87 protein-coding genes (1 of these 87 only partly in view) are annotated in these 93,181 nt (G+C 69.0%); 41 read left to right on the top strand and 46 right to left on the bottom strand.

What is annotated here, in order from left to right; all coding sequences use genetic code 11:
• A partial coding sequence (locus tag DL991_RS12085; RefSeq protein WP_148106362.1) for an HNH endonuclease signature motif containing protein occupies window positions 1-932 on the top strand: 932 nt, incomplete at its 5' end.
• A gap of 591 nt (window positions 933-1,523) precedes the next feature.
• The gene (locus DL991_RS12080; protein WP_125783992.1) at window positions 1,524-7,013 is read left to right on the top strand and encodes a carboxyl transferase domain-containing protein; all 5,490 of its coding nucleotides are present in this window, start codon (window positions 1,524-1,526) and stop codon (window positions 7,011-7,013) included.
• A gap of 67 nt (window positions 7,014-7,080) precedes the next feature.
• Here the strand turns inward: DL991_RS12080 and DL991_RS12075 are convergent, their stop codons facing one another.
• The 3 genes from DL991_RS12075 to DL991_RS12065 all read right to left on the bottom strand — a co-directional run bounded on the left by DL991_RS12075 (window position 7,081) and on the right by DL991_RS12065 (window position 10,463).
• A complete protein-coding gene (locus tag DL991_RS12075) occupies window positions 7,081-7,626 on the bottom strand; it encodes a bifunctional nuclease family protein (protein ID WP_125783990.1) in 546 nt (181 codons plus the stop codon).
• Between the two features lie 22 nt (window positions 7,627-7,648).
• Window positions 7,649-9,403, bottom strand: a complete 1,755-nt coding sequence (gene ctaD / locus DL991_RS12070) for a cytochrome c oxidase subunit I (RefSeq protein ID WP_370306121.1) — start codon at window positions 9,401-9,403, stop codon at window positions 7,649-7,651.
• A gap of 154 nt (window positions 9,404-9,557) precedes the next feature.
• The gene (locus tag DL991_RS12065) at window positions 9,558-10,463 is read right to left on the bottom strand and encodes a LysR family transcriptional regulator (RefSeq protein ID WP_125783986.1); all 906 of its coding nucleotides are present in this window, start codon (window positions 10,461-10,463) and stop codon (window positions 9,558-9,560) included.
• A 71-nt stretch (window positions 10,464-10,534) separates the two neighbouring features.
• On the opposite strand from DL991_RS12065, the gene DL991_RS12060 reads away from it, so the two are divergent.
• Complete coding sequence (locus tag DL991_RS12060; RefSeq protein ID WP_125783984.1) at window positions 10,535-11,524, top strand: YeiH family protein; 990 nt, start codon at window positions 10,535-10,537, stop codon at window positions 11,522-11,524.
• On the opposite strand, the gene DL991_RS12055 is transcribed toward DL991_RS12060, so the two are convergent.
• Both DL991_RS12055 and DL991_RS12050 read right to left on the bottom strand, forming a co-directional pair.
• On the bottom strand, window positions 11,502-12,677 hold the full coding sequence (locus DL991_RS12055; RefSeq protein WP_125783982.1) for an MFS transporter: 1,176 nt from the start codon (window positions 12,675-12,677) through the stop codon (window positions 11,502-11,504). The genes DL991_RS12060 and DL991_RS12055 overlap by 23 nt on opposite strands.
• A 56-nt stretch (window positions 12,678-12,733) precedes the next feature.
• Entirely contained in the window at window positions 12,734-13,630 is an 897-nt protein-coding gene (locus tag DL991_RS12050) for a DMT family transporter (protein WP_125783980.1), read from the bottom strand.
• Here DL991_RS12050 and DL991_RS12045 point away from each other — a divergent pair.
• Complete coding sequence (locus tag DL991_RS12045; RefSeq protein ID WP_125783978.1) at window positions 13,629-15,053, top strand: PLP-dependent aminotransferase family protein; 1,425 nt, start codon at window positions 13,629-13,631, stop codon at window positions 15,051-15,053. The two genes, DL991_RS12050 and DL991_RS12045, sit on opposite strands and share 2 nt — an antisense overlap.
• Window positions 15,054-15,103: 50 nt before the next feature.
• Complete coding sequence (locus tag DL991_RS12040) at window positions 15,104-15,802, top strand: Crp/Fnr family transcriptional regulator (RefSeq protein WP_125783976.1); 699 nt, start codon at window positions 15,104-15,106, stop codon at window positions 15,800-15,802.
• Here DL991_RS12040 and DL991_RS12035 read toward each other — a convergent pair.
• Both DL991_RS12035 and DL991_RS12030 read right to left on the bottom strand, forming a co-directional pair.
• Window positions 15,774-16,322, bottom strand: coding sequence for a hypothetical protein (locus DL991_RS12035; protein WP_125783974.1), 549 nt, complete (start codon window positions 16,320-16,322; stop codon window positions 15,774-15,776). The genes DL991_RS12040 and DL991_RS12035 overlap by 29 nt on opposite strands.
• Window positions 16,323-16,333: 11 nt before the next feature.
• The gene (locus DL991_RS12030; protein ID WP_125783972.1) at window positions 16,334-16,918 is read right to left on the bottom strand and encodes a hypothetical protein; all 585 of its coding nucleotides are present in this window, start codon (window positions 16,916-16,918) and stop codon (window positions 16,334-16,336) included.
• 189 nt (window positions 16,919-17,107) lie between these two features.
• Here DL991_RS12030 and DL991_RS12025 point away from each other — a divergent pair, with 189 nt between their 5' ends.
• Entirely contained in the window at window positions 17,108-18,628 is a 1,521-nt protein-coding gene (locus DL991_RS12025; RefSeq protein ID WP_125783970.1) for an exo-alpha-sialidase, read from the top strand.
• Between the two features lie 520 nt (window positions 18,629-19,148).
• Here the strand turns inward: DL991_RS12025 and DL991_RS12020 are convergent.
• From DL991_RS12020 to DL991_RS12005, 4 genes are all read right to left on the bottom strand, one after another.
• Entirely contained in the window at window positions 19,149-19,616 is a 468-nt protein-coding gene (locus tag DL991_RS12020) for a hypothetical protein (RefSeq protein ID WP_125783968.1), read from the bottom strand.
• Window positions 19,617-19,886, bottom strand: a complete 270-nt coding sequence (locus DL991_RS12015) for a DUF1905 domain-containing protein (RefSeq protein WP_125783966.1) — start codon at window positions 19,884-19,886, stop codon at window positions 19,617-19,619.
• A 39-nt stretch (window positions 19,887-19,925) separates the two neighbouring features.
• Window positions 19,926-20,432 (bottom strand): flavodoxin domain-containing protein, encoded by a 507-nt coding sequence (locus DL991_RS12010; protein WP_199746320.1) that lies wholly within the window; start codon window positions 20,430-20,432, stop codon window positions 19,926-19,928.
• A gap of 88 nt (window positions 20,433-20,520) precedes the next feature.
• Complete coding sequence (locus DL991_RS12005) at window positions 20,521-21,729, bottom strand: nitric oxide synthase oxygenase (RefSeq protein ID WP_199753928.1); 1,209 nt, start codon at window positions 21,727-21,729, stop codon at window positions 20,521-20,523.
• A 375-nt stretch (window positions 21,730-22,104) separates the two neighbouring features.
• On the opposite strand from DL991_RS12005, the gene DL991_RS12000 reads away from it, so the two are divergent.
• Both DL991_RS12000 and DL991_RS11995 read left to right on the top strand, forming a co-directional pair.
• Window positions 22,105-23,121, top strand: a complete 1,017-nt coding sequence (locus DL991_RS12000) for a GTP-binding protein (RefSeq protein ID WP_125783962.1) — start codon at window positions 22,105-22,107, stop codon at window positions 23,119-23,121.
• Between the two features lie 102 nt (window positions 23,122-23,223).
• Window positions 23,224-23,490: a hypothetical protein gene (locus DL991_RS11995; RefSeq protein ID WP_125783960.1), complete on the top strand. Its 267-nt coding sequence runs from the start codon at window positions 23,224-23,226 to the stop codon at window positions 23,488-23,490.
• Window positions 23,491-23,558: 68 nt separating this feature from the next.
• On the opposite strand, the gene ligD is transcribed toward DL991_RS11995, so the two are convergent.
• Genes ligD through DL991_RS11980 form a run of 3 tightly spaced genes read right to left on the bottom strand, consistent with a single transcriptional unit; the run spans window position 23,559 to window position 26,826 of the window.
• Complete coding sequence (gene ligD, locus DL991_RS11990; protein ID WP_125783958.1) at window positions 23,559-24,560, bottom strand: non-homologous end-joining DNA ligase; 1,002 nt, start codon at window positions 24,558-24,560, stop codon at window positions 23,559-23,561.
• Entirely contained in the window at window positions 24,557-25,636 is a 1,080-nt protein-coding gene (locus DL991_RS11985; RefSeq protein ID WP_199753927.1) for an ATP-dependent DNA ligase, read from the bottom strand. The genes ligD and DL991_RS11985 overlap by 4 nt, the downstream gene beginning before the upstream one ends.
• 38 nt (window positions 25,637-25,674) lie before the next feature.
• On the bottom strand, window positions 25,675-26,826 hold the full coding sequence (locus DL991_RS11980; protein ID WP_125783956.1) for a DUF1015 family protein: 1,152 nt from the start codon (window positions 26,824-26,826) through the stop codon (window positions 25,675-25,677).
• Between the two features lie 111 nt (window positions 26,827-26,937).
• Between DL991_RS11980 and DL991_RS11975 the strand changes: the two genes are divergently transcribed.
• The gene (locus DL991_RS11975) at window positions 26,938-28,458 is read left to right on the top strand and encodes an MDR family MFS transporter (RefSeq protein ID WP_125783954.1); all 1,521 of its coding nucleotides are present in this window, start codon (window positions 26,938-26,940) and stop codon (window positions 28,456-28,458) included.
• Window positions 28,459-28,546: 88 nt separating this feature from the next.
• On the opposite strand, the gene DL991_RS11970 is transcribed toward DL991_RS11975, so the two are convergent.
• Entirely contained in the window at window positions 28,547-29,437 is an 891-nt protein-coding gene (locus tag DL991_RS11970) for a TIGR03854 family LLM class F420-dependent oxidoreductase (protein ID WP_125783952.1), read from the bottom strand.
• A 208-nt stretch (window positions 29,438-29,645) separates the two neighbouring features.
• On the opposite strand from DL991_RS11970, the gene DL991_RS11965 reads away from it, so the two are divergent.
• Window positions 29,646-30,332: a thioesterase II family protein gene (locus DL991_RS11965; RefSeq protein ID WP_125783950.1), complete on the top strand. Its 687-nt coding sequence runs from the start codon at window positions 29,646-29,648 to the stop codon at window positions 30,330-30,332.
• Here DL991_RS11965 and DL991_RS11960 read toward each other — a convergent pair.
• Window positions 30,322-33,048: an AAA family ATPase gene (locus DL991_RS11960; RefSeq protein ID WP_125783948.1), complete on the bottom strand. Its 2,727-nt coding sequence runs from the start codon at window positions 33,046-33,048 to the stop codon at window positions 30,322-30,324. The two genes, DL991_RS11965 and DL991_RS11960, sit on opposite strands and share 11 nt — an antisense overlap.
• Before the next feature lie 111 nt (window positions 33,049-33,159).
• Here DL991_RS11960 and DL991_RS11955 point away from each other — a divergent pair, with 111 nt between their 5' ends.
• Window positions 33,160-33,756, top strand: coding sequence for a hypothetical protein (locus DL991_RS11955; protein WP_125783946.1), 597 nt, complete (start codon window positions 33,160-33,162; stop codon window positions 33,754-33,756).
• The gene (locus tag DL991_RS11950) at window positions 33,753-34,265 is read left to right on the top strand and encodes a YceI family protein (protein WP_125783944.1); all 513 of its coding nucleotides are present in this window, start codon (window positions 33,753-33,755) and stop codon (window positions 34,263-34,265) included. Before DL991_RS11955 ends, DL991_RS11950 begins: the two co-directional genes overlap by 4 nt.
• On the opposite strand, the gene DL991_RS11945 is transcribed toward DL991_RS11950, so the two are convergent.
• Window positions 34,266-34,697, bottom strand: coding sequence for a DUF6292 family protein (locus DL991_RS11945; RefSeq protein ID WP_125783942.1), 432 nt, complete (start codon window positions 34,695-34,697; stop codon window positions 34,266-34,268).
• 100 nt (window positions 34,698-34,797) lie between these two features.
• Window positions 34,798-35,241: a MarR family winged helix-turn-helix transcriptional regulator gene (locus DL991_RS11940; RefSeq protein WP_125784049.1), complete on the bottom strand. Its 444-nt coding sequence runs from the start codon at window positions 35,239-35,241 to the stop codon at window positions 34,798-34,800.
• A gap of 104 nt (window positions 35,242-35,345) precedes the next feature.
• Here DL991_RS11940 and DL991_RS11935 point away from each other — a divergent pair, with 104 nt between their 5' ends.
• Complete coding sequence (locus DL991_RS11935; RefSeq protein WP_125783940.1) at window positions 35,346-35,741, top strand: DUF5313 domain-containing protein; 396 nt, start codon at window positions 35,346-35,348, stop codon at window positions 35,739-35,741.
• Window positions 35,742-35,910: 169 nt separating this feature from the next.
• Here DL991_RS11935 and DL991_RS42925 read toward each other — a convergent pair whose 3' ends face one another.
• Window positions 35,911-37,017: a hypothetical protein gene (locus tag DL991_RS42925; RefSeq protein ID WP_370306105.1), complete on the bottom strand. Its 1,107-nt coding sequence runs from the start codon at window positions 37,015-37,017 to the stop codon at window positions 35,911-35,913.
• A gap of 30 nt (window positions 37,018-37,047) precedes the next feature.
• Between DL991_RS42925 and DL991_RS11925 the strand changes: the two genes are divergently transcribed.
• The gene (locus DL991_RS11925) at window positions 37,048-38,010 is read left to right on the top strand and encodes an RluA family pseudouridine synthase (RefSeq protein WP_125783938.1); all 963 of its coding nucleotides are present in this window, start codon (window positions 37,048-37,050) and stop codon (window positions 38,008-38,010) included.
• A gap of 42 nt (window positions 38,011-38,052) precedes the next feature.
• Here DL991_RS11925 and DL991_RS11920 read toward each other — a convergent pair whose 3' ends face one another.
• Window positions 38,053-38,658 carry a hypothetical protein gene (locus DL991_RS11920; protein ID WP_125783936.1) on the bottom strand — a complete coding sequence of 202 codons (606 nt, stop codon included), beginning with the start codon at window positions 38,656-38,658 and terminating at the stop codon, window positions 38,053-38,055.
• A 138-nt stretch (window positions 38,659-38,796) separates the two neighbouring features.
• Here DL991_RS11920 and DL991_RS11915 point away from each other — a divergent pair, with 138 nt between their 5' ends.
• Window positions 38,797-39,372 carry a hypothetical protein gene (locus DL991_RS11915; RefSeq protein WP_125783934.1) on the top strand — a complete coding sequence of 192 codons (576 nt, stop codon included), beginning with the start codon at window positions 38,797-38,799 and terminating at the stop codon, window positions 39,370-39,372.
• On the opposite strand, the gene DL991_RS11910 is transcribed toward DL991_RS11915, so the two are convergent.
• The gene (locus DL991_RS11910; RefSeq protein ID WP_125783932.1) at window positions 39,344-40,123 is read right to left on the bottom strand and encodes an alpha/beta fold hydrolase; all 780 of its coding nucleotides are present in this window, start codon (window positions 40,121-40,123) and stop codon (window positions 39,344-39,346) included. The two genes, DL991_RS11915 and DL991_RS11910, sit on opposite strands and share 29 nt — an antisense overlap.
• Before the next feature lie 98 nt (window positions 40,124-40,221).
• Here DL991_RS11910 and DL991_RS11905 point away from each other — a divergent pair, with 98 nt between their 5' ends.
• A complete protein-coding gene (locus DL991_RS11905) occupies window positions 40,222-40,848 on the top strand; it encodes an alpha-ketoglutarate-dependent dioxygenase AlkB (RefSeq protein ID WP_125783930.1) in 627 nt (208 codons plus the stop codon).
• A gap of 3 nt (window positions 40,849-40,851) precedes the next feature.
• On the opposite strand, the gene DL991_RS11900 is transcribed toward DL991_RS11905, so the two are convergent.
• Window positions 40,852-42,126 (bottom strand): cytochrome P450, encoded by a 1,275-nt coding sequence (locus DL991_RS11900; RefSeq protein WP_199746315.1) that lies wholly within the window; start codon window positions 42,124-42,126, stop codon window positions 40,852-40,854.
• A gap of 256 nt (window positions 42,127-42,382) precedes the next feature.
• Between DL991_RS11900 and DL991_RS11895 the strand changes: the two genes are divergently transcribed.
• Complete coding sequence (locus DL991_RS11895) at window positions 42,383-45,508, top strand: AAA family ATPase (RefSeq protein ID WP_125783928.1); 3,126 nt, start codon at window positions 42,383-42,385, stop codon at window positions 45,506-45,508.
• 149 nt (window positions 45,509-45,657) lie between these two features.
• Here DL991_RS11895 and DL991_RS11890 read toward each other — a convergent pair whose 3' ends face one another.
• From DL991_RS11890 to DL991_RS11870, 5 genes are all read right to left on the bottom strand, one after another.
• Window positions 45,658-46,509: an ABC transporter permease gene (locus tag DL991_RS11890; protein ID WP_125783926.1), complete on the bottom strand. Its 852-nt coding sequence runs from the start codon at window positions 46,507-46,509 to the stop codon at window positions 45,658-45,660.
• On the bottom strand, window positions 46,506-47,486 hold the full coding sequence (locus DL991_RS11885; RefSeq protein WP_125783924.1) for an ATP-binding cassette domain-containing protein: 981 nt from the start codon (window positions 47,484-47,486) through the stop codon (window positions 46,506-46,508). Before DL991_RS11885 ends, DL991_RS11890 begins: the two co-directional genes overlap by 4 nt.
• Before the next feature lie 23 nt (window positions 47,487-47,509).
• Entirely contained in the window at window positions 47,510-48,082 is a 573-nt protein-coding gene (locus DL991_RS11880) for an NADPH-dependent FMN reductase (RefSeq protein WP_125783922.1), read from the bottom strand.
• Between the two features lie 164 nt (window positions 48,083-48,246).
• Window positions 48,247-49,146: an ROK family protein gene (locus DL991_RS11875; RefSeq protein ID WP_125783920.1), complete on the bottom strand. Its 900-nt coding sequence runs from the start codon at window positions 49,144-49,146 to the stop codon at window positions 48,247-48,249.
• Window positions 49,143-50,555: an APC family permease gene (locus tag DL991_RS11870; protein ID WP_125783918.1), complete on the bottom strand. Its 1,413-nt coding sequence runs from the start codon at window positions 50,553-50,555 to the stop codon at window positions 49,143-49,145. The genes DL991_RS11875 and DL991_RS11870 overlap by 4 nt, the downstream gene beginning before the upstream one ends.
• A 215-nt stretch (window positions 50,556-50,770) precedes the next feature.
• Here DL991_RS11870 and DL991_RS11865 point away from each other — a divergent pair, with 215 nt between their 5' ends.
• Window positions 50,771-51,277, top strand: coding sequence for a hypothetical protein (locus DL991_RS11865; RefSeq protein WP_125783916.1), 507 nt, complete (start codon window positions 50,771-50,773; stop codon window positions 51,275-51,277).
• Window positions 51,274-52,197: a hypothetical protein gene (locus tag DL991_RS11860; protein ID WP_125783914.1), complete on the top strand. Its 924-nt coding sequence runs from the start codon at window positions 51,274-51,276 to the stop codon at window positions 52,195-52,197. Before DL991_RS11865 ends, DL991_RS11860 begins: the two co-directional genes overlap by 4 nt.
• Before the next feature lie 6 nt (window positions 52,198-52,203).
• On the opposite strand, the gene DL991_RS11855 is transcribed toward DL991_RS11860, so the two are convergent.
• The gene (locus DL991_RS11855) at window positions 52,204-53,112 is read right to left on the bottom strand and encodes a S9 family peptidase (protein WP_125783912.1); all 909 of its coding nucleotides are present in this window, start codon (window positions 53,110-53,112) and stop codon (window positions 52,204-52,206) included.
• A 109-nt stretch (window positions 53,113-53,221) separates the two neighbouring features.
• On the opposite strand from DL991_RS11855, the gene DL991_RS11850 reads away from it, so the two are divergent.
• Window positions 53,222-54,301 (top strand): DnaJ domain-containing protein, encoded by a 1,080-nt coding sequence (locus tag DL991_RS11850; protein WP_125783910.1) that lies wholly within the window; start codon window positions 53,222-53,224, stop codon window positions 54,299-54,301.
• A 73-nt stretch (window positions 54,302-54,374) separates the two neighbouring features.
• Here the strand turns inward: DL991_RS11850 and DL991_RS11845 are convergent, their stop codons facing one another.
• Entirely contained in the window at window positions 54,375-56,855 is a 2,481-nt protein-coding gene (locus DL991_RS11845) for a M14 family zinc carboxypeptidase (RefSeq protein ID WP_233598800.1), read from the bottom strand.
• A 214-nt stretch (window positions 56,856-57,069) separates the two neighbouring features.
• Here DL991_RS11845 and DL991_RS11840 point away from each other — a divergent pair, with 214 nt between their 5' ends.
• The 4 genes from DL991_RS11840 to DL991_RS11825 all read left to right on the top strand — a co-directional run bounded on the left by DL991_RS11840 (window position 57,070) and on the right by DL991_RS11825 (window position 60,245).
• Window positions 57,070-57,759, top strand: coding sequence for a DUF998 domain-containing protein (locus tag DL991_RS11840; RefSeq protein ID WP_125783908.1), 690 nt, complete (start codon window positions 57,070-57,072; stop codon window positions 57,757-57,759).
• A gap of 97 nt (window positions 57,760-57,856) precedes the next feature.
• Entirely contained in the window at window positions 57,857-58,195 is a 339-nt protein-coding gene (locus DL991_RS11835) for a YciI family protein (protein ID WP_125783906.1), read from the top strand.
• A 2-nt stretch (window positions 58,196-58,197) separates the two neighbouring features.
• A complete protein-coding gene (locus tag DL991_RS11830) occupies window positions 58,198-59,466 on the top strand; it encodes an RNA polymerase sigma factor (RefSeq protein ID WP_125783904.1) in 1,269 nt (422 codons plus the stop codon).
• A complete protein-coding gene (locus DL991_RS11825) occupies window positions 59,463-60,245 on the top strand; it encodes a trans-aconitate 2-methyltransferase (RefSeq protein WP_125783902.1) in 783 nt (260 codons plus the stop codon). Before DL991_RS11830 ends, DL991_RS11825 begins: the two co-directional genes overlap by 4 nt.
• Here DL991_RS11825 and DL991_RS11820 read toward each other — a convergent pair.
• Together DL991_RS11820 and DL991_RS11815 are read right to left on the bottom strand one after the other, a co-directional pair.
• Window positions 60,139-60,792, bottom strand: coding sequence for a hypothetical protein (locus DL991_RS11820; RefSeq protein WP_125783899.1), 654 nt, complete (start codon window positions 60,790-60,792; stop codon window positions 60,139-60,141). The two genes, DL991_RS11825 and DL991_RS11820, sit on opposite strands and share 107 nt — an antisense overlap.
• Window positions 60,789-61,121 carry a zinc finger-like domain-containing protein gene (locus tag DL991_RS11815; protein ID WP_125783897.1) on the bottom strand — a complete coding sequence of 111 codons (333 nt, stop codon included), beginning with the start codon at window positions 61,119-61,121 and terminating at the stop codon, window positions 60,789-60,791. Before DL991_RS11815 ends, DL991_RS11820 begins: the two co-directional genes overlap by 4 nt.
• Window positions 61,122-61,484: 363 nt before the next feature.
• Here DL991_RS11815 and DL991_RS11810 point away from each other — a divergent pair, with 363 nt between their 5' ends.
• The 11 genes from DL991_RS11810 (at window position 61,485) to DL991_RS11760 (ending at window position 71,850) form a co-directional block, all read left to right on the top strand.
• Entirely contained in the window at window positions 61,485-62,768 is a 1,284-nt protein-coding gene (locus DL991_RS11810) for a helix-turn-helix transcriptional regulator (protein ID WP_125783895.1), read from the top strand.
• Entirely contained in the window at window positions 62,765-63,514 is a 750-nt protein-coding gene (locus tag DL991_RS11805) for a hypothetical protein (protein ID WP_125783893.1), read from the top strand. Before DL991_RS11810 ends, DL991_RS11805 begins: the two co-directional genes overlap by 4 nt.
• A complete protein-coding gene (dcd, locus tag DL991_RS11800) occupies window positions 63,505-64,101 on the top strand; it encodes a dCTP deaminase (protein WP_125783891.1) in 597 nt (198 codons plus the stop codon). The genes DL991_RS11805 and dcd overlap by 10 nt, the downstream gene beginning before the upstream one ends.
• The gene (locus DL991_RS11795; RefSeq protein ID WP_125783889.1) at window positions 64,085-65,167 is read left to right on the top strand and encodes a thiamine-monophosphate kinase; all 1,083 of its coding nucleotides are present in this window, start codon (window positions 64,085-64,087) and stop codon (window positions 65,165-65,167) included. Before dcd ends, DL991_RS11795 begins: the two co-directional genes overlap by 17 nt.
• A gap of 355 nt (window positions 65,168-65,522) precedes the next feature.
• The gene (gene fabG / locus DL991_RS11790) at window positions 65,523-66,284 is read left to right on the top strand and encodes a 3-oxoacyl-ACP reductase FabG (RefSeq protein ID WP_020637045.1); all 762 of its coding nucleotides are present in this window, start codon (window positions 65,523-65,525) and stop codon (window positions 66,282-66,284) included.
• A 3-nt stretch (window positions 66,285-66,287) separates the two neighbouring features.
• Window positions 66,288-66,740 carry a MaoC family dehydratase gene (locus DL991_RS11785; RefSeq protein ID WP_125783888.1) on the top strand — a complete coding sequence of 151 codons (453 nt, stop codon included), beginning with the start codon at window positions 66,288-66,290 and terminating at the stop codon, window positions 66,738-66,740.
• A gap of 91 nt (window positions 66,741-66,831) precedes the next feature.
• On the top strand, window positions 66,832-67,857 hold the full coding sequence (locus DL991_RS11780) for a phosphotransferase family protein (RefSeq protein ID WP_125783886.1): 1,026 nt from the start codon (window positions 66,832-66,834) through the stop codon (window positions 67,855-67,857).
• 2 nt (window positions 67,858-67,859) lie between these two features.
• On the top strand, window positions 67,860-69,083 hold the full coding sequence (locus tag DL991_RS11775) for an acyl-CoA dehydrogenase family protein (protein ID WP_125783884.1): 1,224 nt from the start codon (window positions 67,860-67,862) through the stop codon (window positions 69,081-69,083).
• Window positions 69,080-70,261, top strand: coding sequence for an acyl-CoA dehydrogenase family protein (locus tag DL991_RS11770; RefSeq protein WP_125783882.1), 1,182 nt, complete (start codon window positions 69,080-69,082; stop codon window positions 70,259-70,261). The genes DL991_RS11775 and DL991_RS11770 overlap by 4 nt, the downstream gene beginning before the upstream one ends.
• The gene (locus DL991_RS11765) at window positions 70,258-71,373 is read left to right on the top strand and encodes an acyl-CoA dehydrogenase family protein (RefSeq protein ID WP_125783880.1); all 1,116 of its coding nucleotides are present in this window, start codon (window positions 70,258-70,260) and stop codon (window positions 71,371-71,373) included. The genes DL991_RS11770 and DL991_RS11765 overlap by 4 nt, the downstream gene beginning before the upstream one ends.
• Before the next feature lie 84 nt (window positions 71,374-71,457).
• Window positions 71,458-71,850 (top strand): hypothetical protein, encoded by a 393-nt coding sequence (locus tag DL991_RS11760; protein WP_125783878.1) that lies wholly within the window; start codon window positions 71,458-71,460, stop codon window positions 71,848-71,850.
• A 3-nt stretch (window positions 71,851-71,853) separates the two neighbouring features.
• Here DL991_RS11760 and DL991_RS11755 read toward each other — a convergent pair whose 3' ends face one another.
• From DL991_RS11755 to DL991_RS11745, 3 genes are all read right to left on the bottom strand, one after another.
• The gene (locus DL991_RS11755; RefSeq protein ID WP_125783876.1) at window positions 71,854-72,471 is read right to left on the bottom strand and encodes a TetR/AcrR family transcriptional regulator; all 618 of its coding nucleotides are present in this window, start codon (window positions 72,469-72,471) and stop codon (window positions 71,854-71,856) included.
• A 534-nt stretch (window positions 72,472-73,005) separates the two neighbouring features.
• Window positions 73,006-73,989, bottom strand: a complete 984-nt coding sequence (locus DL991_RS11750) for a phosphotriesterase (RefSeq protein WP_125783874.1) — start codon at window positions 73,987-73,989, stop codon at window positions 73,006-73,008.
• A 5-nt stretch (window positions 73,990-73,994) separates the two neighbouring features.
• On the bottom strand, window positions 73,995-75,650 hold the full coding sequence (locus tag DL991_RS11745) for an AMP-binding protein (protein WP_125783872.1): 1,656 nt from the start codon (window positions 75,648-75,650) through the stop codon (window positions 73,995-73,997).
• Between the two features lie 75 nt (window positions 75,651-75,725).
• Between DL991_RS11745 and DL991_RS11740 the strand changes: the two genes are divergently transcribed.
• Complete coding sequence (locus DL991_RS11740; RefSeq protein ID WP_233598799.1) at window positions 75,726-76,547, top strand: enoyl-CoA hydratase-related protein; 822 nt, start codon at window positions 75,726-75,728, stop codon at window positions 76,545-76,547.
• Between the two features lie 190 nt (window positions 76,548-76,737).
• Here the strand turns inward: DL991_RS11740 and DL991_RS11735 are convergent, their stop codons facing one another.
• The gene (locus DL991_RS11735) at window positions 76,738-77,871 is read right to left on the bottom strand and encodes an MFS transporter (protein ID WP_199753923.1); all 1,134 of its coding nucleotides are present in this window, start codon (window positions 77,869-77,871) and stop codon (window positions 76,738-76,740) included.
• 164 nt (window positions 77,872-78,035) lie between these two features.
• Here DL991_RS11735 and DL991_RS11730 point away from each other — a divergent pair, with 164 nt between their 5' ends.
• On the top strand, window positions 78,036-78,407 hold the full coding sequence (locus DL991_RS11730) for a MerR family transcriptional regulator (RefSeq protein ID WP_125783870.1): 372 nt from the start codon (window positions 78,036-78,038) through the stop codon (window positions 78,405-78,407).
• A gap of 288 nt (window positions 78,408-78,695) precedes the next feature.
• Here the strand turns inward: DL991_RS11730 and DL991_RS11725 are convergent, their stop codons facing one another.
• The 3 genes from DL991_RS11725 to DL991_RS11715 all read right to left on the bottom strand — a co-directional run bounded on the left by DL991_RS11725 (window position 78,696) and on the right by DL991_RS11715 (window position 80,721).
• A complete protein-coding gene (locus DL991_RS11725; RefSeq protein WP_125783868.1) occupies window positions 78,696-79,016 on the bottom strand; it encodes a hypothetical protein in 321 nt (106 codons plus the stop codon).
• Window positions 79,017-79,186: 170 nt separating this feature from the next.
• Window positions 79,187-79,972, bottom strand: a complete 786-nt coding sequence (locus tag DL991_RS11720; RefSeq protein ID WP_125783866.1) for an SDR family oxidoreductase — start codon at window positions 79,970-79,972, stop codon at window positions 79,187-79,189.
• The gene (locus DL991_RS11715; RefSeq protein ID WP_125783864.1) at window positions 79,969-80,721 is read right to left on the bottom strand and encodes an SDR family oxidoreductase; all 753 of its coding nucleotides are present in this window, start codon (window positions 80,719-80,721) and stop codon (window positions 79,969-79,971) included. The genes DL991_RS11720 and DL991_RS11715 overlap by 4 nt, the downstream gene beginning before the upstream one ends.
• 122 nt (window positions 80,722-80,843) lie before the next feature.
• On the opposite strand from DL991_RS11715, the gene DL991_RS11710 reads away from it, so the two are divergent.
• A complete protein-coding gene (locus DL991_RS11710; RefSeq protein WP_125783862.1) occupies window positions 80,844-81,458 on the top strand; it encodes a TetR/AcrR family transcriptional regulator in 615 nt (204 codons plus the stop codon).
• A 159-nt stretch (window positions 81,459-81,617) separates the two neighbouring features.
• Entirely contained in the window at window positions 81,618-83,003 is a 1,386-nt protein-coding gene (locus DL991_RS11705) for an MFS transporter (RefSeq protein WP_125783860.1), read from the top strand.
• Here the strand turns inward: DL991_RS11705 and DL991_RS11700 are convergent.
• Window positions 82,962-83,921 (bottom strand): YafY family protein, encoded by a 960-nt coding sequence (locus DL991_RS11700; protein ID WP_125783858.1) that lies wholly within the window; start codon window positions 83,919-83,921, stop codon window positions 82,962-82,964. The genes DL991_RS11705 and DL991_RS11700 overlap by 42 nt on opposite strands.
• A 116-nt stretch (window positions 83,922-84,037) precedes the next feature.
• On the opposite strand from DL991_RS11700, the gene DL991_RS11695 reads away from it, so the two are divergent.
• Window positions 84,038-84,502 carry a nucleoside deaminase gene (locus DL991_RS11695; protein ID WP_199746312.1) on the top strand — a complete coding sequence of 155 codons (465 nt, stop codon included), beginning with the start codon at window positions 84,038-84,040 and terminating at the stop codon, window positions 84,500-84,502.
• Here DL991_RS11695 and DL991_RS11690 read toward each other — a convergent pair.
• Window positions 84,499-85,758 (bottom strand): GGDEF domain-containing protein, encoded by a 1,260-nt coding sequence (locus DL991_RS11690; RefSeq protein WP_233598798.1) that lies wholly within the window; start codon window positions 85,756-85,758, stop codon window positions 84,499-84,501. The two genes, DL991_RS11695 and DL991_RS11690, sit on opposite strands and share 4 nt — an antisense overlap.
• A 230-nt stretch (window positions 85,759-85,988) precedes the next feature.
• Here DL991_RS11690 and DL991_RS11685 point away from each other — a divergent pair, with 230 nt between their 5' ends.
• Window positions 85,989-86,939 carry a chitinase gene (locus DL991_RS11685; protein ID WP_125783854.1) on the top strand — a complete coding sequence of 317 codons (951 nt, stop codon included), beginning with the start codon at window positions 85,989-85,991 and terminating at the stop codon, window positions 86,937-86,939.
• Window positions 86,940-87,024: 85 nt separating this feature from the next.
• Here the strand turns inward: DL991_RS11685 and DL991_RS11680 are convergent, their stop codons facing one another.
• The 6 genes from DL991_RS11680 to DL991_RS11655 all read right to left on the bottom strand — a co-directional run.
• Window positions 87,025-88,563 carry an ABC transporter substrate-binding protein gene (locus tag DL991_RS11680; RefSeq protein WP_125783852.1) on the bottom strand — a complete coding sequence of 513 codons (1,539 nt, stop codon included), beginning with the start codon at window positions 88,561-88,563 and terminating at the stop codon, window positions 87,025-87,027.
• 49 nt (window positions 88,564-88,612) lie between these two features.
• Window positions 88,613-90,616, bottom strand: a complete 2,004-nt coding sequence (locus DL991_RS11675) for a CobW-like GTP-binding protein (RefSeq protein WP_233598796.1) — start codon at window positions 90,614-90,616, stop codon at window positions 88,613-88,615.
• 203 nt (window positions 90,617-90,819) lie between these two features.
• The gene (locus DL991_RS11670; RefSeq protein WP_125783848.1) at window positions 90,820-91,287 is read right to left on the bottom strand and encodes a hypothetical protein; all 468 of its coding nucleotides are present in this window, start codon (window positions 91,285-91,287) and stop codon (window positions 90,820-90,822) included.
• Window positions 91,288-91,585: 298 nt separating this feature from the next.
• The gene (locus DL991_RS11665; protein ID WP_125783846.1) at window positions 91,586-91,855 is read right to left on the bottom strand and encodes a hypothetical protein; all 270 of its coding nucleotides are present in this window, start codon (window positions 91,853-91,855) and stop codon (window positions 91,586-91,588) included.
• Window positions 91,856-91,942: 87 nt separating this feature from the next.
• Complete coding sequence (locus tag DL991_RS11660; protein ID WP_125783844.1) at window positions 91,943-92,575, bottom strand: TetR/AcrR family transcriptional regulator; 633 nt, start codon at window positions 92,573-92,575, stop codon at window positions 91,943-91,945.
• Window positions 92,572-93,181, bottom strand: partial view of an NAD(P)-dependent oxidoreductase gene (locus DL991_RS11655; protein WP_125783842.1) — the 3' portion only. Its footprint extends 230 nt past the window's final position; the window shows 610 of its 840 coding nt (coding positions 231-840); its start codon lies off the right edge, out of view; it ends in the stop codon at window positions 92,572-92,574. The genes DL991_RS11660 and DL991_RS11655 overlap by 4 nt, the downstream gene beginning before the upstream one ends.

The raw sequence follows: 93,181 nt of genomic DNA, 5'->3' as shown, positions 1-93,181 counted from the left end.
GGTTGATGGACCGGGGTTTGGTGAATGGGTTCGGGGCGGCGAAGATCGCGGCGGCCACCTCATGGCTCTCCGACGAAGACGCCCGGGCCGCAGACGCTCTGTTGGAGGATCGCCTGGAGGGGAAGAACTCCGAGCAGATCCGCAAAGCGGCGAGTCATGCGGCGATGACGGTGGACCGGGAGGGTGCTTCTCGCCGGTCTGAGCATTCCCGTGCGGGCCGCCGCCTCACCCTGCGCCACGGTGAGGCAGGAGTGGCGTCGATCGAGGTCGAGGACGGCCCGGTGGAGAAAGTCGCCGCCGCCTACACCCGGATCGATCGGGAAGCACGCGCCCTCAAGACCGGCGGGGAGACTCGCACCCTGGACCAGCTCCGCGCCGACGTCGCCCTGGACCTCCTGCTCGGCGGCCAGGGCGGCAAGAGCGAGCGGGCGGAGGTATTCCTCTATATGGATCTGAACACTTACCTCGGCGTGAACGAGGATCCGGCGGAACTGGCCGGGCACGGACACATCCCGGCGTCGCTGGCGCGGGAGATCGCCAGTGGGCCGGACACGGTACTGCGGCGGATCATCACGGATCCGTTGTCGGGGCAGGTACTGGATTTGGGGCGGGATCGGTATCGGCCCACGGCGGGGGTGGGCGAGTTCGTGCGGGTACGGGATCGTGAGTGCCGAAGACCCGGCTGCCACCGTCCCGCCCAAGCCTGCGACCTCGACCATGTCGTGCCGTGGCAGTTCGGCGGCCACACCAACGCCGATGAGTTGATCGACCTGTGCCGCCGCGACCACCGACTCAAAGACGAACCCGGCTGGACCTACTCCCTCGCCCCAGACGGCACTCTCACCGTCACCACCCCAACTGGACAGCGTTACGACAGTTCGCCTCCACCACTGCACGAACCCCGCCCAGCCACCGAACCACCACCGTTCTGAACCATCGCCGGAAAACGGCAACGGCTGTCTTCCGCACCGTCGCTGCGCCCTCGACCCGAGGAACCACTGTCCCCTTGACTGGACGTGCCTCGCCCGAGTCCGACCACGATGGCCCGCAACCGCCTCCTCGACCCTCCCGATCCGGCCTACCTGGGCGTCGCCAGAGAAAACGACGACGCGACGCCCGGACAAACGTCGCCACCCGAAACCCACGCCGGAGATTCACCCCTGAGGCATCCCGAGCAGCCACTGCCCGACCCCGGAACCACCAGCCGAAAACCGGCCACTCATCCCTCACCGGCCAAACGACGGGAACCCCACCCGATGAAACCGGCGTGAACACCGGATGACACCTCGCGAACCCGGCTACCAAGCCGAACCCCCAGTTGTCCACTTCATGACGTCATCGGGCCCCTCGACGAGGTGTTCCAGGCCACTTTTTGGCGGGTTCCTACAAGACCCGGCCCTCGGCATGCGCCACCGACGACATTCTCGTACCGGCCGGTAAGAGGCAGGCTGTTAGACAGGTACAGAAGACTGCCCCGCGCGTGATCCGGTGGGACAGTGTCGCGCATTTGGGAGGCTCAGTCGGTGTTCAGTCGTGTCGCCATCGTCAACCGCGGAGAAGCCGCGATGCGGCTCATCCACGCCGTCCGCGAGCTCTCGGCGGAGACCGGACGGCGGATCGAGACCGTCGCGCTCTACACGGACGCGGACCGGTCGGCGACGTTCGTGCGGGAAGCCGACATCAGCCACAACCTGGGTCCGGCGTCGGCGCGTCCGTATCTGGACTTCGCCGTGCTGGAGCGGGCGTTGACCGAAACCGGGGCCGACGCGGCCTGGGTCGGCTGGGGGTTCGTGGCGGAGGATCCGGCCTTCGCCGAGTTGTGTGAGCGGCTGGGTGTCACCTTCATCGGGCCGAGTGCGGACGCGATGCGCAAGCTCGGCGACAAGATCGGCGCGAAGCTGATCGCCGAAGAGGTCGGTGTGCCGGTGGCGCCGTGGAGCCGCGGTGCCGTGGCGGATCTCGACGCCGCCATCAAGGCCGCCGACGAGATCGGCTACCCGCTGATGCTCAAGGCGACCGCGGGCGGTGGCGGCCGCGGTATCCGCGTGATCACCTCCGCGGACGAGCTCGAGGACGCCTACGAGCGCACCAGCCTGGAGGCCGAGCGCGCCTTCGGCAGCGGCGTCGTGTTCCTGGAGCGTCTGGTCACCGGCGCCCGGCACGTCGAGGTCCAGGTCATCGCCGACGGCCAGGGCACCGCGTGGGCGCTCGGCGTCCGCGACTGTTCGGTGCAGCGGCGCAACCAGAAGATCATCGAGGAGTCCGCCTCCCCCGTGCTCAGCCTCGAGCAGGCCGACGAGCTCAAGCGGTCCGCCGAGCGGCTCGCGCTCGCGGTCGGCTACAGCGGCGCCGGGACGGTGGAGTTCCTCTACCACCCCGGCGACAAGCTGTTCGCCTTCCTCGAGGTCAACACCCGCCTTCAGGTCGAGCACCCGATCACCGAGCTGACCACCGGCATGGACCTGGTCAAGGCCCAGCTGCACGTCGCCGCCGGCGGCAAGCTCGAAGGCCCCCAGCCCGCCGAATCCGGTCACGCCGTCGAGGCACGGCTCAACGCCGAGGACCCGGATCGCGACTTCGCGCCGTCGCCCGGCCGCATCGCGCGTCTGGACCTGCCCGCCGGCCCCGGTATCCGGGTCGACACCGGGGTCAGCGAAGGCGACACGATCCCGGCCGACTTCGACTCGATGATCGCGAAGATCATCGCCTACGGCCGCGACCGTGACGAGGCGCTCGGCCGTCTGCGCCGCGCGATGGCGCAGACCACGGTCATCATCGAGGGCGGCGCGACCAACAAGAGTTTCGTGCTCGACCTGCTCGACCAGCCCGAGGTGATCGACGGTTCCGCCGACACCGGCTGGATCGACCGGGTTCGCGGCGAAGGCAAGCTGGTCACGCATCGCCACTCGGCGATCGCGCTCGCGGCCGCCGCGATCGAGGCCTACGAAGACGAGGAAGCCGTTGAGCGCCAACGACTTCTCTCCACCGCACACGGTGGCCGCCCGCAGGTTCAGCACGAGAGCGGCCGTCCGCTCGACCTCAAGCTGCGCGGCGCCGCGTACCGCGTGAGTGTCGCCCGGATCGGCCACCGCCGGTTCCGCGTCGGTGTCTCGGCGGGCGGCGGCGACATCCACCCCGCCGACGTCGAGGTCGACCGGTTCGACGAGCACACCGGCCAGATCACCGTCAACGGCACCCGGTTCCGCCTCGTCACCGGCACGCACGGGCCGATCCACCTGATCGAAGTCGACGGCGTCACCCACCGTGTCAGCCGGGACGAGGGCGGCGTCGTCCGCTCCCCCGCGCCCGCGCTCGTCGTCGCGACGCCGCTGGAGGTCGGCGCGGAGGTCGAGGCAGGCGCGCCCGTACTGGTGCTGGAAAGCATGAAGATGGAGACGGTGCTCCGCGCGCCGTTCCGCGCGAAGCTGCGTGAGTGCGTCGTCTCGGTCGGCAGCCAGGTCGAGACCGGCGCTCCCCTGCTGCGGCTCGAGCCGCTGGCGGAGGAAGGCGCCGAGGTCGCCGAGGACAAGGGCAGTGTCGAGATCGAGCTGCCCGCCGAACCGGGCGGAACGTCGGCCGCGCAGCGGATCACGCGGGGACAGCAGGATCTGCGCAGCCTCCTGCTCGGCTTCGACGTCGACCCGCACGACGAACGCCGCACGCTCAGCGCGTACCTGGCCGCCCGTGCCGAACTGGAGGACAACGGCGACCGCCCGCTGGAGGGCGAGGTCGAACTGCTGACCGTCTTCGCCGACCTGTCCGAGCTGATGCGCAACAAGCCGGCACGCGAGGAGGTCAAGACGGACACCCGGGTGCACAGCTCCCGCGAGTTCTTCCACGCCTACCTGCAGAGCCTCGATGTCGAACGCGCCGGCCTGTCCGAGTCGTTCCAGAACAAGCTCAAGAAGGTGCTGGCGCACTACGGCATCGAGGATCTGGAGCGGACGCCGGAACTGGAGGAGGCGGTCTTCCGTATCTTCCTCGCCCAGCAGCGGACCTCGTCCGACGTCGCGATCGTCACCGCACTGCTGCGGCAGTGGCTCACCGAGCCGCAGCCTTTCGAGTCGATGCGCGAGCCGGCGGGTAAGGCGCTGGAGGCGCTCATCGCCGCCACCCAGCTCCGTTTCCCGGTGGTCGGCGACCTGGCGCGCAGCGTGGTGTTCCGCTGGTTCGCCCAGCCACTGCTCCGCCGCACCCGCGCCGAGGTGTACAGCGAGGTCCGCAAACACCTGAGCCACCTCGACCGGCATCCGGATTCTCCGGACCGCGCCGAGCGGATCGCGAGCATGCTGGCCAGCGCGCAACCGCTGGTGCGCCTGCTCGGGCAGCGGATCGGCCGCCCCGGCACCGATCACACCCCGCTGCTGGAGGTGCTGAGCCGCCGCTACTACGGCAACCGCGCGCTCACCGGTGTCCAGCAGGTCACCGTCGGCGGCTGCACCTTCGTCACCGGTGACTACACCGACGAGAACGAGCGGTTCCACATGGCGACCACCGCCGTCGACCGCGCCGGGCTGCCAGGGGCGATCGAGGCGGTCGCCGATCTCGCCGCGAAACTGCCCGCCGACACCGACGTCGAGGCGGACCTCTACCTGACGTGGGACGACGAGTCGGCCGACGACGACGCGATGGCGGCCGGGCTGCGCGAGGTCCTCGTGGCCGGGTCGCTGCCCAGCCGCGTCCGGCGGATCACCACCACGGTCGCCGGACACGGCGGCGCGGTGATGCACCACCACTTCACCTTCCGCCCGTCCTCGACCGGGTTCAGCGAAGAGCGGCTGATCCGCGGCCTGCACCCGCTGATCGCGCAGCGGATGCAGTTGCAGCGGCTGGCGAACTTCGACCTCACCCGGTTGCCGTCCGGCGACGAGGACGTCTACCTGTTCAAGTGCGTCTCGCCGATGAACCCGTCCGATCAGCGGCTGGTCGCGCTCGCCCAGGTCCGTGACCTGACCCCGTTGCGGGACAACGACGGCAAGCTGCTGGCCCTGCCCGCGGTCGAAGGCACGCTGGCGGGCTGCCTCGACGCGATCCGCGGGGTGCAGGCGAAGCTTCCGCCGAGGAAGCGTTTCGACACCAACCGGATCATGCTGTACGTGTGGCCGACCAGTGAGCTCACCGGCGAAGAGCTGGACACGGTCGCCCAGCGTGTGCAGCCGTCGACGGCGGGCGCGGGTCTCGAAGAGGTCCAGTTCCTCGGCAGGCAGCGTGACCGCGCGACCGGTGAGGTCAACGAGGTCGCCGTGCGGATCGGCTACGACGTCAGCGGTGGCGTGCAGATGTCGGTGTCCGAACCCGTCACCGAGCCGATCCTCCCGCTCGACGACTACCGCCAGAACGTCCTGCGCGCCCGCCGCCGCGACACGGTGTACCCGTACGAGCTGACCGAGATGCTCGGCTCGTTCACCGAGTACGACATGGACGACACCAATACGTTGGTTCCGGTCGACCGGAAGAAGGGGCGCAACAAGGCGGCGATCGTCGCCGGTGTGGTCACCACGCCGACCGAGCGTTACCCAGAGGGTGTCCAGCGCGTCGTGCTGCTGGGCGACCCGACGAAGGCGCTCGGCGCGCTGTCGGAGCCGGAGTGCTCGCGGGTGATCGCGGCGCTGGATCTCGCCGAGCGGCTGCGGGTCCCGCTGGAGTGGTACGCGCTCTCGGCGGGTGCCCGGATCTCGATGGAGTCCGGCACCGAGAACATGGACTGGGTCGCGGCCGCGCTCAAGCGGATCGTGCACTTCACCCAGAACGGCGGCGAGATCAACATCGTGGTCGCCGGGATCAACGTCGGCGCCCAGCCGTACTGGAACGCCGAAGCGACGATGCTCATGCACACCAAGGGAATCCTGGTGATGACGCCGGATTCCGCGATGGTGCTGACCGGCAAGCAGTCGCTCGACTTCTCCGGCGGTGTCTCGGCGGAGGACAACTTCGGCATCGGCGGTTACGACCGTGTCATGGGCCCGAACGGCCAGGCGCAGTACTGGGCGCCGAACCTCGCCGCGGCGCGGGACGTGCTGATGTCGCACTACGACCACACCTACGTGGCGCCGGGCGAATCCGGTCCCCGCAAGGCGGTCACGAACGACCCGATCGACCGGGACGTCTCGTCGTTCCCGCACGCGGCCGTCGACAGCGACTTCACCACGGTCGGCCAGATCTTCTCGCGGGAGGCCAACCCCGACCGCAAGAAGCCGTTCGACATCCGCACCGTGATGCGCGCGCTGTCGGATCAGGACCACCCGGTGCTGGAGCGCTGGCCGGGAATGGCGGACGCGGAGACCGCGGCCGTGCAGGACGTGCACCTCGGCGGGCGGCCGGTGTGCCTGCTCGGGATCGAGTCGCGTTCGGTGCCGCGCCGCGGCTTCCCGCCCACCGACGGACCGGACACCTACACCGCGGGCACCCTGTTCCCGCGGTCGTCGAAGAAGGCGGCGCGGGCGATCAACGCGGCCAGCGGCAACCGGCCGCTCGTGGTGCTGGCGAACCTGTCCGGTTTCGACGGTTCGCCGGAGTCGATGCGGAAGCTGCAACTGGAGTACGGCGCGGAGATCGGCCGGGCGATCGTCAACTTCGAAGGCCCGATCGTGTTCACCGTGATCTCGCGGTACCACGGTGGCGCGTTCGTAGTGTTCTCGAAGGCGCTGAACCCGAACATGACGGTGCTGGCGTTGGAAGGCTCGTTCGCCTCCGTGCTCGGTGGCGCGCCCGCCGCGGCGGTCGTGTTCGCCGGTGAGGTCAACGCGCGGACGGCGGCGGACCCGCGGGTGCGATCGCTCACCGAGAAGGTCGGCGGGGCGACCGGTGCCGAACGCGCCGCGCTGGCCGCGGAACTGGCGGAGCTCCAGTCGTCGGTGCGGTCCGAGAAGCTGGGCGCGGTCGCGGCCGAGTTCGACGGCGTGCACAGCATCGAGCGCGCGGTGAAGGTCGGCTCGGTGGACGCGATCATCAGCGCGGCCGAGATGCGGCCGCGCATCATCGAGGCGATCGAACAGGGCCTGGCGAAGAAGTAGTACTTAACCGCAATGAAGGGGCCTTTCATAGCAAAATTTGCTATGAAAGGCCCCTTCATTGCACGGGTCAGTGGCCAGGTCCAGGTTCGGGAGGCAGGTCCCCGAAGTCCTCGGGCACGATCTTGTCCAGCGCCGCCCTGAACTCCTCGACCTCCCGCTCCTGCGCGACCGGGTCCGGCGGCACCGACGGCAGTTCCGCGTCGGGTCCGGAGCCCATGATCTCGACCCGTACGGAAGCGACCTCGAGCACCGCGTCCGCCACCTCGATCCCGACTCCGGCCCGCAGGCCGATCGCGACCGCGTCACTCGGCCGGGCCGAGACGCGGATTCCGGAATCGAGCACCAGGTCGGCGAAGAAGATGCCGTCCCGCAGCGCGGTGACCTGGACACCGGTGACCCGGTGCCCGAACGATTCGACCACCTGGCCGATCAGTTCGATCGTGCCGGGCCGGGGCAGCCGGATCTTCTCCTGCGCGAGCGCCACCGCACTCGCCTCGGGGCCGCCGATCGTGATCGCCAGCCAGCGGCGTTCGCCCTCCCTCTCCCGCAGCAACATCACCGGCGCCGCTTCCGGAGCCAGGACTGCCATCCCTTCGACGTCCATGGGGATCATGCGCGGTACCTCATTCCCTCGGTCAGGCGGTGTCGTCCTTCAGCGCCTTGTCCGCCACCAGTTCCGACGGGGTGGGCTGATCGCGACGCTGGAACGGGGTGGTGTGCCCCTCGGCGCGCAGCCGGGGGATCATGTGGGGGTAGTGGAGTTCGAACGCGGGCCGTTCGGACCGGATCCTCGGCAGGTCGTGGAAGTTGTGCCGGGGCGGCGGACAGGTCGTCGCCCATTCCAGGGAGTTCCCGTGTCCCCACGGGTCGTCGACTTCGACGACCTCCCCGAACCGGTAGCTGCGCACGACGTTCCAGACGAACGGCAGCACCGACGCGCCGAGCAGGAACGCGCCGATCGTGGAAATGGTGTGCAGCAAGGTGAAACCGTCGCTGCTCAGGTAGTCGGCGTAGCGGCGCGGCATGCCTTGGTTGCCGAGCCAGTGCTGGACGAGGAACGTCGTGTGGAAGCCGATGAAGGTGGTCCAGAAATGGAGTTTCGCGAGCCGCTCGTCGAGCATCCGCCCGGTCATCTTGGGGAACCAGAAGTAGATGCCGGCGAAGGTGGCGAACACGATGGTGCCGAACAGGACGTAGTGGAAATGCGCCACCACGAAGTAGGTGTCGTGGATGTGGAAGTCCAGCGGTGGCGCGGCGAGGATGATCCCGGTCAGCCCGCCGAGCAGGAACGTCACCATGAAGCCGATCGACCACAGCATCGGTGATTCGAAGGTGAGCTGCCCCTTCCACATGGTGCCGATCCAGTTGAAGAACTTGATCCCGGTCGGTACCGCGATGAGGAAGGTCATGATGGAGAAGAACGGCAGCAGCACCGCACCGGTGGCGAACATGTGGTGCGCCCACACGGCGAAGGACAGGGCGGTGATCGCGATCGTCGCGAACACCATGAGTTTGTAGCCGAACAGCGGTTTCCGGCTGAACACCGGGACGATCTCGGTGATGATGCCGAAATACGGCAACGCGACGATGTACACCTCGGGATGCCCGAAGAACCAGAACAGGTGCTGGAACAGGATCGCCCCGCCGTTGGCCGGATCGAAGACGTGCGCGCCGAGCCTTCTGTCCGCCATCAGGCCGAACAGCGCCGCGGTGAGGATCGGGAAGACCGCCAGGATCAGGATCGTGGTGAACAGGATGTTCCAGGTGAACAGCGGCAACCGCCACATGGTCATTCCGGGTGCGCGCAGGCAGAGGATCGTGGTGACCATGTTGACCGCGCCGAGGATCGTCCCGAGTCCGGACACGATCAGGCCCATGATCACCAGATCGGCGCCAACGCCCGGGGTGTGCGCGGCGTTGGACAGCGGCGTGTACATCGTCCAGCCGAAGTCGGGCGCGCCACCCGGGGTGAGGAACGAGCTGAGCACCATCAGCCCGCCGAAGAGGTAGAGCCAGTAGGAGAACGCGTTCAGCCTCGGGAAAGCGACGTCCGGGGACCCGATCTGCAGCGGCAGGATGTAGTTGGCGAAGGCGAAGAGGTTCGGTGTCGCGTACAGCAGCAGCATGATGAGGCCGTGCATGGTGAACAGCTGGTTGTACTGCTCCTGCGACAGGAACTGCATCCCCGGCCTGCCCAGTTCACCGCGCATCAGCAGCGCCATGAAACCGCCGGCGACGAAGAACCCGAACGAGGTGGTGAGGTACAGCAGCCCGATCGTCTTGTGATCGGTGGTGCGGACGACGTTGAGGAACACGCTGCCCTTGGGCGCCCGGGTTCGCCCGCCGAAGCGGACGGCGTCTGGGCGGGGCGCTGCCTTCACCGCGGTCATGACGACTCCCAGCACGAGGACACACCTTCGAAAAGCTGGTACCCCTCCAGGAGAGTCCCTACACGCGGGCTTTTCAAGAGCTAGAGGAGTAAAGCCTCCGATACGCCATCCGGCCGGTTACCCGGAGTCCGGCACTCCGCTTTCATGAAAGGACTCAACGGGACTTCGCAGTGCGGACCGCGATGCTCAGCAGCGCCGCGGCCGGACCGGCGAGCCGTCGCCCGGCGGGCCACACCGCGCGCAGTTCCCGGCCGAAATCGACCCCGTCGACCGCGACCGGAACGAGCCTGCCTTCGGCGACATCCCGGACGATGGCGAGTTCGCTGATCACCGCCGGACCGGCGCCCGCGATCACCGCGTTGCCGACCGCGGAGGCGGAACCCAGTTCCAGCAACGGTTTCGCCGGACCGACACCGGCCTTGCGCAACGCGGCGTCCACGGTCTCCCTGGTCCCGGAACCCGGTTCGCGGACCACGAGCGGCGTGATCGCCAGTTCGGCCGCGGTCACCGGCCGGCGCTTGCGCGCCCACGGATGACTTCCGGGCACGACGAGGACCAGGTGATCGGTGGCGACCCGCCGGGACGACAGCCCTGGCAACGCGCCGGGCGACTCGACGAACCCGAGATCGACCTTGCCCTCCCGTGCCAGTTCGGCGGCCTGGTCGGAGTTGGTGACCTCCAGTCCGAGGTACAGCCCGGGGTCGAGGCGTTTGAGCTCGCCGATCCAGCCCGGCACCAGATACTCGGCCAGCGTCATGCTCGCGGCGACCCGCAGATGTGCCTCGTGCTGGGTGCGCAGCGCTTCGGCGCCGTCGAGCAGACCATCGAGTTCGGAGAGCACCCGATGCGCCCAGCCCGCGATGACCCGGCCGTCGGGAGTGAGCGCGGAACCGCGCCGCGTACGGTCGACCAGCACCAGTCCCAGCCGTCGCTCTACTGTGGACAGCCGTTTGCTCGCCGACGGCTGCGCGATCCCGAGGCTGGCCGCGGCCTGCCCGATACTGCCGAGCTCGTCCACGAGCACCAGCAGGCGCAGGGAGTCCAGGTCGGGTGTGGTCATAGCCCAAGTGTATGACCTACCCCTCGCATTCCCGGCTACCAAGGTCACCCCGTACGGACGACGCTCGAACCATGAGCACCACGCACGCGAGACCGACGAAGCCCTTCCTGACCGCGGTGGCCGTCACCGGCGCCGGGGTGGGCGCCGCGTATCTGGTCGGCACCGCGTTCCCGGTCGTCAGCGCGCTCACCATCGCTGTCGTGCTCGGCATCCTCACCGGCTCGTTGCCGTCGTTGTCGGACGAGACCCGGAAGGCGATCTCCGGAACCACCAAGAAGCTGCTTCGCGCCGGTGTCGTGCTCCTGGGCCTTCAGCTCTCGCTCCCCTCGGTCCTGGCGCTGGGCCCCGGGACGCTGCTCGCCGTGGTGCTCACGGTCGGCGTCACCTTCCTCGGCACGATCGGCCTCGGGAGGCTCCTCGGCGTGCCGCGTGGCCTGGCGATGCTGGTCGCGACCGGGTTCTCCATCTGCGGCGCGTCGGCCATCGCCGCGATGGAAGGCGTCGTCGAACGCGAAGACTCCGACGTCGCCACCGCCGTCGCCCTGGTCACCTTCTACGGCGGGCTCGCCATCGCGGCCGTCCCGCTGATCGGCGGCTGGCTGCGGCTCGACGCGGTCCGGATCGGCGAATGGGCCGGGCTCAGCGTGCACGAGGTCGCGCAGGTCGTCGCCGCGGCCACCCCCGCCGGCGGTGCCGCCATCGCGGTCGCCATCGTGATCAAGCTCAGCCGCGTGGTCCTGCTGGCCCCGATGGTCGCCGCGGTCGGGATGCACGAACGGCATCGCCCCGCCGACGGGAAGCGGCCGCCGCTGGTCCCGGTGTTCGTCCTCGGTTTCCTGGCGATGGCCGCCGTGCGCAGCACCGGCGTCGTGCCGGGTTTCGCGCTCGACGTCGCCAAGATCGCCTGCACACTGCTGCTGGCCGGGGCGCTGTTCGGCCTGGGTTGCGCGGTCCGGATCGGCAAGCTCGTCCGCACCGGTGGCCGCGCCCTGCTGCTCGGTCTGCTCTCCACCCTCCTGGTCGGGACCACCGCGCTGGTCACGCTGACCGTGCTCGGCTGAGGACGGCGGCCGCGAGCAGCGCGATCACCCCGCCGGTGACCATCACGGCCGGGACGGAGACCGCGTCGACGACCATCCCGCCGAGGAGCGCCCCCGCCGAGAGGGTCGCCTGGAACGACGACGTGAACAGCACCGACGCCGCTTCGGGCGCCTGCGGTGCCGCTCGCGCGAACCAGGTTCCCGAGCAGACCGGGACGGCTCCGTAGGCGAAACCCCAGACCACCAGCAGCGCGAGCGCGCCCGGCTTCGAATCACCGAGAAACGGCAACGCGAGTGCCGCGACGCCGATCGACCCCGCCGCCGCGAGGAAGGTCAGCCGGAGATCGCGGGCGATCGCGGCGCCCGCGACGAAGTTGCCGGCGATCCCGGCGGTGCCGTAGACGAGCAGGAAGACGGTGATCAGCTCCGGGCCCACCTGCGTCACCTGGCGCAGGAGCGGCGTGACGTAGGTGTAGGTCCCGAAATGGGCGAGCACGACCAGGACCGTGACGAGCAGGCCGAGCCTGGTCACCCGCCCCCGCGTCATCTCACGCAGGACGCCGAGCCGGGTGGCGCCCCGCGACGGCAGCGGGGGCAGCGAGAGGGCCAGCGCGGCGAGAACGCCGATCGTGAACACCGTCATCACCGCGAACGCCGCTCGCCAGCCGAGCAACTCGCCGGCGAACGTCCCCGCGGGCACGCCAAGTGCGGAACCGAGTGGCACGGCGGAGAAGATCACCGCGGTCGCCCTGCCCGCGTGCCGAGGGCCGACGAGCCGTTCGGCGAGCCCGGAGCCGATCGCCCAGAAGGCGCCGATCACCATCCCGACCAGGACTCGCGAGACGAGCATCGCCCAGTAGGCCTGCGCGGTCGCCGCGAGGACGTCGGCCAGCGCCAGCACCACCATCAGCGCGCACAGCAGGATCCGGCGGTCGAGCCGCCCGGCCGCGACGGTGACCGCGGGGGCGGCGAGCGCGGCGAGGAATCCGGGCAGGGTCATGGTCAGGCCCGCCGTCCCCGGCGTGATCCGGAAGTCGTCGCCGATCGGGGTCAGGAGGCCGATCGGCAGGATCTCCGTGGTGACGAGGGAGAAGATCCCCAATGTCACCGCGAGGACGGCGAGCCATCCCTTCAGCGGGGTCCGCGCGGAGGCGTCGAGGGTCGAAGCGGTCATGTGCTTCAGCCCATCACCGCGCGGGCACCGCGGTCTGGCGGATTCGCGACGTTGATCTAGCTGCGGGAGCGTTGAGTGACCACGATGCAGGCGACGACGATCAGCGCGGTCACCGGCGCGGCGGCCGGAAGGTGCTCGCCGAGCAACAGGACCGCCCAGACCAGCGTCAGCAGCGGCTGGGCGAGCTGCAACTGACTCGCCCGCGCGACGCCGATTTCGGCCATTCCCCGGTACCAGGCGAAGAACCCGCCGAACTGCGAAATGAGCGCGACGTACAGCAGGCCGGCGATCCCCTCGCCCGTGACGTGCAGCGGTTCGGTCGCGAGCCCGAAGACGGCGAACGCGCCGGTGACCGGCAGCGCGAGGACCAGCGCCCACGCGATCACGTGCCAGCCCGCCATTTCCCTGGCCAGCCTGCCACCCTCGGCGTACCCGAACGCGCAAAGCACGAGCGCGCCGAACAGGAACAGGTCCGCTGTGGACAGTCCGCCGCCGCTCTGCGCGACGGTGAACACCACGACCGCGCTCGCGCCCACCGCGGCGGCGAGCCAGAACCGGCGGGACGGCCGGTGCCCGGTCAGCCTCGACGAGATGACGGCGGTGGCCAGCGGCAGCAGCCCGATCACCACCGCGGAATGCGCCGTGGACGACGTCTTCAACGCGAGCGTGGTCAGGATCGGGAACGCGAGGACACAACCGAGTGCGACCACGGCGAGGCCACGCCACTGATCGCGTCTCGGCAGCGGGACCCGGAAGACGCGGAGACAGGTGCCGGCGACCAGCGCGGCCAGGACACTGCGCAGCCCGGTGGCGGTCCACGCGTCGAAGCCTTTGAGTGCCCACACGGTGGCGGGGAACGTGAACGAGAAGGCGAGGACCCCCAGCGCCGCCAGCGCGGTCCCGGAGCGGACCGCTACTGCTCGGTCAGCGATAGCGCTATCATCCAGTCTCATGTCCGATAGTAGCAGCGTCACGAGCCTGGCCACACAGCTGCGTTCTGAGCTGGAGCGCTATCCGATCGAAGGAAAGCTGCCCTCCAGTCGGGAGCTGGTCCGGCGGCTGAAAGTGAGCCCGGTGACGGTGTCACGCGCCATCGCCGCCCTGGCCGCCGAAGGCCTGGTGATCACCCGTCCCGGCGCCGGTGTCTTCCGTGCCCCGCCACCCCGCGAAGTGACGGTGACCGGCGACGTGTCGTGGCAGGAGGTGGCGCTGAGTTCCCAATCCGGCGCCCGCGCCATCGACGCGAGCGGCGTGCTCGCCGCGCTGAGCGACCCGCCATCGGGAGTCATCGACCTCAACGGCGGCTACACGCATCCGAGCCTCCAGCCGGAACGCGAACTCGCGGCGGCGTCGGCCCGCGCCGGACGCCGCCCAGGCGCGTGGACCCGGCCGCCGATCTGTGGCCTGCCCGAACTGCGGGCCTGGTTCGCCCGCGACATCGGCAGCCCGGTGAACGTCGAGAACGTGCTGATCACCTCGGGCGGGCAGAGCGCGCTGACCACGGCGTTGCGCGCGCTCGCCGCCCCCGGCGCGCCGGTGCTGGTGGAATCCCCGACGTATCCGGGGATGCTGGCCATCGCGCGGGCATCGGGACTGCGGCCGGTCCCGGTGCCGATCGACCGCGACGGCGTCCGGCCCGAACTGCTCGCCGACGCCTTCCGTGACACGGGCGCGCGGCTGTTCGTCTGCCAGCCCGCGTTCCAGAACCCGACCGGCGCGGTGCTGTCCGCCGAACGCCGTGCCGAGGTCCTGCGGATCGCCCGTGACGCCGGCGCTTTCATCATCGAGGACGACTTCGCCCGGCTGATGGCGCACCCCGGCAGCCCGGCTCCCCCGCCCCCGCTCGTGGCCGACGACCCCGACGGCGTCGTGGTGCACATCCGGTCGCTCACGAAACCGGCGTCACCGAGCCTGCGGATCAGCGCGCTCGCCGCCCGCGGCCCGGCACTGGAGCGGCTGCGCGGGCTCCACGCCGTCGAGAGCTTCTTCGTACCGCGGCCACTTCAGGAAACCGCGCTCGAACTGGTGAGCTCTCCCGCCTGGTCGCGCCATCTGCGGACCCTCGCCGCCGCGCTGCGGGAACGCCGCGACGTCGCCGTCTCGGCACTGCGGGAGTTCCTGCCGTCCTGGACCGCCGTCCCGGTCCCGACCGGGGGCTATCACCTGTGGCAGCCGCTCCCCGCTTTCGCCGACGAAGTGGCGCTGACCAGCGCCGCTTTCCGTGCCGGAGTAGCGGTCACCCCCGGCCGGATGTACTTCGCGGCCGAGGCGCCGGGGCCCTATCTGCGGCTGAGCTACGTCAGCGCCGCGACAGGCGCGCAACTGCGCGACGGCGTCCAGCGCCTTTCCCAGGCATACCAAGAGATCCCCGGTTAACGCCCGGCCGGGCCTGCTCGTACGATCGCGCACGGAGGCGACGAGAAGGCATGACACAGCCGGCGGCGGAGCCGCACGACCCACCCGGCAGGCTCTGGGAACTGCTCGACGACGGCCAGCGCAAGGCGCTGCGTGCCGAGGCCGAACTGCGCCGGTACCCGGCGGGAACGGTGATCATCCGGGAGGGTGACCGGTCGGATTGGGTGCTGATCCTGATGACCGGGCGGGTCAAGATCACATCGGTGTCCACCGGCGGCTACGACGCCGTACTGGCGGTCCGCGATCCGGGCGACATCATCGGCGAGATGGCGTCGATGGACGGCAGCCTGCGCTCGGCAACCGCGATCGCCGTCGAGCCGGTCACCGGACTGTGGCTGTCCTCGCGGGCGTTCAACTCCGTGCTCCGCGAGCAGCCGGGCATCTCCGTCGTCCTGCTCCGGATCATCACCTCCCGCCTGCGCTACGCCAACTCGCGCCGCACCGAATTCGGGGACAGCACCGCCGCCGAACGCATCGCCGCGATCCTGGTCGACCTCGCCGAGCGGTACGGCGTGCCCGTCCCCGAAGGCATCCTGATCGCCCTGCGGATCAGCCAGCGCGACCTGGCGGGACTCGCGTCCGCGTCGCGGGAAGCCGTCGCGCGAACCCTCCGGACCCTGCGCGCCGACGGACTCCTCAGCACCGGCCGCCAGCGGCTCGTCGTCCGGAGCCTGAACGACCTCAGGCAGCTGGCACCCGACGACCACTGAGCCGCCATGGCAGGCCGAAGTGCCGTTCCACGCGCGCTCCGAGTTTCCGTACGCGCGGCTCGTTCCCCGGATCGAAATCCGGCGTCGTTTCGATCAGCGTCACGAGTTCGCGGGTGAGCTCGGCCGCGGCCTTCCCCGGCACCAGCAGCACCCGCACCGGCGCGAGGCTGCGCGCGGAAGGCGGCGGCGCGACGAGGTCGATCCGGGCGCGAGCCAGACCGGTCAGCCTCGCCGACCAGAGGACCGTCCCCGTCACCGCCCAGGCCACCAGTTCCACCAGGATGACCGGCGACAGGATCAGCGCCAGCCCGGCAGCCTGCCCGACGGCGAACCCCAGCATCAGCCAGTCCTCGAAGCCAAGTCGCTCTTCCGCGCCGGACCGGCCGCGGAGCCGGGTGAACGACACCTCCCGGTAGCGCTCGCTTTCGGTGACGATGGCGAGCGGGCGGATGCGGCGCAGCCACGGCGCGAACCGGCGCACGATCAGCCACTCGCCGCCGTCGGTATCGGTCGCCCGCATCGCGTCTCCCCTCATCGGCGCACGGATCTCCGACGAAGCAAGGTCCGATGGCGTTCCACCCGCACGTCGAATCGGGTGAGCACCTCGTACACGGCCGGATCACCGGGATCGAACATGACGCGTCCGCGGAGCAGGCCGCTCAGCTCGGCCACCAGAGGGACCGCCAGATCGTCACGCACCTTGAGGATGGTCAGCGACGCGAGACTGCGATGTTCCTTGTGCCATCCGGCGACGTCGACCCGCGTCGGCGCCTTCCGGAACCACCGCACGATCCGCGCGAAGGAACCCGCGACGCCCTGGCACAGCAGTTCCAGCGCCAGGAACGGCAGCAGGAGGAGTCCCAGCAGCAAGTACAGCGGAACGTTCACGAGTATCTCCACGACGCCCAGCGTTCCCATCAGCCCGCGGGCCACCTTGTACACGAGTTCTCCCTCGGGCTCCTCCATGCTGTCGTCGTCAGGGAACTTCCAGTCCGCGGTGAGCTTGTGCTGCCGGTAACCGCCGGTGAGTCCCGCGATCGGCTGGACCCACCGGCGCCACGGCGCGAACCGGCGATCGATCGTCCACTCTCGCCCCTCGAGATCGAACACCTTCATCGGCCCCTCCCCCTCCCGATCTCGCGCCGTGTCCGACGGGAACGAGCTTGGCAGGGAAACCGCCGTCGTTCTGCGTCACCTGACACAGAAGGCGAAACCGGGTTGTACGCGCCTTGTACGACGGCTGTACGAGCCGGAAGGACCCTGATGTCCCGTCACCCGGAATCGAATCCAGGACGGAGCACTCCCGTGAAGATCTCCCGCGTCGCACAGGGCCTGTTCGCGGCCCTCGTCGCCACCGCGGCGGTCGGCGCATCCCCGGCCACCTCTCTCGCCACCACGGACACCGGCGACCGGATCTCGGCCGCTGCCGTCGGGAACACGTTGGTGTACAAAGAGAAAACAGAAGGTTACGACTGCTTCAGAATCCCCGCCATCGTCAAGGCGAACAACGGCGAACTGCTCGCGTTCGCCGAAGGCCGCAACGGCGGCGCCAGCTTCTGCAACGACAGCGGCGACATCGATCTCGTCGTGAAACGCTCGGCGGACAACGGCAGGACCTGGAGCGCACCGAAGATCGTCATCGAAGGTTTCGGTGACACCAAAGGAAACCCGACGCCGATCGTGATCCCGTCCACCGGGCGGATCGTGCTGCTCTCGGTGATGGAATGCGTCAAGAACCCCGACTGCAACCGGATTCCGCGCGTTTCGATCAGCGACGACCACGGCAAGACCTGGACCGCGCCCAAGGTGCTCACCACCCAGCTCGGGTTCGGCACCGCGCCGGGCTGGCTCGCGACCGGCCCGGCACACGGCATCGTGCTGACCCGCGGCGCGCACGCCGGCCGGATCGTCGCCGGGATGAGCTACACCATCGACGGCAAGAACAGCGGCGCGCTCGTCTACAGCGACGACCAAGGTGTCACGTGGAAGCGCGGCGCCACCGACACCCCGGCGTTGTCCGCCGCGCTGAACCCGCAGGAAATCAGCGTCACCGAACTGCTCGACGGCCGGGTCTACGCCGCGGCGCGGAACCAGGCCAACAACGGCGACAAATGCCTCAGCGGCGGCGCGAAGAACCGCGCCTACGCCATCAGCTCCGACGGTGGGGCGAGCTTCTCCACCAAGTTCACCTTCGAGGAGGATCTGATCACCCCGGTGGTGCAGGCTTCGACCGCGCGGATGACCGCGACCGACAAGGCGGGCAAGTACAACCGGATCCTGTTCGCCGCACCGTCGGTCTGCGACCGCCGCAAGGAACTCGTCGTCCGGTCTTCGTTCGACGAGGGCGCGAACTGGCAGGGCAACTCCGCCGGAACGCTGGTGTGGAGCGGCGACGCCGCGTACTCCGACATGGTCCAGCTGTCCTCGGGTTCGGTCGGCGTGCTGTACGAAGCGGGTCCGGCGGGCAACGCCAACGAGACCATCCGCTTCTCGACGGTCACCGAGACCACGCTCGGAGCCCCGGTGTGCGGCGGCGGATACAGCGTGATCGACTCGGAACCGCTCGGGACGGCGGGCACGGTTTACCTGTCCTACAACGCTTCCAACGGACAGAACTGTGTCAGCACGATGAAGAGCGCGGCCACCGGAACCGCGACCGCGACGTCGGCCTACCTCGAGGTGGCCGGGGCTTCCCGGATCACCGACTCCGGGTCGTTCTCGTGGTTCGCCGGCCCGGTGCGGGCGGCCGCCGCGGGCAAATGCGTGAAGTGGGGCGGTTCCGCGGGCGGGACGACGTACAACAGCCCGTCGGAACACTGCGGCTGAGCATCGGCCGTGAAGGCCTCCTTGCCTACCCTGAAGGTAGGGAAGGAGGCCCTCACGGACCTCTGTCTACGTCTGACCTGCGGGTTGGCGGGTGGGTCGTGAGGTGATGTCATCACCAGGCCGATGGGCGTCGCGCGTGATCGAAGGCGTAACTCGCGTGATTGAGCGCGTAACTCGCGTGATTGGAGGCCGATCTCGCCCGTGACCGGGTCCGCCGTGAGTTTCGCTTCCAATCACGTGAGTTTCGCTTCCAATCACGCGTGTTACGCCTAAGACCACACGACGACCAAGGGGATCTCAGAGCGCGAGCCCCCGAGTAGTGGGTAAGCAACTGTGGTGCCCCCAAGGAGGCCTTCACGGACCTCAGCACCGGACGCGGGCGCACTGTGCCGGCATCACGGTGGTCGCTGCGTCACCAGGGATCGCATCGGCGGGTAGTGAAGGCCTCCTTGAGGGACTCTGGGTCCCTCAAGGAGGCCTTCACGGACCGGCCATGCGGCTGCGGCCGCGCCGCAAGAAGTCACTTAGGCGGGCGTAGCCGCGGGGAAAGCTTGGTGAGCGCCAACGCTTCCAACCGTCTCGAAATCTCCGCGATCCCGGCGTCGAACCGGTCCAGATCGACACCCTTGTCGGCCAGGTCGTCGCGGACGTGCTTCTCCACCTTCGCCCAGTCGTTGCGGTACCGGGTGGCGAGTTCCTTCCACGGCACGCCTGCCAGCCCGGCGGTGAGGCCGCTGTCGTAGGCGAGCACGCCGCGTGCCATCAAGTACGCGATGCCCGGGTAGCCGAGATAGCCCTGCCAGTAGGACCCGTTGTCGTTGGCCGTGATCGACCCCGCGGCCGGATCGTGGCGGACGTCGTAGGTCTTGGCCCGGTCCGACGACGCGACGCGCGCCGAGTCACCGTCGATCTCGACCCTGCCGTCGGCCACCGCGCCGAGCGCCTCGTAGATCTTGATGACCGGGGACGGCTTCCACTCCGCGGCCACTCAGCCCTCGAGCCGCTCGAGCAGGACGACGTCCACCGTGTCACCTTCTTCTTTGCCGATCGCCTTGCGCACATCGGCCTTCACCGGGAGCTTGTGGGTGCCGTCGCCCAGCGCCATGAACGAACTCCGGAACGGATGTCCGTCGATGGTCCCGCGGACCTTCACCAGCCCCTTGGTGCCGAAGTACTCGGCGGAGCCGGGCATGACGACGTACGTCCAGCCGCCCTTCTCCGGGCTTTTGAGCAGCTTCGCAGTGAACCGTTTGTCCATGAAGGCATCGTACGACAGGCCACCGACGAAACCGGTACTTCAAAGGGTGACGCGGATGCGCACGCGGCGGCCGACGTCGCGGGCCCAGGCCCGGATCGACGGCCAGTCACGGAAGTCGCCCGCCCAGGGGCCCGCGGCCATGATCTTCCAGAACAGGCCGCTCGCGGTGGCCGGAGTGAGCCTGCCGCCGAAGGTGGCCGTGCGCTCGGCGTCGATCCTCGCGGCCAGCAAGGCGACCCCCGCGGGCAAGCTCACCCGTTTGCCGGCGGCCAGGGGCCCACAGGGCCCGCTGTGGAACAACCACACCGGACGGTTCCGGAGCGCCTCTTCGTGTTCGGTGAGCAGCCGCACCGCCTCGGGGCGCCAGCGCCGGCGGTGCAGCGCGCTCCCGACGATCACCGCGCCGTACGGTTCGACGTCCTCGACTTCGGCCGCGTCCTGCAGATCGGCCGTCAGCCCGGCCTCCCGCAGTTCGGCGGCGATCACCTCGGCGATCTCCCTTGTCCCACCGGATCTGCCGGCGTGGGCGACGAGCACTGCGGTCATGCCGCCATTCTCCGCGCGGCCGCGACCCGTGCCACCGCCCGGTCCATCGACACGCCGCATTCGGCTCACCTCTTCACCCGTCGGAGCGCTACCCGGGAGGCAGGAACGCCGGTCTCGCGGCCGGATCGGGTTGGTCGTAGTAGCGGTGGAACACGGCGGTCTGCCCGCCGGACAGCGGCGGGACGATCCAGCTCCAGTCCGCCTGACACCGACGGCCCGCACGCTCCTCCTTGGCGATATGCGTGAGGAACCGCCGCGATTCGGTGTGGTGGTCGGCGACGGTCACGCCCGCCGCGTCGAAGGAATGCTGGACGGCCAGCGTCAGTTCGACCAGCGCGCGGTCGCGCCACAGGGTGCGTTCCGACTTCGTCGACAGTCCCATCAGGTCCGCGATCACCGGCAACAGGTCGTAGCGGTCGGTGTCGGCCAGGTTGCGCGCGCCGATCTCGGTGGCGAGGTACCAGCCGTTGAACGGCGCCGCGGGGTAGGTGATCCCGCCGATGACCAGCCGCATGTTGCTGATCGCCGGCACCGCGTGCCAGCGCAGTCCGAGCCCGGCGAACCAGCGGTGGTCGGGATGCGACAACGGGACCTCCAGCACGGCGTCCGACGGCAGCCGGAACAGACTCCGCTCCCCCGGTTCGGACTCGATGAGCAGCGGGAGCACGTCGAAGGAGCCCTTGCGTTCGGGCGGGCGCCAGCCGTGCTCCTGGACGGTTTCGGTGAAGTCGGCATGGCGCGGATCGCCCAGCACCGAGCCGTCGCCGAGCCGATGGCCCGCGTAGCGGATCAGCTGGTCGTTGTGGATCTTCGGGCCGGGTCCCGCCGGACCGTCCGGCGCGAACACGGTGATGGTCGAGCGGATCCGGCCGCCTCGGGTCGCCTCCCTCAGATGGGCGACGCACTCCTCGGCGATGGCGGCGGCGCCGACGACGTCACGGCGGTCCCGCACCTTCAGCCCTTGCCAGTACAGCCTGCCGATGCACCGCGCGGAGTTCCGCCAGGCCACCCGGGCGCCGAACTCGACCTCGGCCGCGGTGTGCCGGTACGTCCCCGTCGCGTGGATCTCGGCGCGGACCCGGTCGAGCCGTTCGCCCAGTCCCGCGGTCCCGCCGTCCGTTTCGGTGTGGAAGAGCCGGAGGAAGTCCTCCGCCTCGGCCAGGTCCACGCTCCGTTCCCGCGACACCACCTCCGGAGGCAAGCGGGGGATATCCGTCACCCGCATGGAGGCCGTCGCCACCTCGGCCTCCCACTCTCCGAATTCGACACCGGCACCGGCGGCGGGAACGATCACCATTCCTCCTGCACTCGGAAATGCCCGGAGGATCATGCTCGCACGGCGAGCCGGCCGGGTCCGGACCAGACGAAAGACGATACCCCACCGAAAGAAGGCCACTATCCACCAAATGGCAGAAGCTTCGCCCTCACTGACATTTCAGCAGGCAGAAAGCTTGCCGACGACAATATTTGGAATTGCCTGCGACTTCGCGGAAGATTCACCGAATTGCGCCGCACGAAACGATCACGCTCACCCAAGATCGCTTTATGATCGTCATTAATCACTCTTTCGAGCGTATTCATCCGCAGGCCCTTCTGTTCTTTCCCCGGACCGGTGTATTGCCGCGCGTCCGCCGTCGCTAGAGTGCGGGAAGCTCCGACGGAAAGGAAAATCGTGGTCGACAGGCGGATTCCGGTCATCCTGGTCGCGGGCTTCCTCGGCTCCGGCAAGACCACCCTGCTCAACCACCTGCTGGCCAACCGGCAGGGCGCGCGGATCGGTGTCGTGGTCAACGACTTCGGCAGCATCGCGGTCGACGCGATGGCCGTCTCGGGCCAGGTCGACACCATGATGTCGTTCGGCAACGGCTGCCTGTGCTGCGCCGTCGACGCGAGCGGCCTCGACGCCATGCTCGCCAAGCTTTCCGAGGCCGAGGCAGGCATCGACGTCATCGTGATCGAAGCCAGCGGACTCGCCGAACCACGTGACCTCATCCGCTTGATGATCGCCAGCGAGAACCCCGCCATCGCCTACGGCGGGCTGGTCGAACTCGTCGACGCGGCCGAGTTCGAGACGACCAGGAAGCGGCATCCGGAACTGGACGAACACCTCGGGTTCGCCGACCTGGTCGTGCTCAACAAGACCGACCGGGCCGACGAGGACACCCTGGCCAAACTGCGCGGCACGATCGACGAGATCGCGCCCGGCACGCCGGTGATCGCGACCTCCCACGGCCGGATCGACCCCACCCTATTCTTCGACGCGCGGCCGCGCGAACGGGCCGGGCAGCTGTCGTTCGACGACCTGCGCGAGGAAGAGCACGACCACGAGCACCACTTCCACACCGCGTACGACAGCGTCGCCTTCACCACCGAACGGCCGCTGGACCCGCGACGGCTGATGGACTTCCTCGAACAGCGTCCCGGCGGGCTCTACCGGATCAAAGGTTTCCTCGACTTCGGTCCGAACGGCCGGCAGTCCCGGTTCGGCCTGCACACGGTCGGCTCGTTCATCCAGCTGGAACGGTCGGCGTGGCCGTCCGGCCTGCCGCGCCGGAGTGAGCTGGTGCTGATCGGCTCAGGAATCGACACCGAGGCCGTCACCGCGCGTCTCGAGGAGTGCGTCGCGGACGATCCCGAGGTCGTCGACGAGCGGGGCATGCTGCGCGTCCTGCGGTTCATTCAGGACTGACACGCCGAAAGGCCGAAATACCGCGAATCGCGGCGAGTCTCGTTGACACTGGCCTGCGGAAGGAATCTCGAGCTGGACCACCTGTATCGGGAGGACAGTTCCATGACGAACACCGCCGGACGCTGGTATCTGGTCGGCGCGCTGCCGGAGGACTCCCCCGCCGCGCACCTGATGACCCGCTCCGAAGACCTCCGCTACCGGCGTTCCGCCTGCGGGGAAAAGGAATCCCGCCTGTGGACGCCGGTGGATCTCACCGGCACCGACGTCGCCCCGTGCCCGCGCTGCGCCGCGACCCTGCCGAGCCACCGGTCCACCCGCAAGGCCGAACCCGCCGTGCACACCCAGCTCGCCTTCGACCTGCCGCTCTGACCGCAATTCGGCACCTGGTTGCGATCCTTGCGCTTCGCATCCATCGCAACCAGGTGCCGAATTGCGTGCTACTCCTTCTTCGCCCGGCTCGGGGCGACCCGGGGCGGTTCGTTCGGCATCTTCGGGTAGACGGGTGGCCATGGCGCGTCCATGAGCCCGCTCGCCATGTCCTTTCGCGACATTTCCAGCAGCGGTTCGATCGACTGCGGTTTCGTTCCCGCCCAAGGGTCTCCGCGTTCGGCGAGCCGAGCGGGCACAGTGGACAGCGTGAACTCGTCCGGCTCGACGGTGTCCAGTTCGTCCCAGCCGATCGGTGTCGACACCTGGCCGCCGACCCGCGGCCGCACGCACCACGCGCCGAACACCGTCTTGTGCGGCGCGTTCTGGTTGAAGTCGACGAACACCCGCGAGCCGCGTTCTTCCTTCCACCACTGCGCCGTCATCTCCTCCGGGTGGCGGCGCTCGAGTTCGCGAGCGAGCGCGACGGCGGCCGCGCGGACCTCGTAGCCGTCCCACTTCGGTTCCAGCGGCACGTAGAGATGCAGGCCGCGCGAGCCCGAGGTCTTCAGCTGTGCGGCGATGCCCAGCTCGTCGAGCAGCGCCTTCGTCAGGACGGCGCCGTGCCGCAATTCGGGAAAACCGATCCCCGGCGACGGGTCGAGGTCGACGCGAAGCTGGTCGCTGATGTCCGGCGCGTCGGCCCGGTTCGGCCAGACGTGGAAGCCGAGACAGCCCTGGTTCACCGCCCAGACGACGTGGGCGAGGTCCTTCGCCACGAGCGCGTCCGAAGTGGTCCCGTTCGGAGTGGACACCACCGTCGTGGTCAGCCAGTCCGGCGCGTTCTTCGGGACCCGCTTCTGGAACCACGACTTCCCGCCCGCGCCGTCCGGATAGCGCTCCAGCAGCAGGGGCCTGCCGCCGAGCTGCGCCAGCAGCGGCCCCGAAACGGCGCGGTAGTACTCGACGAGGTCCAATTTGGTCTCGCCGTTCTCCGGGAAGTAGACCTTGCCCGGATTGGACACCGTGAACTCGACACCGTCGAGGTCCAGCGTGACCGGCTCCGCTTTCATGCTTCCCCCAGCTCGGTGAACAAGGTGGCCAGCTCGGCGGGCGGAACCTCGTCGAGCTGCGCGTACGTGCAGGAGGCCGGTTCACGGTCCGGGCGGAAGCGCACGAGCCGCCCGCCGTGACGGAACCGCGTGCCCTCGACGTGCTCGTATCGGACCTCGGCGACCCACTCGATGCGGACCGGCTCCCAGCTCAGATCCTTTTTCGGCGCCCACCGGCTGCCCGCGCCCGGCGTGCGGCCGCCCGCCTCTTCGTGCGCCTCGGCCCACTCGCGCCAGGGATGGTTCTCCAGCGCGTTCTCGCGCAGCGGTGCGAGTTCGTCCACCAGTTCACGACGCCTCGCGGCGGTGAAACTGCTGGCCACGCCCACGTGGTTCAGGACGCCTTCGTCGTCGTAGAGCCCGAGCAGCAGCGATCCGACCCCGACCCCGTCCTTGTGCCACCGGAATCCGGCGACGACGCAGTCCGCGGTGCGCTGGTGCTTGACCTTCCACATCACCCGTTTGTCCTGTTCGTACGGTGCGTCGGCAGGTTTGGCCATCACACCGTCGAACCCCGCGCCCTCGAAGCGGGTGAACCAGTCCTGGGCGACGTCGGGATCTTCGGACAGCGGGGTGAGATGCACCCGCGCGAACTTCGTGTCGACGACGCTTTCGAGCAGCTTCCGCCGCTCCTCGAACGGCTCCGGCGTCAGATCCCGGTCGCCGAGGGCGAGCAGGTCGAACACCACGAAACTGGCCGGCGTCTCCGCGGCCAGTTTGGTCACCCGGGACGCGGCCGGATGCAGGCGCAACTGGAGCGCCTCGAAGTCGAGCCCGCCTTCGGTGACCAGCACGATCTCGCCGTCGACGACGCAGCGCTCGGGCAGCGCGTCCTTGAGCAGGTCCACCAGTTCGGGGAAGTATCTCGTCAGCGGCCTGTCGTTGCGCGAGCCGAGCACGACCTCGTCACCGTCGCGGAAGACCACGCAGCGGAAGCCGTCCCACTTCGGCTCGTACAGCAGCCCCGGCGTGCGCGGCAGTTCGTGCACGGCCTTGGCCAGCATCGGCTTCACGGGTGGCATCACGGGCAGTTCCACGAGGTGATCCTAGGCCGGGCCACCGACAAAAGCGCGGCTCAAAGCTCGGCCAGCAGGAGCCCGCTGCGCGGTTTCGGCGTGAAATAGGTGGCCTTCCTCGGCATCCGAGACCCGGCCGCGTGCACGGCGAGCACCTGCGCGTACGGGACCGGGGCCAGCAGCAATACCGCGTCCGCGTCTTCGGGCACCGGCACGCCCGGCAGCAACGGCCGCACGTTCGGCCCCTCCGGATCGACGCCGAGTGCCCCGCGGAGCAGCTTCTGTTCGACCACGGCGTGGTCACCGCCGGCTTTGCCGAGCACCACCCGGAAGGCTGATCCGCCCGCCAGCACGGTCATTTCACCCTCCTCGGTCGGCGGGTCCGGCCGTCCGGGATGGACGTCGAACCCCGCGTCCTTCCATCGCCGGGCCAGCGTGTCCGCGTCGAATCCGGTGCCGGTGAGCACCCGGTGGATGGGGCCGATCCGCAGCTCCGGTCCGCCGGTGACGAGCGCCAGCAATGCGCCGCGCCCCGATTTCGCGGCGGCCGCGACGCGGTGATTTCCGTCCGCGACCAGGAGATCCATCTCGTCCAGTGCCGCCAGCAGTTCGGACTGGCCCTCACCGGGACCGGCGAGCCACAGTTCGTGCACCCGGCCCGCGCCGTCCACTGTGGACAGGCTGGGCGCCTGCCCCCGGCAGAGCCGTTCGATCAGCGCGGTCAGCTCACGGCCGCCGGTCGCGGGGACGAGCATGGCCGCACTCGTGGCGACGCCGAGTCCGGCGAGCATCGCGGCCCGTTCCTCGACGACGTCGGGGTAGACGTCCTCGGTGTGCCGGACCCGCGTCACCCCGTCGTCCCGGACCGCTGCCGGGTCGACCAGGCACAGCACGCCCAGCGCGACCCCGTCCGGCCCGTCGATGCGGTACGGCGCCACGACGTTGGCGACAGGCCGGTAGTGCCGCTGCCGGATACGGTCGAAGGTGGCCCTGGCCTGCGGCAACGCCGCCTCGATCGAGAGACCGCCCGCCAGCGCGGCCGGTGTCCTGGCCGGATGCTGGACCGCCAGCAGACTGTCGCCGTGTGCCTCCGCGAGCGCGGCGGCCACCCGGTCCGGGTCGGCGAACTCGTCGACGTCGGGTCCCGGGACGGTGTCGCGGACAACCCAGCCACGGTCGATCGGGCGGATCCAGGTGCTCATCCGATCCATTTTGCGGGATAGCTCACGGAAAAAATCGGTCCCATGACCGGGTGTCTCCATGGAATGCTTACCCATGCGAAGTAGTTGACCCCCTTCATGAGCCCGAGGAGACCGCCACAGATGACGCCCCCGGCCCCGGTCACCGCGAAGGAAGGGGTCGGTTTCCGCTCCGAACGCGGCCCCGTCCTGATCGCCGTGATGTTGTGTTCCGGCCTGATCGCGCTGGACTCGACCATCATCGCGACGGCGGTGCCGTCGGTGGTCGCCGATCTCGGCGGGTTCTCGCAGTTCCCGTGGTTGTTCTCGATCTATCTGCTGACCCAGGCGGTCACCGTTCCGCTGTACGGCAAGTTCGCCGACGTGCTCGGCAGGCGTCCGGTGATGTTCTTCGGGATCGCGGCGTTCCTGCTGGGCTCGGTGCTGTGCGGCGCGGCATGGAGCATGCCGGTGCTGATCGCGGCCCGCGCGGTGCAGGGCATCGGCGCGGGCGCGATCCAGCCGATCGCGCTGACCATGGTCGGCGACATGTACACCGTCGAGGAACGCGCCAGGGTGCAGGGCTACCTCGCCAGCGTGTGGGCCATCTCGTCGGTGGTCGGGCCGACGCTGGGCGGCGTGTTCGCGGAGTACCTCGACTGGCGCTGGATCTTCTTCATCAACCTGCCGCTCGGCGCGCTGGCGGCGTGGATGCTGTTCCGGAACTTCCGCGAGCGCGTCGAACGCCGCTCGCACCGCATCGACTACCTCGGTGCCACGCTGCTCACCCTCGGCTGTTCGCTGCTGATCCTCGGCCTGCTGGAGGGCGGGGTCGCCTGGGGCTGGGCGTCCGCGCCGAGCGTGGCGATCTTCGCCGCCTCCGCGGTGCTGCTGGTGGCCTTCGTGTTCGTGGAACGCAAGGCCGACGAGCCGGTGCTGCCGCTGTGGATCTTCACCAAACGGACGTTGATCGGCGGGAACCTGGTAGCCGTCGTGGTCGGCATGCTGCTGATGGGCCTCACGTCCTATTTGCCGACCTTCTCGCAAGGCGTGCTCGGCACCGGCGCGCTCGTCGCCGGATTCGCGCTGGCGGCGCTCACCGTCGGCTGGCCGATCTCGGCGTCGCTGGCGGGCCGGGTCTACATGCGGATCGGGTTCCGGGACACCGCGCTGATCGGCAGCGGGATCGTCATCGCGGGCGCGGCGCTCACCGTGTTCCTGGCGGCGGGGTCGTCGATCTGGCTGGCGGCCGCGGCCGCTTTCGTCCTGGGGCTGGGCCTGGGCCTGGCGTCGAGCCCGACGCTGATCGCCGTGCAGTCCACGATCGGGTGGGAACGCCGCGGCGTCGTCACCGCGACCAACATGTTCAGCCGCTCGCTGGGCAGCGCCGTGGGCGTGGCGATCTTCGGCGCGATCGCCAACGCCACCCTGGCGAGCCGCTTCGCCGACCCGCCCGCGGGGGTCACCGGCCTGCCGTCCGGCGTCGACGCGACCAGTGTCGTCCTGGAGGGCCACGGCCCGGACACCCCGACGACGACATTCGTGCGTGGCGCACTCGCGGACGCCACGCACCACGTCTTCCTGGCGATGCTGGTGGTCGCCGTGCTCAGCGTCGGCGCGCTGCTGCTGATGCCGCGGCGCACCGAAGAGCTGAAGTTCGACTAGTCCGTGAGGGTGGTGCGCCGGTCAAGTGGGTCGTGAGTGGCGTTTCGGGTTCTAACCCGAAACGCCACTCACGACCACGGTGACCCACTCAGTTCTGCATCGGCACGGCGTGCTCGACGAAGTTCTCGACGAACCGCTCGATCGGCTCCGTCCCGGCCGGGTACAGCACGAACTTGCTCAGCCCCGCGTCGATGTACTCGGCGATCAGGTCGCGGGCGGCGCTCCAGTTGCCCGCGATCAGCCGGGACGGGTCCGCGTCGGACCGTGGCGCGACCGAAGCCGCGAGCGCGTCCGGGATCCCGTCCTCCGCGACGATGAGGCTGATGCCGAAGTGGTCGGCCTCGACTTCCCGGTCCGCCTCGGCGGCGGCCTTCTGGATCGCCTCGCGGCCCGCGCGTGCTTCCTCCGGCGTGAGGAAACTGGCCAGCCAGCCGTCCGCGAGCCTGCCGACGCGGCGCAGCGCGCCGGGCGCCTTCCCGCCGAGCCAGAGGTCGAGCCGGTTGACCGGCCGCAGGCCGAGCCCTGTCCCCTCGACGCGGAAGAACTCGCCCTCGAAGGTCACCTCTTCCTGTTCCAGCAGTGCCCTGATCAGCCGCAACGACTCGTCGAACACCGCGGCGCGGCGTCCGGCCGGCACCGGGAACAAGGGCAGTTCAGCGTCGCGCGCGGGTTTGAGCCCGAAGACCGGGAGGACCCTTTTCGGTGCGAGCGCGGCGAGTGAGGCGAGCTGTTTGGCGACCAGGACCGGATCACGGCCGGGCAGCACCATCACCCCGGTGCCGACCTTCAGTTTCGTGGTGCGGGCGAGCGCGTGCGTCAGTCCCACGACCGGGTCGATCCTCGGCGAGTACACCGCCTCTGGCAGCCAGAGCGAATCGACGCCTGCCCGCTCCAGCAGGTCGACCGCGGCGCCGAACTCCTCGGTCGCCGTCCCGGTCCCCAGCCCCGCACCGACCCTGATCTTCAGGTCCTCCGCCACACTCGCTCCCTTCCGCTCGGCCCGGGATGTGGGCCGTCGTCCAGTGTTCCCACGTGAACAACCCCGCACAAGCATGGACTCGCCCCGCGAATCCCCCGTACATTCCAGTGTCGCGTGGGCCGTCCGCGCGCGGATTGGGGGATTTTCGATGGCAGGGCAGGATCTTCGCCGCTGGACGCGTTGCTTTCATCCGGCGCCCTCGGCCGAGATGAGACTGATCGCCTTCCCGCACGCGGGTGGATCGGCGAGCGCGTACCGTTCGCTTTCGGCGGCCCTCTCGCCCACCGTCGAGGTGCACACCGCGCAGTACCCGGGACGGCAGGACCGCATGGGCGAGCCGGTCGTCGACGATCTGCACGTCCTCACCGAACAGCTGGTGGACGTCGTCGCCGCGCTCCCGAAACCGTTCGCCCTCTTCGGCCACAGCATGGGCGCCATCGTCGCGTTCGAGATCGCCCGTCGCCTCGAAACGCGTGGCCTCGTCCCCGCGGCGCTGTTCGTCTCGGCCCGCCGCGGTCCGGACGTGCGGAAGGACACCTCACACCACCTCGCCGAAGACGACACGTTCCTCAAAGAGGTCAGCAGGCTCGGCGGCACGGACGCGTCGATCTTCGACGATCCGGACATCCGCGCGCTCGCGTTGCCCGCGCTGCGCGGCGATTACAAGGCCGTCGAGACCTACCGGTACCGGCCCGGCTCCGACGTGAGCTGCCCGCTCGTGGCGTTCACCGGGGACGCGGACCCGGTCCTGGAGGTGCCGGACGTCGAAAACTGGCGTGAGCACACCACCGGCTCGTTCGAGATGGAGGTGTTCGAGGGCGGCCACTTCTTCCTCGACGCCAATCTCGACGCCGTCGTCGCGCGCATCCTCGGCAAGCTGACCGTCAGTCCCTGAGGCCTTCCCTGCTCGCCCACGCGACGACCTCGGTCCGGTTCGCCAGACCCAGTTTCGCCAGGATGCTCCGGACGTGGCTTTCCACCGTGCGTTCGGAAAGCACCAGCTTCTCGGCGATCCGGCGGTTGCTCAGCGCGTCGGCGAGCAGGACGACGATCTCGCGTTCCCGCCCGGTGAGCGGGTCGGCGGCGCGGCGTTCGGCGCGGATCCGGTCGAGCAGCGCCGCGGCCCGCCCGAGCGGGCCCGGTATGGCCAGCCGCCGGAACTCGTCCAGGGCCTCGCGCGCGAGGCCTTGGGCACGCGCGAGGTCGCCTCGGGCGACAAGGACTTCGGCGAGCAGCAGCCTCACCTGGGCGACACCGGGCCGGGCGCCGATGCCTTCGTTGACGACGATGGCCCGCTCGTACAGCCGCACCGCTTCGTCGTGGCGGCCGAGGACGGCGTTGAGCCTGGCGGGCTGTTCCAGGGTCGAGCCGGCGCAGAAGACACCGGCGCCGCCGGACACGATCGGGCGCACCTCTTCGAGGCGCCGCAACAGGTACTCCGCCATCTCGACGTCGTGGAAGGCCTCGACCAGCGGTACGAGGTTGGGCAGCGCGCCGGTGCTGTGCAGCGCGAACTCCGGGCTCCGCACCAGCGGTACCAGCTGCTCGTACCGCACCCTCGCCTCGTCGAGATCGCCCTTGAGCAGACTCAGCAACGGCCGCGAAACCAGCGTCACCGGCAGGTGCGGGGCCCGGTCCAGCAACCTCGCGTAGTCGCCTCGCAGCTCGCCGGGATCACCCGTGAGCAGGACGAGCTGGATCCGGAACGCGTAGGACATCCCTTTCGCGGAGAAGTCGTCCGCGAGTTCGGTGTCCGCCAGTTCCTCCGCCGCGAAGTCGAGTTCGCGTGCCTCGGCCAGATCTCCCCGCAACGCCAGCACCGAACTGCGCAGCCGCAGGTCGTGCCAGCGGATCAGCGGCAGTCTGGTCAACCGCGCCAGTGTCGTCACCGCGACGAGTTCGTCGTCGGCGAGCGCCATCCGCCCGTCCTCCAGCGCGGCGTCGATCCGCCATTTGTGACCCCACAGGGAGACCAGCGGCTGTCCGGTCCGCGTGCCCAGTTCCACCGCGAGCGCCCCGAGCCGCAGCCGCTCGGACGACGGCAGCGTGTCCGGCGCGACCTTCATCCGGGCGCGGAGGCTGTCGACCAGCGCCTCGGGATCGCCTGACTCTTCAGCGAGCGCGAAGGCCTCGTCGGCGAGCTTCCCCGCTTCGGCGAATCGGCCGTAGTCGGCCTCGACAGACGCGCTGTGCGCCAGCAGGCGGGCCCGCGTCGTCTTGTCGACCCCGTCCACGGCGAGTGCGCGTGAGGCGAGGTCACGGATGCCGGGCAGGAGATCCGGCGCCGCGACGTCGCGGACCACCAGTGCCGCTTCGACGATCAGCCCGGCGTCGGCGGCGCGGCGGGCGTGGTCGAGACTTCGCGCGAACCGGCCGGACCGGTATTCGGCGACGGCGAGATCGAGCAGCGGCCCGGCACGGTCCATTTCGGACAGTCCGGCCTTCGAGCGGGCGTCCAGCGCGATCGCGAGAAAACGCGCCGCTTCGTCGAAGGCCAGTGCCCGGTTCGCTTCGGCGGCCGCGAGCGCCGCCCATTCCGCCGTCTTCTCCGGCGCGGACGCCGAACGCAGCCAATGCCCCGCGACCGTTCCGGCGAGCGCGGGATCACGCCGGGCGTGCTCCTCGAGCGCGGCGGCGGCGCGGCCGTGCAACGCTTCCCGCTCAGCCTGGCCCAGATCCGCGTAGATCCCGTCGCGGACGACGGCGTGCGCGAACCGGCCGTCCCCCAGCACCCCGGCCCCCGTGGCTCGGTCGAGCCCGTCGACGACCTCTTCGAGCGGCAGGCCGGACACCTCCGCGAGCAGAGCGGCTTCGACGTCTTCGCCGATCACCGCCGCGATGGCGAGCAGCCGCCGCACCTGGGGTTCGAGCGCCGCCACCGCGGCACGGACGAGGTGTCCCAGTTCCGATCTGCCCGCCGAACGCGCGATCGCGCCGAGATAGAGCGGGTTCCCGCCGGAGCGGCGATGCGCCTCGCGTACCTCCTCCTCGGCCGGCGTCGTCCCCGCCAGTTCGGTGAGCAGCGCCCGGACGTCGGGCTCGGCCAACGGCGGCAGTGAAATACCGCGTGCGCCCGGACGGCGCAGGAGATCCGGCAGCGCGGCGTCCAGTGCGGGCGTGTGCCCGGTGTCCCGATGCGTCGCGATCACAGCCAGCTTCGAGCGCCGTAACTCCCCCGCCAGATGCCGCAAAAGGCGCAAGGACGCCTCGTCCGCCCAGTGCAGGTCTTCGAGGACGACGACCAGTCCCGATGGCTCCGCCGCGGCCACCAGCGCGTCCGCCGCGGCGGCGACCAGCCGGAACCGCGCGGCCTGGACGTCGGAGGCGCCGTCGATCTCGGCGAAAGCCTTCGTCACGGCCGAATCGACCGACGGGAGTGCCTCGACGACCCGCCGCCACGGCCACAACGGCGGTGCTCCGGGATCGTCGGCGCACCGGCCCCACACGACCGCGGACGCCGCGGCCGTCGCCTCCTCGACCAGCCTGGTCTTGCCGATCCCTGGCGGCCCGGAGACGAGCACGAGCCCGCCGGAGCCCGCGGCGGCGTCCGCGAGCCTGCCGCGCAGGCTCGCCAGTTCGCCCACCCTGCCCACGAACGGTTCCCGGTTCACGGAAGGAGTATCGCGCTCCGCGCCCGATTCCGTACCGCCCTGCGTACTGGCACTGATGTCCGGACACCGCCGGAAGCACAGAGTCGGCACGTCCGACGGAAAGGAAAGCCCATGTACGCCACCGTTCACCAGTTCCGGCGTTCGCACGCCGACGAGCCGGAAGGCTGGGGCCACGCCCTCGCCGCGGAACTCCACCCCGGCACCGGTTCGCCGGGCACCTGCACCCTCGCCCAGATCGGCGGTTTGACCGGGCTCGTCGTCGCGTTGTGGCGCGACCGCGGCTCCGCGCTCGCCGCCGGGGACCACCGCACCCCCGGTACCTTCGACGCCCGCGTCTACGAGGTCTCCGACGTCGAAAGCGGCACGGCCGAGCCCCGGATCGCGCAGGCGACCTGGTTCGACCGGCCGCTCACCCAGGCCGAGGCCGACGCCGCCGACTTCGGCGGGCGAGAGCGGATCCGGCCCGCCGTTCAGGGGCTCGGCGGGATCGCCGGTTTCTACATCCTGACCGCCGAGGACAGGTCTCGTCTCGTCCTCGGCTTCACCGAGTCGATCGAGGCGATGGAAGCCGTCCAGAAGGCGGTCGTGAGCACGGAACTGCTGCCCGGCGAGGACCCGGCGCTGCTGTCCGGTCCGGACCGCATCGACGTCCACCGCGTGCTCCACACGTCCCTGCCCACCCCCGGTCTGGTGGGTGAGCCGCGATGACCGCCGGGACGTCCGCGCGCGTCGGCACCTGGACCGTGCTGGCCGAACGGACCTCGGCCGCGTTCACGGTCCGGAACTTCGGTTTCCGCGCGGTCCACGGCTCGATCCCGGTCAGCCTCGGCTCGGTGCGCGTCTCCGGCAGCGGCGTCACCGCCGTCGAAGCGGCACTCGACCTCGACATGATCGACACCGGCAACGCCAAACGCGACGCCGACCTGCGCAAACCCGGTCTGCTCGCGATCGACGCGCATCCCGTGCTGACCTTCGCCGCGGACCGGATCGAGGGCGGCCCCGGCGAGTGGTCGATCGAAGGCACCCTCGGCGCGCGAGGCGAATCCTGTCCCCTCACGGTGACCGCGACAGGCCCGGAGGACAACGGCGACGGCACCTGGCGGGTGCTCGCCGGGGCCGTCTTCGACCGGCGGGCACTCGGTGTCCGAGCGCCGAGGTTCCTGATCGGCGCGGAGATCACGATCGCGCTCGACGTGGTCCTCGCCCCGCCCGGCTGATCAAGCCCAGGCGGCGAGTTCCTTGGCCAGCGCGGACGGTCCGCCGGCGGTACGCAACGTCGGCGGGCCGGGCCAGCAGTCCTGGTGTTCGCCGGTGCGCAGGGTTTCGGCGAATCGGGCGACCAGCCGCGGCTGCGACGCGACCGTGCGGCCGCCGAGGTACGCGACGACGACGTGGTGGTCGTCGTCCGAATGCGTCGCCACGGCGGCCGACCAACCGTGCTCCTCGTGCCACATCAGGTCGACGTCACGTTCGGGGAAGCCGGGAAGACGCCAGTTCAGCCTCATCCGCGCGGCGACCGGACCGGTGAGGTCGACCGTGCACGAATCCCTCCGTATCCCCAGCGCCGCGGCCACGTCTTCCAGGTAGGCGTTCAGCCTGGTCACGAGCTCCAGACCTGCTTCCGTGGGCGCGGGGGTCGAGGTGGTCACGGTCCCTCATCTTCCTGTCACATTGAGTTGGCGTGACGGGAATTACCCACCCCGGCGCGGGTTCACACCCTCATTTCGTCACGCCCCGGTTTCGGTTCGCTCAAGCCGTGGCTTCGATGACGCGAGTCAGGGCTTTGTGCAGCGCCTCCAGCTCCGAGACCTCCATGCCGAGCTTCTCGACGACGCGGTACGGGATCTTTTCCGCCTCCACACGCAACGCGCGACCGGATTCCGTCAGTTCGACCGTCAGCAACCGCTCGTCCTCGGCGCTGCGCCTGCGCGTGACGTAACCGATCGCCTCCAGCCGCTTGAGCAGTGGCGACAGTGTCGCGGGCTCGGCGCGCAGGGCGACACTCAGATCTTTGACCGCCTGCGGGCCCCGCTCCCACAGCGCCAGCATGACCAGATACTGCGGATGGGTGAGCCCGTGGGGCTCCAGCAGCGGCCGGTAGATGGCGATGACGCTGCGCGACGCGACCGACAGCGCGAAACACACCTGACGCTCCAGCGCGAGCGGGTCCTCGCCCAGATCGATCGACTTCATCTCCGGCCCCTCCGAGTTCATGCCGCCGATCCTAACCGTGACACTAATGTTTAGCGTGCTAATCATTAGTGTACCGTGAGAGCATCGACGGAAGGAGTCGCCCGATGCCCCGCAAGCGCCCGGATGTGTTCCGCTGGCTGTGGTACTCACTCGGCGGCAGGCTGCCCGAGCGCTACCACGACTGGATCCTCCACGACGCCACCACCGGAAGCTGGCGCTGGCGGCACGTCGCCCGCAGCACGGTGATGATCGCGCCGCTCTGCGCGGTGTGGCTCCTCCTGCCCGGCCCGCTCACCCTGCGGCTGGCGATCGTGCTGATGGCCGCGCTCGTGGCGTACTTCTATTCGATGGCGTACATGGAGGAGAGCATCGAGCACCGGCTCGCCAAGAACGGCTTCCCGCCGGGCATCGGCCGCCGGACCCGCGCCGAGGCCACCGCCATTGCGGAGGCCGACGTGACCGAGCGGTACCTCGCGCGGTACCGAGACCAGGCCGGCTGAGGCTTCGCGGTCTCTCGCGGTCTCCGGCGCGTCTCTCGAGAGCTCTCGCGAACTCTCGCGCGGCTAGCGTGCGCGGCGATCCCGCGGTGCGTGGTCACCCGGCGTTGCGAAAGCCACTTTCGCAACGTTGATGGTTGCGAAAGTGGCTTTCGCAACGCATTGCGGCCACTCAGGCGGCTCGGCTACGAGCTTCGGCGGCACGATGCGCGGCCACGAGTTCGGCGGCGACCCGCTTCGGTTCCGTTCGCAATCGACTGGGCAAGGTCTGAAGGACCGCGATGCCCGCCGCCGCATATCTGGCGTTTCTCGCCACTGTCGCGGCGTACTGCTGCTTGCCGAAGTGGAAGTCGTACGAATCGATCTCCCAGGCCAGGCCCACCGCCGCGAAGTAGCCGTCGGGAGTCGCGATGTACTCGCCGTTTTCGTCTCGTAGCTCGCGATTCCACTGAGGCTCCGGCAAACCGGTCATTCGCCACACCCGCATCGCGTCGACCTCGGCGGCCGATCGGGCACCATCAGCGATCCGATGCAACGCTTCGCGCGGGATCGCGGTGCCACGGCTACTCCCGGCATCAAGCTCGCCGAACAACTCCGGAAGGCTCGCTCCCCGCTGCACCGCCTCCGAAAGCAGAGCCGAAACCTCCTGTCGCGAGCCGAGCCGTCGACTCTCGTCGAGAACCGACCGGACCAAAGGTGCCAGCGGCACTCCATCGAACACGACCGCCTGCGGCAGCCGGGTCGTGCGTTCGATGATCACATGTCCGGAACCGCCGATCTTGTGTTCAAGCGGCACAAGCAAGTGAACGCGGAACGGACGGTCCGGCAAGACCCGCAATCCCTGCCGTCGACAGGAGACGGCTCCGGTCACCACCGCGTCCGGCCCGGCGTACAGGAGGGCGGCATCGATCAGCTGCCGACGCGTCGGCTCGCCGGAATGCAGCAACACGACACCCGGCAGCAGCCGTTGCCACGGCTTTCCCGGACGGCACCGGCGATAGCAGGTCATGGAAGGAACGCCGAGTTCCCCGAGCCGGGCGACAGTGATCACGCCGCCGCGGCTGTGCTGATGGAGCCCCTCGGGATCACGGGCCCACTCTCCGGATTTCACACCACGATCGTCGGCGCTTCGGACCATCGCGCGCCACCGTCTTCCCCTCGACCTGTGGACAACTCGCCACATCAGCCCCACTGTGGATAACTCGCCAGACGTTGCGAAAGCCACTTTCGCAACGTTGATGGTTGCGAAAGTGGCTTTCGCAACCTCACGCCGGCCCACTTCACCTGGTCACGACTAGAGTGCGCGGTGATGAGACGCAAGCTCCGCCCGCCGCTCCCGCCCCGCCACGGGCTCGACCCCGCGAGGCTCAAGATGCCCGCCGAGGGACCGTGGTCGACGTTGCGGGAGCACCTCGTCGAGCGGCTCCCCCGGGTCGCGCCCGAACGGATCGTGGAGATGCTCCGGGAGGAGCGCATCGTCGGGCTGGACGGGCCGCTCGGCGTCGATTCGCCGTTCGTGCCGGACTCGTTCATCTGGTTCCACCGGGACCTGCCCGACGAGGTCGAGGCCCCGTTCGAGATCTCCGTCGTGCACCGCGACGAGCATTTCCTGATCGCCGACAAACCGCATTTCCTCGCGACGATCCCGCGCGGGCGGCACATCCTGCAGACCGCGCTGGTCCGCCTCCGCCGCGAACTCGACCTCCCCGCGCTCAGCCCCGCGCACCGGCTCGACCGGGTCACCGCCGGGCTCATCCTGTTCGTGAGCACCCCCGAACTTCGCGGCAAATACCAGACCATGTTCCGGGATCGCTTGGTACACAAGGAATACGAGGCGATCGCGCGGTACGATCCGGGCGTCGCGATGCCGCGCGAGATCAGCAGCCGCATCGTCAAGGAACGCGGGGTCATCGCCGCGCAGGAGGTCGACGGACCGCCCAACGCCGAAACTCGCGTCGAGCTGATCGAGCACCGCGACGGACTCGGCCGCTACCGTCTGATCCCCGCGACCGGCCGCACGCATCAGCTCAGGTTGCACATGAGCGGCCTCGGATTGCCGATTCTCGGCGACGACTTCTACCCGGAGCTGACCGAAACTCCGCTCGACGACTTCACCGAACCCTTGCAGCTACTGGCGAAGGTCCTCGAGTTCACCGATCCGGTCACCGGGGAACGCCGCCGGTTCGAAAGCAGGCGGACACTCGAAGCGTGGACGGACCTCGACTCATGGCGCCGAGGTCCGGAACGAGTCGTGAGTGGCGATTCGGGTTAGAACCCGAATCGCCACTCACGACCCACGGCACCGGCCGGCGCCTCACTTACGCCAGAACTTGATCCCGCTCCAGGTCACCTTGACCGGTCCGGCGCCGCTGGCCGTCCGGTAGGCGCCGAACTTGTCGTAGTAGCTGCCGCCGCTGCTGCTCACGGTCTGCTTCAGCGAACCGTTGATGTACACCTTGTGCGTGCTCCCGACCTGGTGCACGGTGTTGACCCGCACGGACGTCCCGACGGTCGCGCCGCTCCCCAGGGTGTCCCCGCCGTGGACGGCGTAGAGCCGCCCGCCGCGTTCGACCGCGAGCATGAAGTACGGCCCGGCGGTCGGCGCGTCGCGGAAGGTCTGTTTCAGGCTGATCCGGGAGCCCGCCATGCTGGCGATCCGGAACGATCCTTCGAACTGCCTGGTGCCGCCGGTGTAGGTCACGTAGCGTCGCTCGGCCCGCTGATCCCCGCTTCCGGTGGAGCAGGTCAGTTCGAAATTCAGCCCGTCGACATTCCCGCACCCGCGTTCCTGGACCTTGAACGAGGGGTTCTCCGCCGTCCACGGTCCCGTTCCGACCTGGGCGTTCGCCGGCATCGCCGACGCCATCAGGCCGAGGACGGCCGCCGTGGCCACCCCGACGGTCCGAAGTCGTCTCCGCATCCTGCCTCCTGCGCATTCAGGGCGGCGGTGATGGTCCAGACCAGGACCAGGTTGCGACTGTACGAGCACGAACCGTCGTCCGACAAGACGTTGACGCTCCCACGTCCCGCTGATTGGGTAACGAAGGTGATCCTTTCCATGACGGTCCTCGAAGGATTGGCGGCCGGGACGATCGACCTGGCCTTCCGGCGCTGGTCGAAGCAGAACGTCCGCCAGGGCGACGTCATGCGCCTGGAGGCAGGCGTGATCGAGGTCGGCTCCGTCGAGACCGTCGATCCGGCGACGATCACCGATGCCGACGCCCGCCGCTCCGGAGCCGACTCGGCGAACGCGGTCCGCGGCACCCTGCGCGGCTCCGCGGACGCCCCGGTGTACCGCATCCACCTGCGCTACCTCGGGCCCGATCCCCGCCGCGCGCTCAGCGCGGCGGCGGAACTGTCCGAAAAGGACTTCGAAGCCATCCGCAAGCGGTTGTCCAAGATGGACAGACGTCGCCCGTGGACCCACGAAACCTTACGGATCATCGCCGGGAATCCCGGCCGCCGGGCACAGGAACTCGCGGACCTCCTCGGTCGCGAGAAGGAACCGCTGAAGGTCGACATCCGCAAGCTCAAGAACCTCGGGCTGACGCTCAGCCTCGAAGTCGGCTATCGGATCTCTCCACGCGGCGCGGCCTACCTGCGCCTCAGCGAGGATCCCGGTAGAACGCGCTGAGTTCCGGCACGAGCCGCTCCGGCGGGACACTGTGGAACTCGCCGTCCAGCTCCACTTGCCTCGCCCCCGGGGTCGCCTTCGCGGCGACGAGTGCGGCGGCCTTGAGCCAATCCGTGCTGCCGTTGCTGTTCACCACGAGGACGGGTGTCGCGATCGACGCCAGTTCGCCCGGCACCTTCGAGTCCGCCATCACAAAGGCGTCGTAAACGAGCGTGGGCGCGAACGACCGGAGTTCGGCCCACATCGGCGTCTCCTTGGCCTCGGCGACGGCCTCCGCCGGAGAGCCGACCGCGGACATCATGAACAGGGCGACGGCGTCGTCCCAGCGGTCCACCACGACCAGGCGGCGCATCTCGTCGGCGTACCCCTCGGGGACTTCTTCGGTTTCGCCGCGATAAGGCGGCTCGAAGACCGACAGGCGCGCCATCGGCACGCCGGCTGCGGCAGCGAGAAGGGCCAGCGCTCCGCCGGAGGAGATGCCGTGCACGATCACCGGCTCACCGAGCGAAGCGACGACAGCGGCCAGGTCTTCGATCTCGCGCTCGACCGCGTACGGCGCGGTGTCACCGCTGTCGCCCCGGCCCCGCCGGTCGTAGGTCACCACGGAGAACTCGGCCGCCAGCTCCGCGACCAGCGGTTCGTCACCGTGCCGGTCGTTGCCCGCACCCGCGACGACGACCACCACCGGCCCCGCGCCGCGTCGCTCGAACACGATCGGCGTTCCGTCTGCGGACTTCGCTGTGTCGATCATGCGGCCATCGTGCCCGGCCTCGCCGCCGGGCGCAGGTCATTTATCCTACTCGAACATGCGTTCGACAAATGATCAGGACCGGGGTATGTTCGGTTGCCATGACCCCCGCCCTTCAAGCCTCGCTGTTCGACGAGTGCGCCGCGCTCGGGCTCGGCTCGCTCGACGGGATCCGGCGCACCGAACTGACCAGGGGTGCCTGGATCGACGTGCTGCCGGGCTGGCTCACCGGCGCGGACGAACTGTTCGCCCGGCTCGCCGAAGACGTGCCGTGGCACGCCGAACGACGGCAGATGTACGACCGTGTCGTCGCCGTCCCCCGGCTGCTGAGCTACTACCGCGAAGGCATGCCGCTCCCCCACCCGATCCTGACGGAGGCGAGGGAGACGCTCTCGGCGCACTACGCCGATGAGCTCGGCGAGCCGTTCGTGACCTCCGGTCTGTGCTTCTACCGGGACGGGCGCGACAGCGTCGCCTGGCACGGCGACGACACCGGCCGCTCGCGCACCGAGGACACCATGGTCGCGATCGTCTCGGTCGGCGCCGCCCGGCAGCTTGCGCTGCGCCCGCGTGGCGGAGGCGAAACCGTCCGGCACGCCCTCGGCCACGGCGACCTGATCGTCATGGGCGGCAGCTGCCAGCGAACGTGGGAACACGCCGTCCCCAAGACCGCCAAACCGGTCGGGCCGAGGATCAGCATCCAGTTCCGTCCGAGAGGAGTCGCCTGAGAATCACTCCAGCAGCACGGGCAGCGCGTCGACGCCGTAGACGATCGAGACCTCCCGGAAGCCCACCGCCTCCGGGTCGATCGCCAGCCGCATTTCCGGGAACCGGCGCACCAGCGCGGGATACGCGGTGCGCAGCTCCATCCTGGCCAGTTCGGCACCGATGCACCGGTGGATGCCCCAGCCGAAGGCGAGATGCGACGTCGGCTCGCGGGTGGCGTCGAACTTCTCCATGTCCTCGCCGAGGACGCCGTCACGGTTCGCGACGCTGAGGGAGACCAGGACGATGTCGCCCTTCGCGATCCGGACGCCGTCGACCTCCATGTCCTCCTTGGCGAAGCGCGGGAAGGCCATCTGCACGACTGTCAGGTACCGCAGCAGTTCCTCGACGAACTTGTGGACGGCGTCGTCGTCGCCGCGGACGGTTTCGAACAGCTCGCGGTCCTTGAGCAGCACGAGCGCGCCGAGCGCGAGCATGCTCGCCGTGGTCTCCAGCCCGCCGGTCAGCACGCCGTCGGCGAGGCCCGCCAGCTCGCGGTCGTCGATTTCGTCGCCGTGGTCCTTGATGAGCATGCCGAGCAGGCCGTCGCCCGGGTTCTCTCGCTGCTTCTTGACGATGTCGTCCAGATAGGACAGTGACTCGGTCATCGCCCCGAGTGACGCGCCCGCGCCGCCGAAGAGGTCGAACCGCGCGGTGCTCAGCCGCTGGAAGTCGTCGCGGTCCTCGTACGGGACGCCCAGCAGCTCGCAGATCGTCAGCGACGGGATCGGCAGCGCGAAGGCCTCCCACAGGTCGACAGGGCCGTCCGCCTTCGCCATCGCGTCGAGCTGGTCGGCGACGATCTCGTCGATCCGCGGCGTCAGCCGGGACAGCCGTCGCATGGTGAACTCAGGCGTGAGCAGGCGCCGCAGCCGGGTGTGCACCGGCGGATCGGCGAACCCGAGCCCGCCGGGGTTCTGGTCCTCGGTCACGCCGGCGTTCCCGACCAGGTTGGTGAAGTCGTTGCTGAACTCGCTCACCTTGCCGAGTACGGCCTTGGCCTCGTCGTAACCGGTGACCAGCCAGCCGTTCATCCCGAACGGCAGGTCGAGCTTGCTGATCGGCTCCGTCGCGCGGATCCGGCCCAGCTCGGCAACCGGGTCGAGGCCGTCGCGCTTGAGCGGCAGCAGCGCGTTGTCCGGGATGATGGACATCTTGGACAGGTCGAAACCGTTCTTCTGCTGACGCGCGAGGTAGCGGCGGCCGATCCAAGCCAACACGCGCGAGCGAATGCTCCCCATACTCTGCACCCTACTCCAGCCGCTGAACACCTGACCTGGCACAACAGGGCGCCTTCGCCCAGCAGGGCAGCAATTTCGACGGTTGTTCACCCGCCGTCCGACTCGATCAGTCACGTCCAGAAAGTCGGATTTCCGCCGCGGGAGGTTCCCGGCGACCGGGAGACCTCGGTCACCGTAGGTCACAACGGACCGGAGACAACGCCTGACATCGGGTGCGCGTCGTGAGATTGTCGGACCTTACTGGGAGGATTCGGACATGTCAGCCGTGCTCATCGGACGCGACCATCCCGCGGGGGTTCTCCGCGCGGAGATCGCCCGTGCCGCCGAAAGCCACGGCGGGCTGGTGCTGGTCACCGGCGAGGCCGGGATCGGCAAGACCACGCTCGTCACCGGCGCCGCCGAGGAGGCGAAACGCCTCGGCGCCCTGGTGCTCAACGGGTCCTGCTGGGACTCGGCCAGCGCGCCGGGCTACTGGCCGTGGACCCAAGTGATCCGCGGGTTGCGACGCGCGGTCGGGCAGGGGCGCTGGGCCGCGATGGCCGGCAGTGAACTGGACGTCCTGCTCGGTGAGGCCCGCGGCGACGGCGCGGCGGACGGCTTCCGGCTGTACGACGCGGTGACCAGCGCGCTGGTGGCCGCCTCCCACGATCAGCCGATCGTGGTGGTGCTCGACGATCTGCACTGGGCCGACGCCGCGTCGCTGCGGTTGCTCGAGTTCGCCGCGCAGCACACCTGGTTCGAACGGTTGCTGCTGATCGGCACGTACCGGGACGTCGAGGTCGAGGCGACCGATCACCCGCTTCGCTCGCTGATGTTGCCGTTGCTCGCGAAGGCCACTTCGGTCACGCTCACCGGCCTCGACCCGGACGAGGTCGGCACGCTCATGGCCAGGACGGCGGGCACGGCGCCCGACGACGCGCTGGTCGCCGAGGTCCACCGCCGCACCGGCGGCAACCCGTTCTTCGTCGAGCAGACGGCGCGGCTCTGGCACAGCGGCGGTTCCGCGGAGACCATCGCGCCCGGCGTGGCCGATGCCCTGCAGAGACGGCTTTCCCTGCTCCCCCAGCCGGTTCTCGATCTGCTGACCACCGCCTCCGTACTCGGCAGGGAATTCCATCGCAGGCTGCTCGCCGGCGTGGCGTCGGCGCCCGTGCCCCAGGTGGACCGGCTGCTCGACCAGGCCGTCGCGGCGCGGCTGGTCGTGGTGCACGGGCAAGGCCGGTTCGCCTTCGCCCACGACCTCGTCCGCGAGACGCTGTACGCGGCCCTGTCCGAACAGGACCGCCGGAAACAGCACACCGCCGTCGTCGCGGCGGCCCGCGAGACGCCGACGTCACGGGACAGGCTCTTCCCCGCGGACCTGGCCCGCCACGCGCTGCTCGCCGGACCCGAACTCGACCCGGCCGAGGCCATCGACCTGTTGCTGGCCGCCGCGATCGACGCCACCGGCCGGATGGCGGTCGAGGAGACGACCACGCACTACCGGCGGGCGATGGAGATCGCCGAAGACCGGCGGCGGCAGGCGAGCATCGCCCTCGAACTGGGCGCGCACCTGACCCGTCACCACGAGACGGACGAGGGCAGACAGGTCCTCGACGAGGTCTCCGCGCTCATCCACGAACTCGACGACGACGATCTCCTCGCCAGACTGGCGTTGACCCTGGTCCGCGCCGATCACAAAAGCCTCCGGATCGACGAGACGGTCAAGGTGCTCACCGAAGCGCACGCGCGGCTTTGTGGCCGCGAGCCAGGGCAGGAACTCACCGTCGAGGAGATGACGCAGGAACTGTCCGCGCGCATCATGATGACCGCCCGCGACCACGAGGACGATTCCGCTCTGCTGTTCGGTCTGTGGGCCCGGCACGACGCGATCTGGGGGCCGGGCAGCGCCGCGGAACGGGAACGGCTCACCGACGAACTGGTCGTGGTCGGCCGTCGCACGGCGAACCCGGAGTTGGAGCACTACGCGGCGTCGTTCAAGTGGGTGGCGCTGCTCGAACAGGGCGATCCCCGGTATTTCGAGCAATATCAGGAATTCCTCGCCCTGGCGAGCACCGGCCGCGCGCCGAGTTCGCAGCTGGCCGCCCGGATCGATCAGAGCATCATCGCCACGCTCCAGGGCCGGTTCACCGAAGCCGAGGCGTACATCCAGCAGGTGATCTCGTGCCACGAGGGGGATGAGCATCCCCATTTCGGTGACCTGAACCAGTTGCAGCGGTGGGTCCGGTGGTGCCTGGAGGGGCGGTTCGACGATCTCGCCGGGTTGCACCGCGAGATCGCCCGCGGCGGGTACTCGTACAGCCGCGTGCTGGAGGCGGTCACCGCGGCCCACCGTGAGGACGTCGGGGAGGCCGTGCGGCTCACCGATCTCGCGGCCGACGCGAAACCGTACCCTCGCGATCTGGAAGCGTTGTGGCTGCGCTGTCAGGCGCAGACGGCGGCGGTCTCGCGCGATCCCGAACGCTGTGAAGCCGCCCGCGCGCTGCTCGCGCCCTACAGCGGGGAATGGCTGGTTTCCCTGTACGGCTGCGAGATCTCCGGCCCGGTCGACCTCTGGCTCGGCAGGCTCGATCTGGCGCAGGAACGCTGGAACGACGCGGTGGACCGGCTTCGCGGCGCCGCGCTCTCCGCGGACCGGCTGAGGGCCACGGTCTGGGCGACCGAGGCCAAATCCTGGCTGGCGGTGGCTTTGCTCGGCCGGAACCTCGAGGGCGACGCGGCGGCCTCGGCGACCCTGCTGTCCGAAGTGGACGAAGAAGCCACCGCGTTCGGCATGCGGCAGGTCGTGGCGAGAGTGGCTCGGACGCGGAACAGCGCGCAGGCGCCGCCCGCCCCCGCCGCCGAGTTCCGTCGCGACGAAGCCGTGTGGACGTTGCACTTCGACGGCGTCACCGCCCGCCTTCCGGACTCGAAAGGATTGCGAGACCTGCATTTCCTGCTCGGTAGGCCGGGTTCGGAGGTGGCGGCCGTCCGGCTGCTCGATCCCGCGGGAGGCGAGGAGGTCGTCGCCGCGAAGAGCCTAGGCGGTGACGCCGTCCTCGACGACGAGGCGAAAGCCCGGTATCGCGCGCGGCTGGACGAACTCGACGAACTGATCGACACCGCGACCGGGCTCGGCCAAGACGCGCGCGCCGCGGCTCTGGACCGTGAACGGGACGCGCTGCTCGCCGAACTGCGGTCCGCGGCCGGGTTCGGCGGCCGCACCAGGCGGCTCGGCGACGAGGCCGAACGCGCCCGCAAGACGGTGACCGCCCGCATCCGCGACACCCTGCGCAAACTCGACGAGCAGCATCCGGCGCTGGCCGCGCACCTGCGCGCGTCGGTCACCACCGGTTCTTCGTGCCGCTACGCACCAGAAGACAAGGTCCCCTGGCGGCTGTGAGCCGCCAGGGGACCTTGTCACCCCCAGCTCATTTCAGGTCGATGGCGAAATCCGCCCGACACGTGTGTCGTCCATCCAGGCACGTGTGTCGTCCGCCGGATCACCCGTGCCGTCCCATCAGTCACGCGAGATCGCCAACCGGAGTGTGCTCATTTCCGGTTGTAGAGCCGCATCGTCAACGTGCCGAAGATCGCGAGGATGACTCCGCCGGCGATCAGCACCCAGGTGATCTCGCCGCCGTCCCAGTTGCCGTCCATCATCGAGCGGACCGCCGCGACCACGTGGGTCACCGGGTTGACGTCGACGAAGGCCTGCAACCAGCCCGGCATCGTCTTCGGGTCGACGTAGATGTTGCTGAGGAAGGTCAGCGGGAACAGCACCATCATGCTGACGCCCATCACCGACTTCTCGCTGCGCAGCAGCAGGCCGAACATCGTCCAGATCCACGAGAACGCGAACGAGAACGCCAGCAGCAGGAGGATCGCGGCGGCCACGCCACCGACGCCGCCGCCGGGACGGAAGCCCATGATCAGCCCGACGCCGAGGATCACCACCGACGCGATGAGGTAGCGCAGCATGTCGCCGAGCAGATAGCCGACCATCGCCGACGGCCGCCAGATCGGCAGCGTGCGGAACCGGTCGAACACGCCCTTCTCGATGTCGGTGTTCACCGAAATCCCGGTGTACATGGTGATCATCAGGATGCTGCTGGCCATGATGCCCGGCAGCACGAACTGCAGGTACTCCGTCGGCGAACCGGACAGCGCGCCGCCGAACAGGTAGGTGAACATCAGCGTCATCATGATCGGGAACGCGGTGACGTCGAACAGCTGCTCGGGCACGTGCTTGATCTTCAGCATCGCGCGCCACCCGAAGGTGACCGAGGTCGACAGCGCGCTCGGGCGCTGAGGACGGTTCTTCGCGATCAGGACTGCGGCCAGTTCTTCGGGCTTCGGTGCCGCGAGAACGGGTTCGTTTTCTTTGACTGCCGTGGTGCTCAAGCTGCACTCTCCTCAGGCGTGGCGGTGCGGTCGGTCAGGGCCAGGAAGACCTCGTCGAGGCTCGGCTGGCCGAGGGAGAAGGTGTCGACGATGATTCCCGCGCGGGCCAGTTCGCCCAGCGCGTGCGAGGCGTGTTCGGCGGCACCCTGTTCGGTGCTCTCGCCCGAAAGCCGCGCGGTCAGCGCGACGGGGTCCGGTTCGAGCACCACCTGCGCCTGCAAGGTGCGGACGAGCAGTGCCTCGGCTTCGGAACGCTGGTCGGCCTCCCGTAGCCGGACGTGGACGGCGCCCGCGCCGACCGAAGCCTTCAGCTGCCCCTTGGTGCCTTCGGCGATCACCTTGCCGTGGTCGATGACCGCGATCCGGGAAGCCAGCTGATCGGCCTCGTCGAGGTACTGCGTGGTCAGCAGGACGGTGGTGCCGTGCTGCACGATCGCGCGAACGATGTCCCAGACCTGGTTGCGGCTGCGGGGATCGAGCCCGGTGGTCGGTTCGTCGAGGAAGAGCACGTCGGGGGTGTTGAGGATGCTCGCGGCGATGTCGATCCGCCGCCGCATCCCGCCGGAGTAGTTCTTCACCTGCCGCCCCGCGGCCTCGGACAATCCGAACGCCGTCAGCAGTTCGGCCGCCCGCGCGCGGGCGGCCGGTTTGCGGTGCCCGGTCAGCCTGCCGATCAGCACCAGGTTCTCGGTCCCGGTCAGGTCCTCGTCGACCGAGGCGTACTGCCCGGTCAAGCTCACCATGGACCGGACCGCGTCGGCATCGCGGACGACGTCCTTGCCGAAGATGCGCGCTTCGCCGCCGTTGGGGCGGAGCAGGGTCGCGAGCATCTTCACCGCGGTGGTCTTGCCGGCGCCGTTCGGTCCCAGGACGCCGTACACGGTGCCCGCGGGGACCTTCAGGTCGATCCCGTCGACCGCCCGGTTCTCCCCGAACACCTTGACCAGCCCCGAGGCTTCGATGGCCAGTTCACTCATTTTCGTTTTCCTTTCAGAAGCTTTCAGCAGACGTAGGGACGGGTGGCGCGTGCTTCGCGCAGGGCGAGGCCCCACCAGACGAGTTCGTCGAGCAAGGTGGTCACTGCCTGGCCCTGCCCGTCGGTGTCGAAGGGGGTGCCGTCGCGGGCGAAGGTGCCGTCGAGGAGGTTGAAGGCCACGCTGTCGCGCATGGTCACCGTGTGCAGTTCGGTGAAGATCGTGCGCAGCTGCTCGACGGCGTAGAGCCCCTGCGAGCGGTAGCCGTAGGAGACGAACCCGACCGGCTTCGCGCGCCACTCGTCGTAGGCGCAGTCGATCGCCTGCTTGAGCGAGGCGGGGAAGCTGCGGTTGTACTCGGGGGTGACGACGACGAACGCCTCGGCCTCGTCGACCAGCCTCGCGAATCGCTTCATGTCGGCGGCCGGCGGTTCCGGCAGCCCGGCGGGCAGGTCGAATTCGACGAGGTCGAGCACTTCGGTGACGAGGTCGTCCCGGTGTTCCGCGTGGCCGGCGAACCACTTGCCGACGGCGTCCCCCACCCGCCCTTCGCGGACGCTGCCGATGATCACCGCGACCCGCAGCGGACTGTCGCCCATGACCGACCTCCTCTCGCCTCACCCCCTAGGCGCGAGAAAGCCGCCGGGCCTTCGCTAGATCGGATCTAGCGAAGGCCCGGCGGCTTCGGTCGGTGATCGCCATTCGGCACCTGAACGCGATGCTTACCTGGCGCAACTATCGCAACCAGGTGCCGAATTGCGGGTTACGCGGCCAGCGCGATCGCGATCGCGCCCAGCAGGGACGCGTCCTGGTCGAACTTCGCCGCCACCAGCTCCGGCGGGAACGGCACGGCCTGCGCCAGCCGCTCTCGCAACGCGGGCAGCAGAACGTCGGCCGAGCGCACCAGTCCCCCACCGACGGCGATACGCCGCGGGTCGAGAGCGATGGCGAGGTTCGCGACGTGCATCGACAGTTCGTCGAGCGCCGCTCCGACCAGTTCCTTGGCCTGTGCGTTCTCCCTGGCGAGGCCGAACAGTTCGCCCGCGGTTACCGGGCGGCCGAGCAGCACACTCGCCCGGCCGCCCAGCCCACGCCCACCGACGGCCTCTTCCAGCGGCGCCGCTCCGCCGGAGAACCCGTCGGTGTCCTGTGGCGAGCGGAGGTTGTACCCGATCTCGCCCGCAGCTCCGTTGGCGCCCGCCAGCAGCCGGCCGCCGACCAGTACCGCCGCGGCGATCCCGGTCCCCAAGGAGAGGAAGACCGCCGGATCGGTGTCCGCCAGCGCCCCCCACCGCCATTCCGCGAGTGCCGCCGCCTTGGCGTCGGTGCCCACCTCGATCGGCACACCATCGAACTCCGCGGCGACGAGTTCGCGCAGCCGCAGTTGCTCCCAGCCCGGCACGTTGGGGGCCAGCAGGATGCGGTCCTCCAGCACGATGCCGGGGCTGACGACGCCGATCGCGACAAGGGCGTCGGCGGCGCCTTCGTCGGCGAGCAGTTTCCGTGCCGCGGCGAGCGCACGGCTGACCACCTGCGCGGCGCCCGCCTGCGCGTCGGTGTCGAGCCGCCGGGTGACCAGCAGGCTCCCCGCTCTGTCGGCCAGTCCGATCGCGACCTTCGTCCCGCCGAAGTCGATCCCCAGGATCAGTTCGTCCCCCGTCACTTCACGTTCCCCTCTGCTGCCGCCCCCGCGAACGATTCCTGGATTCCCTTGGGCCCGAACGGCCACACGCGCTCCGCCTTCGCGTAGGCAAGGAACGCCGCCACGCCGAGCGCGATCCATCCCACCGAAAGCCCGATCGAAAGCCAGGTGGCGGAGAAGTAGATGTAGACCCAGCCGAGCAGCGCGATGACCGTCGGGATCGGGTAGAGCCATTGGCGGTACGGCCGCTCCAGTTCCGGCCGCCGTCGCCGCAGCACGACGATCGCCGCCACCTGCGCGAGCGACTGGATGAGCACCAGCACCGTCACCGCCGCGTTGATCACCGCGGTCAGCGTGAACAGCGAGCCGATCGCGGTGATGACGCCCATCGTGAGCACACCGGCCGTCGGCAGGTTCAGTTTCGGGTGCAGCCGGGCGAACACCGGCAGGAACACCTTGTCGCGCGCGGCCTCGAACGGGACCCGTGAGCCGCCGAGCAGACCGGCGAACACCGAGCCGATCGCGGCGATCACGATGAACACGGTGATGACCTTCGCCGCGCCCGTGCCCCAAGCCTGTTCCAGCACGGTGGAGGCGACCGAAGTGGCGTTCTTCAATTCCTCCAGCGGGACCGAGCCGAGCACGCCGAGCTGCAGCAGGAAGTACAGGCTCATGATGCCGAGGATCGAGAGGATGATCGATCGCGGCAGCGTCCGGCCGGGGTCACGCACCTCGCCGCCGAGGTAGGCGCTGGTGTTGTAGCCGAGGTAGTCGTAGATGGCGATGATCAGGCCCGCCCCGAGCCCGGCCCAGAACGCGCCGCCGTCGAACGAGAACGCGCCCGGCGTGAACGCGAACGCTTGCGCGCCGTCGAAATGCGTGAAGGCCGCGACGATCACCGAGAGCGCGGCGAACAGCATGATCGCGAACAGGACGGTGGTCAGCTTCCCGATCTCGCCGATCTTGCGGAACAGCGCCAACACGATCGCGGCGATGACGCCGAGGCCGATGACCTTGCCGAGCCCGGTGGTCCCGCCGTCGTCGGCCACCCCCGGGATCAGGTACCCGAGGTATTGGACGAGCCCGATGATGCCGGTTGACATGATCAGCGGGATGAACAGCACCGCGCTCCACGCGAACAGGAACGGCATGAGCCTGCCGGTCCGGGAGCCGAACGCCTCGCGCAGGTACACGTAGGTGCCGCCGGCGCCGGGGAGGGCGGCGCCGAGTTCGGCCCAGATCAGGCCGTCGGCCAGCGCGATGACCGCGCCGATGAGCCAGCCGAACATGGCCTGCGGGCCGCCGAGGGTCACCACCATCGCGGGGATGGTGACGAACGGGCCGATCCCGCACATCTGGGTCATGTTGATGGCGGTCGCCTGGAGCGGCCCGATCTTCCGCTCGAGCCCCGGCAGCGGGGATGAACTCAAAACGTGCCTCCCTGTTAGTTAGTAAAGTTTCTTAACATAAATCACGGCGTGTCGGAAGGCCAGGCGGCGAAGTTGTCGCGTGCCGGTCCACCCCGGTCTGCCCGAAAGGGCGAAATCAGCGAAATACGCCCGAACGGCCCAAGCCGGGACGTATCAGGGGGCCGTCGTTCTGCGTCCTTACTCAGAAGGACGTCTTCCCAGGGACGGTGAGGTCCATGAAACGGCTGTTCGGCACGACTATCGCGATCGCCGCTCTCGGGTTCACGGCGGCCTGCGGCGGAGCCTCGGCTCCCCGCGACACCGCTCCGGCGGATCTGACCACCGGCAGCGAGGTGACGACGGAGACCGCCCCGACGGCGTCTTCCGAGGCGGCCCCGACCGCACCAGGCCCCCGGCGCACCGAGGAACCCCGTCCGCCCGTCGTTCCCGGGAGCCCCATCAGGTACAACAGCGACCTGCTCGGCACCGATCCCACCACCGCCAAGAACGCGATCGAGCAGAACCTAGCGGACCTCTGCAAGAGTCCCCGTCGGTGCGGCGTCTCGGTGGTGATCGCGGACGCGAGCGCGGGTGACTGCATCCGCAGTATCGGGCCGAATCCGGTCCACCCCGGCAAGACGATCACGATCCGGGCCAGGTCGTGCACAACCGAGACGACGGAGGAAAGCTCCGCTCCCCCGAAGCCGGAAAGCACGGAACCGAGCGAAACCACGGGCGGATGAGCGTCCGGCGCTCACTCCGCCGAGGCCTCCGCAGACCCGAGCCCGCCGTCGGCGAGCCGGCGGCGGACCCGTCGCGCGCACTCAGGCTGATCGGCACCGCACTGGCCAACACCACCCTGCTCACCGCGTTGCTCTACTACTTCGGGCTCGTCTACACGCAGACGTACTTCATCTACTTCCGCGTGCACTACACGCTTCTCGGCCAGACACCGGACGAGATCTTCGGGCGAGGGGTCGACGGCATGCTCCTGCCGCTGACCGGCGCGGCGGGCGCGGTGCTGCTCTTCCTGATCCTGACCCGGTTCCTGAAGATGCGGCTCGGCGAAGGCCCGTGGAACCGGCTGCTGCGGATCTGCACCCCGGTCGCCGGTGTGCTCGGCCTCGCGCTCCTCGTCTCGTCGACGGCGATCGCCCTCGACCCGGAACCCTTTCGCGACCATCCCGGCGTTCCCGGGCTCGGCTTCGCAATCGGTGTCCTGATGGTGCTCTTCGCCTGGCGGCGCTGGACCTCGCGCAGCACGGCGAGCGGCCGTTCGAACGTCGCCGAATTGGTGACCGGCTACGTCCTGGTGAGCATCGGCCTCTTCTGGTCCGTCGGCGACTACTCGGGAGCCGTCGGCACCAGCCGCGCCTTCGAGGCCTCCGGGGTGATCACGACGAGACCGGCCGCGACCTTGTACAGCGCGGAAAGCCTCAACCTCACCGCGAACGGTGTCACACAGGTGAAATGCGCCGACGCCGAATCGGCGTACAAGTACCGGTACACCGGGCTGAAGCTGCTGCTCCAGTCCGGCGGCCAGTACGTCTTCCTCCCGGGGAACTGGCGGGCCTCGACCGGCGTCGCGTTCGTGATCCCGAAGACCGACAAGCTGCGCCTCGAATTCGGCCCGCCCCGATCGGTCCCGCCGCCCGCCTGCTGACGCGCGTCAAGCCAGACGGCGCTCCAGCCACTCCGTGATCGTGTCGTCGACCAGTTTCGCGATCGGCAGCTGCGGCGCGGGTTCGATGCCCGGCTCTTCGGCCAGCGGATGCGCGAGACCGGGCAGCCTGGCCAGGCGGACGTCGTCCGGACGTGCGTACCGCTCACGCAACGCGGCGACCAGGTCGTCGGCATCGGTGCGCAGGGACGGATAGTCGCCCTCGCCGCTGACGAGCAGGAGCGGAACCTGCTCGTCCCGCGCCGAGATTTCACCCGATCGTGCGACGAAGTCGAGCTGATCCGCCGCTCGTTCCGCTTTGTCGCTCCACGGATATGCCTGTTCCAGCATGTCTTCGACCAGGCCGATCACCGAACGCGCCCGCACGGCGGGGTTGATCAGGACCGCCGCGCGGACCGGGATCTCCCGGGTGGCCAGGATCGTCAGCGCCACCGCACCGCCGAGCGAACCACCGACGACGGCCATCCGGGACGAGTCGAAGCCGAAGCGTTCGCGCAGTTCGGCCAGCGCGGCGGGGAACTCCAGCGCCGCCTGCGCGACGACCGGGTCGACGTAGGCGAGCATCGCGTCACGCCGGGCCCGCTCGAGCAAGGCGTCCATCGAGCCGTCGACCATTCTCGCGCCGCACAACGGCATTCCGAGATACACCCGCCACGCCGGCACCCCCGCCAGCGGCAACGCGGCCGCGAACGCGGCGTCGGAACGGGGCGCGTCGATCATGTGCCAAGCGACGACCACCGGCGCGGGGCCGCTGACCTCGGTCGATGGCGGCAAGACTGTGAACGGTACTCCCGCGGCCGTGCCCGTGACCGGTTCTCCCACCGCTGTCCTTCCTCGCGTGCTGTCGATCTCCACGATATCCAGGACGCGCGGGAAGCAGACCTCGTTCCGCCACAAGCGAAACAGTATGCCCGCGACGTCACCCCGACGCGCCGCGGAGGTGGTTGCGGGTGACCGGCGGCGGCCGAATATTGTTGCGACCCGGCCCATTGGAGGTGACCCGCCCGTGCCCGATGTCGACTACTACGAGGTGCTCGGCGTGGGCAAGGCCGCCTCGGTCAACGAGATCAAGACCGCGTACCGGCGGCTGGCGAAGTCACATCACCCGGACACCGGCGGTTCCGCGCTCACGTTCCAGCTGGTCCGCGAGGCCTACGACACGCTCAGCGATCCGATGCGGCGTGCGGGCTACGACGCGGGCGGGCGCTCCGTGCGCGTCCCGATCCGGCCGCGACCGCGGCGTCGCTTCGGCGAAGAACCGGGCTACGAGCCCGAGCCGGTCGTGATCGATCCGGAAGACCTCGAATGGTGGGAATTCGCCGCACAGGACGGCCGCGTGCGCCACGGACGGCGGCGCGGCCCCGGGCACACCCCGGTCGTCGCGGCGGTCGGCGGGATGGTGCTGGTGCTGCTCCCGGTACTGACCGGCGTCGGATTCACGGCCCCCACGCTGATCGTCTGGCTGATCCTGACCGCCGGGACCGCCCTGCTGGTGCAACGGCTCGCGCGCGGCTATCTCGCCGCTTCCCGCGCCAAGAACCGGTTCGCCGCCGAATTCGGCGGAAAGCACGTCTTCGGCACCCCCGGCACCGAGACCGACGAGCTCGCCGAGCGGCTCACCGCCGATCTGCTGGAGCGCTACCTGACCCGGCTGCCCGGCGCACGGATCTTCCACGGCCTCTCGTGGCCGGATTCGGTGTTCGCCGACGTCGACCACGCGGTGCTGTGCGGAAAACGGCTCGTGCTCGTCGAATCGAAACTGTGGCTGCCGGGACACTACGAAACCGATGACGACGATCGCCTGCTGCGCAACGGCCGCGCCTTCCGCGGCGGCGGGAGCAGACTGACGGAAAGCCTCGCCGAGTACCGGCGGATCCTGCCGGGCGTCGCGTTGCGCGGCGCGATGATCGTGTACCCGAGCCGGACCGGCGAGGTCACCACGGAGCACGAGGACCCCTCCCCCGCGCCGCCGATGACACCCGAGCAGTTCCTGCACGAGATCGGCGGCTGGCTGGCGGCAGAGCCGTCCACTGTGGACACGGCGACGATGCGCCTGGTGCGGGACCGGGTCGTGGGCACCGTTTAGAGATAGCGCGTGAAGGCCCCCTTCCCTCGGCTGAGCCGAGGGAAGGGGGCCTTCACGCGCTATGGACTACCGGCTAGCCGCGCTCCTTCTTGGCCCGCGCGGAACGGGTGCAGACCTCACCGACGTCGACCGTCTGACCGCGGTCGATGTAGACGTCCGCCAATCCGACGAGCTTGCCCTTCGGCGACGTACAGGTCAGCTGGTACGCCTCCTTGGGGCCATAGGTCGGCGGGATCGGCGACTGGAACGACACGCCGCCGGTCCAGTCGTCCACAGTGGACGGATTCGCCTGCGCGTAGTTGACCAGCACGGCCGTGTAGTCCCCGGCGGGCGGGTCGTACAGGATCGCGTGTTCTTCCGTGGTCGAACCGTTCGCCGACGACGACACCATGTTGCCCGCGGCGTCGAAGACGTACAGGTCCCAGTCGGAGTCCTGGCTGGCCCACTTGACGTCGACGCTGAACTTCCCGTTGTCGACCTTGGGGAGCCCGTCCACGTGGAACGTGAAGCTCTCCGAAGCCGGGTCGGCCGGGTAGTTCGTGTTGGTCGCCGGGACCCCGGCCGGGTTGGCGACCTGGATCGCGGGCTGCGCCGGACCCTGCGGTTCGCGGCCGTAGCGGCCCGCGACGTAGGGCCGGGTCGACGGGTTGACCGACCACGCGAACCGGCCACCGGTCGAGGCCAGCGACGAGTTCAGGTTGTCGGTCACGTAGATCGGCGGTTTCGTCGAGCCGTCCGGCTGCACCACCGGCGAGGTCGGCGTCTGGAAGGTCTTGTGCAGCTTCAGCTGGTAGCCCTTCGGCGCGGTACCGATCAGCGTCGAATGCGCCGCCGGGTCCGCGGTGTTGGCCAGCATGTCCACGAAGGCCTGCCGGTTGCCGCCCTTGCCCGCGCCCGCGGCGGGGGCGACACCGGTGTATTCGGCGACGACACCGTCGGCGAACGGCGGGTGGAACTCGTTGGGGCCGACCTCGAACGTGAAGCCCCAGCCACCGGTGGCCCAGTACGACCAGTCCTCGGTCGAACCGGTCGTGTCGTAGAGCGCCCACGACGGCTGGCTGGTGTATCCGTTGCGCGAGGCCATCTTGTCACCGAGCGCCTTGTACGCCGGCTCGTCGAGCGGCGGGCGGACGGCGGCGACACCCGGGACACGCAGCACCAGGTTGGAGTAGGTGTGCAGCGTGATCAGGTTGGTCACCTGGCGGTTGGACACGATCGAGCGGACGTTCTGCGTCTCGGGCTCGGAGAACGGGCCGGCGCCGCGGAAGGTGTCGCTGCGCCACAGGGTCGACGCGCCGGCGCCGCCCCAGAAGCCCGCGTAGTTGCGGTTCGGGTCGGTGCCGCGTTCACGGCCGGCGGGGTTGGCCTTGCAGACGCCGGTCGCGAACTCCTTGGGCGAGTCGTTGACGTTGCAGTTCTTGCGCTTCATCTCGTAGTCGAAACGCGAGAAGTCGCCCTTGGGCTCGGCCTCACGGGAGATTTCGAAGCCGTCGGGGTTGACGATCGGCACGATGATGTTGCGGGTCCGGCCGACCAGGCCGCGGAGTTCGGCGTTGGTGCCGGTGTAGCCCTTGACCAGTTCGTGGGCCCATTCCATGGCGTGTTCGCCGGCAGGCCACTCCCGGGCGTGGTGCACGCCCATGGTGAAGTTGACGGGTTTGCCGTCGGCGATGTTCTTGACGTCGGTCGCGATCTCGAGGGCGACGACGTCGCGGCCTTCCCAGGTCGGCTGCGGCAGCGTGAACGCCGTGACGAGCTTGGGGTTCTTGCGGGCCAGTTCCTTGACCTCGAACTGGTAGTCGTAGAGGTGCCGGTAGCTCGTGCGCCCGGACGGCAAGGCCGAGGCCTGCGTCTTGGCGTCGTACTCGCTGTCGGCCTTGGCGTTCCGGATCGACTTGCCCGAAAGATCCGGCTCGATCACCTTCGACTTGAAGCCGTTGTCGGCCAGCGTCTTGCGGTCGGTGTCGTTGGCGAGGACGACCTCGACGCCGGTGGCGTCGGCCTTCTCGGTGACGTCCAGCCCGAGCCGGAGGAGCTTGTCCTTGTCCTGCTTGGCAGGCGTCTCGACCCGGACCAGTTCGGCGCGCTGCGGCGCGGGCGCGGCCCCGGTCGGCGTGAGGGCGAGGAAGTCGACGCCCAGCAGCGCGTCGCGGGTCTGCCCGGCGTACCGGCAGGTCTGCACGACCAGCTTCTGGTCCTTCTTCACGAAACCTTCGGCGAGCTCGTGGCTGCGCAACGCGGCCGACGCGGCGACCACGGCGCCGGTCGCCTTGTCGAAGACCGCGAGGTCCCAGTCGCCCTCACCGCCGCCACGAGGCGCGATCCGCGCCTGTAGCAGACCGTCTACTGTGGACGTGAACTCGCGACGATCGGTGCCGGAGGCACCGGGCTTCTGCAGCGCGGCGAAACAGGAACGCGGCACGGCCTGGTTGGCCCGCACCACGTTGTCCGCGGCCCCTGCCGTCGTGGCCGACGGAAGTGCCACGAAGGTGCCGGCGAGCACCAGGGTCGCCGCCGTCCATCCCGCTCTTCGCCGGTTTGGTGAATACCCCACAGACTGACCTCCTTGGACAGTCCGGTGACCGGGTGAGGTCACCGGTAGCGAGACCCTAGACCCGGGACCCCGTCCGAGGGACCCGCCACAAGTCGTCTGCACCCCTTTCGGCCCAACGATCTCACCGACCGTGCCGGAACGATCACCGGGACTCCTGTCGATTCCGACAGGAAAGCCTAAGAAAACCTTCAGGTTGGATGGTTACCGTTCAACCATGACGACGCCCCAGGTCACCGCCCGGTCACCGCTGGCACTGCTGGCCGCCGTGGTCTCGGTCGCCGGCGGAGCGCTGCTGATCCTGCTGCTGCAGGTCCTCCCCGCCACCAGCGACATCAGCCCGATCCGCCGCACCATCAGCGAATACGCGCTGAGCGAGCACAAGTGGATCTTCGACATCGCGGTGCTGCTGGTCGCGCTCGGCTCGGCGATCGGCTTCGGCGCGCTGATCCGCCGCAAGCACCTTCCCGCCCTGTCCGCGGCCTCGGTGTTCTGCGCGCTCTGGACGGTGAGCCTGGTCGTGATCGTGGCGTTCCCCAAGAACAACTGGGCGATCGGGCCGAGCACCGGCGGGACGGTGCACCGGATCGCGAGCGTGGTGGCCTTCGTCGCCCTTCCGCTGGCCGTGTGGTTCGCCGCGAAAGCCGTCTTCGCCTCCTCGCCCGCGCGGCGTGCGGTGACGCGGGTGCTCGCGGTGGCCGCGCTGGCCTGGTTCGGGGTGATCCTCGGGGCGATCGTGGTCTCGATGAACGGCGGCGAGCCGTGGTGGCGGGCGATCCCGCTGGGGCTGGTCGAACGCGCGATGGCACTGACCGGGCTGATCGCGCTGGCGTCGCTGCTCATCCCCGCCCGCGTGGTCACCGCACCGGTGACGGAGCAGGCCGAAGCGCTGGAGACGGCGTCCTGAAGATTCCTCCCGCCGTCATGTCCATTTGACGGTCTCCCGCTCGTAGTGGTGTCGTGCGGCAAGCAGGCCGCGCGGAAAACAGAACGGGAGTACCACCGTGAAGTACATGCTGCTGATCCAGGCCGCGGCCGGCGACGTCGAGCCCCAGTGCACCGTCGAGGACTGGATGGCCTACGACAAGCAGGTCAAGGACGCCGGGATCTGGTCCGCCGGGGAGTCGCTCGCCGACCTCGTCACCGCGACGACGGTGCAGGTCGATCGCGACGGGAAGCGGACGGTGACCGACGGGCCGTACGCCGAGACCCGCGAGGTACTCGGCGGCTTCTACGTCATCGACGTGCCGGACCTCGACACCGCGCTTGACTGGGCGACCCGGTGCCCCGGCGCGCGGGACGGATCCGTCGTGATCCGCCCGGTCGCCGACTTCAGCGTCTGACCATGGACGAGCGGGGGCCCGGGATGGGGTCGGTGGAGGCGGTGTTCCGCGAAGAACGGGGAAGGCTACTGGCCGCGCTCGTGCGCCGCTTCGGCGATCTGGACCTGGCCGAAGAGGTCACTTCCGAGGCGATCGAAGCGGCGCTGGAGCGCTGGCCGGTGGACGGTGTCCCGCCGCGGCCGGGTGCGTGGCTGATGACCACCGCGCGACGCAAGGCGGTCGACCGGCTGCGCCGGGACCAGGCCTACGCCGCCAAACTCGCGGTCCTGCAGGTGGAGGCGGAGCGGGCCGGTCCCGCTCCCGCGGCGGACGACGGCGACAGCCTGCCGGACGAGCGGCTGAGGCTGTTCTTCACCTGCGCCCATCCCGCCCTGCCCGTCGAGGACCGGGGTGCGCTGACCCTGCGCTTTCTCGCCGGGCTGACCACGCCGGAGGTGGCGCGGGCCTTCCTCGTCCCGGTGCCGACGATGGCGAAGCGGATCGTGCGGGCGAAGAAGAAGATCCACGAGGCCCGCATCCCGTTCCGTGTTCCCGGCGCGGACGAACTACCGGAGCGGCTGCCGGGTGTGCTGCAGGCGGTGTACTCGATCTTCACCGAGGGGTACGCGGCCAGTTCGGGAGCGAGTCTCCAACGGGCCGACCTCGCCGAGGAGGCGATCCGGCTCGGCCGCATCCTGCGCGGGCTGATGCCCGCCGATCAGGAGGTGGCGGGGCTGCTCGCGCTGATGCTGCTCGTCCACGCCCGGCGGGACGCCCGGACCGGGCCGGACGGCGAACCGGTCCTCCTGGCGGACCAGGACCGGAGCCGGTGGAACCGGGACCTGATCGAAGAGGGCGGTGACCTGGTGGTCGCCTCACTGACCGGTGGCCCGCCAGGACCGTACGGGGTGCAGGCCGCGATCGCGGCCCTGCACGACGAGGCGGCCGATGTCGAAACCACCGACTGGCCGCAGATCGTGGCGCTCTACGACGTCCTGATGACCTTGGCACCGTCCCCTGTCGTCGCGCTCAACCGCGCCGTGGCCGTCGCCCTTCGCGACGGCCCGGCCGCGGGACTCGCGCTGCTCGACGAACTGACCGGCGAACCGCTGCTCCGCGGCTACCCTCCCTTCGCCGTCGCCCGGGCCGGCCTGCTGCAGCGGCTGGGCCGCCACGACGCGGCGGCCACGGCCTACCGCGAAGCGATCGAGCTCGCCCCGACAGAACCCGAACGCGAGCACCTGCGGCGAAGCCTGGCCGCGCTCGAATACCCGACGGAGACAGCACGATGACCGCCGAACACCTCGCCCGCGTCGCCCGCGGCTGGGACGAAGCCGCCGACGGATACGAGGCCTACTACGTCCCCCGGTTCGCGCCGTGGGTCGCCGCCGCGGTGCGGGCCCTCCCCGCGGAGCTGCCCGGCGGCCCCGTTCTCGTTCCCTGCTGCGGGACCTTCCCGGAACTCGACGTGCTCACCGGGCATCTGCCCGGCCGCGAGATCGTCGGCATCGATCTGTCCGCGGGCATGGCCGCCCGAGCGCGGACGCGGGCCGCGGGCAACTCACTCGTACACGTTGCCGAGGGCGATGCCTCGGAACTCGAACCGGCCTCCGCCGCCGCGGTCGTCTCGGTCTTCGGACTCCAGCAACTGCCCGAACCCGACGCCGCGCTCCGATCCTGGACCGGCGCGCTTCGCCCCGGCGGAGTGCTTTCGGTCGTCTACTGGCCGCACAGCACCGAACCGGGAGGGCCGTTCACCGTGCTGTCGGACGTCCTCCGGGAACGCGTCCCGGCAGGCGACCGCTCCTGGGAAGAACGGCTCCTGCCCGCTTTGAAGGGCGCCGTGCTCGAACTGGATGAGCCGTTGGCGTTCCCGATGGTCCATCCCGACGCGGACGCGTTCTTCACCGCGCACACCCGCTCCGGGCCGATGCGGCCGCTGGCGAACGTGCGCGGTGAAGAGTTCATCGCCGAACTGCGCGAGGAATTCCTGCGAAGGTCCCCGGCAGGGGAATGGCCGCACCGTCCGACTGCCCGGCATATCGTCGCGCGGGCGGCAGGCCAGGCCTGACCTCGTCCGCGTCTTCGGTGTCCTTGCGCAAGCGTGCGGTGCAGACCGAAAGGTGCACCACATTGGCGCGTTTGTGATGGCGGTACACGTGGACGTCGGAGGCGAAGCACGCCGCCGCGAGCAAAGCCCGTCGCTGCTCGATGCGCTCGTAGCCGACTCCTGCCGGGCAGAACACCGTGACCTCGACTTCGTCACCGCGCGGTTTCGTCCACAGGATCACCGGCAGCTTGCCGTCGAGGGTGCACACCCGGGCACGGGCGAAGCCGGTCCGCAGCCGGTGCTGCACGACGACCGAGCGGAGCCGGTCACGGAGGAATCGCCGCGCCGAGCGCCAGTAGAACAGCCAGTTCGCGACGCCGAACAGCACGACCGCGCCCCAGATCGGGCCGACCGCCTGGAAAAGGGCGAACAACGCGTACGGGAGGACGAGGAGCACGCCGATCTCGTAACGCCAGTGATAGAGCGCGGTGAGCGGGTTCGGCCTCCTGACCACCGTGATCTCCCTGGCCAGCTCGGCGATCGCCTGGGGTTCCTGCCAACGGCTCATGACCTTCCTCCTGTCCGTCCGGCGGTTTGCTCGGCGGCCACGGCCGCCGCGGGAATGGAGCGGACGACACCGGCACCGGCGCAGTCCGGGCAAACGGCGTCCTCGTAGGGCCACCACCCCGTGCCCCCGCAGGGTTCGCACGCGTGGACGGTGTCCCAGCGGGGGTCGCGGTAGACGCGGCGCCTGCTGTCCGGCACCCGGGACACCTGCCAGCCGCGAGCGGCCGCGCGAGTGTCTTCGTCGGTCGCGAAGAGCCATTCGTGGAAACGTTCGAGAAGTCGGTCGAACCAGGATCGGGGCGCTGCCGTGTGGTTCTCGTGGTGGGACATGAGGTTCACCCCCGATGCAGCCAAGCGCGAACTAGGGTCGGCCCACACGACGCCTACTCCGGCATTCGTGTGGCCCACAGGCGACACGAACGGGTTCGGATGCGCAGCGTCACATTCAGATGGCTGTCAGCATCCGCTCTCCGGTCGCGCCCGGGTGGTACCGGCCCTGGCCGTCAGGTGCGATCACGTACCCCAAGACCAGGCAGAACAGGCCCTTTCACGGTTTCCGCATCTTGTGACAAGACGTTGACCGATGCGCCAGCACGGTCCGATCAGCTTGCTGTACTCTCGCCGTTGTGTGCACGTTCAGTCACCGCCCCTACATGCCTACCGAAGGTAGGTAAGTCCGTGTCTAGTGCCTACATGAAGCCTACATCGGCCGGAGGCGAGCCGGTAAGCCCTGATGCGGAAACCGTTACCGCGTCGGGTGTCGGACGCGAGCTGCGGCGGCTGCGCAAAGCCGCGGGGGAAACGCAGGCGGAGACCGCCAGGATCATCGGCGTCACCAGGGCGAACCTGACCCAGTGGGAGACCGGCAAATACCTGCCGTCGGCGCACAACGCCCGCCAGCTCGACGACCACTTCCGCGCCGCGAACACACTGTTCACGCTGGTGGAGACGGCCCGTTCACCCCACGAACACACCCCACCCGTCCTCGGCGACGCCGGCGTCGTCGACACCTCGCGTTCCCTGCTGCAGGTCTTCCATACCGTCGGCGCGAAGCTCGCCGAGCACCTGATCCGCGACGACGACGGCAAGCCGCTGGGCTGGCGGCACAACCTGCAGAAGAACACCGGGCCGAAGGCCCTCAGCACCGCGTACGGGATCAACACGATGCTGGTGGTAGGCGATCCCTACATCGACCTACATACGCTCGCCGAAGATCTCTACCGGCTGCAATCGGAGCAAGGCTGGCGTGGCCGCGCGGGCGGCAAGCGGCCGGAGACCACCGCGTCGGTGGTGGACGCGCTGTTCCGCACGAGCACGATGTCCGCCGACGAAGGGCTGGACCAGCTCGAGGGGTCGCTCGACCCGTACAGCCGGACCCGCCCGTACCTGTTGTCCGCCGTGCTGCACACGGCGGTCCGGCTGCGGCCGGACGCCCCGCTGACCGACCGGCTGATCGACGCCCTCCTGGCGGCCCGGCTCGACTTCGACGGCGCACGCCTGTGGCCCGAGAAGAACGAGGCCGGGCTCGTCGCCCCGGAGGCGTCGGTGGTGCACACCGCGCGGTCGGTCGTCGCGCTGCGGGACGTCCTGTGCAGCCGTGAAGATCGCAACGACGTCCGTGAGGCCGCCGACGAAGCCACACAATGGCTCATCGACCGCTCTCATTCGGACGATGGCGTGGCCGAGGATCTCGAAAGGCCTCGCCCCGACGGGGAAGGAACCACCCGGATCATCATCCGGCACTTCACCGCAGCCTGGGTCGTCCAAGCGCTCGCCACCGCCCCCTTCCTTCCACTCCCCCGGCTCAACCGGGCGCTCGGAACCCTTTGGGAGCGCTACGACGCCGATCAAGGGCTCTGGGCTTGGGGAAGCGGCGACCTACCCATCTGGCAGACCTTGGACGCAGTCACCGCGCTCCGCGCGGCCGCATTCGCCGCCGCGGCGCCCCCGCTCAGCCCTCCAGGAACGACTACATGATCGACACCCCGCCATCGACACTCACCGCCGTCCGGGCAGACGCGCACGCGTTCCTCGATGAGGTCACCGGCACGCGACCCCGCCACGGCGACGCGGACCTGGCCTGGCTGCGCACGGTCGCGCACCGGGTCCAGGACGCTCCCGAAAGCTTCCTCTCCTGGCTCGAAGAAATCCTCGGTGACGAAGAAAACGTCCGCACCGCGGCGAAGCGTTCCTACTGGCATCCCAACGGATTCGCCAAAATGGTGCTCCACGCCTCCGCCGATTTCCGGATCCGGCTCCACGTCTGGCCGGAATCCGCGGAACCGTCCCGCGGCGAGTCCAATCCACACAGCCACCGGTGGGAATTCGCCTCGACGATCGTCGCGGGCGAAGGTCTGCACATGGTCGAATTCCGCGAAACGACCGAAGGCGGGATGGCGTACGACCGCTACCGCTACGGCGCCGATCCGGCGAATCCGGCCGCCTTGCGCGCGGACGGCGGAGCCCGGCTCGAAGTGGAGAAGACCCCGCGGGTCCGGCGTGGCGACGTCTACTCGTGCGACACCGCCATCGTGCACACCGTCCGCCCGATCGCGGCGGGATTGACCGCCACCGTGGTGATCCAGGGCCCGCATCGCACCGGCACCACCGTCGTGTACTGCGAGCCCGGCCAGACCGACGACCAGCCCAACGGCGAACTGACCGAGGCCGATTTCCGGGTCCTGGTCGGCGCCGTCGCGAAAGCGGTGGCGTCGTGCCGTTGACCTGGCCCGCCCCGCGCCGCGGGATCCTGACCGACCGGGCCATCAAACGCGCGCACCGGAACGGGGAACTGACGATCACCCCGTTCGAGCCCGGTCTCGTCCGCCCCGCCGCGATCAGCCTGCGGCTCGGACGTAAGGCGTTCGCGCTGGAATCGACCGGCACCGTCGACATCGCCGACCGGAGCACGTATCCGGACCTCCGCCCGAAGGAACTCGACGCCGAAGGCAGGCTGTCCGTCGAGCCCGGCGAAGTCGTTCTCGCGCCGACACTGGAAAAGATCGGGCTTTCGGAGAAACTCGCCGGTCTCGTCGACGGCACGAGCGACTACGCGCGGCTCGGCATCAGCGTCGTCCTGTGCGGTCAGGTCAGCCCCGGTTTCGGCAGTGAGACAGGGGCCGTGTTGACTCTCGAGATCGTGAATCACCTGCGGCATCCGGTGCTCCTGCACCCCGGAACACGGATCTGCAACCTGATGCTGTTCGCCTCCACCGGCAGCGAGCAGCCCTACGGCACGATGCCGAACAACTATTCCAGCGACCACAACGTGGCCCCGTCCCGATTGGCGGATCATGTCGGGCGTAACTGAAATCTCGCCGGTCGGCGACGACGTCCGCCTCGGGGACCTCGGCGAGCACGCGATCCTCGAGCACATCCTGCGGCCGCGCTACGGCGGTGTCCGCGGATTCGGTGACGACTGCGCCGTTCTCGACGCCCCGGAAGGGCTTCGCGGCGAACTGGTCGCCACCACCGACAGCTGCCCCACTCCGCTGGTCACCATCCTCGGGGAAACGGATCCGTATCACGCCGGCTGGCTGCTGGCGACGATCAATCTGTCCGATCTGGCGGCGGCGGGCGCCACCCCCCTCGGCCTGGTCGTCAACTACACCCTGCCGAAGACGACCACCGCGGGCGAGTTCCGGCGGCTTCTCGACGGCGTCGACGACTGCACCGAGGCACACGGGACCAAGGTCGTCGGCGGCGATCTCCGGGACGGTCCGGTGCGGCAGCTCACCGCGACGGCGATCGGCCGGTGCGTCCCCGGCGGACGGCTCGGGCGCGCGGGCGCCGAAGCCGGTGACCGCCTGCTGCTGGTCGGTTCACCCGGCTATCTGTGGGCGTACGCGTTGCTCGCCGAAAAGCAGGCACGCCTTCCCGAGTCTCTCGTCGCGGACATCCGCGAACGCGCCTGCCGCCCGACGGCACAGGTGGCCGCCGGCAGGGCGCTCGCCACGGCCGGACTGGCACGCGCCGCGATGGACGTCTCCGACGGCCTCTTCCCGACCGTGCGGACCCTTTGCGGCGCCAACGGTCTCGGCGCGCGCATCACGACGGACGTCCAGCTGGACGACGCGCCCGCCGACGTCTGCGAGCAGTCGGGACTCGGCCGGTTCGAACTCGCGCAGGCCTGGGGCGACTGGACGCTCGTGGTCGCCGTGCGGCCACAGGATGTCGCGCTCGCCAAGAAGACCCTTGCCGGGGAAGGCGTCACGGCGCAGGAGATCGGGACCCTCGTTCCCCGCGAGAAAGGCATTTCGCTGGACGACGGCGAACGTTGGGACGGAATCGCGCAGGAGCGGTTCTCGCCCAGTTCGTGGCACGGTGGCGAACTGCCGAAGCTGATCACCGAGGTTCTCGGCAGGCGGGCGAGCTGACCTCCAGTTGGTCGTGAGTGGCGATTCGGGTTCTAACCCGAATCGCCACTCACGACCAACCCGACCCACACGTTCCGGACCCCCTGCTGTGGGGACCGAACGACGGCGCCACAACGAAGCCTGCTGCGGCGTCATCAGCGGGAGCGGCGTCTCGCCCGTCGTCCGCCGCGAGCGGAAGTGCAGGTCGACGCACTGGACGTCGGGGCGATCAGGCGGCCGGGAGTATCCGTTCGGGCCCCGAGGTCACCCGCCGTGATTACGATCACAGCGAAACTCCTGGCCGTGCATCTCTACAAACCGACCGCTCAGTACGGCAGACTCGACGTCACTTCCACTCGACGACGAGGAGTCACCCGTGACCGAACACCCCTCCCGTGTAGCGATCGTCACCGGCGCCGGCCGCGGCATCGGCGCCGCCGTGGCCAAGCGGCTCGCTTCCGACGGGTTCGCCGTCGGCCTGCTGGACCTCGACGAGGCGGGTGTCAAGCAGGGGGCCGAAGCGATCGTCGCCGAGGGCGGCAAGGCCGTCGGTGTCGCGCTGGACGTCAACGACGCCGCACAGGTCGAAGCCGCGGTGACCCGGGTGGCCGAGGAGCTCGGCGCCCCGACCGTGCTGATCAACAACGCCGGCATCACCCGCGACAACCTGCTCTTCAAGATGACCGAACAGGACTGGGACTCGGTGCTGGGCGTGCACCTGAAGGGCTCGTTCCTGATGACCCGCGAGGTGCAGAAGTACCAGACGCAGGAGAAATGGGGCCGCATCGTCAACCTGTCCAGCACCTCGGCGCTGGGCAACCGCGGCCAGGTCAACTACTCCGCCGCCAAGGCGGGCATGCAGGGCTTCACGAAGACCCTCGCGATCGAACTGGGCAAGTTCAACGTCACCGCGAACGCCATCGCCCCCGGTTTCATCGCCACCGACATGACCGCGGCGACCGCCGAGCGGATCGGCATGTCCTTCGAGGACTTCAAGGCGGCGGCCGCGTCGCAGATCCCGGTGCAGCGCGTCGGCACCCCCGACGACATCGCCAACCTCGCGTCGTTCCTGGTGAGCGATGGCGCGGGATTCATCTCCGGCCAGGTCATCTACGTCGCCGGCGGACCGAAGGACTGAGCCATGCGCGAATTCGCCTCACTGCAGGAGTTCGAAAACGCCGTCGGCGAGCACTTCGGCTACAGCGACTGGCTGACACTCACCCAGGACCGGGTGAACCTGTTCGCCGACGCCACCGACGACCACCAGTGGATCCACGTCGACGTCGAGAAGGCGGCCGAAGGACCGTTCGGCGGCCCGATCGCCCACGGTTTCCTGACGCTTTCGCTCATTTCGGGTTTCGTCGGGAAGCTCTACCGGGTCAACGGGCTCAAGATGGGCATCAACTACGGACTGAACAAGGTCCGGTTCCCCCAGCCGGTCAAGGTGGGCGCGAAGATCCGGGCGGGCGCCGAACTGGTCGAGGTCACCGACGTCTCCGGTGGCAAGCAGGCCGTCGTCCGGTGGACGATCGAGATCGACGGCGAGCCCAAACCGGCGTGCGTCGCGGAGATGGTCGTCCGGCTGATCGCCTGAGAAGGTGACCTCCGGCACCTCGCCGGACCACCCCTACCAGACATACCGACTGGTCGGTACTGTCACCGGAAAGCGAGATGCTGGAGGCACCATGAACCAGTCCGACCTGCCAGGCCTCGACCTGGCCATGCTCAAGGCGCACCTGGACGAGCACCGGCCCGGGCTCGTCCGTGGCGACCTGAGCGGCCAGGTCGTGGCGGGGGGCCGGTCCAACCTCACCTACATCGTGGGCGACGGCCGGTCCCGCTGGGTGGTCCGCCGCCCGCCGCTGGGGCACGTCCTGCCGACCGCGCACGACATGGGCCGCGAGTTCCGGGTGATCTCGGGCCTGCACGGCACGGCCGTCCCGGTACCGGAAACCGTGCTGCTGTGCGAGGACACCGACGTCATCGGCGCGCGGTTCTACGTGATGGAGTTCGTGGAGGGCACGCCTTTCCGCTCCGACACCGAACTGGCCGCGCTGGGCCCCGCCAGGACGAAGGCGATCGCGGACGAACTGGTCGACACCCTCGTCGAGTTGCACGCCGTCGATCCGGAGGCGGTGGGGCTCGGCGATTTCGGCCGCCCGGAAGGTTTCCTCGAACGCCAGTTGCGACGCTGGAAGAAACAGCTCGACGGCAACCGCAGCCGCGATCTCCCCGGCGTCGACGAACTGCACGATCGGCTGGCGGGTTCGGTGCCGGTTTCCGGCAAGCCGTCGATCGTCCACGGGGATTACCGGCTGGACAACGTGCTGGTGAACGACGACGACCGGATCACCGCGGTGCTGGACTGGGAGATGTCCACCCTCGGTGACCCACTGACCGACCTCGCGCTACTGGTGGCCTACGCCGAACGCGACAAGGTGTCCTTGCAGTTCGTGTCGAACGCCAGTTCCGCGCCGGGCTACCCGAGCAACGACGAGGTCATCGCGCGCTACGCCGAACGTTCGGGCCGCGACGTCTCGCGGCTCAACTGGTACGTGGGCTTCGCGTTCTTCAAACTCGCCGTGATCCTGGAAGGCATCCACCTCCGTTACAGCAAGGGCCAGACCGTCGGTGCCGGATTCGACGGCATCGGCGCGGGCGTCGTCCCGTTGATCGCGCACGGCAATGAGACTCTCAAGGAAGAGGGATAGAGATGGACTTCGCCTTCGACGCGAAAACCGAGGAACTGCGGGGAAAGCTCCTCGAGTTCATGGATTCGCACATCTACCCGGCCGAGGCCGTCTTCGAGACTCAGCTGGCCGACCGCGACAGCGAATGGTCGCAGCCGCCGATCGTCGAAGAACTGAAAGCCGAGGCCCGCAAGCGCGGACTCTGGAACTTCTTCCTCCCCGGTGACCACGGCGCGGGGCTGACCAACCTCCAGTACGCGCCGCTGGCCGAGATCACCGGCCGCAGCATCCGGCTCGCGCCGACCGCGCTGAACTGCGCGGCGCCGGACACCGGGAACATGGAAGTCCTCACCATGTTCGGCACCGAGCAGCAGAAGAAGCAGTGGCTCCAGCCGTTGCTGGACGGCGAGATCCGGTCCGCGTTCGCGATGACCGAGCCAGACGTCGCGTCCTCCGACGCGCGCAACATCGCCACCGGCATCCGGCGCGACGGCGACGAGTACGTCATCAACGGCCGCAAGTGGTACATCTCCGGCGCGATGAACCCGAACTGCAGGATCTTCATCGTGATGGGCAAGACCGATCCGGACGCACCCGCACACAAGCAGCAGAGCATGATCCTGGTCCCCCGCGACACCCCCGGCATGACCGTGAAACGCGGTATGCACGTCTTCGGCTACACCGACGGCGATCACGGCGGGCACGCCGAAGTGGTCTTCGAGGACGTCCGCGTGCCCGCGGAGAACCTCATCGCCGGCGAGGGTGACGGGTTCGCCGTCGCGCAGGCCCGCCTCGGCCCGGGGCGGATCCACCACTGCATGCGCGCCATCGGCATGGCCGAACGCGCGCTGGAACTGATGTGCCGCCGGGCGCTTTCGCGCGAGGCCTTCGGCAAGCCGATCGCCGAACAGGGCGTGGTGCAGGACTGGATCGCCGAGGCGCGGGTCAAGATCGAGCAGCAGCGGCTGCTGGTGCTCAAGACCGCGTGGCTGATGGACACGGTCGGCAACCAGGGCGCGCACACCGAGATCCAGGCGATCAAGATCTCCACGCCCATCACCGTCGAGTGGATCCTCGACAAGGCCGTGCAGTTGTTCGGCGCGGGCGGGGTCAGCCAGGACTTCCCGGTCGCCGAGATGTGGGCGCAGGTGCGGACGCTGCGGCTCGCCGACGGCCCGGACGAGGTGCACAAGCGCTCGCTGGCGCACCGTGAACTGAAGAAGTACCGCACGGAGGCCAAGAAGTGACTACACCACAGGATCTCAAGCAGCGCGTGGCCGACCTGCTGGCCGCGTATCCGCCGGAAAGCACGCCGCGTCAGGACTTCCTCGACGCGCGGTTCGACGCCGGGCTGGCGTGGATCCATTTCCCCGAAGGCCTCGGCGGCCTGAACGCGCCTCGTTCCCTGCAGTCCCTTGTGGACAAGGAACTCGCCGCGGCGGGTGCCCCGGACAACGACAAACGGCGGATCGGGATCGGTCTCGGCATGGCCGCGCCGACCATTCTCGCCTTCGGCACCCCGGAACAGCATCAGCGCTTCCTGCGTCCACTGTGGACCGAACGCGAGGTGTGGTGCCAGCTGTTCAGCGAGCCGGGCGCCGGATCCGACCTCGCCGCGCTGGGCACCCGCGCGGTGCGCGACGGCGACGACTGGGTGGTCACCGGGCAGAAGGTGTGGACATCGGGCGCGCACAAGTCGCAGTGGGCCATCCTGGTCACCCGTACCGATCCCGACGTGCCGAAGCACCGCGGCATGACGTACTTCGTCTGCGACATGACCGCGCCGGGCGTGGAGGTCCGGCCGCTGCGCCAGATCACCGGCGAGGCCGAGTTCAACGAGGTCTTCCTCAGCGAGGTCCGCATCCCCGACGCGCATCGCCTCGGCGCGGTGGGCGAGGGCTGGAAGGTCGCGCAGACCACGCTGATGAACGAACGGGTCGCGATCGGCGGGACCGAGTTCCCGCGTGACGGCGGCATGGTCGGCGTCGTCACGGAAATCTGGCGGGAACGCCCGGAACTGCGCACCTCCGAACTGCACGACAGGCTGCTGAAGCTGTGGGTGGAGGGCGAGAGTCTGCGCCTGGTGAGTTCGCGGCTGCGGCAGCAACTCGCCGTCGGAGCGCCCGGCCCGGAGGGTTCTGCGGTCAAGGTCGCGTTCTCCGAGCTGAACCAGGCCGCGTCCGGGCTGGAGATCGAACTGCTCGGCGACGAAGGCCTGCGCTACGACGACTGGACGATGCGGCGTCCCGACGGCGTGAACTTCCTCGGCCGCGAAGCCGGTTACCGCTATCTGCGCGCGAAGGGGAACTCGATCGAGGGCGGCACCTCGGAGGTCCTGCGCAACATCATCGCCGAACGCGTGCTGGGACTGCCGTCCGAGCCGCGGATCGACAAGGACGTCGCCTGGAAGGACCTGCCCCGATGAGCGACCTGTTGTATTCCGAGGTCGAAGAGGACCTTCGCGCCAGCGTCCGGGATTTGTTCTCCGACCGCGCGGAACCGGCGGCCCTGATCGCCAGGACCGAGTCGGCGGAACCGTACGACCTGAAGTTGTGGCGCACGCTCGCCGCCGACCTCGGCGCGGCGGGCCTCGCCGTCCCGGAGGCACTGGGCGGGCACGGCGCTTCGGCGCGGGAAGTCGCCGTCGTGATGGAGGAACTCGGGCGCAGCGTCGCCCCCGTCCCCTATCTCGGCAGTGCCGTCCTGGCGACGTCGGCCCTGCTGGCGACCGACACGTCGCAGGCGGAAGTGGCGGAACGGCTCGGGAAACTGGCCGCGGGCACGCTCATCGGCGCGCTGGCCGTTCCGCTGTCGACGGCGCCCGGCGCCGGGTTCCCCTCGACGGTCACCGCGGCCGCCGACGGCACGCTCAGCGGTCAGGTCCGGAGCGTCGCCGACGCTTCGGTGGCCGAGCTGATCGTCGTCCCGGCTGTGGGGCCCGACGGTCCCGGCCTGTACACGGTCGACGTGGCGTCGGCGGGAGTGACGGTCACCGAGGCCATTTCCCTGGACCTCACCCGGCGCATTGCCGACGTCACCTTCGAGAACGTGACCGCGAAGCGCGTCGCCGCCTCTTCGGCCGCGGTGTCCGCTTTCGACACCGCACTCGTGACGGCGGCGGGGCTGCTCGCCTCGGAACAACTCGGGATCGCCGAATGGGCGTTGACCGAAACGGTGCGCTATCTCAAGGAGCGTTACCAGTTCGGCCGTCAGGTCGGTTCGTTCCAGTCGCTGAAGCACCGGCTGGCGAATCTGTACACGGATCTGGTCAACGCCAGGGCGACCGCGCGGTACGCCGCCGACTGCCTGGCTTCCGGTGAGGACATCGCGATCGCCGTCGCGGTGGCGCAGGCCCGCAACTCCCCCATCGCCGTGCACGCCACCGAAGAGGCGATCCAGCTGCACGGCGGGATCGGCATGACCTGGGAGCACCCCGCGCACCTGTACCTGAAGCGCGCGAAGAGCGACGAGATCGCTTTGGGCACTCCTGGGCGGCATCGCGCGGCCCTCGCGCCGCTGATCGACCTGCCCGCCTGATCTCCCCCGGCGGGGTCCGCCCGGAAAGTGTCGGACCCCGCCGGTAAAACCCTGTTCGAACATCAGAGCGAACAGGGAGTCATCATGAAACTGCTCGTGGCCACCTCGAAGACCCAGGGCGCGCGAGAGAACGACTTCGACCACTGCGTCGAGGGCGAGCTGGTCTGGATCGCCCCGTGCTGCGACGACGGCAAAGACTCGGCGGATTCCGAATGCGGCTGCGGACGGTCCTTCGACGGGCTGAACTCGCATCTCGGGACGACGACGGCACTCGTCGCGGAGCTGCCCGGCTTCACCTATTCCGACTACGCCGAAGCGATACGGTCGAGCCTGGCCACACAGGGCTGGCCACCCGAAGCCGCCGACGACGTGGCGACGGGGTTACTCGCCTTCACCTCCGGATGGGAGGTGGGAACGGTGCTCGAACGCCGCTGCGAATGGTTCGCCGAACGGCTCGTGCCCGCGCCGCCGGGCTGAGCGCTACTCCGGTCGCAGCGCGGCCAGCAGGAGATCGGCGAAATGGTCACCGATCTGGCGGGCCGAGAGCGCGCCGCCACGCCGGTACCACGAACCGAGGTGGTGCACCGAGCCGAAGAAGAAGTCGACGATCACGTCGGCCGGTTTGTCCGCGCGGAATTCGCCGGACTCCTGGCCCTCCTCGACCAGCGTGCGGAACCGTTCGTGGTACTTGCGGCGTTCCGCGCGGACCGCCTTCTGCTTCTCCACGCTGAGCTGGTGCATGGACTGCATGAAGATCGTGTTGTCGTCGAGGTTGTCGATCGTGCTGACGACGACGTCGGAGCCCGCGGAACGCAACCGCTCCCGCAGCGGCGCCTCACTCGAGGCCACCTTTTCCAGTTGCTCGGTCTGCGCGCGCAGCACCCGGGCGTAGATCTCGTAAAGGAGGTCGTCCTTGGAGCCGAAGTAGTGGTACATCGCGCCCTTGGTGACCCCGGCCGCCTCGACGATCTCCTGCACGGAGGTCCGGTCGAACCCCTTCTTGGCGAAGAGCTTCGTGGCGTGCGACAGCAGTCGGCGCGGCACGGCGGCCTGGTCTTCGCCGCCCGCCTCGGCCTTCCGGGTGGTCGCTCGTGTCATGGCCGGCTCCTTCTCGTGCGGACACCAAGCATACCGGTCGGTTTGTCGAGGCACTGGGAACGGGGACCCCGAGTCCCTCGAACCTTTCCCGGCGGCCGGGCAGGCGCACCACTTGAGCCCCGGCAGCACCACCGGCCTCGACAACGGCGTGTGAAGCCTCCAGCCCTCCGATCAGCCGACGAAACTCGACCTTCACCCCTTCCCCAGTACATGAAGGCCACCTTCCTTGCGCCTGGCGCAAGGAAGGTGGCCTTCATGTACTTCAGCGGGCGAGGGCGCCGGAAAGTGCTGGGTCAGGATGGCCGCGAGTGGCACTTCGGGCTATTGACAGGTGAGTCAAAGGTGTCGTGTTCGGGCGCGGTGCCGGACCGTCCCTGTCACGACCGGTTCAGGAGGGGTGTGTGGAAATAGGGGCACTCAACGTCGCTATTTCCACACACCCCCCCACCGACGCCACCTTTGCCTTACCCCTCAATAGAACCCGGATCGCCACTCACGACCACCCCGACCGACCCGGACACCACGACGAAGGCCTCAGTACGCGCCGCCGTGCTCGAAGAACCGCCGCGGATTGTCGACCAGCATCGTCGTTATGTCCCTTTCGGAGACTCCCCGCTCCCGCAAGGCGGGCAGCACGTCACGGGTGATGTGGAGGAAATGCCAGTTGGGCGCCATCGCGGCGATCTTGTTCTGCTCGAACCAATCGATGAAGCAGGAGGCATCGTGGGAGAGCACCATGCTCCCGGCGTAACCGCGTTCGCACATCGCCGCGACCGTGGCGACACGGTCTTCGAACGGCAGCAACGGGTCGAGCCCGAAGCGGTCCATTCCCAGCAGCGATCCCTTGTCGGCGAGCCCGGTGAGGTAATCGAGGTCGGTGCTGTCTCCGCTGTGCCCGATGAGGACCCGGCTCAAGTCGACACCTTCGGTCTCGAAGACGGCCTGCTGTTCGAGGCCGCGCCGGGTCGGCGCGTGAGTGTGGGTCATGATCGGCGCGCCGGTCTCCCGGTGCGCCTTCGCGACCGCGCGCAGCACACGTTCGACGCCGGGGGTGACCCCCGGTTCGTCGGTCGCGCACTTGAGCAGCGCCGCCTTCACCCCGGTGTCGGCGATCCCGTCGACGATGTCACCGGTGAAGAGGCCGACCAGCGGATCCACGCCGTCGTCGAAGAGCAGACCGGGTCCGCGATGGTGGAGGTAGTGCGGGACGTCGTTGTAGGTGTACAGCCCGGTCGCGACGATGATCCGGAGTTCGGTTTCGGCCGCGACCCTGCGCACACGCGGAATGTAGCGGCCGAGCCCGATGACGGTCGGGTCGACGATGGTGTCGATCCCGGCGGCCTTCAGTTCGTCCAGCCGCCGGATGGCGTCTGCGACGTGTTCGTCTTCGCGGAAACCGTCGTGCCCGGGGTGGTTGGCCATGAATTCGGGACTGAGGACGAACAGGTGCTCGTGCATGAGCACCTTGCCCAGTTCGCCGGCGTCGACGGGACCGCGGGCCGTTTCGACCTGTGCCATGCCGCTCATCCCTTGGCCCGGAGTTCGCGGCGGAGGATCTTGCCGCTCGCCGTCTTCGGCAGTTCGTCGAGCACTTCGACCACGCGCGGATACTTGTACGCGGCGAGGCGTTCCTTGCAGTACGCGACGAGGTCCTGCGGGTCGGGCGTGCTTCCCGGGGCCGGGCTGACGTAGGCCTTCACGGTCTCGCCGCGGTATTCGTCCGGGATGCCGACGACGGCCGCTTCGCGCACGGCCGGATGCGTGTACAGGACGTCCTCGACCTCACGCGGCCAGACCTTGAAGCCGGAGGCGTTGATCATGTCCTTCTTGCGGTCGACGACGTAGACCCAGCCGCTCGGCTCCATGAAGCCGATGTCGCCGGTCAGGAGCCTGCCGCCGGGCAATGCGGCTTCGGTCGCTTCGGGCCGGTTCCAGTAGCCGGGGACCACCATCGGACCTTCGACGGCGATCTCACCCGCCGTCCCGAACGGCAGTTCTTCGCCGTCTTCGCCGAGGATGCGCACGATGGTCCCCGGCACGGGCAGGCCGATGGAGATCGTGCCGGACGCTTCGTCGATGGGCGCTTCGAGGCTGCTCGGGACGACGATGCAGCCCGCGGTCGTCTCGGTGAGCCCGTAGCCGTTGTGGATGTAGTGGCCGAACCGCTCACGGAACATGCCGACCACGGCGGGCGGCAGCGCGGCTCCGCCGGAGTACAGCAAACGGAACGATTCGAAGTGCTCCGGGCGGACGTCGGGCTGTGCCATCAGCGCCATGTACGCGGTGGACGGGCCGACCGTGTACACCGGCCGGTGCTCCAGGAAGGCGTCCAGTACGACACCGGGCTCGAACCGGTACGCGAGCGCGAGTGTGCCGCCGATGTCGATCGCGGAGGCGATCTCGCAGACCATGCCGGTGATGTGGAACAGCGGCGCCAGGCCGAACAGGGTGGCACCTTCGTCGAGGCCGCTGAACGCGCTGAGCACGGCCGCGTTCGCGCCGAGGTTGCCGTGGGTGTTCATCGCCCCCTTCGGTGTCCCGCTGGTGCCCGACGTGTAGCTGATCAGTGCGACGTCGTCCGGGCCGAGGCCGGGGTCCGGGGGCGGGTCCCCCGCCGCGGCCCGCGCCACCTTCAGCAGGTCGGCGGCGCCGGGAGTCGGCTCCCTCACGCTCTTGCCGAACACCCGCGGATCGTCGCGGCCTTGCAGGTCGAGTTCGCTGGTGGTCAGCGCGATGGTCACGCCGCTGCCGGGAACGAGCGGACCTATACGGCTGTTCCACCCGCTCTGCGAACAGACGACCGCGCGCACTCCGGCGTCTTCGAAGACGTGCCGGAGCTCCCGTTCCCGGTACATCGGGTTGACGGGGACGACGATTCCGCCCGCCTTCCAGGCACCGAGCAGCGCCACCACGAACTGCGGGACGTTCTGCAGGATCAGGGCGAGCCGGTCGCCCGGGGCGAAACCGGACGCGATCAGGTGACGCGCGATGCCGTCGGAAAGCTCGTCGACCTCGCGGTAGCTCATCCTGCCGTCGAAGTAGGCGATCGCGGTGACGTCCGGGAAGCGCTCGACCGTCCGCCGGAAGGACGCGGGAACCGTGGTCGGTTCCGTCGGTTCCACGTCCCTCATCCGGGGCTCGTAGGCGGCCAGCCACGGCTTCGCTTCGTATGAGCTCACGCAGGTTCCTCCCTGACAAGTCTCGACGAGCCTCTAAGCATCCGCTTAGTATGGCGATGACGCAAGGAGGTCGACGTGACCGATCAGCTCTCACCGTCCGAAGTGGACAGTTCGGATTCCGTCCGGTACGCCGTGGACGGCGCCGTCGCCACGATCACCTTCGACAAACCGGAGCGCGGCAACGCGATGGATCAGGCGATGCAGGTCCGCTACGGCGATCTGCTGGGCAAGGCGTCGGCCGATCGCGGAATCCGCGCCGTCGTCGTCACCGGCGCCGGGCGCTCCTTCTGTCCCGGCGCGGATTTGGGGCTGCTGGAGGGCATCTCGGCAGGCGGCGCGACCGCGCCGGAGCACGAAGGCTTCCGCAACGTCCTGGCCGCGGCGTATGCCGACGTGCCGGTGGTCGCGGCCATCAACGGCGGTTGCGCGGGGCTGGGCTTCGTGATCGCCTGCGCCACCGACGTCCGGTTCGCCGCCGCGGGCGCGAAGTTCACCACCGCCTTCGCCCGGCGCGGCCTCATCGCCGAATACGGGGTGGCGAAACTGCTGCCCGAACTCGTCGGCCGCGGCCGGGCACTCGACCTGCTGCTCTCCGGCCGGACCTTCACCGCCGAACAGGCGCACGAATACGGCCTGGTGCAGGAGATCGTGCCCGCGGAAGAACTCGCGGCGCGGGCGAAGGCATACGCGACCGAACTCGCGACCCACAGCGCGCCGCGCTCCATGGCACTCATGAAGCGGCAGGTCCTGCGGGAAGCCGATCTCTCGTTGGAAGACTCCGCCCGCGAGGCCACCGCCCTGATGCTGGAATCCTTCGGCCATCCGGAACTTCCCGAGGGCCTTGCCAGCTGGAACGAACGCCGCGCCCCCGACTTTCCGCCGTACAGAGGGGTTTAGGCCGCCCCAGCCTCACGGCCGGGGCGGCCCGAACCGAATCAGACGGTTTCGCGCGTGGTCACCTGTAGGGTCTCAGGATCGATGACATGTTGATCTTTAGTGACCTGCGGTTTTGCTCGTTGTCTCACCGCAGGGTCCTGAAGGACAGTCTCAAAGTCGTGGCATTTCTTGGGTCGCGGGCAGCGGTGGTTTAGCGGCTGCCGAGTTCTCCCTTGGTGAACCCGTGTTTGCGTGCCGTGAGCACAGTGGCGAGTGCAGGGACGAGCAGTGCGAGCGCGACCCAACTCAGCCAGGATGCATCCAATCCGCTGAGGACGAGGCCTCCGATGATGCCACTACCGGCGATTCCGACGTTCCATCCGGTGGTGAGGAGTGCTTGGGCGACATCGCCGGCGTCGCCTGCTGCTTCGGCGACTGCGGTCTGCAGCAGGGTGGAGGTGCCGCCGAACGCGAGCCCCCAGAGCGCTGCGCTGGCGTAGACGAGCGTAGGCACGCCGGAGAAGATGCCGAGCAGCAGCGTGCATGTCGCGAAGAGCACACACGCGAGGATCATGAGGAGGCGCAGGTGCCGATGGACGAGCGCTCCGGCGATCCAGATGCTCACCAGCGACACCAGGCCGAAGGTGAGCAGCACGGCGTCGACTTGACCTGCCATGCCGAGCGGCGTGAGGAACGGGGCGATGTAGGTGTAGAGGATGCTGTGGGCGAGCACGAACGTGAGGGTCACGAGGAGCACGGGCGCTACGCCGGGAATGCGGAAGGTGCGGGCGAGCGGGAGCCGTGAGCCCTTGGGCTGTCCGGGGAAGTTCGGCACCGCCGCGATGACCCACACGATCAACGCGAGCGTGAGGACGGTCATGATCCCGAACGCGTATCGCCACTCGACGAGCTTGGCCAGAAGCGCCGCAGCAGGAACTCCGACGGACAGGGCAACGATTGCGCCCGCCATCGCGATCGCCATTGCCTTGCCACGCTGATGTGGGGAAACCATCCGTACCGCGTACCCGGCCAACAGCGCCCAGAGCAACCCGCCGACGATGCCGCCGAGGAACCGGGCGGCCAGCGTAAGTGCGAAGCTCTCGGAGAGCGCGGTGACGGTGTTGGCGATCGCGAATCCTGCGATCGCCACCAGCAGCAGGTGTCGGCGCGGCCAGCCGATCGTCGCCTTGGTGAGCGGGATCGCGGCGAGGATCGCCCCGATCGCGAAGACGGTGACGCTCTGCCCGGCAGCAGTCTCGCTCACACCCAGGTCTCGGCTCATCTCGGGAAGCACCCCGGCGGGCATCGTCTCGGTCAGGAGCGTGATGAACCCGGTGGTGGCCAAGGCCAGAAGACCGGCCAGCGGGAGCCGGGCGTTCGTTATCGAGCGAGGTGGCAGAGTATCTGGTCGTGTCATAGCCTTATCATCGATGGGTGACATTAGTGTGAAGGTCAATTCGGTGTGTGCCGAGTCATAGAACGCCAGCCACAGAGGGCGAGGAGAGGGATATGCGGATCGGTGAGCTGTCGACGCGCACACGGACTCCGATGAGGTTGCTGCGCTACTACGAGGAGCAGGAACTGATCGAGTCAAATCGACTGCCCAACGGATACCGGGACTATGAGGAGTACGTCGTTGACCGGGTTCTCCAGGTACGAGGCCTGCTCGATGTAGGGCTGCCCACACGGATCATCAAGCAGATCCTGCCCTGCCTGAACACCCCCCGCACGATCCACATGCCCTACGTCACGCCAGACATGGTCGCAACGCTCGAACGCGAACGCGATCGCATGGCCGAAAAAATCGAATGCCTCACCGAGAACCACCAAGCCATCACCGACTACCTCGACGCCGTACGCCGCAATATCCGAGCCTCCTAACCGATGTCGGGTCTGCTGAGCCTATTGCCAGCCACTCGGTCAGCTTCTCCGCATTCGCGACCGAACACTCCCGAAACCCGAAATGCTTCCGGATCTGTCGTACCCGCCATCACCGTTCCCATAGACCGAGTAGCTGTAGGCGAGGCACGGTCCCATCAGTCAGAGGCACTGACGCGAGGCAACGTCGGCGTGTCGGCGACACCATCCAGACAGCCTAGTCTCAAACAGACTTCATAAATGAAACCGAGATGAAATCACCGATGAGAAAATGAAGTCAGATTTGAGACCCTACATCACCGCGTCCTTCTCGGCGGCCAGCGCGGTGCAGGTGCGCACCCACAGTTCCCAGCCGCGCAGTGCCTGATTGCAGTTCCAGCCGGTCCAGCGACCCGCCTGCGCGCCCTCGTTGCCGGCGCGGTTGCAGGCGGTTTTGCTGCTCCAGCCCTCACTCACCTTGCGATACGGCGTGCAGGAAGCCGCCGCGACATCACCCGACGCCCCGGCCGCGCAGGGTTCCGCGGTGCTCGCCATCGCCGTTCCCGCGGTGAGCAACGACCCCGCCACGGCTGCGGCGAGCACGAACCCACGGACCACGAAGCGTTTACTCATTGAGTTTCCTTACCGCGAGCAAGACCCCCACCCACAGTGGCCGCCCACCCGGCGAAGATCAACCGCCCCGCGCGTCGAGACCTTCCCCAGTACATGAAGGCCCCCTTCCTGTACCTAGGCGCAAGGAAGGGGGCCTTCATGTACTTCAAGCGAGCAAAGGGCGCCGCCGGTCATTCGCCGGTGACCTGCTCCACCTTGCGCTGCAGCTTGTTCATCCCGCCGAGCCAGCGGTCGGTCTGCGTGGCCCGCGCGGCGTAGTAGTCCGCGACCTCGGGGTGCGGCAGCACCAGGAACCGGTCGGCGGTGATGGCCTCGAACAACGCGTCCGCGACCTGCTCCGGCTGGATCGCCGAGGCGCCCATCAGCAGTTCGCCCGCGGGGCCGGTGTTCTCCAGCATCGCCGTCCGCACGCCCTGCGGGCAGATGGCCTGCACGGTGAGCCCGCGGTGCCGGTAGGTCGCGGACAGCCATTCGGCGAAGGCGAGCGCGCCGTGTTTGGTCACGGAGTAGGACGCCGAACCGAGGCTGGTCAGCAATCCCGCGGCCGACACCGTCGCGATGAAGTGCCCGCGGCCGCGCTCGAGCCACGGCGGCAGCAGTAGCCGCGCCGCACGCACGTGGGCCATGACGTTGACATCCCAGATCCGCGCCCAGTCCTCCTCGGGCGCGTCCACGCCACCCATCGGCGCGATCCCGGCGTTGGCGCAGAAGACGTCGATCTCGCCCAGGGTTTCGCGCGCGGTCTCGATCAGCGACGCGACACCCGCTTCGCTCGCGGCGTCACCGGCGACGGCGGTGCCGCCGATCTCCTTCGCGACTTCGGCCGCGGCGTCCCCGTTCAGGTCGCCGACGACGACTCTGGCACCTTCGGCCGCGAACCGGCGGGCGAGGACCGCTCCGATGCCGCCGCCCCCACCGGTGACGACGACACCGGATCCGGTGAACGAGGCGGTCACAGGCCACCCGCCAGTGTGACGCCGCCGTCGAGGACCACCGTCTGCCCGGTGATCCAGCCCGCCTCCTCCGAAAGCAGGAACGACACGGCGCTCGCGATGTCCGCCGGCACGCCGAGACGCTTCATCGGGTACGACTCCGCGACCTCCTCTTCGCGGCCTTCGTACAGCGCTGTCGCGAACTTGGTCTTGACCACGGCGGGCGCGACGGCGTTCACGCGGATCTTCGGGCCGAGCTCGAAGCCGAGTTCCTTGGTGAGCCGGATCAGCGCGGCCTTGCTGACGCCGTACATGCCGATCCCGGGCGACGCGCCGAGCCCGGCGACGGACGCGACGTTCACCACCGCGCCGCCGTGCTCCCCCATCCAGGCGTCCCGCGCCCGGCGGGTCCACGAAAGCGGCGCGAGCACGTTGACGGCGAAGATCTTCGCGGCGGCCTCGGGGTCGATGTCCAGCATGGGGCCGAACACGGGGTTGATGCCGGTGTTGTTCACCAGCATGTCCAGCCGTCCGAAGGTTTCGATGGTCTTGGCGACGGCCTCGTCCTGGTGCGCGGTGTCGTCGGCCTTGCCGGGAACGGCGATGGCGACCGCCTCACCGCCCAGTTCGGCCACCGCCTCGGCCAGCGGCTCCGGCTTGCGCGCGGTGATGCACACCTTCGCGCCGCGCTCGACCAGGTCCTTGGCGATCCCGAGGCCGATACCCCGGCTGGCGCCGGTGACGATCGCGACGCGATCCTTGAACGAGTTCACTCTTCGATCTCCTCTGTGTTCACTGGCGACGCAATCACTAAGCGAGCGCTCACTTACAATGGGAAGGTCCGGAGACGGTGTCAAGCCCGCCATCCGGAACGAGCGTCTGGGAGGATCTGCGGATGACCATGTCGCTGTCGGCCGAACTGTGGCCCGACGTCCAGCCGGAGACGGCACGGCGGCTGATGCTGGCCGGGGTCGAATCCTTCGCGCGGCGTGGCTATCACGCGACGACCACCAGGGATATCGCCTCGGCGGCCGGGATGAGCCCCGCGGCGCTGTACGTGCACTTCCCGTCCAAGGCCGCGCTGCTGTTCGCGATCTCGAAGTACGGCCACGAGCAGACGCTCTCCTTGGTCGAGAGCGTCGTCGCACGGGAGACCGACCCGGTCGAGCGGATCCGGCTGCTGGTCGAGGACTTCGTGGCCTGGCACGCGCGCAGGCACACCGTCGCCCGGGTGGTGCAGTACGAACTGCACGCGCTGCCGGACGAGGAGTTCGAGATCGTCGCGAAACTGCGCCGCCGCATCGAGCAGGTCGTGCGCGAGGTCATCACCGAAGGCGCGCGGACGGGCGTGTTCACCGTCGGCGACCCGCACACCGCCGCCAGGGCCGTGCTCTCGCTCGGCGTCGACGTCTCACGCTGGTACAGCGAACGTGCCCGCCAGACCCCCAAGAAGCTGGGCCAGGAGTACAGCGAGCTGGTGCTGCGCATGCTCGGCACGAAACTCTCCTGACCAGTACTGATCGACCTTCGTCGGCGATACCGCCACCAGAGTGACATACCAACTGGTCGGTATCTAGAATTACCCGTTGAGACGTTGACCACATACTAAGCGGTTGTTAACTTGCCCGGACTGCATCGCCGCAGCAGCGCCGAGCGAAGGGCAACCCAGATGGCCGACAGCGCACAGAACGCCCCTGAAACCGCCCCCGAACCGACGATCACCGTGTCCCAGCGCCGGAGGGCCGCCACCGCCGCGGCCCTCGCTTCGTCAGTCGAGTGGTACGACTATTTCGTCTTCGGGATCGCCGCCGCCCTGGTCTTCGGGAAGACCTTCTTCCCCACCACCAACCCGGCGGCCGGCGTCCTCGCCTCGTTCGCGACGTTCGCGGTCGGCTTCCTCGCCCGGCCGCTCGGCGGGATCATCGCGGGCAGCCTCGGCGACAAACGCGGCCGGAAACCCGTACTGGTACTGGCGATCGCGTTGATGGGCGCGGCGACCACGCTGATCGGCCTGCTGCCGACCTACGACACGATCGGAATCGCCGCGCCGATCCTCCTGGTGCTGCTGCGGCTCGTGCAGGGGGTCGCCGTCGGCGCCCAGTGGGGTGGCGCGATGCTGCTCGCCACCGAGTACGCGCCGCCCGGCAAACGCGGCCTCTACGGCAGTCTCGTCCAGCTCGGCGTCCCGATCGGGGTGGTGCTGGCGAACACGGTGTTCCTGATCGCCGCGCAGGTCGCCCCGCCGCACGCCTTCCTCACCTGGGCGTGGCGGATCCCGTTCCTGGTCGGCATCCTCGTGCTCGGGCTGGCCTGGTACATGCACGTCAAGATCGACGAAACGCCGGAATACCGCCGTGCGGAAGCGAAACTCGCCGCCGAGGAACGCGGCCGCGCCAAGTCGCCGCTGCGGGACGTCCTGCGCGACCACAAGGGCACGGTGCTGCTGGCAGGCGGTTCGTTCATGGTCAACACCGCCACCTTCTACATCCTGCTCAACGGCGTCCTCGACTACGCCACCCGTCATCTGGGGATGTCGCGGACCACCGTGCTCATCGCGACGCTGCTGATCAGCACGCTGCAGCTGGCGATCATCCCGCTTTCGGCGAAACTGTCCGACCGGATCGGCAGGCTCAAGATCTACACCTTCGGCGCGGCGGGGGTCGCGCTCTGGGCGATCCCGATGTTCCTGCTGATCGACACGGCCTCGCTCCCGCTGTTCGTGGTCGCCTCGTTCGTCGGGTCGCTGTTCCTCGGCATCATGTACGGCCCGCAGGCGGCGTTGTTCGCCGAACTGTTCACCGCGGAGATGCGCTACACCGGCGCCTCGCTCGGCTACCAGATCAGCGCGGTCGTCGGTGGCGGGCTCGCGCCGTTCATCATGGTGCTGCTGCTCGAATCCACCGGGACGTCGATGTCGGTTTCGCTCTACATCATCGTGCTGGCGCTGATCTCGCTCGGCTCGATCGGCCTGCTGGCCAAACGCGCCAAGCGAGCCGAACAGTCCACTTCGGACTCACACGACCGCGCGCGCGAAACGGTCGGCGACCAGCCTTAGCTGCTCCTTGACCTCGTCGGGCGCCTCTTCCACGACGAAGTCGACGTCCCAGTGGGCGAGGTAGTACGGCATCACGGAAAGGTCGTTGGAGCCGACGCGGACCCGGCAGGTGTGCTCGTCGATGGCCTCGATCGCGCCGACGGTCGGTGCCACGTATTCGGCGAGCGCGTCCGCCGGGGCGTTCACCCTCAGCACCATCTGATGCGGATACGGCGACGACGAGATCCCACGGGAGACGTAGGCCGCGAGGTCCTCGGCGGGCGGTTCCCTCGGCGTGAACCGGAAACTGGTGTCCGGGACGCCGTCGATGCGGTCGACGCGGAAGGTCCGCCAGTCGTCACGGTCGAGGTCGAACGCGACCAGGTACCACCGGCGCCCGGTGTGCACCAGGCGCAGGGGCTCGATGCGGCGCTCGCTGACGTCGCCGTTGTGGCTGCGGTAACCGAATCGGAGCTGCTGATGGTCGCGGCACGCGGACGCGATCACCGTCAGCGCCGCCGCGTCGATGACCGGGACGACGCCGCCGAGCGGGATCATCGCGGTGTTCAGCGCGGTCACCCGGTGCCGGAGCCGGGCGGGCAGCACCTGCTCCAGTTTCGCGAGCGCGCGCACCGACGTCTCCTCGATGCCCGAAACCGTCCCGTTCGCGGCCGTGCGGAGCCCGACGGCGACCGCGACGGCCTCGTCGTCGTCCAGCAGCAGCGGCGGCAGCGCGGCCCCCGCGCCGAGCCGGTAGCCGCCCGCGACACCGGGGGTGGCGTGCACCGGGTAGCCCAGTTCCCGCAGCCGCTCGACGTCGCGCCGGACCGTGCGGACGTCCACCTGCAGGCGGTCGGCCAGGTCGGCGCCCGGCCAGTCGCGCCGGGCCTGCAGTAGGGAGAGCAGCCTCAGCAGCCGTGCCGACGTGCCCGTGGTCATCGGTTCGCTCGCTTCATGGGAGGAGTGTGGCAGACATCGAGGACAGTTCCGGTCCGCATTGGGGTCGTGAGTGGCGTTTCGGGTTAGAACCCGAAACGCCACTCACGAGCCGTAAGGTGACCCAGGTGATCGATCCCGCGCACCTGCTGTCCGTCGCCCGTGAAGAGGCCGAACTCGGCAAGGCCGAGGGCGGGGTCCCGATCGGCGCCGCGCTCTTCGACACCGCCGGTGTCCTGCTCGGCCGCGGCCACAACCGCCGGGTCCAGGACGGCGACCCGTCGATGCACGCCGAGACCTCCGCGTTCCGTAACGCGGGCAGGCGGCCGCACTACCGCGACACGATCATGGTCACCACCCTCTCCCCCTGCTGGTACTGCAGCGGGCTGGTGCGCCAGTTCGGCATCGGCCGCGTGATCATCGGCGAGGCGGCCACGTTCGAGGGCGGGCACGGCTGGCTCGAGGAGAACGGCGTCGAGATCACCCTGCTCGACGACCCGGCGTGCACCGCGCTGATGACCGAGTTCATCCGGGACCATCCGGAGCTGTGGTTCGAGGACATCGGCGTCCCGGCCGAAGGCTAGGTTTCGGCCTCGAAGACGACGGTCCGGTTGCGTCCTGCCCCCTTCGCGGCGCGCAGCGCCTGATCCGCCGCGCCGACGAGCCGGTCGAGCGTCTCGCCGGCGGCCGGTTGTGACGACACCCCGATCGAGACGGTCGCCCCGGCGAACGTCCCACCCAGTGAGACGAACGTCGAGGAGATCCGCAGCCGGATGCGTTCGGCGATCGCGTGCGCGTCGAACCGGCTCGTCCCGGGCAGGAGGACGACGAACTCCTCGCCGCCGAACCGGCCGACGAGGTCCGCCGCCCGTACCTCCGCGCGCAAAGTGTCCGCCACGGCACGGAGAACGTCGTCCCCGACGTGTCTGCCGTGCTGGTCGTTGAGCCGGGCGAAATGGTCGAGATCGAGCATCAGCAGCGAGAGATCGGCGCCACGGCCGCGAAGCAGCTCGAACTGGGTGCGGGCACCGTCCAACCAGGACGACGCGGTGAGCAGTCCGGTGCCGGAGTCCGTCCCCGCATGGCCGCGCAGGGCACGCATCGTCCCCGCCCGGTGAAGTACCACGAGAGCGCCCGCGAGTACCACGGTGACGAACGGCCAGTCCGCCGCCGACCACGCGAGCAGCAAGCCGAACGCGACCATCGCCGCGTCGAAGGCGAATCCCGAAGGTTCCGCCCCGAATTCGGCCGCCGGCGCGGCCAAGGCGGCGTCGACGGACAGGAACACCAGGCCGGTCGCGAAAACCAGTGCGAAACTTTCGAAATCCCTTGCCGCGTCGAGGAATGGCGGCGCACCCAGCAAGACAGGGATGATCGACGCGCCGAGCGCCGAAAGCATGGTGGCGGAGGCCGCGAACACCTGGCGATGCGGGATACCGCGCCGAATCCGGCACCAGCGGTATGCCGCCGAGGCGACGACGAGTACCGCGGCCGGCGCCGGCGGCAGCAGCAACGCGCCCGCGAAGATCCAGGCCGCGTCCAGTCCGGCACCGAGCCGGGTGTCGGCGCGGGACCGCTCGACGGGGCGCGAAAGCTCCGAACTGAGGATCATTCCCGCCAGCAGACAGGAAAACGGGAGCAAGGACGAAGGCGCGGGCGGCCGTAACACGAAGAGGTACGCGGTGGCGGCGAAAGCGGCGGCGTCGACGAGGAGCAGGTACCCGATCAGGCCACGCCTGGGTACTTCCCATAGGCTCCAGGACCCCAGTATCTTCCGCGGTGCGGCGAGCCGATCTCTCCGGCCGCGGCTTCCGGTCGCCATCAGGGAGTCCCCCACCATTTCGGCAAACTAGCCGGTAATCGCGGTGGTGTCGATCCGCTTTCCGGGTCAAGACCCCCCTACTAAGGTCGGTCGTTTCCACCGGGAATCCCGGTGAATTCTTGACAGTCCTCATTGGTCCAGTCCACTGTGAGTGAGCACACAGTTACCTCCCGGTTGATACGCCGCGTCAAGACGGAGGTGCTCCACACCTGCGCGCCCTCGCCGCGCGCGTACCAGTTGGAGGACCGATGAAATCCCTACGACGCTGGGCGACCTTGGCTACCACCGTCGGCGCCACTCTCACCACGGCCGTCGGCCTCGCCCCCGTCGCCTCGGCGGCCCCGGACGCGGTACTCGCTTCGCCTTATCTGTACCAATGGTCGGGACAGACGGACCCGATCGCCGCGATGAACGCCACCGGGGTCAAGGCGTTCACCCTCGCGTTCATCCTCTCCGACGGCGGCTGCAACCCGAAATGGGACGGCAGCCGTTCACTCACCGGCGCCGACGCCACGATGATCAACAACATCCGGGCGAAGGGCGGCGACGTCATCCCGTCGTTCGGCGGCTGGTCCGGCACGAAACTCGGGCCGAAATGCGGCACCCCCGCGGCACTCGCCGGCGCCTACCAGAAGGTCATCGACGCCTACAAACTCAAGGCGATCGACCTCGACGTCGAAAACACCGACGAATTCGAGAACTACACGGTCCAGGACCGGATCCTGAACGCCGTCAAGATCACGAAGCAGAAGAACCCCGGCCTGCGCGTGGTCATCACCATCCCGACCGAGGTCGGCGGCCCCAACGCGCACGGCAAGCGGCTGATCAACCAGTCGAAGGCGCTCGGCGCGGGAGTCGACGCGTGGTCGGTCATGCCGTTCGACTTCTCCAGCGGCGGTGACATGGCAGGCAAGACCCGCAGTGCCGTGGACGGATTGAAGAACGTCGTGAAGTCCACCTTCGGCCTGAGCGACGACGCGGCCTACCGGCGCAGCGGGCTTTCGTCGATGAACGGGAAGACCGACGTGGCTGGTGAAACCGTCAGCGTCGCCGACTTCCGGGCCATCCGTGACTACGCGGCGAGCAAACATCTCGCCCGGCTGTCGTTCTGGGCGGTGAACCGGGACTGCAACAACTGCGCCGGAATCGCGCAGGGCAAGTACGACTACACCAAGATCGTGGCGGGTTACACCGGCTGACTTCCGTTCCCCACCGGTGTCAGTCCGTGAAGGCCTCCTTCCCTACTCGCAAGGCAGGGAAGGAGGCTTTCACGACCTCCGCCCTTCAGCGACCGCAATCCGGCTTTGTGTTCAACGGCCGCCCGCGCGACCACACGAGGTCGACCGGATGCACCGATCCGTCCGGGTCGATGGACAGGATCGGCAACGCCTTGTCGAGCTGGTTCCCGGTCGCCTGGTCGAACGCGACGAATCCGGTGGCGCCGGGCACCGGTGAATTGCAGTCGATGCTGCGCAACACATCCGCCACCGAAACCGGATCGGCCGACACGTTCTGCACCGCCGCTTCGACCGCCGCGGCGACGGCATCGTGTTCGATCATCGCGGCGCCGTCCCACAGTTCCGCCTTGGGAAATCCGTGGGTCCCGGTGAATTCGGCGACGAAGTTGTCGTAGTTCTTCTTGTACGCCGGATGCGCCGGGTCTGCGGTGAACATATCCCACTGGTCGGGATAGGCGAGTGCCGTGTAGCGAAGGCGGACACTGATGTCCCCGTTCAACGGCAAGGGGTTCCCGGCGAGCGTGCTCGCGTCGTCCCCGGTCATCACGGTCACCGTGTCGAGCCCTTCGCAGGCGCCGTCGCCCGCCAGCGCCGCCACGAGGGCGCCGACATCGAGCCCGCGGCCGGCGAAGTAGATCAGATCGGGCCTCGCGCCGCAGATGTCGTTGTGCCACTTGCTGAACAGACCTCGCAGATAGCGCTCGCGCGAAATGTCGGTGAACGGCTTGACGTCGTAGGTCTTCGTGAAGATGACCGGGATCTTCGACGAGTTCTGGAACGCCTCGGCGAGTGTGGTCGCGTAGGTGTCCTCCTTGCTGACTCCCTGGATCATCATCACGCGCCGGAAACCGTGTGCGGCGATGTATCCGGCCGCTGCGCGGGCCTCGTCGGTGTTCGTGGGGCCCACCCGGAAGAAGTTGTCGATCCGCGCACCCTTCGGATCGGTGTTCATGTTGTCCGCGGTGGGGGTCGCGCCGATCGTGGCGATGCCGTGCCGGGACAGCTCGGCCACCAGCGCCCGGCTGTTCTCCGAACTGTTGCCGACAGCGGTGACCGCCACGATGCGCTGGGCCGCCGCCGCGGCGACGATCTCTTCTGCGGCGACACGCCAGTGGGCGGCGTTGCTCCCGTAGTTGGCCAGCAGGAGCTTGATCCCCGGGGGCCCGTTCTTCGGCCAGGCGGCGGTGATCGCGCCCTGGACCTCCCGCTGGACGAACGGGAACGGCTGGCTGTCGACCTTCGGATCGGGCGTGAGGTTCTCCAGCATCACGATGGTCTTGAAGTTGTCGCCCGCCGCCTCGTTGCGGCTCTTGATGAGCTTTTCGAGCGGGTCGAGCGGGTCGTCGTCCCGCACCGGGCCGGAGTCGAGATTCAACCCGACGCAGACGTACGACGTGCCGACCGACTCCTCGTCCGCGTCCACCGACCGCAGCCCCGGGCCGCAGGACTCCCAGGGTCTGATCCACGCCAGCACGGCACCCACCAGCAGGGCCACGACCGCGACCAGCAGCACCCGATGGCGGCGCCCCCAGCCCCGTGGCCGCACCGGCGGCCCTGTCACCGCGCGTTCACGGGCCTCGGACATACGTGTTCTCAACGAATCGAGCCAGGACATCACAGAGTTCCGTTCAGGTTCAGGGGAATTCGCCGCGCCGGGCGGCTTCCTTGGCCGACACGAGCGCGCCGACGTCCGGCTGGTGCGAGGTGGTGGCCAGCGCGGCGAAGGCGTTCGCGATCACCTGGTGCTGGCCCTGCCCGCGGACCGCGAACGGGTTGGCGGTCAGCCAGCCCGCCGCGATGAGCCGGGCGACGTTGTTCCGGATCTCGGACCGGTCGTCCGGGCATCGCGCGTTGTCCAGGTTGACGAGTTCTTCGTACAGCTCCGCGTGATCCCGCTCGGGTGGCAGATCGTCGGGCGCGTTGAGGACCAGCTCGAGCTTCGCGACCCATTCCGCGTGCGGGATCCGGTTGAACTCCCGCTCGAAGAAGGTGACCACCTCGCCGATGTCGCCCAGCGCGAGGTTGCAGTAGGCCAGGCGCACCGGATCCTGTGCGGTGTCCGGGTCGTCGCGCAGGGCCTTGAACTGATCCGTGTAGGTCGGCCCGTCCCCGTCCCCACGCCGGGCCAGCGCGGACACCAGGTTCGCGGCGATCCACGGATGCAGCGCCGCTTGGTCGTCCGTCGTACCGGGCGAGTTCCTCGCCGTCACCCACAAGGAGGTGCGCAGCTCGGTCAGGATCCGCCCGACGTGCGGTTGGTCGATCCGGCTCTGCGCGGCGTCCGGGATCAGCCAGGGTGCGGTCGCGAACGGGGCCGCGGTCACGAAGTCGTCGAGATCGACGTCGTCGAGGTGCTCGGTCAGGCCGAGTTCGGTCAGCCTGCGGTAGCAAGGATCCTGCTCGCCACGGGGGTCGGTGGTGAGCAGATCGCGGTCGCCTTCGCGCACGTCGCTCGCCCGCAACCGCGTCGCGAGCTGCTCGACCGCCGACGGCAGCCCGCCGGTCGCCCGGTGTGCGAGCGTGACCTTCGGGGTCAGCGCGCCGGAATCGAGGACGCGCGCGATCCGCCCGATCGGCTGAGGAGAGATCCGGACCGGGTAGTACGCCGAATCGAGCGCGCCGTGGGCTGGGTTCACCCAGTCGTCGTAGGAGGCCTCCTCGCAGTCCGCCATCGGCCGGACGGCGGACGGCGCGCCGGAGGCGGGTTTCCACGGCGCCAGCCAGGCGGTGCCCCAATCGTCGTGCCACCGCCCGCTGGTGGCGATGACCAGCAGCGCGTCGTGGACCTCGCGGTCGTTCGGGTGCTGGACGGCGTGCCGTTCCCGCGCGGTGATCAGGTCGGCGAGGAACTCGGTCCCGCCGGCATGGTCGACGTCGTCGAGAACCACCACCCAGTTGTGCCAGTGCCTGCGCTGCTGCGTGATGTCGCAGGCGCACGGGCTCTTCTCCTCCGGTCTTGCCATCCGCGGATGGTTCTCCCGGACGTCGCCGAGGAACGCCGCCATCAGCCATTCGGTGACCGCCTTGGCGTCGCGGGCGCTGCCGTGCGCGAGGCGGTTGAGTTCGAGCAGCGCGTCGAACGGGGATCTCCCTTCGGCGTTGGGGAAGTCGGCCAACGACCGCAGTGCCTTGCCGAGCCGCGGCCGGATGTTCCGGACCAGATGCGGGAACGTCTGGCGGAACAGATCCGCATACGGTGGTTCGACGAGACCGGTCGCCTTCGCCGTCTCGGTCAGCGTGTCGAGCGCTTTGTCAAGCGCCGGTGTCCAGATGATTCCGTGGAAACTGTTGATCAACGATTTCAGCTGCACCAGATCTTCGTCACGATTTCGCCCGGAAAGCTCCGCTTGAACCGCGATCAGCGCGATGGTGAAACGAACGAACTGCGGTTTCGGTCGATTCCGCCATTTACTCGACAACGAGTAGGCCAGTTTCGTGAGCACGTCGATCGTGCCCGCTCTGCCGCCGTGCCCGAAATCGAATCCGGCGTGCACGACACCCCAGCCCAGGTCCTGACGGATCGCTTCCAGTGCCGTGGTCTTACCCGAACCGACCGGCCCGAGCAGCAGCGTCACCGGCTGCTGACGGGACGGATTCCCGACCTCACGGTTGATCAGCATTCTCCGGGCGAGCTGCACCGCGGGAGAATGTCGCCCCACACTCATTATTCCTGTTCAGCCCCTCGCTCTGCTCCGGACGGAATGGAGAGTGCGAACCATCGTAGGTACCGGGCCGAAGCCCGCACACGGGAAAAAAGACACCAGACACGAAAGGATGAGACCCGGAGCGAATCGTGATTCTTGTTCGACGGTGAGCGACGCCGCCGATCACCCGAACGGCGCTATCCGCCCCACTGCGGCCAACGACCGCCACCCGGATATCCGCCGTGGTGCCAGTCGTAATACCACTCGTGGTGACCGGCGCGCGGATCCGGCCGTTCCTCACGGACCGGGGTGGGCGGCGGTGACGGCGTCTCCGAGCCGTGCATCGACGCCGTCATCGGCGGTGGGGGCGCGACACTGCCGCCCGATGGGCCCGACGGGGTGGTCGAAGAAGCCGCTTCGTCCGGGGCATCGACAGCCTGCGGGGCGATGATCAGCGACGGCGGCGGGAGCGGCGTCCCCGGGACGACCTCGACCGGATCGGCCGGAGTGAGCAGGACGACGAGCACACCGCCGACGACGACTCCGCCCGCCGAAAGCGCCGAAATCCGCCGGATCTTCCCGTTACCGGGAGCGGCGGTGTCCGGAGCGCGGTGTTTGGGCCCGCGCGGTCCCCGGCGACGGGGCGCCGCACCGGCTTTCCGCATCAACTCGCTCAGTGTCTGCTGGTGAACCCGCGTCCGCGATCGACGTCGGCAGGGCGCGACCTGGTCTTTCAGCTCGCGAAGGGCGGTAATGGTGCCCTGCCACCGCGATAGCGGGGCCTTCGGCCGTGGCGGGCCCAGGGCGTCCCCACCGGCATCGCGGCGAGCCGTGCGTGCCATCGGCACCTCCCAACCCGGTCCGTCGATCGCGCGACGGCCTCATCCCGGGGTGGATCCTAGGAACGCGGGAGGCGGTTGTAAACGATCGTCGTCCACTGCGGACGGACGATGCGGTGAAAGGTCAGGCAGCCGCGGTGACCGTGATCGCGGCCTCGCCCGCCTCGGTCAGCTCGGCGGGCACGCGGCCGGTGACCGCGGAGAGGCCGGTGGACTCGGCGGGGCGGATGTAGCCACCGTGAGCCAGCGCGTGCGCGGTCATCTGATCGCAACAGGCGAACCCGTCGATGAAAAGATCCGGCTCGCAGCTGCACGACATCTGGGCACGGCGCGCCGCGACCGCTCGCAGCATCGCCATGGCTCGATGGGACAGTTCGACCTCTGAACCGGACACCGGATTTGACCTCTCTCGATCAGCCACCTGAATCAGCAGCACTTACACGGTGTTATCGGTCGCTGCTCCATCAGTGTTAACAAGATCTCAGACGTTGTCGTTGGCTTCTCGGTTCCGTGAGATCTTCGCGGACGCCAGGGTGGGCTCCAGTACCCGCGCCCACTGCGCCACGATCTGCTTGCGCCGCTTCGTGTCATCGGTCAGCAGGCTCGCCAGACCCAGGCCGCGGGCAAGATCGAGAGTGGCCTGGACCAGCTCACGGACGCCCTGGTGGGACTCGTCGACGCCGAGCAGTTCGACGGTCACCCGGTGCGCTTCCCTGCCGACCCGGGCCTCCAGCGGCACCAGGGTCGCGCGCAGCGACTCGTCGGTCGACGCCGCGACCCACAGATGAAGCGCGGCGCGGAACATCGGCCCGCCGTAGAGGTTGAGCACCATGTCGACGGCCCGCTCGATCCGCGAACGCCCCGACGGCAGTTCCGCCGCGCGGGCGCGCAGTTCCACGATCTGGATCTCGCCGACGTGCTCGACCGCGGCCGCGACCAGGTCCTCCCTGGTCGGGAAGTGGTGCTGGGCGGCACCGCGCGAGACCCCGGCGCGTTCGGCGATCAGCGCGACGGTCGTCCCGTTCCAGCCGAGCTCCCCGATCGTCTCGACGGCGGCCTCGACCAGCCGCCGCCGGGTCGTGCGGCTGCGCTCCTGCTGTGGTTCGCGAATCACGGGATACGGCTCTCGACCCAGAAATCGAGCTGCAGGTCTTCCTCCCGCTCGCCGATGCGGTACTTCGAGAAGTCCGTGACCCCTTCGGCGGCGAGCACCTCGTCGTCGATGTAGAAGTGCCCGGACGCCTCGCGGCTCGGTTTGGTGAGGATCGCGTGCGCCGCGTCCGCCATGATCTCCGGCGTCCGCGACTTCGCCGCGAGTTCGGCGCCGACGACGTTGCGGATCGCCGCGGTGTCGATGGTGGTCCGCGGCCACAGCGAGTTCGCCGCGATCCCGAACTGCCGCAGTTCCGCAGCGAGCCCGACGGTCACCAGGCTCATCGAGTACTTCGCGATGCTGTACGCGAGATGCCCGGCCTGGAACCACTTCTCGTCGAGACTGATCGGCGGCGACAGCGTCAGGATGTGCGCGTTCTCCGACAGTTTCAGGTACGGGATGGCGAGTTTCGACAGCAGGAACGAACCGCGCGCGTTGACGTCCTGCATCAGGTCGTAACGCTTCATGCTGACCGCTTCGGTCGGGGTCAGGTCGATCGCGCTGGCGTTGTTGAGCACGATGTCGATCCCGCCGAACTGCTCCGCGGTCCGCGCGATCGCGGCCTCG

Origin of the sequence: Amycolatopsis sp. WAC 01375 (genome assembly GCF_003947325.1) — a bacterium.
Classification (GTDB): domain Bacteria; phylum Actinomycetota; class Actinomycetes; order Mycobacteriales; family Pseudonocardiaceae; genus Amycolatopsis.
This window is presented reverse-complemented; position numbering and strand designations above follow the sequence as displayed.

Bases quoted from the DNA above. Each gene is read 5' to 3' on its own strand.
- DL991_RS12075 (WP_125783990.1), bottom strand. From the start codon at position 7,626: ATGATCCCCATGGACGTCGAAGGGATGGCAGTCCTGGCTCCGGAAGCG.
- ctaD (WP_370306121.1), bottom strand. From the start codon at position 9,403: ATGACCGCGGTGAAGGCAGCGCCCCGCCCAGACGCCGTCCGCTTCGGC.
- DL991_RS12065 (WP_125783986.1), bottom strand. From the start codon at position 10,463: ATGACCACACCCGACCTGGACTCCCTGCGCCTGCTGGTGCTCGTGGAC.
- DL991_RS12060 (WP_125783984.1), top strand. From the start codon at position 10,535: ATGAGCACCACGCACGCGAGACCGACGAAGCCCTTCCTGACCGCGGTG.
- DL991_RS12055 (WP_125783982.1), bottom strand. From the start codon at position 12,677: ATGACCGCTTCGACCCTCGACGCCTCCGCGCGGACCCCGCTGAAGGGA.
- DL991_RS12045 (WP_125783978.1), top strand. From the start codon at position 13,629: ATGTCCGATAGTAGCAGCGTCACGAGCCTGGCCACACAGCTGCGTTCT.
- DL991_RS12050 (WP_125783980.1), bottom strand. From the start codon at position 13,630: ATGAGACTGGATGATAGCGCTATCGCTGACCGAGCAGTAGCGGTCCGC.
- DL991_RS12040 (WP_125783976.1), top strand. From the start codon at position 15,104: ATGACACAGCCGGCGGCGGAGCCGCACGACCCACCCGGCAGGCTCTGG.
- DL991_RS12035 (WP_125783974.1), bottom strand. From the start codon at position 16,322: ATGCGGGCGACCGATACCGACGGCGGCGAGTGGCTGATCGTGCGCCGG.
- DL991_RS12030 (WP_125783972.1), bottom strand. From the start codon at position 16,918: ATGAAGGTGTTCGATCTCGAGGGGCGAGAGTGGACGATCGATCGCCGG.
- DL991_RS12015 (WP_125783966.1), bottom strand. From the start codon at position 19,886: ATGGACAAACGGTTCACTGCGAAGCTGCTCAAAAGCCCGGAGAAGGGC.
- DL991_RS12010 (WP_199746320.1), bottom strand. From the start codon at position 20,432: ATGACCGCAGTGCTCGTCGCCCACGCCGGCAGATCCGGTGGGACAAGG.
- DL991_RS12005 (WP_199753928.1), bottom strand. From the start codon at position 21,729: ATGGTGATCGTTCCCGCCGCCGGTGCCGGTGTCGAATTCGGAGAGTGG.
- DL991_RS11995 (WP_125783960.1), top strand. From the start codon at position 23,224: ATGACGAACACCGCCGGACGCTGGTATCTGGTCGGCGCGCTGCCGGAG.
- ligD (WP_125783958.1), bottom strand. From the start codon at position 24,560: ATGAAAGCGGAGCCGGTCACGCTGGACCTCGACGGTGTCGAGTTCACG.
- DL991_RS11980 (WP_125783956.1), bottom strand. From the start codon at position 26,826: ATGGATCGGATGAGCACCTGGATCCGCCCGATCGACCGTGGCTGGGTT.
- DL991_RS11975 (WP_125783954.1), top strand. From the start codon at position 26,938: ATGACGCCCCCGGCCCCGGTCACCGCGAAGGAAGGGGTCGGTTTCCGC.
- DL991_RS11965 (WP_125783950.1), top strand. From the start codon at position 29,646: ATGAGACTGATCGCCTTCCCGCACGCGGGTGGATCGGCGAGCGCGTAC.
- DL991_RS11955 (WP_125783946.1), top strand. From the start codon at position 33,160: ATGTACGCCACCGTTCACCAGTTCCGGCGTTCGCACGCCGACGAGCCG.
- DL991_RS11950 (WP_125783944.1), top strand. From the start codon at position 33,753: ATGACCGCCGGGACGTCCGCGCGCGTCGGCACCTGGACCGTGCTGGCC.
- DL991_RS11940 (WP_125784049.1), bottom strand. From the start codon at position 35,241: ATGAAGTCGATCGATCTGGGCGAGGACCCGCTCGCGCTGGAGCGTCAG.
- DL991_RS11935 (WP_125783940.1), top strand. From the start codon at position 35,346: ATGCCCCGCAAGCGCCCGGATGTGTTCCGCTGGCTGTGGTACTCACTC.
- DL991_RS11925 (WP_125783938.1), top strand. From the start codon at position 37,048: ATGAGACGCAAGCTCCGCCCGCCGCTCCCGCCCCGCCACGGGCTCGAC.
- DL991_RS11920 (WP_125783936.1), bottom strand. From the start codon at position 38,658: ATGCGGAGACGACTTCGGACCGTCGGGGTGGCCACGGCGGCCGTCCTC.
- DL991_RS11915 (WP_125783934.1), top strand. From the start codon at position 38,797: ATGACGGTCCTCGAAGGATTGGCGGCCGGGACGATCGACCTGGCCTTC.
- DL991_RS11910 (WP_125783932.1), bottom strand. From the start codon at position 40,123: ATGATCGACACAGCGAAGTCCGCAGACGGAACGCCGATCGTGTTCGAG.
- DL991_RS11905 (WP_125783930.1), top strand. From the start codon at position 40,222: ATGACCCCCGCCCTTCAAGCCTCGCTGTTCGACGAGTGCGCCGCGCTC.
- DL991_RS11900 (WP_199746315.1), bottom strand. From the start codon at position 42,126: ATGGGGAGCATTCGCTCGCGCGTGTTGGCTTGGATCGGCCGCCGCTAC.
- DL991_RS11895 (WP_125783928.1), top strand. From the start codon at position 42,383: ATGTCAGCCGTGCTCATCGGACGCGACCATCCCGCGGGGGTTCTCCGC.
- DL991_RS11885 (WP_125783924.1), bottom strand. From the start codon at position 47,486: ATGAGTGAACTGGCCATCGAAGCCTCGGGGCTGGTCAAGGTGTTCGGG.
- DL991_RS11880 (WP_125783922.1), bottom strand. From the start codon at position 48,082: ATGGGCGACAGTCCGCTGCGGGTCGCGGTGATCATCGGCAGCGTCCGC.
- DL991_RS11865 (WP_125783916.1), top strand. From the start codon at position 50,771: ATGAAACGGCTGTTCGGCACGACTATCGCGATCGCCGCTCTCGGGTTC.
- DL991_RS11860 (WP_125783914.1), top strand. From the start codon at position 51,274: ATGAGCGTCCGGCGCTCACTCCGCCGAGGCCTCCGCAGACCCGAGCCC.
- DL991_RS11840 (WP_125783908.1), top strand. From the start codon at position 57,070: ATGACGACGCCCCAGGTCACCGCCCGGTCACCGCTGGCACTGCTGGCC.
- DL991_RS11830 (WP_125783904.1), top strand. From the start codon at position 58,198: ATGGACGAGCGGGGGCCCGGGATGGGGTCGGTGGAGGCGGTGTTCCGC.
- DL991_RS11825 (WP_125783902.1), top strand. From the start codon at position 59,463: ATGACCGCCGAACACCTCGCCCGCGTCGCCCGCGGCTGGGACGAAGCC.
- DL991_RS11820 (WP_125783899.1), bottom strand. From the start codon at position 60,792: ATGAGCCGTTGGCAGGAACCCCAGGCGATCGCCGAGCTGGCCAGGGAG.
- DL991_RS11815 (WP_125783897.1), bottom strand. From the start codon at position 61,121: ATGTCCCACCACGAGAACCACACGGCAGCGCCCCGATCCTGGTTCGAC.
- DL991_RS11810 (WP_125783895.1), top strand. From the start codon at position 61,485: ATGAAGCCTACATCGGCCGGAGGCGAGCCGGTAAGCCCTGATGCGGAA.
- DL991_RS11805 (WP_125783893.1), top strand. From the start codon at position 62,765: ATGATCGACACCCCGCCATCGACACTCACCGCCGTCCGGGCAGACGCG.
- DL991_RS11795 (WP_125783889.1), top strand. From the start codon at position 64,085: ATGTCGGGCGTAACTGAAATCTCGCCGGTCGGCGACGACGTCCGCCTC.
- DL991_RS11785 (WP_125783888.1), top strand. From the start codon at position 66,288: ATGCGCGAATTCGCCTCACTGCAGGAGTTCGAAAACGCCGTCGGCGAG.
- DL991_RS11780 (WP_125783886.1), top strand. From the start codon at position 66,832: ATGAACCAGTCCGACCTGCCAGGCCTCGACCTGGCCATGCTCAAGGCG.
- DL991_RS11775 (WP_125783884.1), top strand. From the start codon at position 67,860: ATGGACTTCGCCTTCGACGCGAAAACCGAGGAACTGCGGGGAAAGCTC.
- DL991_RS11765 (WP_125783880.1), top strand. From the start codon at position 70,258: ATGAGCGACCTGTTGTATTCCGAGGTCGAAGAGGACCTTCGCGCCAGC.
- DL991_RS11760 (WP_125783878.1), top strand. From the start codon at position 71,458: ATGAAACTGCTCGTGGCCACCTCGAAGACCCAGGGCGCGCGAGAGAAC.
- DL991_RS11755 (WP_125783876.1), bottom strand. From the start codon at position 72,471: ATGACACGAGCGACCACCCGGAAGGCCGAGGCGGGCGGCGAAGACCAG.
- DL991_RS11750 (WP_125783874.1), bottom strand. From the start codon at position 73,989: ATGGCACAGGTCGAAACGGCCCGCGGTCCCGTCGACGCCGGCGAACTG.
- DL991_RS11730 (WP_125783870.1), top strand. From the start codon at position 78,036: ATGCGGATCGGTGAGCTGTCGACGCGCACACGGACTCCGATGAGGTTG.
- DL991_RS11725 (WP_125783868.1), bottom strand. From the start codon at position 79,016: ATGAGTAAACGCTTCGTGGTCCGTGGGTTCGTGCTCGCCGCAGCCGTG.
- DL991_RS11710 (WP_125783862.1), top strand. From the start codon at position 80,844: ATGACCATGTCGCTGTCGGCCGAACTGTGGCCCGACGTCCAGCCGGAG.
- DL991_RS11705 (WP_125783860.1), top strand. From the start codon at position 81,618: ATGGCCGACAGCGCACAGAACGCCCCTGAAACCGCCCCCGAACCGACG.
- DL991_RS11700 (WP_125783858.1), bottom strand. From the start codon at position 83,921: ATGACCACGGGCACGTCGGCACGGCTGCTGAGGCTGCTCTCCCTACTG.
- DL991_RS11690 (WP_233598798.1), bottom strand. From the start codon at position 85,758: ATGGTGGGGGACTCCCTGATGGCGACCGGAAGCCGCGGCCGGAGAGAT.
- DL991_RS11685 (WP_125783854.1), top strand. From the start codon at position 85,989: ATGAAATCCCTACGACGCTGGGCGACCTTGGCTACCACCGTCGGCGCC.
- DL991_RS11680 (WP_125783852.1), bottom strand. From the start codon at position 88,563: ATGTCCGAGGCCCGTGAACGCGCGGTGACAGGGCCGCCGGTGCGGCCA.
- DL991_RS11670 (WP_125783848.1), bottom strand. From the start codon at position 91,287: ATGCGGAAAGCCGGTGCGGCGCCCCGTCGCCGGGGACCGCGCGGGCCC.